The following is a 115,343-nucleotide window of genomic DNA, read 5'->3' on the forward strand; positions in this document are numbered from 1 at the left end:
TCGCGCAGGTCGGCGAGCTTGTGCGGCACCTGGTAGACGGGCGTGGCGGTGATGACCAGCACGCCGAAGAAGGAGAGCAGGAGCAGCAGGGGGACGACGATGAGCTCGGTGCGCAGGAGATCCATGAGCAGCGAGGCGACGACGTAGCCGACCGCCCCTCCGCCCTCGCGCAGCGGCGTGACGTCACCGTCCACCGGCTGCGGGTCGCCGTTGGCGAGGTGGACGATGCCGAGGACGCCGAAGGCCAGCGCGGCCCAGCCGATCACCTGGCGGCCGACGGGGCCATTGCCCACCGGGTCGCGCATGAGGCGCCAGCCGGACCACACGAGCGCCAGCGGGACCAGCCAGCCGATCTTGCCGACGCTGCCCTGGACGGCGACCCGGACGACGTCGGTGACGGGGCTGGAGAGCTGGAACCACACGGCGGCCGCGCAGACGAGCGCCAGCGCGACGAGGGCCAGGCCCGCGCCGTCCCGGCGGTGCTCCGGCTCGAGGTCCCGGGCGCTGCGCCCGATCCCCCGCGCCGCGGCGCCCACGGCGTGGGCGATCCCCAGCCAGACGGCGCGCAGGCCGCGCGCCACCAGGCCGAAGAACCGCGCCACCGGACCCGGCCCGTTGCGCACCGCGCGCGGGGCCGGCCGGCTGCTCGAGGTCCTCGAGCCGCTCTTGGCCGGACTCTTCGACGTGCCCTTGGAGGCCGTCTTGGAGGTCGCTGGACGCCGCCCGGTCGCGGTGGACCGGGCGGCGGTGGTCGTACTCCGGGATCGGGTGCTCGAGCTGTTCCGTCCGGACGGGGAAGACCCGGACGAGGTCGTGCTCGTGCTCCGCGAACCCGGCGGGGAAGACGTACGGGTCGCCATGCTGAGCACCCTAGGGGACTGTCACAGCCGTCCCGGGGATTAACAGCCGTCCCACCCTCACGTGTCGCTTGAGGGTTTTGTCACCGCGGGGCTCTGAGCGCCCTCGGCCCGGTCACGTTTGGTCAGAGATGCGTCCTCTTCGGGCCACGGACACCACGTTTGGTCCCCAACCGGCGACGGCCGCTTGAAATTCGCCCCGCGGCGTGGCAGGCCGCGGACCCGTGACACACCAGGACGCAAAGCCCACCGATGAGCCCCGTCCTCAGACCGGAACAACCCGAAGCCTCAGCGGCCCTCAGCTCTCTGACCTGCGACGATCCGGGGCCGCACGCATCACCGAGCGGGTTGTTCCGGTCCTGGGACGGCAGGCTTAGGAGACGACAGAGCCGCGGGCGGTGGAGGACGTCGTGCTCGAGCACAGCGCCCACCCCGGCCCGCGGCTCGGTCAGCGGATCAGGAGAACCGGATCAGGTCGTGACGACCGTCGGGATGATCATCGGACGCCGACGGTGCCGGGTGTTGACCCAGCGGCCGATGGTGCGACGGACGGACTGCTGCAGCTGGTAGCTGTCGTCGACGCCCTCGGCGAGGAGCCGGTCGAGCGCCTTGATGATGTCGGGCTTGACGTCCTCGAACACCGAGTCGTCCTCGGCGAAGCCACGGGAGTGGATCTCGGGCCCGGAGACGATGCGGCCGGCGGAGGAGTCGACCACGACGATGACCGAGATGAAGCCCTCCTCGCCGAGGATCTGGCGGTCCTTGAGGTCGGACTCGGTGATGTCGCCGACCGACGAGCCGTCCACGAAGACGTAGCCGCACTCGACCTTGCCGACGATGCCCGCCTCGCCGTCCACGAGGTCGACGACCACGCCGTCCTCGGCGATGACGGTGTTCTGCACCCCGGTCAGCTCGGCGAGCCGGGCGTTGGCCTGGAGGTGGCGGATCTCGCCGTGCACCGGCATGACGTTCTTCGGGCGGACGATGTTGTAGCAGTACAGGAGCTCGCCGGCGCTGGCGTGGCCGGAGACGTGCACCATCGCGTTGCCCTTGTGCACCACCTTGGCGCCCCAGCGGGAGAGACCGTTGATGACGCGGTAGACGGCGTTCTCGTTGCCCGGGATGAGCGAGGAGGCGAGCAGGACGGTGTCGCCCTCCTCGATGTGCACGAAGTTGTGGTTGCGCTGGGCGATGCGGGACAGCGCCGACATCGGCTCGCCCTGGGAGCCCGTGGAGATGAGCACCTGACGCTCGGGCGGCAGGTCGGCCAGGTCCTTGGCGTCGACGAGGACGTTCTCGGGCAGGTCCAGGTAGCCCAGGTCGCGGGCGATGCCCATGTTGCGCACCATCGAGCGGCCGACGAAGCCGACCTTGCGGTTGTGGGCCACCGCCGCCTCGAGCACCTGCTGGACGCGGTGCACGTGGGAGGCGAAGCAGGCCACGATGATCCGCTGCTTCGACTCGCGGAAGACCTGGTCGATCACCGGGGTGATCTGCTTCTCGCTGGGCGTGAAACCGGGGGTCTCGGCGTTGGTGGAGTCGGTGAGGAAGAGGTCCACACCCTCCTCGCCGAGCCGCGCGAACGAGCGCAGGTCGGTGATCCGGCCGTCCAGCGGCAGCTGGTCCATCTTGAAGTCGCCGGTGTGCAGCACCGAGCCGGCAGGCGTCCGGATCATCACGGCCAAGGCGTCGGGGATGGAGTGGTTGACCGCCACGAACTCGAGGTCGAAGGGGCCGAACTTGATCCGGTCGCCCTCGGCCACCGTGTGCTGCACGGTCTCGCGCAGCCGGTGCTCGCGCAGCTTCGACGCCACCAGGGCCAGCGTCAGCTGCGAGCCGACGAGCGGGATGTCGTTGCGCTCGCGCAGCAGGTACGGCGTGGCGCCGATGTGGTCCTCGTGGCCGTGGGTGAGGACGAGCGCCTCGACCGTGTCGAGCCGGTCCCGGATGGAGGACCAGTCGGGCAGGATCAGGTCGACGCCGGGGTGGGAGTCCTCCGGGAAGAGGACGCCGCAGTCGACGATGAGGATGCGACCGTCGTGCTCGAAGGCGGTCATGTTCCGACCGACGTCCCCGAGGCCGCCCAGCGGCGTCACGCGCAGGGCGTTCTTCTTCAGCTTCTTCGGGGTCCCGAGACCGGGGTGGGGGTGTGACATGCAGTTCCTGTTCTGTTCTCGTCCGGCGCCGCGACGCCGACCTGCCCCGTGGCCGCCCCGAGGGGCGACGACTCAGAGCAGCCCGGAGGCCTCGAGACCGACACGGAGGTCAGCGACCTCGTCGTCGTCGAGGGCGACCAGCGGTGAGCGGACCGTGCGGTTGTCGAGCACGCCGAGCAGCTCCAGGGCTGCCTTGGCGGTGGTGGCTCCGTAGTTGGGGACGCCCATCATGGCGTCCATCGCGGGGAGCAGCCGCGAGAAGATCTGGGTGGCGCTGCGCGGGTCGTCGCCGAACCAGGCGTCGAGCATCGCGCGGAAGTCGTTGCCGGCCGCGTGGCCGACGACGGAGACGAAGCCGCTGGCGCCGTAGGCCAGCCAGCCGAGGTTGAGCGCGTCGTCACCGGAGTAGACGGAGTAGCCCATCTGCATGATCCGGTGACCCCGGACGAAGTCGCCCACGGCGTCCTTGACCGCCACGACCGGGGACCACGAGCGCATCTCCTCGTAGGACTCCAGGGCGATCTGGGAGCCGGTGCGACCCGGGATGTCGTAGATCATGACCGGCAGCCCGGCCGCGTCGACGACGGTGCGGAAGTGCTGGAGGATGCCCTTCTGACCGGGCTTGTTGTAGTACGGCGTGACCAGCAGGACGCCGTCGGCACCCTGCTGCTTCGCCTGCTCGGCCAGCTGCACCGAGGTCTTGGTGTCGTTGGTGCCGATGCCGGCCACCAGGTGCACGTCCGGGCCGACGGCCGCACGCACGGCGGCGAGGATCTCGCCGTCCTCCTCGATGGTGGTGGTCGGCGACTCGCCCGTCGTGCCGGAGACGACCAGGCCGTCGTGGCCGTTCGCCACCAGGTGCTTCGCCACGCGCTGGGTGGACTCGAGGTCGAGGGAACCGTCAGCGGTGAAGGCGGTGGCCATCGCGGTCAGCAGACGGCCGAACGGCGCAGCGGGGGCGGAGCTCATGGGGTCAGGCTAGCGCCCACGACCCCTGATCCCCTCCCCCGCCATGCCGTCGGTACTGCCCACCGGCGACCCACGGCCATTCAGCCGGACGTCGGCCCGACCCCGGACGGGCTCAGACCCGCGGCATGACCTGCTCGGCCACCAGGCGCAGGTGGTCGAGGTCGCTCAGGTCGAGGGTCTGGAGGTAGAGCCGGGTCTGGCCGGTCTCGGTGTAGCGGCCGATCTTGTCCACGACCTCCTCGACCGTGCCCGCGAGGCCGTTCTGGCGCAGCTCGGGCACCTCACGACCGATCGCGGCGGCCCGGCGCTCCACCTCGGCCTCGTTCTCCCCGACGCACAGCACGAGGGCGCTGGAGAAGATCATGGACGCCGGGTCGCGGTCGATCGCCTCGCAGGCGGCCCGCACCCGGTCGTTCTGGGCGACCGCGTCGTCGAAGGGCGCGAAGGGGTTGTTGAACTCGTCCGCGAACCGGGCCGCGAGCGCCGGGGTCTTCTTCTTGCCGCCGCCGCCGATGAGCACGGGGACGCCCCCGGCCAGTCCGCCGCGCTGCACCGGCTTGGGCAGGCCCGGCGAGTCGGAGACCTGGTAGTGCGCCCCGTCGAAGGCGTAGCCGCCCTCGGTCGACCACAGGCCGGTCACGATCTCCAGCTGCTCGGCCAGGACCTCGAAGCGCTCCTTCAGCGGCGGGAACGGGATGCCGTAGGCCCGGTGCTCGGCCTCGAACCAGCCGGCGCCGAGGCCGAGCTCGACCCGGCCGTCGGACATCTGGTCCACCTGCGCCACCTGGATCGCCAGCGGGCCCGGGAGCCGGAACGTGGCGCTGGTGACCAGGGTGCCGAGGCGGATGCTCTGGGTCTCGCGGGCGATGCCGGCGAGCGTCGTCCAGGCGTCCGTGGGGCCGGGCATGCCGTCCCCCGCCATGGCGAGGTAGTGGTCAGAGCGGAAGAACGCCCCGAACCCGAGCTCCTCGGCCTCCTGCGCGACCGCGAGCAGGTCGTCGTACGTGGCCCCCTGCTGGGGCTCGGTGAAGATGCGCAGCTCCATCGTCATGCCTCCACCCTGCCAGCCCCGGCGCCGCTTGTGACCTCCCCGTCCGGTGCGGTGGGAACCGCGTGAGCACCGCCACTCCGGTGCGCACGGGGGCACGTGGGCAGAGGGACGCGTCGGCGCGTCGGGCGTCAGTCGCGCTCGTACGTGACGCGGGTGAAGCCGTCGAACGGCTCGCGGCGGGTCTCGGACCACCCCTCGCCCGGCGGCCACGACGGGTACCGGACGTCGCCGACCGGCTCGAGCGGGACCTCGGTGAGCACCTGGGCGTCCGCGTGCGGCAGCAGCGCCGCGTACACCGCCGCGCCCCCGGCGACCATCAGCTCGCCGGGGGTGCCGGCCGCGGCGTCCAGCGCGGCCTGCACGTCGTGGACGACGAGCACCTCCTCCGAGCGCGGCGCGGGCGGCGGCGTCCAGCCCTCGTCGCGGGTGAGGACGACGGTGGTGCGACCGGGCAGCGGGCGACCGATCGACTCGTACGTCGTCCGGCCCATCAGCAGCGTGTGCCCGAGGGTGAGCTCCTTGAAGGTCCGCTGCTCCCCGGGCAGGGACCAGGGGATGTCGGGGCCGTGCCCGATCACGCCGTTGCGCGCGACCGCGGCCACCAGCACCACGCGGGTGCCGTCAGGCAGTGGCATGCCGGCCCCTCAGACCGCCACCGGGGCCTTGATGGCCGGGTGGGGGTCGTAGCCCTCGACGGAGATGTGCTCCAGCTCGAAGGCGTCGAGCTCGGTGACGGTGGGGTCCAGCAGGAGCCGGGGCAGCGGACGCGGCTCGCGGGTGAGCTGGAGCCGGGCCTGCTCGAGGTGGTTGGAGTACAGGTGGGCGTCCCCGAGCGTGTGCACGAAGTCCCCCACGCGCAGCCCGGTCACCTGGGCGACCATGTGCGTCAGCAGGGCGTAGGAGGCGATGTTGAACGGCACCCCGAGGAACACGTCGCCCGAGCGCTGGTAGAGCTGGCACGAGAGCCGGTCGGGGCCCCCGTCGCGCGCGGGCGCGACGTAGAACTGGAAGAGCGTGTGGCAGGGCGCGAGCGCCATCTCCGGCACGTCCGCCGGGTTCCACGCCGAGACCAGCAGCCGCCGGGAGTCCGGGGTGGCACGGATCTGCTCCACGACCTGCGCGATCTGGTCGATCGCCTCGCCGCCCGGTGTCGGCCACGAGCGCCACTGGTGGCCGTAGACCGGGCCCAGGTCGCCGTCCTCGTCGGCCCACTCGTCCCAGATCGAGATCCCGCGCTCCTGGAGCCAGGCGACGTTGGTGTCGCCGCGCAGGAACCACAGGAGCTCGCCGAAGACCGAGCGGGTGTGCACCTTCTTGGTCGTGACCAGGGGGAACCCGGCCTCGAGGTCGAAGCGCATCTGGTGGCCGAACACCGACAGCGTCCCGGTCCCGGTGCGGTCGGTCTTCTCGACGCCCTCGTCGAGGATCCGCTGGAGGAGGTCGAGGTAGGCGCGCACGCGGCCAGACTAGTCGTTGCCGGCGCCGGCTCCGGCCCGCCGGCTCAGAGCGTGACCGTCCCGGTCACCGTCGTGCAGGTGTCCCCGCCCACCCACACCCGCTCCCCCGCCGACTCCGCCGGGTCCGCCGGGTCAGGCTCCCGGACGACGTGCACCCGGCCCTGCCGGCCCAGCACGGTGCCCTGGGCGGCCGTGTACTCCGCGGGCAGCAGCCCGCCGGCCAGCCACTGCGCCAGAGCGGCGTTGAGCGAGCCGGTCACCGGGTCCTCGTCGACCCCCAGGCCCGGGCAGAACGCTCGGACCTCGATCGCCGCGCCGTCCGGGTGCTCCCCGGGCGCGTAGGTGCCGACCACGCCGATCTCGAGGTCGCCGAAGGCCGTGGGGTCCGGCTCGAGGGCCAGGACGGCGGACGCGTCGGCCAGCCGCACGCCCACCCAGCCGGGGCCGTTGTCGCACCAGCGGGCGTCGAGGAGCGCGGCCCGCTCCACGCGCAGCGCGCGGGCGACCCGGACGAGGACCTCCTCAGCCACCGGCCCACCGCGGCGCAGAGGCGGCGCCGCGAACGACAGTCGGCCCCCGGCGTCCTGCCGGAGCCCGACCATGCCGGCGCCGCACTCCTGGACCGGGCGACCCGGGACCCGGGGCACTCCCCCGGCCTCGAGCCACGCGTGCGCGGACCCGAGCGTCGGGTGCCCGGCGAACGGCAGCTCGGCGCCCGGCGTGAAGATCCGCAGGCGGTAGTCGGCGCCGGCCGCCGCGCCCTCGGGCGTCGGGTCGAGCAGGAACGTCGTCTCCGACAGGTTGGTCCACCGGGCGAAGGCAGCCATCCGCGCCTCGTCCAGCCCGTCGGCGCCGTGCACGACCGCCACCGGGTTCCCGCCCAGCGGGCGGGAGGAGAAGACGTCGACCTGGCGGAAGGAGTGGGCGCTCACGCGCCCACCCTGCCAGGTCGACGGGTCTCACCAGCCGACGTAGATCTCCACCCGACGGTTGCGGGACTTGCCGGTGGCCGTGCTGTTGCTGGCCACCGGGTCGCTCTCGCCGAACCAGGCCTCGTCCGACCCGATCCCGTGCCCGGCCAGCAGCGTCGCGACGGTGCCGGTGCGGGCCTGCGACAGCGCCAGGTTGGACGCCGGGTCGCCGTCAGCGTCGGTGTAGCCCTCCACGTACGCGCGGCCGAAGCCCAGCCGGCGGATCACCTGGGCGATGTGGTTCAGCCGGCCACGCTGCGCGGGCGTGAGCAGGTGCTCGTCCGGGTCGAAGTAGACCGTCGCCATCCAGACCCGCGACCCCTCGACCCGGGCAGCCGGGGTCGTGGCCGACCTCGTCCCGTCGCGACCGAGGACGCGGACCTGCACGCGGTGGCCGGGGCCGAGCACGCGGTCGACGTCGCACGAGAGGGTGTCGCTCACGCAGACGCGGTGGTCGTCGACGAGCACCTCGTAGCGGGCGTCGTCGGTGACGGCCCGGGTCCACGAGATCCGGGTGTCGGCCCGGTCGTCGGAGTCGACGAACCGCTGCGAGGCCTCCGCCACGGGCAGCGGCGTGACGACGTCCACGAACGAGGTGCGTGCGGTGTCGCCCCCGTCGTCGGTGACGAGGACCCGGACGCGCACGCGCCCGGAGAGCGCCCGCTCGGCCGTGAGCTCGAGCCGGTCGCCGTCCACCTTCACCCGCAGTCCGGGGTCGAGGGACTCGGCGGTGACCCGGACCGCGTCGCCGTTCGGGTCGGAGACGTCCAGCCGCACCGTGCGCGTCGAGCCCGCGAGCTGGGCGGTGTCCTCCGCGCCCACCGACGGGCCGGCGTTGGCGACGCGGACCCGCACCACGGCGGTGGCCGTGCGGCCGGTCTCGTCGGCGACGGTGTAGCGGAAGGAGTCGGTGCCCGCGAAGCGTGCGCCGGGCAGGTACGCGACGGTGCCGCCCTCCGCGTCGGCCACGGCCGCGGTGCCGTGGGCGGCCCGTGACACGGCGGTCAGGCTCACGCCCTCCCCCGCCCCGACGCCGTCGTTGGCCTGGACGTCGAGGGCGACGGCCCGGGTGGTGCCGGCCGGCACCGCGAGGCGGTCGTCGACCGGCGCCACGACCGTGAGGGTCGCGGTGGCAGGCTCGGCGTCGTCGTGGTCGGCGTCCCCGGCCGCGGAGACGGTCAGGGTGCACTCGCCGGTCCCGGTGACGCCGAGGCGCACGGTGTCGGCTTCCTCGGTGTGCGCGGTGCCGCGGACCCGACAGGGGCCGGAGACCTGCGCGGTCACCGGCAGGCCGGCGTCGCTGGTCGCGGTCACCAGGACGGCGCTCGGGCCGTCCAGGACCACCGCGGGTGCCTCGAGGACGAGGTGCTGCGCCGCGAGCGCCAGCACCTGGACGCTGACGACGACCGGGGTCGCCGCGGCCCAGCTGCCGTTGCCCGGCTGGCTGACCCGGACCTGGCACTCGCCGGTGGCGAGCGTCGTGACCTGGCCGGCCCCGTCCACCGTGCACACGTCGGGCGTGAGGCCGGTGTAGGTGACCGCCAGGCCCGAGGACGCCGAGCCGGCCACCGTGACGGGGGCGCCGACGCGCACCGTGGCCGGGGCGTCCGCCGTGATCGTCTGCGAGGACGGCAGCACGACCGGGGGCAGGACCGGCGGCACGGGGACGACTGCCACCGTGGTGGTCACGACGACCGGCTCGGCCGCGTCCCAGCTCTCGTCGCCGGGCTGGCCGACCTCGATCCGGCACTCCCCCGCGGCCAGCGCGGTGACCGTGCCCGCCGCGTCGACGCTGCAGACGCCGGGCGTGAGGCTGGTGAAAGTGACGTCCAGGCCGGAGGTGGCTGAAGCGACCACCGTCCCGGAGGCCCCGACGAGGAGGGGGGTCGGGCCGGTCGCGCTGACGGTCTGCGGGCTCGGGCCCGCCGCGGGAGCGACGACGAGGATCTCGACCTCCAGCGGGGTCGCCGGCGCGTGGGTGCTGTCGCCGGCGGCGTCGGCCTGGACCCGGCAGGTGCCCTCGGCGAGCGCCACGACGTGGCCGGTGTCGTCGACCGTGCACACGTCCGGGGTCAGGCTGGACCACGTGACGGGCAGCTCCGCGTTCAGTGTCGCGGTGAGGTCGGTGCTCCCGTCGACGTCGAGGGTCGCCGGGGCGGCCTCCAGCAGGCCCAGGACGAGCGGCGTCCGGGTGAGGGCGACGACGGTCTCGACGCTGGTGGCGGGCTCCCACTCCGCGTCGCCCGCCTGCGTGGCGACGACGACGCAGTCACCCTCGGCCACTGCCGTGAGGGTCGCGGTCCCGTCGCCGTGGTCGACGACCGAGCACGTCTCGGGCGTGCTCGTCGTCAGGGAGACGGTGAGCCCGGAGGTGGCGCTCGCGGTGACGGTGGTGGTGCCACCCACGCGGGGCGCGCTCACGGGCTCCACCGTGACGCTCTGCGGTGCCGCGGGGACCTCTGCGCCGTAGGGCAGGGCCGTGACCTGGCCGGTCGCGGTCCCGCCGCGGCCGTCGGAGACGGTGTAGGTGAAGGGCGATCCCTCAGGTGCCGGCATGCCGAGGAAGTGCACGAGCCCCGGCCCGTGGAAGGTGACGCCGTCGGTCGAGAACCCCACACCGGTGACCTCGAGCGGGTCGCCGTCCGGGTCGGAGGCCAGAGACCCCACGGGCACCGACAGCCACCCGCCGGCGTCCACGGCAACGCTCCGGTCGAGGGCGACCGGCGACCGGTTGACGTTCACGGTGACCGTGGCCGCGTTCGAGCCGTCCACGACGTCGGTGGACGTGCCGACCACCGAGTCGCCGACCCGCGGCTCGACGGTGAGGTCGTGCGCGCCCGGCGTGGCGGGCAGCGTCACGTCGACCTCGAAGTCGCAGCCCCCGCCGGGCAGCACGAACGGGCCGGTGACGACCCAGCGCTCGCCGACGAGCTCGGGGTCCGCGACGGGCTGCCCGCACCACAGCGCCGTGCCGGGCACGGGGGTCGCCCCGTCCGGGACGAGGACGTCGACCTCGTCGAGCTCGGCACCCGCCGTGCCCGAGACCGAGGTGGTGACCGTGGTGGTGCCACCGCCGGTGGGCAGCGCGGTCGGGTCGGCGCTCGCCGACGCGGTGAGGTCGTTGGCGGGCGGGGTGATCGGCGGGAGCGTCGCCGGGTAGGAGCCGGTGTACTTCATCAGGTTGCCGGAGGCGATCTGGTGCACCGGCCGGACGGTCGCGGGCGAGTCGGTGAATCCGACCGCGCGGAAGGTGTAGACGGCCGTGTAGCTGCGCGCCGAGGCGCCGAGGTCGGCCAGGCGCAGCGTGTTGGTCCAGGTCACGGGGGCGGCCGACCCGTCCGGGGACATGGTGAGCGACGTCCCGACGAGCCGGAACGCGTCCGCGGGCCAGGTCGAGGAGACCGAGGGCGTCATCCAGAACGACTGGGTGTCGCCGGTGACGCCCGAGCCGATCGTGCCCGTGTTGCCGGTGACGGTGACGGTGAAGGTGGCACCGATCGTGGGCGTGCCGCCGGCGACGACGACGGTGTCGACCTTGTTCGCGTTGGCCGAGGTCGTCTGCGCCACCTGGGCGAAGCCGTTGGTGGTGGTGCACAGGACGGTCGAGGACGGCAGCCCCGGCTTGTGCTGCGACACCGTGATCGTGTGCTGCTGGGCGCTCGCGCTGGGTCCGGTGGCCGTGAGGTACCAGAACCGCTCGCCCTTCTCCCCGGACGCCAGGTCGCCGACGCGCTGCGTGGCGGTCTGGCCCGAGGCCAGGCCGAGGGCCCCGCCGGTGAAGTCCGACAGCGTCACGTACAGGTCGTCGAGCTCGGCGCCGGCGCCGTTGAGGACGCGGTAGCCGGTGTAGCCCGACAGGAACGCCGGGGTGGAACCGGACCCGATGTAGAAGTTCGGGCCACCGAGGCTGGTGACGGTGAGCCCGGCCGCCGCGCAGGTGGGCACGCTCGCGGTGGCCGCGCCGGGCAGCGCGACGACACCACCGACCGCGGCGCCCGCCACGAGGAGGGCCGAGGTCCCCAGGCGCAGCGCCCGGGAGCCGGTGGAACCGGCGGAACGGGAGCCGGGGAGGCCGGGGTGGCGGCGCGGGCGGCGGAGCCCCAGGAGGGAGCTCAGCGCTCCGAGAGGACGGAACGAGCGCATGGTGGTCCGATCGCGAGCGGGGATGATGACGCTCGCATCGGCCGCGCGCGTAAACGCTTGAGCAGGACCCCCACCGGGGTTACCAAGGTCCCGGACGCTGGTCTGGACCGGTCAGTCGCCGGCCGGCAGCAGCAGGCCCGACACCTCACGCTCGCCGTCGAGCAGGACGACGCGGGCGATCCCGGCGGCGCGGAGGTCACGCCACGCGGTGCCCAGCCACGTCTCGGCGTCCCCGCGGGCCGGGAAGCGCCGCCCGGTCGGCGGCACCTCGTCGTCCTGCACCGGGGGTCCGACGGGGGCCTCGGCGCCGTCGGCGTCCAGCAGGAGCCAGCGCCAGGGCCGCTCGGCGGCGGTGGGCTCGCGGAAGGTCGGCGGCTCGGCGGGCAGCATGCTCAGCCCCGCACGCCGGTGTCGACGAACGGCGGCTTGACCAGGTCGAACTCCATCCGCCGGCCCCGCACGTCCACCGCCACGCGGGCGTCGGCCGGCACGTCCGCGGCGACGAGCGCGAGCCCGATGCCGGTGCGCAGCGTGGGGCTGAAGGTGCCCGAGGTGACCTCGCCGACCGTGCGGGACTCCTCGCCCTCACCCAGGACGACGGTCATGTGCGCCCGCGGGATCCCGCGGCCGACGGCCTTGATCCCCCGCAGCACGCGGGCCGGCTTCGCGGCGCGCTCGGCGGCCAGCGCCTCCTTGCCCCAGAAGGTCGGCTTGTCCCACCCGATCGCCCAGGCGGCCCGGGCCTGGACCGGGGTGATCTCGAGCGAGAGGTCCTGCCCGTGCAGCGGGTAGCCCATCTCGGTGCGCAGCGTGTCCCGCGCCCCCAGCCCGGCGGCCCGCAGGCCGTGCTCCGCGCCCGCCTCGACCAGCGCGTCCCACAGCGAGGTCGCCACCGCCACCGGGGCGATGAGCTCGTAGCCCCGCTCACCGGTGTAGCCGGTGCGGCAGACGACGACCTCGGTCCCGTCGAAGGTCGCGGTGACGAAGCTCATGTAGTCGTGCCCCACGGGCAGACCGGCGCCCACGAGCACCGCATCGCTCTGCGGCCCCTGGACCGCCAGCACCACGTGGTCGCGGTGCTCGTCGGTGACCTCCACGCCCTCGGGGGCCGCGGCCTGCAGACGACGCACGACCTCGGCCGTGTTCGCGGCGTTGGGCACGAGCAGCAGGTGGTCGGGGCCGTGGAGGTAGACGATGAGGTCGTCGACGACGCCACCCGTCTGGTCGCAGCACAGCGTGTACTGGGCCTGGCCCGGGGCGATCCGTCCCAGGTCGTTGGTGAGGCACGCGTTGACGAAGTCGGCCGCGCCGGGGCCCTTCACCGTCGCCTTGCCGAGGTGCGAGACGTCGAAGAGCCCGACCGCCTCACGCACGGCCGTGTGCTCGGCGACCACGCCGCCGTCCGCGTACTCCAGCGGCATCGACCAGCCGCCGAACTCGCCGAGCTTCGCGCCGAGGGCGACGTGCCTCTCGTGCAGGGGGGAGGTGAGGAGCGCCATGGCGCGGAACCTACCCGACACGCCCGACCGGGACGCGACCGCCGCGGCCGGGGGCCGCGTGCCGTCCCGGCGCGCGGAGCCCTTCGTTAGCCTGGCCGCGTGAGTGCCCCGACCTTCCTGCTCCGTGCCGCCAGCCCCGCCAAGTCCAAGGCCGACGCCGTCGTCGTCGGCCTGGTGCCGGCGCCCACCTCGGGACGCCGCAAGTCCGGTCCGCGGGCGGTGCTGGCGCCGGGGGCCGAGGACGTCGCCAAGGCCTACGGGCGCAAGCTCGAGCCACTGCTGTCCTCCCTCGGGCTCAAGGGCCAGCTGGGCGAGGCGACCCGCATCCCCACCAACGGCCTCCTCGGCAGCCCGCAGCTCGTGCTCGTCGGCCTCGGCGCCGACCCGGACCACACGGCCCTGCGCCGGGCCGCCGGCAACGCCGCCCGGGTCGTCACCAACTGCGCCTCCGTCGCGCTCGCGCTCCCCGCCGACGAGCTCCCGCTCCTGCGGGCCGTCGTCGAGGGCTGGCAGCTCGGCGGCTACACCTTCACCCAGTTCCGCTCGACCCAGCCCGAGTCCGACGCGCCCGGCCAGGTCGTCGTCCTCACGCCCCTGGCGCGCCGCAAGGAGGCCGCCCGCCTCGTGGAGGAGACCCAGGTCGTCGTCCGCGCCACCGAGCAGGTGCGGGACTGGGTCAACACTCCCCCGGGCCACCAGACCCCGCCGGCGCTCGCCGCGGCCGTCGCCGCCGCAGGCGCCCCGCTGGCCAAGGGCCGCGGCGCGACGGTGAGCATCACCGTCCACGAGGAGGCCGCGCTGCACGAGATGGGCTGCGGCGGCATCCTCGGGGTGGGCCAGGGATCGGCCGCGGGCCCGCGGCTGGTCGAGATCACGTACACGCCCAAGAAGCCGGTCGCGCACCTCGCGCTGGTCGGCAAGGGGATCACCTTCGACTCCGGCGGCCTCACCATCAAGCCGGCGTCCTCGATGAAGGAGATGAAGTCCGACATGGCGGGCGCCGCCACCGTCGTCGCGGCGACCTACGCGATCGCCGAGCTCGGGCTGCCCGTGCAGGTCTCCTGCTTCGCCCCGATGGCGGAGAACATGGTCTCCGGCTCCGCGATGCGGCCGGGCGACGTGCTCACGACCTACGGCGGGCGCACGGTCGAGATCTCCAACACGGACGCCGAGGGCCGTCTGGTGCTCGCGGACGCGCTGGGGCGCGCGGTCGAGCGCAAGCCCGACCTCGTGGTGGACGTCGCCACCCTCACCGGCCACATGGTGGTCGCGCTGGGCGACAAGGTGGCCGGCGTCCTCGGTGACGACGCGACGGTCGGGAAGGTGCTCGAGTCCGCCGCGACCGCGGGCGAGCCGATGTGGCACATGCCCATCCCGGAGGAGATGAAGGCCCGCGTCACCTCGTCGCGGATCGCCGACCTCGCCCAGCACGACTGGGTCCGCTGGGGCGGCGGGCTCTTCGCCGCCGCGTTCCTGCGCGAGTTCACCGGCGGCCTCCCGTGGGCCCACCTCGACATCGCCGGACCGTCCTTCGCCTCCGGCACCTCGGGCCACGTCACCGCCGGCGGCACCGGGTTCTCCACCGCGACGCTCGTCGACCTCGCGCGCAGCCTCGCCGGCTGAGGTCAGCCGGGCGCGGCCGGCCGGCTCCGGCGGCCGCGCGCCGCACGGGGTGGGTCAGCCGCGCTTCTGCTGCTCGCGGTAGCGCCGGTTGTACTCCCGCATCCGCTGCGGGACGCCGACCACGGCCGCGTCGTAGGACGGGACCCGGTGGTCGTTGCAGAACCGGTGCGCCCACTTCACCGACGGCACGCGTCGCCGCGTCCACTCGCCGTCGTGCGCGACCAGCAGGAGGGTCACGTCGCTGACGGCCGTCCGCGGCTCCACGAAGCCCTCCACGCCGTGGCGCGCCGCCAGCCAGGTCTGCAGGTGCTCCACGTCGGTGGCGTCGGAGGCGCGCACCCGGGTCGAGCCCGTGCGCAGGCCGTCCCGCGCCGGGGCGCTCGTGCGCGGGCCGCGGCGGAAGCGGTCCAGGATTCCCATGCGCCCAGTGTGCCCTGTCAGGTGTGAACCGACCGGGAGCCAGGCGCGGGCGGCCCTGCGGTCGACCTGCGGCCCACCCGCTGCCCACCCGTGACGGGGTGGACAGCACGCGACGAGGTGGCAGGATGGCGGCACCGACGCAGCGCAACGCCGCGACCGCGACGGCCAGGAAGGACGAGTGTGACCGGGACCGACGTCGACGTGCTCATCCTCGGAGCCGGGTCCGCCGGCTACGCCTGTGCGTTGCGCGCGGCGCAGCTCGGCCTGAGCGTCACGCTGGTGGAGAAGGACCGTCTCGGCGGCACCTGCCTGCACCGCGGCTGCATCCCCACGAAGGCGCTCCTGCACTCCGCCGAGGTGGCCGACGCGGCCCGCGAGGCATCCCGGTTCGGCGTCCTCGCCGCCCTCGAGGGCATCGACATGGCCGGCGTCCAGGCCTACTCCGACGGGGTCGTCGGCCGACTCTTCACGGGCCTGACCGGTCTCGTGCGCAGCCGCGGGGTCACGGTCGTCGAGGGCGCCGGGCGCGTCACCGGGCCCCGCGAGGTCACGGTGGACGGCGTGGTGCACACCGGTCGCGCCCTCGTGCTGGCCACGGGGTCGGCCCCCAGCGTCCTCCCGGGGATCGAGGTCGACGGCGCCCGCGTCCTCACCTCCGACGACGCCCTGCGCCTCGACCACGTCCCGGCCAGCGCCCTCGTCCTCGGTGGCGGGGTCATCGGCTGCGAGCTCGCCTCGGCCTGGCGCTCGTTCGGCACCGAGGTGACGATCCTGGAGGCGGCCGACCGGTTGCTGCCGTCCGAGGACCCCGACAGCGTCGCCGTTCTCGCCCGCGCCTTCCGCCGCCGCGGCATCACCGCCCGCACCGGCGAGGTCTTCCAGAGCGTGAAGACCACCGACGAGGGGGTCGCCGTCACGCTCGAGGGCGGGGAGGTGCTGGAGGCCGAGGTCCTGCTCGTCGCCGTGGGCCGCCGGCCCGTCACCGCTGGCCTGGGCCTCGAGGACGTCGGGGTGGCCACCGAGCGCGGCTACGTGCTCACCGACGAGCGCTGCCGGACGTCCGTCGAGGGCATCTACGCCGTCGGCGACATCGCGCCCGGCCTCCAGCTCGCGCACCGCGGCTTCGCCCAGGGCGTCTTCGTCGCCGAGGACGTCGCGGGCCTCTCCCCCGCCCCGGTCGACGAGACGCTGGTCCCGCGCGTCACCTACTCCAGCCCCGAGGTCGCCTCGGTGGGCCTCGGCGAGGCCGACGCCCGCGCGCGCTTCGGCGACGACGTCGTCACCCTCACCTACGACCTCGCGGGCAACGGCCGCAGCCAGATCCTGCGCACGCAGGGCCACGTGAAGCTCGTCCGCCGGGCCGACGGCCCGGTCGTGGGCATCCACCTCGTCGGCGAGCGCGTCGGGGAGCTCATCGGGGAGGCACAGCTCGTCGTCGGGTGGGAGGCGCACCCGGAGGACGTGGCCCCGCTCGTGCACGCGCACCCGACGCAGTCCGAGGCGCTCGGCGAGGCCCACCTCGCCCTCGCAGGGAAGGCGCTGCACGCCCATGGCTGAGCGGTCGCTGCGGCAGCGGGTCACGGCCGTGACGCACCCCTGTCCTCGGAGCACCGCGGGCCTGTCCGGCATCCGGAACCAGGTCTGGCGCGCGTCCGTAATCCGGAGAACCATGGTCGCAGTGCGAGCAACGCGCCCGAGGGTGGACCCCGTTGCGCACCGCATTGGCTGCGGGTGAACAATCGAGGGCAACACGAGCCTGGCACCACCTGGGCGACCGGACCCGCGCACGCGCACGGGAGCGGGCCCCGCACGAGAAGAAATCGCGAGCGAAGGAATCGAATTGGCTACCGAAGTCAACCTCCCGGCACTGGGTGAGTCCGTCACCGAGGGCACCGTCACCCGCTGGCTGAAGCAGGTCGGCGACACCGTCGCCGTCGACGAGCCCCTGCTGGAGGTCTCGACCGACAAGGTCGACACCGAGATCCCGTCCCCGGTCGCCGGCACCCTTCTCGAGGTCAAGGTCAACGAGGACGACACCGTCGAGGTCGGCGCCGTGCTGGCCCTCATCGGCGAGGCCGGCGAGGCCCCCGCCGGCGACGCGCCCGCCCCGGCCCCCGCCGAGGAGCCCGCCGCGGCCGCCGAGCCCGAGCCCACCCCGGAGCCGGCCCCGGCCGCCCCCGCTGCCCCGGCCGCGCCCGCCGGTGGCTCCGCCTCCGGCACCGCCGTGAAGCTGCCCGAGCTCGGTGAGTCCGTCACCGAGGGCACCGTCACCCGCTGGCTCAAGCAGGTCGGCGACACCGTCGCCGTCGACGAGCCCCTCCTCGAGGTCTCGACCGACAAGGTCGACACCGAGATCCCGTCCCCGGTGGCCGGCACGCTGCTGGAGATCAAGGTCAACGAGGACGACACCGTCGAGGTCGGCACCGAGCTCGCGATCGTCGGCGACGGCTCCGCCGCCCCGGCCGCCCCCGCCGAGCCCGAGCCCACCCCGGAGCCCGAGCCGACCCCGGCCCCCGCCGCGCCCGCCGCTCCGGCCCCCGCCGCTCCGGCTCCCGCCGCCCCGGCTGCTCCGGCTGCACCCGCCGCTCCGGCTGCCCCGTCCGCCCCGGCCGCCGTCAGCTCCGACTCCTCCACCTACGTCACCCCGCTGGTGCGCAAGCTCGCCGCCCAGCACGGCGTGGACCTCGGCTCGCTCACCGGCTCCGGTGTCGGCGGCCGCATCCGCAAGCAGGACGTCCTCGACGCCGCCAAGGCCAAGGAGGAGGCCGCCAAGGCCCCCGCCGCCCCGGCCGCCGCGGCCCCGGCCGCCGCCGCCCCCGCGGGCGCCACGGCCGTCCCGGTGACCCCCTCGCCGCTGCGCGGGACCACCGAGAAGATGTCGCGCCTGCGCAAGATCGTCGCGGCCCGCATGAAGGAGTCGCTCGACACCTCGGCGCAGCTCACGCAGGTCGTCGAGGTCGACGTCACCAACATCGCCCGCCTGCGCTCCGCCAAGAAGGACGAGTTCCTGGCCCGCGAGGGCGTCAAGCTCTCGTTCCTGCCGTTCTTCGCCAAGGCGGCCGTCGACAGCCTCAAGCAGCACCCGAAGCTGAACGCGACCATCGACGACGAGGCCGGCGAGGTCACCTACCACGACGTCGAGCACGTCGCGTTCGCGGTGGACACCGACAAGGGCCTGCTCACCCCCGTGGTCAAGGAGGCGGGCGACCTCTCGATCGCCGGCCTCGCCAAGAAGATCGCGGACGTCGCGGGCCGCACCCGCACCAACAAGATCGGCCCCGACGAGCTGTCCGGCGGCACCTTCACCATCACCAACCTCGGCTCGGTCGGCGCCCTCTGGGACACCCCGATCATCAACCAGCCGCAGGTCGCCATCCTCGGCCCCGGTGCTGTCGTGAAGCGTCCGGTCGTCATCGACGACCCGAACCTGGGCGAGACCATCGCCGTGCGGCACATGGTCTACCTGGCACTGACCTACGACCACCGCCTGGTGGACGGCGCCGACGCCGGCCGCTTCCTCTCGGAGGTCAAGAAGCGCCTCGAGAGCGGCGCGTTCGAGGTCTGAGCCCCACGCTCCACCGCTGACGTCGTCAGCACCCACAACCCCCGCCCGGTCCGCCGGGCGGGGGTTGTGTTGTTTTTTCTGGAGGTCGCATCCGACTCAGCCCGACGGGAGGTCGCATCCGACTCGGTCCGCCCAGAGGTCGCACACGACTCGGCCCGACGCGGCAGTGGCTGTTTTGGATTTGCTCGCTTCGCTCGCTGTCGGCGCGCGCACGCTCCTTGTCCTTCGGTCCTCCCCGACGCACCGGCGTTCGCTGGCGCTCACGGCCGACACGTCGGGTCGTCCCTGCAGGACAAGGCCGCGCGCCGACGTCCCAGGGCCGGCGTGGAGTCCCCCGATGGGTGCCGTGCAAGCGTCCGCGCGCGTCCCTCGACCTGCAGCGAGGATGACGAGGTGCCGCCCGTGAGCGCCAGCGAACCGGCGGTGCCGAGGGCTCCGAGCGAAGGGCGAGGGTCATAGCGCGCGGACAGCGAGCGAAGCGAGCAATCCAAAGCAGCGGGCAGTGCAATATCCAGTTTCTCCCTGTCAGTGCCTCGTCGTACCGTCGCGACATCGTGACCATGACTGCACCCCCCGCTCCCGCTCCCACCGCTCCCTCCTCCCGACCGGCGCCGCCGGCCGGCCGTCGGCCGGTGGACTGGCGGCGCCTCCGTTCCCCGCTGGCACTGTCGTGCCTGGTCGGGGCGTTCGTCGCCGCCGTCGGCACGTCCCTGTCCACCGTCTTCGCCGGTCTGATCGCCGAGAACCCGACCGGGCGACTGCTGACGCTGCTCGCGGTCTGCGCCGTGGGTGCCGCGGTGGTGAACACGATCGCCCGCACCGTGTGGGCCGGGGTGGTGGACCGGGCCGAGGGTCGGCTGCGTGCCGACCTCCTCGACGCCGCGATGGCCCAGCCGCTGGCGGACCTGTCGGAGCAGGCGGTCGGCGAGATCTACGACCGGCTAGACGACGACACCTACGAGGTCGGGAGCCTGCTGCGCCAGGGCGTGTGGCAGGCGATCGCGACGCTGCTCGCGGCCGGTCCGCTGTGGGTGGTGGCGACGGTGACGTGGTGGCCCGCGCTGTTCCTGTTCCCGCTCACCGCGGCGATCACCCTGCTCGCCGTCCGTCGGCTGCTCCCGGAGATCGCCCGCCGCAAGGTCGTCGAGGAGATGGCCTGGACGGACCACGCCGCCGCCATGGAGGAGGGCGTCGCCGCCCGCGACGACCTGCGCACCAGCCTCGGCCAGGCCCACGTCGTCCGCCGCTGCGCAGAGCTCGCCGCGACGGTGCAGGCCCGCTTCGGCGCGGTGACGCACCTGGAGCGGCAGGTGGGACGCCGGTCGGGCGGCCTGCTGCACGGCCTGCTGGCCGGGGTCGGCGTGGTCGGGGTGACCCTCGTGGTCGACGGCCGGCTCTCCACGGCGTCCCTGGTCACCCTGTTCCTGGTCACCACCACGTTCGTCGGCCAGGTCGACCAGCTCGCCCGGCACCTGCCGGACCTGCAGGCCGGCCTCGGCGCGGTCATCCGGCTGCGCGACCTCATGGCCTCGGCCCCCGAGCCGTCGGGCGGCGAGCCCGTGCCCGAGGGCGCGCTCGGCCTCGAGCTGCGTGGCCTGCACTTCTCCTACGGCACCGGCACGTACGCGCTGCGCGACGTCGACCTCGTCGTCCCGGCCGGCACGACGTGCGCCCTGGTGGGTCGGACGGGCTCGGGCAAGTCCACGCTGGCCTCCCTGGTCTCCCGCGCGCTCGACCCGGAGCCGGGCAGCGTCCTGCTGGGCGGGCGCGACGTGCTCGACCTCGACCTGCAGGAGCTGCGGGCGAGCGTCGGGGTCGTCACCCAGCGCACGGAGATCCTCGCCGGCACGCTCGCCGAGAACATCGCGCTCTTCGCGGACGTGCCGCGCACCGAGGTCGAGGCGGCGGTCGCCGAGCTCGGCCTGGACGCGTGGGTCGCGGGCCTGCCCGACGGCATCGACACCATGCTCGGCCCCGGTGGCGCCACGCTCTCCGCGGGCGAGGAGCAGCTCGTCGCGTTCGCCCGGCTGCTCGTGCGCGACGTGAAGGTCGTCGTCCTCGACGAGGCGACGGCGCGCATGGACCCGGTGACGGAGGCGCGGGTCGTGCGTGCCTCCGACCGACTGCTGACCGGACGCACCGGCATCCTCATCGCCCACCGGCTCTCCACCACGGAGCGCGCGGAGCAGGTGGCGGTGCTGGACGCCGGCACCGTCGTCCAGCAGGGCCCCCGGGTGCACCTCGCGACCCAGCCCGGGCCGTTCCGCGACCTCCTGGAGGCGGCTGCCCACGAGCCCACCCCCGGCTCCACCCCGCAGAGCGACGCCGACGCCCGTGAGCAGGACGGACCGGAGGCCGGCATCGGCTCCGCCCGCCGTACCGGCACTCCCCCGCCCGAGCCGGTGCTCGAGCCGACGCCCGGCCTGGCCCGGGCCACGTGGTCGGCGATGAGCGCGGAGCCGCGGTGGGGCCTCACGGGCATGCTGCTCTTCGCGATCTCGGCGATGTCGGGGGCCTTCGGCGTGGTCACCGCCTGGATCTGGGGCTTCCTGGTGGAGGCCCTGCAGTCCGACGGGCAGCCCTGGTGGCTGCTGGTCGCGCTCGTGGCGTCCCTGATGGTCTCCCCCTTCATCCTGGCCCAGGCGTTCGCCATCTACCCCCGCTGGTGGGTCGCGGTGATGATGCGGGTCCGCGGGTCGGTGCTGCAGGGGCAGACCGCCCAGCACCGCCTGGTGCGCACGCCTCCCGGCGAGGCGGTCGCCCGCGCGATGGACGCCGACCGGTTGGCGCGGTACGCCGACCGCTGGGTCGACTTCGTCAACGGCCTGCTCATCGTCGCCGTGACCATGCTGCTGTCCTGGAACGTGTTCACCGGCCTGGTGCTGCTCGCGGTGATGGCGGCCTCGGCCCTGGCCTCGTCGTTCGGACGCCGCGTGGCCGGGCGGTCGGCCGCCGCCTCGTCCTCGGCACGGGCCCGCTTCGGCCGGTCGCTGGTCTCGGCGATGGAGTCGATCAGGACCGTGAAGCTGGCGGCGGCCACGCCCGAGGTGCACCGCCACCTGCACCGCGTCGACTCCGGTCGCGTGGAGGCGGCGGTGCGCGAGCACCGCGTGCAGGCGATGCTCGACGGCGTGCCGATCGTGATGGTCCAGTGCGGCGTGGTCGCCGCCTGGGGCGTGCACGTCGCGGGCGGCTGGGGCCTGGCCACGGCGATCCTGGTCGCCAACGCGGTCAACGGGTTCGACTGGTTCGGCCGGGTCGCGGGCTCGGTGGTCACCGAGGCCCCCGGCACCCGTGCCTGGTACCGCGAGACCAGCCGCCTGGCCGGCGGGGGCGACCTCATGCACCAGGCCGAGGGCGTCGACCTCATCTCGGGCGCGGCCCCGCTGCCCGCGCCCGGCCTGGCGGACCCGCTGGCCGAGCTGTCGGTGCGCGGTCTCACCGTCACGCACGACGACGGGACGATCGGGATCAGCGACGTGGACCTCACGGTGCGCCGCGGCGAGCTCGTGCTGCTGCTGGGCCAGGTCGGCTCCGGCAAGTCGAGCCTCCTGGCGGCGCTGGCCGGGCTGGTGCACTCCGCCGGCGCCCTCACCTGGAACGGCGCCGACCTCGGCGACCGGCAGGCCGCGCTGCGGCCGGGGCGCGTGGCGTACGTCGCGCAGGTGCCGCGGGTGCTCTCGGGCACCTTCACCGGCAACATCACGCTCGACCACCCGGACCGCGAGGTCTGGCCCGCGGTCGAGGCCGCGCGGCTGGGCCGGGACGTGGCGGACGCCGGCGGGCCCGACTCGCTCGTCGGCCACCGCGGCGTCCGGCTCTCCGGCGGCCAGGTCCAGCGGCTCGCGCTCGCGCGGGCCCTGGCGTGCGAGGCCGAGGTGCTGCTCGCCGACGACGTGTCGTCCGCCCTGGACGCCGCGACGGAGATCGAGCTCTGGGAGGCGCTGCGCGGGCGTGGCGCCACCGTCGTGGGCGCCACCTCGAAGGCAGCGGCCCTCGCCCGCGCGGACCAGGTCGTCGTCGTCGCGGACGGCACCGTCGCCGAGACGGGCCCGTGGTCCGACCTGGCGGCCAGGTGGGGCCACCTGGCCGGCTGACCCGACCCGGACGGGGGTGTCCCGCGGGGCGACGCGCTGGCAGGCTCGAGGCATGTCGCTGCACGTCGTCATCGCGGGCGCCTCCGGCTTCCTGGGCACCCGGCTCACCGCCGGCCTCGAGGCCCGGGGGCACCGCGTCACCGCCCTCGTCCGCCACCCGACGAACCGGCCGAGCGAGGCCGCCTGGGACCCGTACTCGGACGTCTACCCGCCCGAGGTCATCGAGGCCGCGGACGTCGTCGTGAACCTGGCCGGCGCCCCGCTGCTGGGCAACCCGCACTCGCAGAAGTGGGCCGACGCCGTCCTGGAGAGCCGGGTGACGACCACCCGCCTCCTGGCCCGGGCGATCGCCCGCAGCGACTCACGGCCGGCGTTCCTGGCCGGCAGCGGGGTGAGCATCTACGGCGACCAGGGCTCGACCGTCCTCACCGAGACGTCCTCCAGCCTGGGCGACGCCTTCCTCACCCGCGTCGCCCGCGAGTGGGAGGCGGCGACCGCGCCGGCCGAGGAAGCCGGCGCCCGCGTCGTCCACCTGCGCACGGCCCCGGTGATGGACCGCCGCAGCGCGCCCCTCTCCCAGCTCCGGCTGCTGTTCTCCCTCGGCCTGGGCGCACGCCTCGGCTCGGGCGAGCAGCACATGGCGATGATCTCCGCCCGCGACTGGGTGGGCGCGGTCACGCACCTCGCGGAGGACCCCGAGGCGCGCGGCCCGGTCAACCTGTGCAGCGTCGAGACCCCGACGAACGCGGAGTTCACCACCGCGCTGGCCAAGGCTCTCCACCGGCCGGCCCTGGCGTTCGTCCCCGCCCCGCTCATGAAGGCCGGCGCCGGGCGGCTCGCGCCCGAGCTGCTCGGGTCGCTCAACCTCCGGCCGGCCGCCCTGCAGACGTTCGGCTACACCCACCTGGACGCGGACGTGGACGCCGTGCTGGCGGCCGGGCTCGCCGCCGCGGACTGACGGCCCCGGGCCGGCACCGTACTGACAGCGCCGGCCGGGCTGCGGCCGCGGGCCGCTCACGAGGCCCGGCGCACCTCCCGCACCACCCAGCCGCGCGTCTGCCGCACCAGCACCAGCACCCGCGTCGTGGGCTCGTCCCCGGGCAGGGTCTGGCCGGTGGCCGCCCCGGTGCGCACCCGCTCGACCGTGCCACCGGCGAGCTGGTCGGTGACCCGGACGCGCACGAGCCGGGGCCGGTCGACGAGGGACTCGACAGCGAGGACGCGGGTGTCGAGGTCGGCGACCCGCAGGCCCCGGTCCTGCCAGGCGCGCAGCATCGCGACGTCCGCCCGTCCCGCGGACGAGCCGCGCTCGTAGAGCCGCCTCAGCGTCAGCGGGTCGGACGCCGCCCACGCGACGGCACGGCGGGCGTCCCACGCCGTCACCAGCTGACGGGCCCGGGTGTCGGCCGCGCTCGCGGCCCTCGAGCCCGTCGCGCCGGGGGTCGCGGTGGCGGTCGCGGCGCCCTGGGCCGCGGCAGCCCCTGGCGTCCCCGCTCCCCCGGCTCTTGCCGCCCCCGCCTCCCCTCGCTCCGCCGCCACCGCGACGGGCACCGGCCCGCTCACCCCGACCCCCAGGAGGCGGAGCCCCACCGCGAAGGCGAGCACCACCACGCTCAGCACCAGCGCGGCGAGCCCGACCACCAGCGGCAGCGGCAGCCGGACCCGTTCCCGGGGCGCGATGCGCGAGCCCCCGCGCCGGGGGCGGTGGGAGGGACTGTGGCGGGCGAGGGCGGCGCTCATGCGCGCGTCCTACCCCCGCGACGAGGGCGGCTCACCCGTTTCCACAGGCGTATCGTCTGCGCCCATGAGCACGCACCAGGTCGGCACCGACGCTCCCGCCACGTCCCCCGCCACGGACCTCTCCGTGGGCGCGCCCGCCTCGGCCCTCGAGCGGGCCCGCGCCGCGGGTGGCGAGGTCGCGTTCGAGGTCGCCGGGCTGGGCGGGGACGCCGTCGGCTACCTGGACGCCTGGGAGCTCCAGCGTCGCGTGCACGCCGAGGTGGTCGCGGGCGACCGGCCGGCCACCGTCCTGCTCCTGGAGCACCCGCCCACGTTCACCGCCGGCAAGCGCACGGAGCCGCACGAGCGCCCGGCCGACTCCGGCGGCGCCCCCGTGATCGACGTGGACCGCGGCGGCAAGATCACCTTCCACGGTCCCGGCCAGCTGGTCGCGTACCCGATCGTCCCGCTGCCGGACCACGTGCTCGTCGTCGACTTCGTGCGCCGCATGGAGGAGGCGATGATCCGGGCCTGCGCCGACCTCGGCGTGGTCACCGGCCGGGTGCCCGGCCGCTCCGGCGCCTGGCTCGCCGCGGAGCCCGGCCTGCCCGAGCGGAAGGTCGGAGCCATCGGCATCCGGGTCTCCCACGGCGTGACGATGCACGGCATCGCCCTCAACTGCGACGTCGACCTCGGCTGGTTCGACCGGTTCGTCCCGTGCGGCATCGCGGACGCCGGCGTCACCTCGCTCTCCCGCGAGCTCGGGCGGGACGTGCCCGTCACCGAGCTGCTGCCGGTCCTGCGCGCGCGGCTGGCCGAGATGCTCGCGTGGGAGCCGTACTCCCCGAGCCCGGACGCCGGCCCCGCCGTCGACGACGCCGACCACGGTCCGCGAGTCACCCTGCTGCGTCCGTCCGCGGGCTGACGCAGGAGCGGCACCCGCGCGTCCCTCCCCCGCCGTGGGCGGCCTGTGCCATGCTCCGCCCGTGAGCGAGACCCTGACGGACGGAACGGCGGGGGGCGCGGCCCCCACCGGCGAGCCGGTGATCGAGACGCGCGGCCTGCGCAAGGTCTACCGCGGCCGGAAGGGCACGCACGTCGCCGTGGACGGGCTCGACCTGCGCGTCCCCGCCGGCGGCGTGCACGGGTTCCTCGGGCCCAACGGCTCGGGCAAGACCACGACCATCAGGATGCTGCTCGGGCTGGCCCGCCCGACCGCGGGGTCGATGCGGCTGTTCGGCGAGGAGGTCCCGGCCCGGCTGCCGGCCGTCATCGGGCGCGTGGGCGCCGTCGTGGAGTCCCCGAAGTTCTCCCCCAACCTCACCGGCCGGCAGAACCTGCGCCTGCTGGCGCGCTCGGTGGGCGTGCCCGACGAACGCGTGGAGCGGGCGGTGGCCACCGTGGGGCTCACCGGCCGGGAGAAGGAACGCTACAAGGGCTACTCGCTCGGCATGAAGCAGCGGCTCGCGATCGCCGCCACCCTGCTGAAGGACCCGGCGCTGCTCATCCTCGACGAGCCGACGAACGGGCTCGACCCGGCGGGCATCCGCGAGGTCCGCGACACGATCACCGGCCTCGGCGAGCAGGGCGTCACCGTGCTGCTGAGCAGCCACATCCTCGCGGAGGTGCAGCAGGTCTGCACGTCCGCCACCATCGTCGGACGCGGCCGGCTGCTGGCCTCCGGACGCGTGGACGACCTCCTCGGCGCCGCCACCCGCCACCGGGTCACGGTGGCCGGCGACCTCGGTGCGGCGGCCGACGTCCTCACGCGGGCGGGCCTGGCCGCGACGCCCGAGCCCCCGGCCCACGGCCATCAGGGCCAAGGCCATCAGGGCCACGGGGCCGGCCCCGCGCTGCTCGTCGAGGGCGACGACCCCGCCGCGATCACCCGGGCACTGGGCGAGGCCGGGCTCTGGCTCACCTCGCTGGTGCCGCTCAAGCGCGACCTCGAGCAGCTGTTCCTCGAGGTCACCGCCGGGCAGGGGCCGGGCATGACGATGCCCGCGGACTGGTCCGGCGCCGGGGAGGTCTCCTGATGCGGCACCTCCTGCGCGCCGAGGCCGACCGCCTGCGCTGGCGGCGGGCCGTCGTCCTGCTGGTCCTCGGCGGCGTCCTGCTCACCGCCTTCACCTTCGCCGTCACCGCCTGGAACACTCGACCGGTCTCCCAGGCCGAGCTCGACGCCGTGTTCTCCGAGCGCTACGCCGCCTCCGAGCTCGCGGAGTGCCAGGCGCACCCGCGGCGCTACCTGAGCGGCGCGGTGATCGACGACTCCACGGTCGACGGCACAACGTCGGACGGCGCCGGCAGCGACACCCTCGTGGAGCAGCGGTGCCGCGACCTGCTCTCCTCCTGGTACGGGCTGCGGCCGACCCTCGACCCGCAGAACTCCCTCGAGAACGGCGTGGCCGGCGTCAGCGCCGTGCTCGTCCTGCTGCTCCTGCTGGTCGGCACGACGTTCGCCGGGCACGACTGGAGCACCGGCTCGATGAGCAACCAGCTCCTCTACGAGCCCCGGCGCGCACGCGTCTGGGGTGCCAAGGCGCTCGTGGTGACCGCGGCGGCCATGGCGGTCTGCGCCGTGCTGCTGGGCGCGCTCTGGGGCGGGCTGCTCGGGCTGGCGGCGCTGCGGGACATCACGGTGGCCCCCGGGGTGCCGGGCGACGGCTGGGCCCAGGTGGCGAGGACGACGCTGCTGGCGGGGCTCGCCGCGCTGCTCGGCTTCGCGCTGACGATGCTGTTCCGCAGCACGGTGGCCACGATCGCCGTCCTCTTCGCCCTCGCGCTCACCAGCGGCGGACTCTTCCTCACCCTCGGGATCTTCGGCACGTCGGGCCGCTGGGAGCCCGCCACCAACGTGGCCGCCCTCGTCGTCGGCGAGGCCGACTACTACGACGAGTCGGTCCTGGCGCCGGAGTGCTTCCGACCGAACGGGGGCCTGCGCTGGAAGCGTGCCGGGTGCGATCCGTACCGCACCGTCGGCGCCGTGCAGGGCGGGCTCTACGTGGGGACAGGTGTCGCGTTGGTGTGCGTCGGCTCGGTCCTGGTGCACCGCCGTCGCGACGTCTGAGCGTCGGCCCCGTCCGCGGCCCGCGCTCAGGTTCGGCTCAGGCGGCCTCGCGCCGTACGCTCTGGGGCGTGACGCAGGCACCCAGCACGCCCACCTCCACCGGCTCCTCCGCGATCGATGCGGGCGGCCGCAAGCTGCTGCGCATCGAGGCGCGCAACGCGGAGACCCCGATCGAGCGCAAGCCCGAGTGGATCAAGACCCGCGCCAAGATGGGCCCGCAGTACAAGGAGCTCCAGGGCCTGGTGAAGGGCGAGGGCCTGCACACCGTCTGCCAGGAGGCCGGCTGCCCCAACATCTTCGAGTGCTGGGAGGACCGCGAGGCCACCTTCCTCATCGGCGGCGAGCAGTGCACCCGGCGCTGCGACTTCTGCCAGATCGACACCGGCAAGCCGTCCCCGCTCGACCGCGACGAGCCCCGGCGCGTCGCCGAGTCCGTCCGGACGATGGGCCTGCGCTACTCCACGATCACCGGCGTGGCACGTGACGATCTCGAGGACGGCGGCGCGTGGCTGTACGCCGAGACGGTCCGGCAGATCCACGAGCTCAACCCCGAGACGGGCGTCGAGAACCTCATCCCCGACTTCAACGGGAAGCCCGACCTGCTGCAGCAGGTCTTCGAGTCCCGCCCCGAGGTGCTCGCCCACAACGTCGAGACCGTGCCGCGCATCTTCAAGCGCATCCGGCCCGCGTTCCGCTACGAGCGCTCGCTCGACGTGATCACCCAGGCCCGGGACTTCGGCCTGGTGACGAAGTCGAACCTCATCCTCGGCATGGGCGAGACCCGCGAGGAGATCAGCCAGGCGCTGCACGACCTGCACGAGGCCGGCTGCGAGCTCGTCACCATCACCCAGTACCTGCGGCCCTCCAAGCGGCACCACCCCGTCGAGCGGTGGGTCAAGCCCGAGGAGTTCGTGGACCTCAAGGACGAGGCCGACGAGATCGGCTTCTCCGGCGTCATGTCCGGCCCGCTCGTGCGGTCCTCCTACCGCGCCGGCCGCCTCTACCAGCAGGCGATGGCCGCGCGTGAGGACGCCGGGCAGGACGCCGGGCAGGCGACCGGGACGGGCGCCGGGCAGGGCCTCGGGCAGTCCGCGAACGCCCCGGCCTGACCGGGTACCCCCTGACGTAGAATCGACCCCCGGCGCTCCGGCCGGTCCGCAGGACCCTCCGGACGTGCCGAGCCCGCGCCTGTCCTGGCCGCGGGAGGACCGACGAGCGAGGCACGCCACCAGATGGCCAACAGCAACCCGGCGTCGATGAGCCGGACCAAGCAGTTCATCGAGACCTACAAGATCACCCGGCGCAACGACCCGCGCATCGCGCTCTGGCTGCTGCTCAGCTTCGTGGTCGGCGCCGCCATCGGCTTCGGGCTGTTCTGGCTGCTGCCCGGCGAGGGCGTGCTCAACTGGGTCTTCGGCGTCCTGGGCGGCGTCCTCTTCGGCGTCCTCGCCGCCCTCGTGGTGTTCTCGCGGCGCGCGCAGACCTCCGCGTACTCCCAGATGGAGGGCCAGGTCGGCGCTGCCGCCGCCGCCCTCACCATGCTGCGCAAGGGCTGGCAGACCACCCCCGCCGTCGCCTTCACCAAGCAGCAGGACGTCGTGCACCGGGTCGTCGGCCCGCCCGGCATCGTCCTGGTCGGCGAGGGCCACCCGAACCGGGTCCGCACCCTGCTGGCCGGCGAGCGCAAGAAGCACGAGCGCGTCGCCTACGAGGTGCCGGTCCAGGAGATCGTCATCGGCCGCGGCGAGGGCCAGCTGCCCCTGCCGAAGCTCGTGAGCACGCTGCAGAAGATGAAGCGGGCCATCAAGCCGGCCGAGATGACCGACCTGCTGAACCGGCTCAAGGCGCTGGACGCCAGCCGTCCCGCCGTCCCGCTCCCCCGCGGCCCGGTGCCCACGTCCATGAAGGGCATGCGCGGCAACATGCGCGGCCGCTGAGCCGCGCCAGGCTCCGCAGCACCACGAAGCCCCCGCACTCCGAGCGAGTGCGGGGGCTTCGTCGTTCCGCGGCGGAGTGTGGGGCGCCCCCGCGCGGTCAGCTGCGGGCTCGGCCCTGGAGGACGGAGCGCTCGACCGTGACCGAGCCGACGGCCATGTCGTGCAGCCCGCGACCGTCCGGCTTGAAGATGAGCGGGGGCACCACGACGGCCACCATGATCTGCCGCGCGAGCGCCTGGAGCAGGCCGATCGGTGCGCCCACGGCGTCCACCTTGACCACGCGCAGGCCGACGACGAGCTGGCCGAAGGAGCCCCGCGCCAGCGCCACGAACACGGCCGACTCGACGACGAAGACGCCCAGCACGACGAAGCCCGACGAGGGCGGCGCGTCGGCGCCGTAGACGGGGACGAAGAGGCTGGTGACCAGCAGGCAGGCCACCCAGTCGACGGCCAGCGCCAGCATCCGACGCGGCCACGTGGCGGTCTCATGGGTCGTGCTCACGTCCACACCCTAGAGTGAGGCCGTCCCCGAGCCTCCTGGCGGTGGCAGAACCCGACCTGAACCGGGCTGTTACATCTGCGAAACAGAACGGATATGGTCGCGAAACCGCCCCGCTCGTAGGGTTGGGGCACCGTCGGTGGCAATGGCGCCACGGGCTGTCCACTCTCACGCGTATGGTCGGCTGCCCTCGGAACGGACAGCCACAGGAGGACGTATGTTCAGCAGTGACGATGAGCTGATGCAGTTCATCAAGGACGAGGGTGTCGAGATGGTCGACGTCCGCTTCGTCGACCTCCCCGGCATCATGCAGCACCTCACGGTGCCGGTGTCGTCGTTCAACCTCGACCCGATGGCCTTCGACGGCTCGTCGATCCGTGGCTTCCAGGCCATCAACGAGTCGGACATGGCGCTGTACCCCGACATCAGCACTGCCTACATCGACCCGTTCCGCAAGGCGAAGACGCTGGCGCTGCTGTACTTCGTGCACGACCCGATCACCGGTGAGGCCTACTCCCGCGACCCGCGCAACATCGCGCGCAAGGCTCTCGCATACCTGGAGACCACCGGCATCGGCGACACCGCCTTCTTCGCCCCCGAGGCGGAGTTCTTCATCTTCGACTCGGTGAAGTACAACACCACGATGAACGAGTCCTTCTACAAGGTGGAGTCGTTCGAGGGTGTCTGGAACACCGGCTCCGACACCGACCCCGACGGTTCCCCGAACCGCGGCTACAAGGTCCGCCAGAAGGGCGGCTACTTCCCGGTCACGCCGACCGACGGCACGCAGGACCTGCGTGATGACATGGTCAAGAACCTGGAGAAGGTCGGCCTGCTCGTCGAGCGCGCCCACCACGAGGTCGGCACCGCCGCACAGGCCGAGATCAACTACAAGTTCGACACCCTGCTCAAGGCTGCCGACGATGTCATGAAGTTCAAGTACATCGTCCGCAACACCGCGTGGGAGGCCGGCAAGACCGTCACTTTCATGCCGAAGCCCGTCTTCGGCGACAACGGTTCCGGCATGCACGTCCACCAGTCGATCTGGGAGAACGGCGAGCCGCTCTTCTACGACGAGAAGGGCTACGGCGGCCTGTCCGACATGGCCCGCTGGTACATCGGCGGCATCCTGAAGCACGCCCCGGCCGTCCTCGCGTTCACCAACCCGACCGTGAACTCGTTCCACCGCCTGGTGCCGGGCTTCGAGGCCCCGATCTCCCTGGTGTACTCCTCGCGCAACCGCTCCGCGGCCGTGCGTATCCCGATCACGGGCACCAACCCGAAGGCGAAGCGCATCGAGACCCGCTTCCCCGACCCGTCGTCCAACCCGTACCTGGCCTTCTCGGCCCTGCTGCTGGCCGGCATCGACGGCATCAAGAACAAGATCGAGCCGCCGGCGCCGGTCGACAAGGACATCTACGAGCTCCCGCCGGACGAGAAGGCCGAGATCGCCCAGGTCCCGACCTCGCTCGACGCCGTGCTGGAGGCCCTCGAGGCCGACCACGCGTTCCTCACCGAGGGTGGCGTCTTCACCGAGGACCTCATCGAGATGTGGATCGACTGGAAGCGCAACAACGAGATCCTGCCCGTGCAGCTGCGTCCGCACCCGCACGAGTTCGAGCTCTACTACGACATCTGATTTGAGGGTTTTCACCCTCTGCCAGCAGTGGTCGAAAACGGCCTCTGACCTGGGAAAACGTCTTTCGGCGTCTTCCAGCGTCAGGGGCCGTTTTTCGTTGGTCTGCGGCCCCAGTGCGGCCCCAGACTCGGCCCGCGCGGCATCAGTCGGGGTGTCACACCTAGCAGGTATGACGCTCTCCGTCCGCTCCCCCGACGAGCTGATCGCGGTCATCCCCCACCTGCTCGGCTTCAAGCCCGAGGAGTCGCTCGTCTTCCTGCCGATGAGCTCCGAACTCCCAGCAGCCCGCGTCAACCTACCCACCACACCGTACGACCGCGAGGTCGTCTGGAGCTCCATCCGCGACGCCTACAGCCGCCACGCACAGCCCGGCTCCAGCCTCGCCATCGTGTGCCTCACAGCCGACCGCGAGACGGCCACTGACGTCGGTCACGAGTTCGGGGCACGGTTCGACTCCATCGGCATTGACACCCGCGTCATGCTGTGGGCCGACGGGACCCGGTGGGCCGACCTCGACACCGACGACATGGGCCTCCAGACCGAGGACGCCCGCGAGCGGATCGCCGCCGCGACCGTCCTGACCGGCCGAGCCCAACCGACGACCAGCCGCGACTCTCTCGCCGAGTCCCTGGTCGGGGATCGCGAGCCCGTTGCAGCGCTTCTGTCAGAGACACGTGAGGCCGCGCGTCAGAACACGCCACAGGCGGAAGGCCGCTGGGCGGTTGCCCGCATGCGGCGCTTCCACGGTGTGTCGCGTGCCGGGTCTGATGGAGGCTCTCATTCCACGGAAGGATGAGGGTCATGGCAGCACCGAGGAAGTACCCCGAGGAACTTCGGGAGCGAGCGATCCGGATGGCGGTCGATCTGCGGCGTGACCCAGCGACGCGGTCGGGTGCTCTGCGTCGGGTTGGTGAGCAGTTGGGGATCAACCCCGAGACCCTGCGCAACTGGGTCAGCCAGGTCGAGGTCGACGAAGGCCACCGCCCAGGCGTCACGACCGCCGAGGCCCAGCGGATCGCCGAGCTCGAACGGGAGAACCGTGAGCTGCGGCGAGCGAACGAGATCTTGCGGACGGCGTCGGCGTTTTTCGCCGCGGCGGAGCTCGACCGCAAGGTGAGGTGAGCACCGCGGTGTTGGTCGCCTACATCGACCAGCATCGGGGCCAGTTCGGGGTCGAGCCGATCTGCAAGGTCTTGCGTCAGGCAGGCGTGCAGGTCGCCCCGAGCAGCTACTACGCCGCCAAGACCCGGCCACCCTCGACACGAGCGGTCACCGACGCCGAGCGGCTGGCGGTGATCCGGGCCGTCCACGCCGACAACTACGGCGTCTACGGGGTCCGCAAGATGCACGCCGAGCTCAACCGCCGCGGGCAGCGGATCGCGCGGTGCACCGTGCACCGGCTGATGCGCGCCGACGGGCTGCGCGGGATCAGCAGAGCCAAGGGACCTCGCACGACCGTGCCGGGCACCGGCCCGGACACGCGGCCGGACCTGCTGGACCGCGACTTCAATGCGCCGGCACCGAATCGGGTCTGGGTCGCGGACATCACCTACTGCCGCACCTTCGCCGGCTGGGTCTATGCCGCGTTCGTCGTCGACGTCTTCTCCCGCCGCGTCGTGGGCTGGCAGCTGTCGAAGAGCCTGCGCACCGACCTCGCGCTGGACGCCCTCGAGATGGGTCTGTGGACCCGTCAGCACGCTGGCCAGGACACCACCGGCGTGATCGCGCACAGCGACAAGGGAGTCCAGTACCTCGCGGTGCGCTACACCCAGCGACTGGCCGAGGCCGGCGCGGTCGCATCGGTCGGGTCCACAGGCGACAGCTATGACAACGCCCTGGCCGAAGCGTTCAACTCATTGTTCAAAGCCGAACTGGTCCGCAACAAGGGCCCGTGGAAGAACATCGACGACCTCGAGATCGCGGTCGCGGAGTACATCGACTGGTTCAACCACCGACGCCTGCACGGCGAGATCGGACTCGTCCCACCCGTCCAGTACGAGGACGACTACTACCGGCACAACACCACGCCGACTACCGTCGGCGCGTCAGTTCAGAGCCTCTACTGAACCCGGCTCGTGACAGTGACGGCATCCGGCTCAACGACGGCGAAGCGGCCCGTCTTCTCGTGGCAGTCGAGTCCATCCCGACCCGGGACCGGCTCTGGCTAGACATGAACCGGGGCAACGCTGGCTCCCACGTCGCACTGTGGACCGATATGACCAAACGAGCGCCCGACGACGTCCGTGCTGCCCCGGCTTCACTCCTCGGGTTCGCGAGCTGGCTCAGCGGCCACGGAGCCTTGGCGTGGTGCGCGCTCGATCAGGTGCCCAAGGACAAGCCCTACGCCCTCGCCACGCTCGTCGCCGCCGCCGTCCAGACGGGCATGCACCCTCGCGAGTGGGACGAAGCCAACAATCCAACCGAGCGGCGGGTGGAGAACGCCACGACCTTTTTTGCACGCCCGTCGACTCCTAAGGCCAGCCCGGGTCGGCCTGCGCCCGGATTCTGAGGTGGTCACCATGGACATCACATATCGAGGTGGACGGCCCGACAGCCGCCTGGAACGGCTCCTTGCACGGCTCGCACGGGGCCCGTCAACGGACCTCCCGGTTACAGGCCGGATTGACTTCGTACTCAGCGAAGCTGATCGAGTTCCTGAACCTTAGATCAGAGCCCAATCCGCCTGACGCGCCCCGGCTCTCCGGACCCTAGGTCGCGATGTAAGCAGCCCGAGCCTTCTGAGCGCTATCCCAGTCCTTTGCGAACTCGTCAAGCCCGGGCTTGATGTTCAGCTGCTCGATCGACTGACTGTGTCCTGGCATGAAGCGCGAACACCGGTCGAACAGCGGCATCAAGGCGGACTTGGCCTCGGCGAAGCGCTCCAGCTTGATCTTGTCCAAGCCGCCCATCATGAGATTGGATCGGTGCCGCTGGGTGACGTTGGCAAGCAACTCTTGCTCGACGAAGGCTTCGCACCATGCGCGCAGCAGGCCGTAGGCACGTTCGATCAAGGCTTCCTTGATGACTGAATCGTCCGCCGACTTCACCAGCTCGACGGTCTTGTTGATCCGCTTGGCGATCTGCGCCGGAGTGTCCTGACGCGGCCCGACGTCCGCCTGCAAAACACCCTTCTCGGTCTCGTTGCTACGGACCTCGTAGAAGCGATACTTCAACTTCCGAGCGTCTCTAAGTCCCAAGAGCGTGGATGCGAAGAAGATGTTGTGGGTGAAGACGATGACCTGATGCGTGTCGGCCAGCCGCGAGATGCGCTCCGCAACCTCGTTCAATCGCAAGTAGTCGAGGCTCGTGACTGGGTCGTCGAACACGATGGGCGCCTTGACCCCGGTCATTCGGCATTCAGCCAAGAAGTCCGCGATCGCCAGAACCTTGAGTTCTCCCTCTGACAGAACTGCCGACGGCCGGTATTGAGCTACAACCTTTCGCCGTTCGGCCTGGCCCCGGCGACCCTGAAACTCCAGGCCGACGGTCGGCGCGTTCAGTTCGCGGCACTCCTCCTCGAAGAGGCTGGCGAAGTTCCGGTTGACCATGTCCTCACTCGCCTGCTTCGAGATCAGCGTGAGTGATCGTTGAATGGCAGGCAACTTGGTCTTGGCGAAGGTATCCAGCTGTGCCGCGCGCTTCGCCTTCTTCACTGCGTCGGTGATCGCGGCCAGGTGACGACCAAGGGTTTGTCGCGCGGTCAGTTCAGCGAGCTCCTGCTCCTTGGTCGCGAGCGACTGGACGCGGTCGCGCTTCTGCTCGCTTAGGTCGGCGAGTGCACTGGCGAGCTCGGCTTCGGCAGCTGCGAGGACGGTGGCCACGTTCGAGGCCTCGGCAATTGCCGCCTCAACGTCCAGCACCTGCCGACCTTCCGCCGTCGCGGTGAGAGCTCCCTCGAGATCAGACAGCAGCCGTAGCAAGCCCGTTGCGTACGCAGGGGGCGGATCCGACACCCCGATCTGTCGCACATGCTCCTTCAGCACGTCCAGGCTTAGGCCCGAGATCGTCAGCCGGGAGGCCGAGAGGGCGGCGCGGGCCTCAGCGAGTTGTCGGGCGAGCGCATCGTCAAGGTAGGTCCTGTACTTGCGCACCAACGCGAGGGCTTCCCCCGACAGCGTCTGTCCGCAGTAGATGCAGTCGTCACCCTCCGCTGGGTAGTCATGCCCCCCGAGGTGGAGTCGGTACCGGTCACCCTCAGCAATGAAGGCGTTCCATTCGTCGTCAGGCGGACCGGCGAGCTCACCATCCGCGAAGAGTTCCGTGCGGGCGCGCCGGTACTCGTCCTGCAGGCGCTCGACGGATGCGCGGTTTGCCTCATAGGCACCGGAGTTGAACTCCGCCAGTGCAGTACCGGCGCGACGCAACGCAGAGACGCGTTCCAGCTCCTCCTTGACCGCGTCGTGACGCGCCTCGACATTTCCGGCCTTCAACGCCCCGACCTCGCCTGCGAGCTTGGCGTGGGCAGTCTGGCCCTCAGTAGAGTCATCCTTAAGCGCGGCCAGTTCGGCAAGGTCTGTCGTTGCGCCGATGGTCTCGATCTTGGGGTACAAGCTCGTGCCACGTTGGAAGTGCGCTAGGAATGGATTCGCGGCCGGCCGAAGGGCCTTCGCCTCCGCATCGACACGCTCCTGAACGCGACGGACGGCGCTGGCAACGTATCCAAACAGCGCGATCTCGCGTGGGGTGAACACGTAATTGAGCTCGTTGTCCACGTGAAGGCTGACCGCGGGCGCGTCAAAGACGCTCATCCGGGTCAAAGGAGGGATGCCAGCCTCATTGGCCCACGCCAGCGTGCTCGCAGCGCCGTTGATTGAGTACTCGATTGAGGCGGACGGCGATGGCGACGCATCCGCCGCGTGGGCGTTTGGCAGGATGTCCTCAGCCGTTCTAACCGCGGCAACGCGCTTGAGGACCCGCGAATACCCGGTCTTACCGGCGCCGTTTTGACCGAAAAGAACGGTCAGATTCGCGTCGAACTCCAAGATCTGGCTCGCGGCCAAGGCGTTGACTCCCGCCACGTCCGACAACTGGCTCAGCTCGAGCACGTCCTCGGCAGCTGCAGCGCTCTCAGCAAGCGCCAGCTTCGGCGCGACTTGGAATCCTTCCGGCTTCTCCTCGAACCCCTTCTCGATAAGGAATCGCTCGAAAATCTGATCCAGCTGAGGGACCGACAGCTCCTGACTGGACGACAGCACCTGCGCTGCCGCTTCCCTGACCCAGTCGTCCTGCTCGTTGGCCCATTCAGCGAGCATCGCCCGCGGATCTACTGGCTGAGACCGATCACCCTCAGCCCCAGCCAGGTTGTCGACGTCATCTGCCATGGCGAGCACTTACACCCTCCAGTTCGCGGGCGTGGAGACCTCGTAGTCGCCGACACCGATAGCGGCGAAGTGCTTGGTCGCAGCCTTGATCTTGGCGTTCTCGGTCGGGCGGCGCTTGACCTCGTCGTCGGTGCTCTTGGTCTCGCGGATCATGTAGATCCGGTCGGCTCCGTCCTCGTGCTTGATGATCGCCCAGTCAGGGTTGTAGGGACCGACGGGGGTGTCGATCTTGAACTTGCCGGGGAGCTTCATGAAGAGCTTGATGTCGCTGCGCCCGTCGAGCAGCTCTGCGAACTGACGCTCCGGTTCCGAGTCGTACACGACGTAGTCGAAGTCGGACTTCCCCGGGTTCTGCAGCTTGTACATCTGGTCGAGGAAGCGGTCCTTCTCTTCCTGACCGTCCTTCTGCAGCTCGCGCAGCTCGTAGACGTAGCCGCCGATCTTCTCGTACTGGATGCCCTCGGTGACGATCTCGGCGAGCACGGCCTGCAGGCGACCCTTGACCATCTGGATGAAGTCGTTGGCGTTCCCGATGAACTCGGGCAGGCGCCCGCTGTCAAGGAGGATGTCAATGATCGTCTTTCGCGTCAGCGAGGTGGCTTCCTGCAACTCGGTGATGATGTCGGGCAGGTCGTAGGCGCCCTGGAGGGACGCGGATCGCTGGCCGGTCTCGGTTGCCTTGGTGCCGCCGCGGAGGATCTTGACTCCGGCGCGCGTCACTTGGATACGGAGCGGCTGGATGGCGGGCGCTTCCTTGATCGCCTTCACGGTTGCCTCAATGAGGCGGTCACGCTCGACCGAGACGCGGTAGGTCGTGCGGGCCGAGATGGCGCGCCAGAACTCCTCGAACTCGGGGTTCGCGAAGAGCTCCTCGTTGAGTTTGCGTGCCTTCCGCTTGGACTGAGGCTTCACGTAGCGCTCGATGCTGGAGCGGCCGATGTACTCGATGATCGTGTCTTCGTACGGCCAGAAGAAGTCCGGGATGTGCTGCTTGAGGTCGAACCCGAGCTGGGTCGGCTGGTAGGCCGCCGTGACCTTGCCATCCTTAATCATCCCGGAGGACTCCAGCGCCTCGTAGAGGGTCTTGGAGCGCTCATAGCCGAAGTACTCCGGGCCGTCCGGCTCGATGTGCTCCTCGTAGAGGGCGATCTTGGAGAACTCCTGCAGGCGCACGCGTCCGATCTCGACGCCGGACTTCTCGTACTCGGTCTGCAGCGACTTGGCGAACGCGACGTACGACTCGTTGGCGATCACGGTCAGCTGGGCGATGCTGCGGTCGGCCACGCGCTCGCCGGTCTGGTCCACAGGGAGACGGAGGCCGCGACCGATGGTCTGTCGGCGCTCAACCTCGGCGCCCATTTCGCGCAGGGTGCAGATCTGGAAGACGTTCGGGTTGTCCCAGCCTTCGCGCAGAGCAGAGTGGCTGAAGATGAAGCGGACGGGCTCCGCCTGGTCGAGCAGGCGAGCCTTGTCGCGCATGATCAGGTCGTAGGCGTCGTCGTCGGCCTTGGTGCTGCCGGACGTGTCCTGGAACGTGTCCGTGCCGCCGCGCTTGGCCTTGAGCACGGAGAAATAGCCCCGCCGGAGCTCCGCCGGATACTGCGGGAAGAGTTCCTGCCACTGCGGCGACTTGGCTCGCTCTTCGCGGAACAGCTCGTCGAACCACTGGACGAACTGGCCGTTGGCGTCGATGTTGTTGAAGCCGTCGCCGAGGAAGTTCTCAACCTTGTCGATGAAGAACAGGCTGAGAACCTTGATGCCCTTCGACGCCAGCATCGTCTGCTTGCGGAAGTGCTCCTTGATGGTCTCGCGGATCATCTCGCGGTAGATCGAGTCGGAGTTGCCTCCGATCTCCTCTCCCTGCTGGAGCATGCCGTGCTTGTTGATCTCCACGAACTGCGGCTCGATCGACAGCTCGGTGATCCACCAACCCTCGTAGGCAGGGTTGTTGGTGAGGTTGGACAGCTCCTGGTCCTGCTTGGCCTTCACGACCCGGCGAGTCAGGGAGCCGTCGGCGCCACGGACGGCCAGCTCGAGCTTGGCCTCCCACGGGTCGCGCTTGACCTCAACCACCTTGATGTACGGCGTCGCGTCCGAGCCCTGCTGAGCAACCTCGGCGACCACGATCTGCTTGACGAGCCCATGATCGTGAGCGTCGACCGGGTCGAGCCGGTACACGACGTTACGCTGCTTGCGGTGCGTGGCCGAGAAGCGCAGCGTGGCAATCGGGTCGAGTTCCCCGATAGACGACTGCGAGAGCTGGGACTCCATATTCTGCGGCTCGTCCATGATGACGACCGGCCGGGTGGCCTTGAGGTAGTCGATCGGGCGAAGGCCGTTCAGCTTGTCGCGGGTCTGGTGGATGATTCGCGAGTTCGCGTTGCCACGGATCGAGTCGATCGTCATGACCATGATCTGCACGTTGGTGCTGGTGGCGAAGCCCTGCACCTCTTCGGCTGACTGGCCCGAGTAGACCGAGTAGTCGAACGGCTGCGCCGGGTACAGATCGCGGAAGTGCTGGCGCATCAGCTTGATGCTGGTGGTGACGCCTTCCTTGATCGCCACGCTCGGCACGAGGATCACGAACTTGGTGAAGTTGTACGCCTTGGCCAGCTCGAAGATCGTGCGCAGGTAGACGTAGGTCTTACCGGTGCCGGTCTCCATCTCGATGTCGAAGTCGAGCGTGTCGCCGGCGAGAGCGCCGAGAACCTCCAGCCCGTTCTTGTCCTGGACTGCCTGCAGGTTCTGGAGGATGGTGGCCTCGTCGAGGACGAGGTTGTTGCCCACGGCGCCAACTTCCTGCGAGAGGTCGAGGTCCAGGCTGGTCTGATCCTCAGAGCCGTTGAGCTGGCCTCCACCGCGCAGCGTCGTCAGGACCGCTTCCGCGTCCTTGGGCTGACCATCGAAGAGCTGAACCAACGACCCGATGGCATCGAGCTGGTACTGCTGCTTGGCGTCGAACTTGAACTCCATCAGGCGCTCCAGAGCTCCACGCCCTTGCTCTTGCAGAGCTGAGCAAGGTTGGTCTTCAGTTCGTCGTCACCGTGGAAGGCGTCCTCAAGAATCACGAAGCGCGCGGGCTCCTCATCCACAACCGCACGAAGCTGATCCAGTGAAGGCTTGGTGTGCTCATCGAGATACGCGAGCAGCAACCCGCCGCCGACCGACTGGAGCGGAAGGCCAGCGATGTCCTGCTCGACCGATTCCTCGGTCAGTGAATAGCCTTGCTTAAGCAGCAGTTCGGAGAGGAGCGCATCCGCGGTCGCCTCGTCCTCGGCGCTGTCCCGAAGGCTCAACAAATGCTGCTCTAGCTCGTTGGGTTCAATGTTGCTGGCCACCCGCCACTTGGAAAAGTTGGTGTCGCCAAGGCGATACGCGCGAAAGCCGGTGTCAAGGCCTGCAGGAGCACCGAGCGTCGGTTGTGCCGTCTGAGCGAGCTCTGTGCCAGCCAGATCAATGCGACGACGGGAGATCTGAGCGATTGTGTCGAATCCCAAGCGGCGCGCTGCGGAGTCTGCGGGGGTGGGTTCGGGCAGCTGCACTTGGATAAACCGTCGGCTGCCGCCGTCCTCCGCGTTTTGCTTCAGCACTGCATGCGCCGTGGAAGCGGAACCAGCGAAGAAGTCCAAGATCAAGGCATCCTTGTCGGCCCCGATTTGCAGAACGCGCTGCAGCAGGCCGACCGGCTTCGGCGAGTCAAAGACCTTCTCGCTGTCGAAGATCTGCCGCAGTTCCCGAGTCCCCTTCTTGTTGCCATCGACGTCAGTCCAGAGGTTCGACGGCCGCTTCTCTCGTCCTTCAAGGTAGAACTTCTGGTACGGGTGGTACTCCTTACCGTTACCGCGGTCGACCAACTTCCACTCGACAAGGCCCTCAGCGACCATCTGCTTGAACTTGTCCTGGCCGCAAATCCAACGGCTTTCGTATCCGCCTGGCCCGATCGGAAACACCTCCGTCCCGTCCGGTGCCTCGACGCCGAAGTACATGCTCGGCCGGTCCTCGCGCCGATCCTCGCCGCCCGTGCGCCGCAACGAGCGCGTCAGATAGTTGCCCCGCTCGTCCCGTTCGTTGTAGATGGCAGCATCGGAGTCACCAAACGCCAAGCCCCGGAGAACCGCGAGATCACTGCGGCGATACACAACCATGTAGTCGACAGCGTTTGAGAAGCCGTCGAAGCCGCCTCCGGTGGGCGTCCCGGTCGCCCGCGTGACGAGGCCAACGAAGTTCCGCTCGCCAAAGACTTCGTTCCCCAGCTTGCGGAGATTGTCGAGTTCATGATCGTCGATGGAGATGAAGATGAGTCCGGACTCCGTGAGGAGATTCCGAGCCAGCTTGAGGCGGGGGTACATCATGTTGAGCCAGTTGGAGTGGTAGCGCCCCTCTGACTCGCTGTTGGTTGAAACCTTCTTGCCGTCCTCGTTGACCTGCTTGGTCCACTCAAGATAGGTCGCAAGTCCCTCTTTGAAGTTGTCGGGGTATACGAAGTCTCCGCCAGTGTTGTACGGCGGATCGATATAGATCAGGTCCACCTTGCCGTGATAGTGCTTCTGCAGGATCTTGAGCACTTCAAGGTTGTCCCCCTCGATGAAGACGTTCTTCGTGGAGTCCCAGTCCTTGCTCTCGTCCTTGACCGGGCGCAGCGTCGCCGTGGTTGGCTCCTGCGCAGCGCGGAGTGCGCGCTTCTTGCCGGGCCAGAACAGGCCAAAGCGCTCGCTGCTGTCGGCGACGTCCGCGGCAAGGAGCTCCGTCAGCTTGGCGACGTCGACCTTGCCGTCCGTGATTGCCTCGGGCGCCAACTCCCGGAGCCGGCGCGCCAGCTCGGTCTGCAGGTCAGGGGTGGCGCTCGGGATCTCGTGGATTTCTTCGGTCATTCAGTCTTCCTCATTGAATTTATCTGAACTCATTTTATCAATATTGTGCATTATTGATAAGTCTTGAATTAGGCGGTCACTCGCCAGCGAATAGCGAAAAGGTTTTCGGTCTCGCGCTTTCCCTTGAGCGACTGCTCGATCAGGTCGAGGTACTTGTCGATCTCTTCCCGCAGCTTGATCCGCTCACCGCGAGCGCGGTCGTCCTCGTCCTCAGCCTTCTGGCCCCAGCGCCTGGCTTCCTTCTTGTGTCGCAGTTGCTCCATCGGGTCATCGGTCTGTCGCGCCGCCTTCCGGCTCTCCTTCTCCTTCTGGCGGTACTCGCGGATCAGGCCTTCGGACTCGGCCTTGCGGTCGAGCGTGTTCCGGTAGAGCAGCTCCTCCTGCTGGTCGTAGTAGCGAGCGTTGCGTGCCTGCACTTCCTTCTCGAACGCCTCTCGCTGGGCGTCCAGATGCGTTTCGAAGGCCGACTCGTCGATCATGTCAATCGGGTCCGACACTTCTGTGCAGGCGAGGTCCATCAGGTCGGCGACGTACTCGTGGTCGAGCCACTCGCCATCGTCGGTCAGGAGCCCCGCGAGCGCGTAAGACTCGGAGATGTCCTCGTTGCCGGCCTTCATCCGGAACGTGACCACCTTGCTCACGAGTTGGCCGCTCTTGCCCTGCAGCGCCTTGATCGCGGTGCTGGCCCGCTGGGACTTGCCGAGGCTGAACGTCAGCTCACGGGCAGGGGTGTCCGCGTCCTTCGAGCTTGCGACGACGTACTCGGCCAGCGAGCTGGCGAAGCGGTACTGGTGGGCATGTTCCTTCGGCTGCGACTTGAAGAAGTAGCGCCCGATCTTGGCATCTGCGACCGGCGCCGTGTGGAGCTCGAACTGGCGGCCGTCTCCCTCGAAGGTGGCGACGCTGTCGAGCTGGTACTTGGTGACCGCGAGCAGGAGCTGCTCGAAGCGGTTGAGCACCTCGCCGGACTGCGCGTCGTACGACTTGAGGCGGTCCTGGACGTTGGGGTCGAGGTTGTCGAAGACCTTCGCCTTTGCGCTGGCCATCTCCTTGGAGATCTCGCCCTCGAACTGCTTTTCCAGTTGGTTGAACGCGACCTCGATGTCGCCAGCGGTCTTGCAGCGGTTGAGGATGTCGCTGATCGTCTTCTCGAAGTCGAGGCCGTCCTCGATCGAGCCGAGCACCTCGTCGCTGGCACCAAAGACGCCCCTGAAGAGGTGGAACTTGTCTTCCAGCAGCTCGAGGATGCGCTGCTCGGCGAGGTTGCCCTTGTTGGAGAAGTTCACGACGACGACGTTGTGCTGCTGGCCGAAGCGGTGGGCGCGTCCGATGCGCTGCTCAACGCGCTGCGGGTTCCAGGGCAGGTCGTAGTTCACGACCATGGAGCAGAACTGCAGGTTGATGCCCTCCGAGGCTGCCTCGGTGGCGATCATGATCGTGCCCTCTTCGCGGAAGTAGTCCACGAGAGCCTTGCGACGGTCGGCAGCCAGGACGCCGGTGATGACGTCGCTTCCCTTGTTGCGTTCGAGCCACTTCTGGTAGATCGCTGTGGCTTGCGGAGAGTCGTTCTGGCCGTTGAACAGGAGCAGCCCCTCGCCCCGTCCGGCCTCGGTCAGCGAGCGCGCGATGTAGTCCTGGGTCACCGTGGAGTCGGTGAAGATGATGGCCTTCTGGGGCGCTCCAAGCTCGCGTAGGCGCTCGAAGCCGAGGTCGAGTGCGTGATTGAGCTGGACGGCCTTCTCGTTGACCGTGATGGACCGGGCCAGCGCGGCGTACTCCCGCAGTTCGCGGACCTCGTCCTTCATGGGCTCGATGTCGCGCGGATCGATCGCGGTGAACCCGGACTTCGGCTCCTCGTCGAGCTCTTCCTCTTCCTCGTCGGTGATGTCGGCGTCAACGATGAAGCTGCCGGTGTTCGTCCAGCGCTTGCCCTCCCCGACCTCCCGCTCCAGCCGGCCTGCGACGCGCTCAAGCGTGCTAGCAATGGCGTAGGTCGAGGACCCCAGGCGCTTGCGGATAATCAGCGCGCTGAGGTGGCGCGTGGACTTCGAGAAGGCATAGACCTCCTCGCGCTGGAGGTACTCGTTGACCAACTCGTACAGGCGCTGCTCGTCCGGCGACGGCTCGAAGCCGACGGTCAGCGGCAGGCGCTCCGTGAACCGGATGTACTTGTCGGCGTCTCGACGCAGGGTGCGCTTGCTGATCTGGGCAACCCGGTCGCCAAGGTCGTCAAAGGCTGCCGATTCCCGGTTCTTGATGTAGCGCTCGCGGAAGGCGTCCAGCGAGTAGAAGTAGTCGGGGTCGAAGACCGAGACCAGGCCGTAGAGCTCCTCCAGCTTGTTCTGGAGTGGCGTCGCGGTGAGCAGGACGGTCTTGTGCGCGCCATCGACGATGTGGGCAACGGCGTTGGCGACCTTGGCCTTGCCGTTCCAGAAGTTCCGAAGGCGGTGCGCCTCGTCAGCGACGACGACGTCCCAAGCCCGCAGTAGCGACAGCTCGTGACGCTGGGCAAACTCGTACGAGCAGATAAGCACCTCGGGCGAGCGGCCAGCTCCGAGCAGGCGGTCCTTCGTCTTCGCGTCGAGGAGCGAGCTGGGGATCAGGAACTTCTCGTAGAGCTCCTGCTGCCACTGCTGCCGAAGGCTGGAGGGCGCGATGATCAGGATGCTCCGCTTGCGCTCAGCCCAGTACTGGCTGATGACGATGCCCGCCTCGATCGTCTTTCCGAGGCCGACCTCGTCAGCGAGGATCACACCCTTGAGGAACGGGGTCTGCAGCGCGAAGAGGGCTGCATCGATCTGGTGCGGCTTGGGCTCGACCTGAGCGTCGAAGAGGAGGCCTGCGAGCTTGCCAACGTGATCACTGGCATAACTTCGCTGGAGTTCGTGTGCGTAGTATTTCGCCTGGTAGTTAGTGAAGCCGTTTCTCATGGACCCTCCGGGCGCGCGACAGAGCGGCACGGGGCGTCTAACGTCGCCAAACTCATGCGGGCCTCCCGGTCAGTACGCGGGAGGACCCACGTCGTACCTCCCAAGGCTTCGATGTAGACCATATCGGCGGAGCCAGCTGTCTTGGGGACGTACCTCGCAACTCGGCGTGGGACGAACTACCTCATATCGCAACTGCCGCCTTCGAGCGTGCGACTCGTCCCACCCAGATGAGGGGCGACAAGACCGCCATCCTGAGTCGCCCTGGGTCTTCTGGAGACTCGGGTTATTGGATTCCGACCAAGGTCTGGTCGGTCCTGGTGGCAGCGTAGAACGTCGCTTCGAACTCTGCTGGCGGGACGTCGTCGAGGTAGCCGTGCAGGCGGTCGTTGTTGTGCCAGTGGACCCACGAGAGGGTCTCGAGCTCGAGGTCCTCGACGGTCTTCCAGGGCCTGCCGTCGCGGGCGGGGCCGCGGATGAGTTCGGCCTTGTAGTAGCCGTTGACTGTCTCGGCCAGGGCGTTGTCGTAGGAATCCCCGACGGTTCCGATCGAGGGCACGGCGCCGATCTCGGCGAGCCGTTCGCCGTATCGCACGGACGTGAATTGAGCTCCGGCGTCGCTGTGGCAGCGGAGCCCTTCGAGGTTGGTGCCGCGTGACCACCGGGCCATCTCGATAGCGTCGAGGACCATCGTGGTGCGCATGTGCGAGGCGACGCGCCACCCCACGATCGTGCGGGAGAACGCGTCGATGATGAAGCACACGTAGGCGATGCCGGACCAGGTCGGGACGTACGTCAGGTCGGTGACCCACAGCTGGTTCGGTGCGGTCGCGGTGAAGTCACGACCGACCAGGTCAGGATGCCGCGGCGCTCCTTCGTCGGGGCGGGTGGTGCGGACCCGCTTGGTGCGCCGCACGCCCTCGATGCCAGCGGCACGCATGAGCCGAGCGACCTGGTCGCGGCCGATGTCGTGGCCGTGCCGGCGGGCGGCCTTCCAGACCTTGTGCGCCCCGTAGACGCGGTAGTTCTCCCGCCACAGCTGCTCGACAACGCTCGTCATGACGGCGTCGCGTCGGCCTCTGGCCGAGGGCTGCCGCTGCTTGAACTCGTAGTAGCTGCTGGGGGCCACCTGCAGCACGCTGCAGATGAGCTCGACCCCCAGACGCCTGCCGGCGACCACGTCGTCGCGGTTGGCGTCGATGAAGGCGGCTACTTCTTGTGCTGGCGGTCGAGCTCCGCCCCGAAGAAAGACTCTGCGCGCTTCAGGATTTCGTTGGCCCGGCGGAGCTCCCGGTTTTCCTGTTCGAGGGCCTTCAGTCGCTCGGTGTCGGAGGTGGTGGTGCCGGGTTGGTGGCCCTCGTCGATGTCAGCCTGGCGGACCCACACGCGCACCGATTCGGTGCCGTAGCCGAGCTGGCTCGCGACGCGCTGGACGGTGCCGTGCTCGGTGCCCAGTTCGGCACGCAGAGTCCTGACCATCCGCACCGCGGCGGCCTTCTCCTCAGGGCTGTAGCGACGCGTGGTCGGCTTCCCCGGGCTGCTGTCCTTCGGCATGAGTACATCCTCGTTTCCAAACGAAGGAGACTCCAACCAACCCAGGGCGACTCATACCTCGCTCCGACCTACCGCAAGGTGGTGTTCGCCAACGTGTCCACCGTCTTCACCGCGGCGGTCGCCGACGAGCTCATCCCGAAGAACCCATGCAAGGCCCCCTCGGTACGCAAGCCACGATCCGACCCGAAGAACCTTGTCCCCTGGACGAGCAAGCGGGTCTTGGCGGTACGTGACGGGTTGCCCGACCGCTATCAGATCGTGGTGTGGCTCGGCGCCGGCCTCGGGTTGCGACAGGGCGAGATCTTCGGCCTCTCCCCCGACGACATCGACTTCGACGCCAGCGAGGTGCACGTCCGACGTCAGGTCAAGCTCTTCTCCAGCAACCGCCAGGTCTTCGGGCTGCCCAAGGGCCGCAAGACCCGCAAGGTGCCACTGCCGGACGCCGTCGCCGATGCCATCACCGCCTACATGACAGCGCATCCGCCCATTGAGGTGACTCGGCCGTGGATGACGCTCGACGGGAAACCGACGACAGTCTCCCTGCTGCTGACCACTCGGGAGAAGGGAGCGATGAATCGCAACTACTTCAACACCTACCTGTGGCGTCCTGCGTTGGAGCGAGCCGATGTCCCCGATCTGCGGGAGAACGGGTGCCACCCACTGCGCCACTTCTTCGCCAGCACGGCCCTGCACGAGGGTGAGACCATCAAGGCGGTCAGCGAGTATCTCGGTCACGCCGACCCCGGCTTCACCCTGCGGACCTACACGCATCTGATGGAGGGCAGCTCGGAGCGCACCAGGCGTGCGATCGACACCGCCTTCCTCGGCGAGGACGAGGAAGGCGACGAATGAGATGCGCTCGACGGTCGATACAACGGTCTTGCCCGAGATTAGCGACAACCGTTGTCGCGTTCCGGCCGGCGTTGACGGCCTTGGGCCACTTCCAGACGCGATCTGACGGTCCGACCCACTACTAACGTTTGTCGTTAGTATCACGTCACGTTAGTATCGTGTCGTGATCCGGTCCTTCAAGAACATGGACACCGAGAAGGTCTGGAACCGCGAACATGTCCGAGCCCTCGGACCCGAACTGCAACGCGCCGCACAGAAGAAGCTCCGGCTCCTCAACGCGGCCTCAGAACTGAACAGCCTGCGGGTGCCGCCCGGCAATCGCCTGGAGAAGCTGGTCGGCGACCGCGCCGGCCAACACTCCATCCGCATCAACGACCAATACCGGATCTGCTTCGTCTGGACCGATACCGGACCGACCGACGTCGAGATCACCGACTACCACTGAATGCCACGAGAGGAGACGAGCATGGCCACCACGGCGAAGGCACACGACCCGATCACCCCGGGCGAGATCCTGCTGACCGAGTTCCTGGAGCCACTCGGCATCAGCCAGTACCGACTCGCCCAGGCCACCGGTCTCCCCCAGACCCGGATCAGCCAGATCGTGCGCGGCAAGCGCGCCATCACCACCGACACCGCCCTGCGCCTGTCCAAGGCCCTCGGCGTCGACGACCGGTTCTGGATCAACATCCAGACCGACTACGACCTGGAGGTCGAGCGCGACCTGCACGCCGACGACCTGGCCAAAGTCACCGCCCTGGTCGCGACCTGAACTCGGCAACGTGCGGCCCCACGGAGGCCCCAGCGCCAGCCGAACCCGCGTCTGCGCAGGTCAGCACCGGTGCGTAGATCACTACTACGACCTGTAGTCACTTGTGCGCGTAGAGCTCGGACTCCGCTTCTTCTGCACGAGAGCACTGGCAGTGTCTGGCTGTCTCGCGCGTAGGCAAGGGTGACGCGAGGTGCACCGGAGTGCGCCACGATGCCGTTCGAAAGTTCCCGACGCTCAGCTCAGTTGGTTCGTCGTCGTTCGCGAGAGGACGTCGGCGTCGCTGCAGAACCCGTCGCGTCGGCGCTTGAGGCAGAGCAGCCCCAGAAGGTGGCCGTCAGGGTCGATGACGGCTCGCCGACGCTCGGCTCGGGTCTGCATCAGTCGAAGCGCATCACTGGCCGAGGTATCGGGACTGATCGTTCGGTTCTCTAGCACTGCGTGTTCGAGCGCATGTGCGTGCCCCTGGGGGAGTTCAGCGAGGTCGTCGCGCACGAGGGTGCCGAGCAACAGTCCCTGGTCGTTGGTGATCAGCAGCATGTGCACGTGATCGTCGTGGAGGGCTGCCCGTGCCTGATCCACGCTGGTGTCGGGACTCAAAGTCTTGGGTAGGCGTACGACGACGTCGTGGACGTCCTTGCCTGACAGATGCTGCATCGCTCAGGAACCCACGCGGTCCCAGCCTCGACGGGTGGGTCGGCTACCCATCTGGTCTTCACGTGACCGGTACACGATGTAAGGGCGGGTGAGATAGCCGACGGGCGCGGAGAAGACGTGCACGAGGCGGGTGAAGGGCCAGAGTGCGAAGAGCCCGAACGCGACGAGGGCGTGAAGCTGGAAGCCGATGGGTGCGTCGGCCATGAGGTCGGGCTGTGGTTGGAAGGCGAGGAAGGAGCGGTACCAGACGGAAACGCCTTCGCGGTAGTTGTACTCACCACCAAGCGAGAAGATCGACCCGGCGATGGTGTTCCACATGCCCAGGACGATGGCGGCGCCGAGGAAGGCGTACATGACCTTGTCCATGGGGGTGGTGGCACTGAAGACAGGGCCGACGGTGCGGCGTCGGTAGATCAGGATGGTCATTCCCGCCAGGGCCATCAGCCCAGCGATCAGGCCGCCGATGACGGCGACGAGGTGGTAGAGGTGGTCGTCGACGCCGACTGTCTCGGTCCACGAACGCGGGACGAGAAGCCCGATGATGTGGCCGCCGACGACGCCGAGCATGCCGAAGTGGAACAGTGGGGATCCGAGGCGGAGGAGTCGGTCCTCGTAGAGCTGTGAGGATCTCGTGGTCCAGCCGAACTTGTCGTAGCGGTAGCGCCAGACGTGTCCGACGACGAACGTGGTCAGGCACAGGTACGGGACGATGACCCACAAGAAGGTGCTCATCGGGGGGCTCCTACAGGGATCGTCGATCCGGAGATCAGGGCGGGGCCGGCCAGAGAGCTGGTGGCCGGGTCGGCGCCGTAACCGCCGAGACCGACTTCTTCGGCGGGCGGGCCCTGCTCGATGAGGCGGCGGACGGCGTCGGCCTCGTCGCCGGCGAGCTCGGGCAGGCTGTCGCAAACGGCGCGCACCGCGGCGTGCCAGGGGGAACCGGTGGATCCGTCGTGGTTGCGCCAGCCGGCGAGGGCGATGCGGAGCATCTCGATGCCGGCGCGGTGGTCGTTGAGCAGCCGCCAGGCGACGTCGGCGTCGACGGTGGCGCCGAACTGCAGGACGGCGCAGAGGTGGTCGGGAAGCTCGCCGCTGTCGTCGTCCCACTGCATGCAGGCGGCGCGGTAGGCCTGTTTGAAGCCCAGGAGCGCGGTGCCTCGGCGTCGGGTGTCGCCGTAGGCGTAGTAGGTGAGGTAGAGGGCGCACTTGCGGGTGTGGTCGAACGTCTCGACGTACTCCTCCTGGAGCGTGCGCAACTCCCGGGTTCGCAGGTGGGTCAGCAGCGGGTCGAGTCCAGCCTCGGCGGGCGCCAAGGTCTCGATGGTGTCGAGGTCAGCGAGGAGCTCGGCCGTGGGGTAGTCAAGGAGCACGGAGCACGCCGCCCAGAGGCCCTCACAGTCGGCGGGACGGGTGCGTGCGCGTTTGCGTGAGAGCAGCGGCATCAGCGGTCTCCACTCTGCTTGTCGGCGGGTGGCGGGAACAGCCCTGTTGGGGTGCCGCGACCGTCCCAGTTGAGCAGGTTCACCCGGCCGGCCTTGGAGCCTCCGCCGACGAGCTCGTCGCTGGTGTCGGAGGTCTGCCGGTCCTGGAGCATCCGGAAGTTCTCCACCGCCACGGGCGTCGGGTAGCCGGCTCCTTCGCCCAGCAGCGCTTGGTCGTAGTACGAGCCGGCGGCGTCGAAGTCGACTGAGCACTCGGTCGCGAGCTCTTCGAGGGCGTGGGCCTGCTCGGCGTGGGCGGGAGGGATGACGTAGCGCTCGTTGTACTTGGCGATCGCGAGCAGGCGGAACATTTCGTACATCGACTCGCCGGTCATGCCGACGGCCTGGGGGATGGTGTCGTCGGGGTCGCGGCCGAGGTTGATATCTCGCATGTAGGAACGCATCGCCGCGAGCTTGCGCAGCACCCGGTCCACCGGGACGGTGTCACCGGCGGTGAACAGGTTGGCGAGGTACTCCACCGGGATCCGAAGAGCGTCGATGGCGGCGAAGAGGTTGCCGCGGTCCTCCGCGTCCTCCCCGGTCTCCTTGATGACGTCGACCACCGGTGACAGCGGGGGAATGTACCAGACCATCGGCATCGTGCGGTACTCCGGGTGCAGTGGCAGCGCCACCTCGTACTTGTTGATCAGCGCCCAGACCGGGGACCTCCTCGCGGCCTCGATCCAGTCGCCGGGGATGCCGGCTGCCTCGGCCGCCCGCTGGACGTCGGGGTCCTCCGGGTCGAGGAAGCAGGCCCGCTGGGCGTCGTAGAGCTGGTGCTCGTCCTCGATCGAGGCGGCCTCGAGGACCTTGTCGGCGTCATAGAGGACCAGGCCGATGTAACGCAGTCGTCCGACGCAGGTCTCGGAGCAAACGGTGGGAATGCCGACCTCGATGCGCGGGTAGCAGAAGGTGCACTTCTCGGCCTTACCGGTCTTGTGGTTGAAGTAGACCTTCTTGTACGGGCAGCCGGACACGCACATCCGCCAGCCTCGGCAGCGGTCCTGGTCGACCAGGACAATGCCGTCCTCGGCGCGCTTGTAGATCGCGCCCGAGGGACAGGAGGCTGCACAGGAGGGGTTGAGGCAATGCTCGCAGATGCGCGGAAGGTAGAACATGAACGTCTGCTCGAACTCGAGCTTGACCTTGTCCTCGATGCCCTTGAGCATCACGTCACGCGCGGCGTGTTCCTGGGATCCGCCGAGGTCGTCGTCCCAGTTGGCCGACCACTCGACGTTCATGTCCTTCCCCGAGATCAATGACTTGGGCCGCGCCACGGGGAAGGTGTCGGACTGGGGTGAGTTGAGCAGCGTCTCGTAGTCGTAGGTCCAGGGCTCGTAGTAGTCGTTGATCGAGGGGAGCTTGGGGTTGGAGAAGATGTTGAGCAGCTTCTTGACCCGGCCGCCAGCCTTGAGTGCGAGCCGGCCGTTGGGCTTGCGGACCCAGCCGCCCTGCCAGGTCTCCTGGTCCTCATACGTGCGGGGGTAGCCGAGGCCGGGTCGGGTCTCGACGTTGTTGAACCAGACGTACTCGGTGCCGGTGCGGTTGGTCCACGCCTGCTTGCAAGTGACCGAGCAGGTGTGGCAGCCGATGCACTTGTCGAGGTTCATGACCATGGCCATCTGTGCCATCACGCGCATGTCAGTACTCCACCTTCGTCGTGCGCTTGCGGATGGTCGTTACTTCGTCCCGGTTGTTGCCGATCGGTCCGATGTAGTTGAAGAAGTACGCGAGCTGGGCGTAGCCGCCGACGATGTGGTTGGGCTTCATCAGCACCCGGGTGAGGCTGTTGTGGATGCCCCCGCGCTTGCCGTCTCGCTCGGTGAGCGGCACGTCGATGAGCCGGTCCTGGGCGTGGTGCATGTAGACCGTTCCCTCGGGCATCCGGTGGCTGACGATGGCCCGTGCTGCGACGACGCCGTTGCGGTTGACCATCTCGATCCAGTCGTTGTCCCGCACCCCGATCTTGGCTGCGTCGCGGTCCGACATCCACACCGATTGGCCGCCCCGCGAGAGGGACAGCATGAATAGGTTGTCCTGGTACTCGGAGTGGATGGACCACTTGTTGTGGGGTGTCAGGTAGCGCACGGCGACTCCGAGTTCGCCGGTCGTGCCGATCGGGGGCTCCCCGAACAGGTGGGTCATGTTCAACGGTGGGCGGTAGACCGGGAGCATCTCCCCCATCCCGAGGAACCAGTCGTGGTCGACGTAGAACTGCTGGCGACCGGTGAGGGTGTGGAACGGCTTCTTGCGCTCGATGTTGATCGTGAACGGGCTGTAGCGGCGTCCACCCGACTCCGAACCGGACCACTCCGGTGAGGTGATGACCGGTACGGGCGCGACCTGGGTGTCGGCGAAGGTGATCTGCTTGCCTTCGTGCTCGCTGGCTAGGTCGTGCAACTGGGTGCCGGTGCGCTTCTCGAGGAACTTGAACCCCTGGGTGGCCAGGTGTCCGTTGGAGACACCGGCGAGGTGGAGGATGGCGTCGGCCATCTGTACGTCGGTCTCGACCTTGGGCTGGCCGTCGCCGGCGCCGCCGTGGGTGACGCCGTTGCGGGTGCGGAGGATGTCGATCTCGCGCTTGACGTCGTAGGCCACGCCCTTGGTGAGCATGCCGACGTTCTCCATCAGCGGCCCGATCGAGATCATCTTGTCGTAGATCGCGGTGTAGTCGCGTTCGGCGACGGCGATGACCGGCATCGTCTTGCCCGGGACGGGGTCGCAGCCGTCGGGGTGGTCGGGGCCGAGCCGCCAGTCCTTGACGACGCCGTGCTCGGTGGCCATCGCCTCCGGGGTGTCGTGCCACAGGGGCTTGGCGACCACGTCCTTGCGGGTGCCGAGGTGGGTCTCGGCGAGCTCGGAGAACTTCTTGGCGATGACCTTCCAGGTGTCCCAGTCCGACTTGGTCTGCCACGGCGGGGCGATGGCGGGGTTGAAGGAGTGCACGAACGGGTGCATGTCGGTGGTGGAGAGGTCGTGCTTCTCGTACCAGGTGGCCGCGGGCAGGACGACGTCGCTGAAGATGGTGCTGCTGGTCATCCTGAAGTCGATGGTCATCAGCAGGTCGAGTTTGCCCTCGGGCGCCTCGTCGGCCCACGTGACGGTGCTTGGCCGCTGGTCGGGTTCGGCCTCCGTGGCCGTCGCGGAGCTGTCGGTGCCGAGCAGGTGCCGCAGGAAGTACTCGTTGCCCTTGGCCGAGCTGCCGAGCAGGTTCGAGCGCCACAGGGACAGTACGCGGGGGTGGTTGTCAGCCGCTTCGGGGTCCTCGACCGCGAACTTGAGCCGGCCCTCCTTGAGCTCCTGGGCGACGAAGGCGGGGGCTTCCATGCCGGCGGCCTCTGCGTCGTCGGCGAGCTGCAGGCTGCTGCGGTCGAAGGTGGGATAGCTCGGGCTCCACCCGAGCCGGGCGGACTGGGCCAGGAGGTCCATGACGGTCTTGCCGGCGAAGATCCCGGTGCCGGCGTCGAGGTCGTCGGCGGTGAAGGTGTCGTAGCGGTACTGGGAGGTGTTGACGTACCAGTACGCGGTCTGGTTCATGTGCCGCGGCGGGCGGTGCCAGTCCAGGGCGAAAGCCATGTGCTGGAAGCCCATGATGGGGCGGATTTTCTCCTGGCCGACGTAGTGCGCCCAGCCGCCGCCGTTGCGGCCCTGGGTGCCGGTGATCGTGGTCAGCAGCAGGATGGCGCGGTAGATCTGGTCGGAGTGGAACCAGTGGTTGACCCCGGCGCCGAGCAGGATCATGCCGCGACCCTCGGTATCGATGGCGTTCTGAGCCCATTCGCGCGCCAGTCGCGTGACCTGGGCTGCGGGGACGCCGGTGTGCTGCTCCTGCCACGCCGGCGTGGCAGGCACCGACGGGTCGTCGAAGGACTCGGGCCACTCGCCGGGGAGCCCTTCGCGATGTACGCCGTACTGCGCGAGCAGCAGGTCGAGCACCGTCGTCACCAACCGATCACCGACGCGTGCCACCGGGACGCCGCGACGCTCATGGACGACCTGGCCGTCAGGAGCGTCGAACCGCGGCAGCTCGACTACCGCGCTCTCCTCGAGGCCGCCCTCCGCGGTCGGATACATGGTCAGCGCGGGGTCGATGTCCCCTAGGTCGAGGTTCCACTGGCCCAGGCCCTCGTCGCCGTAGCGGTGTCCGATCGCACCGCGCGGGATCCGGACCTCCCCCGTCACGGCGTCCATGACCGCCGGCTTCCACATCTGGTTCTCACTGCCACCCTCGACGTGGCCGATGTCGCCGGCCACGAGGTACTTCCCCGGCCGGTAGGCGCCGTCGGCAGTGGGTTCGAGCGTGACCAGGTGGGGCAGGTCGGTGTACTGCTTGTTGTAGTCGGCGAAGAACGCCGGGAGGGAGTCGACGAAGTACTCCTTGAGGATCACGTGGCCCATCGCCATGGCCAGCGCGCCGTCGGTGCCGGGGGCGGGGTTGACCCACTCGTCGGCGAACTTGACGTTCTCGGCGTAGTCGGGTGCGACGGCGACGACTTTCTGGCCGCGGTAGCGTGCCTCGGTCATCCAGTGCGCGTCGGGGGTGCGGGTCATCGGGACGTTGGAGCCCCACATGAACAGGTAGCCGGCATCCCACCAGTCACCGGACTCCGGGACGTCGGTCTGGTCGCCGAACATCTGCGGCGAGGCGTTCGGAAGGTCGGCGTACCAGTCGTAGAACGACAGCATCGGGGCACCGATGAGCTCGAGGAACCTGGCGCCGGAGGTGTAGGAGACCGGTGACATCGCGGGGATCGGGCTGAAGCCTGCGATCCGGTCGGGTCCCCAGCGCTTGACCGTGTAGACGTGCGCGGCGGCGACGATCTCGGCGACCTCGTCCCAGCTCGCCCGAACGAGTCCGCCCTTGCCCCGGGCCTTCTTGTACGCCCGCGCCTGCTCCTCGTCCCGGACGATCGAACCCCAGGCGACCACCGGGTCGCCGTAGCGCTGCTTGGCTGCCCGGAACATGTCGAGGAGCGCGCCGCGGACGTAGGGGTAGCGCACTCGTGTAGGGCTGTAGGTGTACCAGGAGAACGCCGCCCCTCGCGGGCAGCCGCGCGGCTCGTACTCGGGTCGGTCTGCGCCGGCGCTGGGGTAGTCGGTCTGCTGGGCCTCCCAGGTGATGATCCCGTCCTTGACGTAGACCTTCCACGAGCACGATCCCGTGCAGTTGACCCCATGGGTCGAGCGCACCACCTTGTCGTGACTCCACCGGTCCCGGTAGAAGACGTCACCCTCCCGGCCGCCCTCCTTGAACAGGCTGCGCTGGTCCTGGCTCACCTCAGCCTTGGTGAAGAACCGGCGCCCCGAGATCAGGCTGCGTTGCAGGGGGCTCTCAAGACTCATTGGGCAACTCCTGGGTGGGGGACTCGGTGGGGGACTCGAAGGCGTGGCGGGTGCTGACGTGGGCGTGACACAAGCTGGGACCGACGAATGGCTGGAGCGAGACCTCCACCTGCTTCTCGCCCATCTGCGCCAACGCTCCGGTGAGGAGCCCGCGGTGGATGCCGCAGACGACATCGGGGTTGGCGCGGGCTAGGTCCATGAACGGGCAGTCGACCAGGTCGATGCGACAGGAGCGTCCGCCGTCGGTGGTGGTCAGGTTTGGGGTGTAGCCCCACCGCTGGAGCATGTCGATGAGCAGGCCGAGCTTGGTCAGCCAGGCGCCCGGCGTGCTCGCGGGTGCGGTCTTGTCGAGTGTCAGGTGTTCGTGGACCCACTGCTCCCCCGCCTGCTCGGGAGTGAGATCGGAGCTGAACGAGGCGGAGAGCAGACCGGCCAGCAGCTTTAGATGCGACGCGGTGCGGTCGGGCTCGTTCGTCACCGGGGCCACCGCGTACACCTTGCGCGGGCGACCCACCCCGAACACCGTCGTGAAGTGGGAGAGCACCAACCCGGCGAGCTCGAGCTGGTCGAGATGGAACCGTGCGGTGGTCACGTGCACGCCGAGCTCCTCGGCCAGCTGCGCGGCCGGCATACCACCGACGGGCGCGCCGCCGTCCTCGGCGTGATCGCTCTCGGCGAACCGCTCGAGCGACTCGATGATGGCGCGGCGCACCGGAGACGCGAGCAGCGCCGCACCGGTGTCGGCGGGGTCCGCTGCCTGCGCAATCACACGCTTGACCATGGCACATCCTCCACAGAGCCACACTAGTCCAAATCCAGACAATTAATGGACTCGAATCCTGTAATCGAGGTCTCACGCGACACGGTAGACACAGATCCATCCCGCCGCTAGCGTCCTGATAGAGAAATTAGAGGATTCCTATCCGTCAATTACAGGGGTCGCCATGTCGACGAGGACGCGTCACGCCACCAATAGCTCGGAGAGCCGTCGCGAGGCTGCTCCGGGCGGCGACCTCGACCGGTCGGGTGCCCGTCGGGTGTTGGGGCTGTCCACGGTGGGTTTCACGCTGATGTTCGCTGCCTGGCTGATGTTCGGCATCCTCGGCAAGCCCATCAGCACCGAGTTCGGGCTCTCCGAAGTGCAGCTGTCGTGGATCATCGCCGCCGCGGTCCTCAACGGCTCCCTGTGGCGTCTCCCGGCCGGCATGATCACCGACCGGGTCGGGGGCCGGAAGGTGATGACGTTCCTGCTCCTCGGCTCCGCAGTCCCCGCCTATCTCGTCTCTCGGGCTGACTCCTACGCGATGCTGCTGGTCCTAGCGTTCCTCGTCGGGTTCGCCGGCAACTCCTTCACCGCCGGCATCGCCTGGAACTCCGCGTGGCAGCCCCGCGAGCACCAAGGCTTCGCCCTCGGCTTGTTCGGTGCCGGCAACGTCGGCGCCTCGGTCACCAAGTTCGTGGGACCGCCGTTGATCGCGGGCACGACCGTGGGCGCGACCTACCTGGGTATCTTCCCCGGTGGCTGGCGGTTCATCCCGGTGCTCTACGCCGTGCTGCTGGTGCTGATGGCCGCCGCGACGTGGTTTCTGGCCCCGCACCAGGACAAGGCACCGGGTCGCGCCCAGCCGCTGCGCCGGCAGCTCGCCCCGCTCACCCAGATCCGGGTGTGGCGTTTCAGCCTCTACTACGTCGCCTTCTTCGGCGCCTACGTTGCCCTCGCCGCCTGGTTGCCGACGTACTACATGGACAACTTCGACGTCTCGCTCCAGACCGCCGCGTACCTGACCGCCTCCTACATCTTCCCCGCATCCTTGCTGCGTCCCGTCGGGGGCTGGCTGTCCGACCAGTGGGGGGCACGGCGCGTCATGTACCTCGCACTCGGCACGATGCTGGTGGTCTCCGGGCTGCTGATGATGCCCAACGGTCACCTGGTCATCGACCACGCCGACGGCAGCCAGACTCAGCATCTGAGCTATGCCATAGGGCTGGCCCCGTTTGCCCTGCTGGTGTTCCTCCTCGGGTGCGCCATGGGTATCGGCAAGGCAGCGGTCTACAAGCACATCCCGGAGTACTTCCCCGACAACGTCGGCGCCGTCGGTGGCCTGGTGGGCATGCTCGGGGGGCTCGGCGGCTTCTTCCTTCCCCCACTGTTCGCCTACACCAAGGCCTGGTCCGGGTTCCCCTCCAGCACCTTCTTCGTGCTCTTTGCCTTGACAGCCGTGTGCCTGCTCTGGATGCACTGGACCGTGGTCCACATGCTGCACACCGACTCCCCCGACCTGGCGCGTCACATCGAACGCCCCACCACCGCCCCGACCAACGCCCCTGAGGAGGCACTGGCATGAACACCACTACACCGTCCCGCTCCGGGGAGTGGCTGGAGTCCTGGGACCCCGAAGATGCCTCCAGTTGGGACTCCCGGCTGGCGTGGCGGACCCTGTGGATCACCACCTTCTGCCTGACGCTGGCGTTCGTCGCCTGGTTCCTGCCCAGCGCCATCATCCCCAAGCTCAACGCCTTGGGCTACAGCTTCTCCACCACGCAGCTGTACTGGATGGCCGCCATGCCCGGACTGTCCGCTGGGCTGTTCCGGCTGGTCTGGATGACACTCCCGCCCATCCTGGGAACCCGCAAGATGGTCTCGCTGACGTCCTTGCTGCTGATCGCCTCCACGCTCGGCTGGGGGGTCAGAGTCCAGTCCCCCACCGCGCCATACTGGGAGCTGATGACCCTGGCCTTCCTCGCCGGCATCGGCGGCGGCGCGTTCTCCGGCTTCATGCCCAGCACGTCCTACTTCTTCCCGAAGGCCAAGCAGGGAACAGCACTGGGGATCCAGGCCGGGCTCGGCAACTTCGGGGTCTCCCTGGTGCAGCTGCTCACGCCGTACCTGATCGCGGTGTCCTTCTTCGCCTTCCTCGGCGACAGCCAGCAGCTTGCGGTGCCGGGCAAGCCGTCGAAGGAGGTGTGGTACCAGAACGCCGCCTTCGTGTGGATCCCGCTCATGGTCATCGGCGCCGCGCTCGCTTGGGCCCTGCTCAAGTCGGTACCGGTCAAGGCGAACGTCCGTCAGCAGTTCGACATCTTCAACAACACCGACACCTGGCTGATGACGCTCCTCTACATCATGACCTTCGGTACCTTCTCCGGACTGGCCGCTCAGTTCGGACTGCTGATGTCGAACCTCTACGGCACCGGCAACGGTGACATCGTCAGCGGAAGCGGTGCCTCCGCAAGCGTCCTCATCGACGGCTACGCGGTGCCCGACCCGGTCAAGTTTGTGTTCCTCGGCCCCCTCATCGGTGCCGCAGCCCGCGTGCTGTTCTCCCCACTCACAGACCGCATGGGCGGCGCGATCTGGACCTTGATCTCCGGTCTCGGGCTCATTGTGTCCATCGCGTACACGATCCCCGCGCTCACCCCCGATCTCAGCTCCGCCGCGGCGCTGGAGTCGGACTTCCACCAGTTCCTGTGGGGCATGCTCGCGATCTTCTTGTTCTCCGGGATCGGTAACGCCTCCACCTTCAAGCAGATGCCGATGATCTTCGAACGCCGCCAGGCCGGTGGCGTCATCGGCTGGACCGCCGCCATCGCCGCCTTCGGCCCGTTCTTCTTCGGCGTCGGCATCACCACCATCGGCGCCACCGCGTTCTACTCCGTCGGCATCGCTTGGGCGGTCATGTGCGTGGCGATCACCTGGGTCCGCTATGCCCGCAAGGGCGCACCACGGCCGAGCTGACCCTCATCGCCGTATACGACAGCCAGTCCTGTGGAGAATCCTGTGGACGAACACGACGAGCCTCACGTGGACGCTGGCAACGCCGCGGGACTCGAACACCCTGATGCGCGCGCAGGGTACGACGCGCTGCGTAGCCGGTGCCCCGTCGTGGAGCAGGCCGGCGTGTGGCTGGTCCTAGGGCACCGGGAGGTGGTAGCGGCCGCGACGGACCCGGTCTCCTTCTCGAGCTCCGTGACAGCTCGGCGGGCGATCCCCAACAGCCTCGACGGAAAGGAGCACGCGACGTTCCGGGCCGTGGTCGACCGCTACCTCACGCCCGCGCGCGTTGCCAACCTCGAGCCCACCGCCAGCACGTTGGCGGTCGAGATCGTCGACGCACTCCCCCGCGGGTCGACCATCAAGACGATCGCACAGGTTGGCATGCCGTTCGCAGTCCGTGTCCAGTCCGCATGGTTGGGTTGGCCGCGTGAGCTCGAGCCGAGACTGGTCGAGTGGGTGCGAGACAACCGCGCCGCCACCCGTTCCGGTGAACGCAGACGCACAGCCGCCATCGCAGACGAGTTCGACCAGATCATCCAGACCCTGCTCGACGCTCGCCGCGAACATCCTGCCGCCGAGGCGACCGGCGGCATCGACGTCACCCGTGAACTGATGACCGAGACCGTCAACGGACGACCGCTCGAAGACACCGAGATCGTCTCGATCCTGCGAAACTGGACCGCCGGAGATCTCGGCTCACTCGCCACCTCGATCGGGGTCATCGTGCACTTCCTCGCCACCCGATCAGAGGTCCAATCCGTCCTTCGAACTCAGGCGTATGCAGGTGACGACTCAGCGATCGAGGCGGCGATCGAGGAGATTCTGCGGATCGACGACCCCTTTGTCTCGAACCGGCGCCGCGCCACCCGTGAGGTGGAACTCGGCGGGCAGCGGGTCGAGAAAGACGCACGCCTGGTGCTGAACTGGACCGCGGCGAACCGTGACCCCTTGGTCTTCGACGACCCGGACAGGTTCGACCCGATCGGCAACGCGCACGCGAACCTGGTCTTCGGCATCGGCCCCCACAAGTGCCCGGGCCGGGCGCTGACCCTGATGGAGCTCAGGGTGGTCACTCAGGCGCTGCTCGCCGCCACCGACCACATCGAGCTCGCCACCGAGCGACCAGCTGTGCGCGAGACCCGGCCAGCCGGAGGGTGGGCACGGGTTCCAGTGGTCTTGCGCTAGGTCGAGTCGCCTCGTTCGTTGCCGCTGTTCCGCTTCGATTGGGCCTCGACGTAGGCAACGAACGGGCCCTGGGTGGATTCGATGCGTCCCATCTCCTCTCTCCCGTCGCAGGTGAACAGGCCGACTTGGACCGGTGGACCCACGCTCAGCAGCCGCCACTCCCCACCGGCGGCCTGCCACCTGACCAACGTGTCAAGATCCGTCGATTCGCTGGCCGGGTCGCTCACTGGACCACGACCGACAGCAAGACGACGCTGTCCTCAAGCGCGTCCAGGCTGTGGCGTTCGGCGGGGACCGGCATCAAGACGCCAGCGGTCCCTTCGCGGGAGCCCGACGGATCGCTGAGCCGCACGCGTCCGAGGATGACCTGCAGGCTCGCGTCTCCGGGCGCCGTGTGCTCGGCCAGTTGGGCGCCTTCCCGGAGCGCCATGAGGGTATGGCGGAGGGTTCGTTCGCTGCCGCCCAACAAGGTGCGTGCCGCGCGGCCGCTATGCGATGTGGAGGCCTGGGCCAGCAGCTCATGGGCGACCTCGATGAGCGAGGCGGCGTCAGTCTGGTTCATTTCAATCAGGTCCTCTCGGTGGGTGGAGCATGTGGGCGGCATCGTTGTCACCGTTGCGCTCGGGGACGTTCGACACTCAGGAGCCCGTGGGCGCCTCGTTCTGCGTCGACCATGACGTGGGAGACGAATGGGTAGTGCCCCGGTTCGGTCAGGATCAGCTCGACGAATCCTCCCTGGGCGGGGGCGAGTGCGAGGGCTTGGGCGCCGCCGGTGCCGACGGCTCCCGCGTCTCGCAGCAGGTAGGACCCTTCCGCCCAGGTGGTTGTGAACTGGCCACCCACGACGTGGAAGGCCGTCGCACGGTTCGGGCCCGCGTCGAGCACCCAGATCCGGAGGTGGTCACCGGCCGAGACCTGTATCGGGTCGTGGTCGTACTGGTTGGCGTATCCGTTGAACACGACGGCGTCGGGTTCTTCTGCTTGGACCTTGTCGACGTCGACTGGCCCCCCTTGCGGACCGTAGTACTGCTCGCTCTGCACCAGGACAAAGCTCTGGTCGACCGCCGGCAGGTCAGGGGGTTCGATGACCACGGCGCCGAACATTCCGTTGGCGATGTGTGCCGACATCGGCATCGTTGAGCAGTGGTACATCCAGATCCCGGCCCGGTCGGCGGTGAACCGGTAGGTCAGCGACTCGCCTCGAGCGATCGTCCGCATGGGCTCGTCGGGAGCGAGCGTTCCGGCATGGAAGTCGATCGAGTGGCCCATCCTCGCGTCGTTGATCAACCTCACGACGAACCGGTCACCAACCCGTCCGTGCAGGATCGGGCCGGGTGACTGCCCGTTGTAAGTCCACAAGCGCTGGGTGACGCCCGGGGCCACCTCACGGAGGACTTCGCGCACCGTCAAGGTGACGTGGTGAGTCTGCGGGCCCCGGTCACGCAGCGGGGGAAGCACGGCACTCCGGCTGCTGAAGCCAGCCTCCGGCTCGGCGGCCGGGTTGTAGGTTGCGTCGTTGTCACCGGCTTCGTCGCCGTTCGGGTCGTCAGCGTGGTCAGCCTGGTCGGCGTGATCTGCCTCGTCGGCCTCGTCAGTGGCGTCGGCTCCGGTGACTGTGACTTGGAGCGTCATGCCCATCTGGCGGTGACCGACGATCGAGCACCAGCCGTCGAGATCGCGGCCCACGAGACCGACGTTGATGCGGGCGCCATCACCCGGTGACAGCCTGCCGGAGTCGGCACCGGTCTCCAGGACCAGGTCGTGCACATCGGAATCGGTGTTGACCAGCTCGATCACCAGTCGGTCACCGGCAGGGACGTCGATGCGGGACGGCACGAACCGCATGTCAGCCGCCTCCACGCGCACGGTGGTGGTGTGGCCGGTCGCCTCGACGCCAGCAGCGGCGCTGATGACGCGGCCCGTGTCGAGGGCGGCCGGGTCGACCGCGACGCCGCCTGCGATCGTGAGGGCGACAACCGACAGGCCGGCGACGGCCGAGCCGAGGGAGCGCTGACGGTTTGTTCCAGCCACCGGTTCAATGGCAGTGGCGTCCGGTCCGCGTGCTCGCCGTGAGGCCCGAATGGCCAGCACGAGCAGCGGAACCTGCGAAGCCAGAGCCACCAGCACCGCCAGGGAGCACCCGACCCGCACTGCGCCCGGTCCCGGAGGCACGCAGGCCAGCAGCCCGGCGTTGACCACCGTCACCCGCAGGGCACCGGCCCGGTCGAGGACCGCTGCCGAGGCGCGGACCGCGCGGCCACCGCCCCCCAGAGCCGTGGGCACGAGGTAGCCGAGCGCGCCCAGAAGAACCTGGGCTGCGAACCCCGCCGCCAGGAACGGGACCAACCAATCGAGCCGCCCAAGCACCTCCTCCGCAGTTCCACCTCGCGCAAGGAGCACCGCCCACGCCACCAAGCACCCACCCAGCCACACCAGACCAGCACCCACCGACCACGTCGGATGGCTCGACGGAGGCTTGCGCCGAGCCGCGTCAAGCAGCGGCCGGGCAATGATCAGCGCGCCCACGACGTAGAACACGAGCCCCGCAGCCGCCAGGGGCCAGAGGCCGGCGAGGCAGGCACCGGCGGCCGTGAGGACCCCGACAAGAAGCACAGGCAGCGCTCGACGTACCGCGCTGTCAGATCCCTCGCCGAGACGGGTACGCAGCATCGTCGGCCACAGCGTCAGCACCGCGCCTGCCACGGTCAGCCCGACCCAACCCAGCAGGTTGACCACCACATGCGCCAGCAGCAGACGACTGTGCCACGGATCCGGAAGGCCCCGGGCGAGAAGAACGCCCAGCGCTGCGCCGATCGGGAGCACCAGCGCGGCAGCCAGGTAGTAGTGGATGACGCCCGCGAACCGGCCGGGCAGCGCTCTCCGCAACTGCCCCGCCAGTCGCACCGCGTGCCAGACCACTGCTCCAACCACCGACGTGGCGCCCACCAAGGTCACCGGCCACAGCGATGTCTGTGTTCCGATCATCACGGCCAACGCACCCAGTGCAAGCATCGCCAGCAGTTGCGGACGCGGAGTAGATGCGACATGGAGCAGGGCGTCTGCGAAGTGCTGGCTCCAGACCACGATGGAATGTGTGACGGCACCCAGCAGGAGGAGGTGGAGCAGCAGCCATCGAGGTTCAGGCAGCCACGGGTGAGCCACCGCCACCAATGGGATCGCCATCAGCCACACCAACGCCGGCAGGTCCCGCCACGGCGAGAACCCCCTCCTCATCGCCGGCCCCCTGCCACGACACGGCCAGCGGCCAGTCCCAGGAACGACAGCAGGGCGACGATGTTGAGTACCGCTCCCAGACGCCACGCGTGCGGCAGGTCGAGTCCGTCGCCGAGCCAGACCCGCATCAGCAGCGAAACGTGCAGCAGCCCGACGGGGACATACAGACTCGGGTGGTACGGCAGGTCCCTCCCGACCACCGCCGGAAAGATCACCGGCGCGTGCGCCATGACCATAGAGAGGGTGAACCCCAGGAACACTGCGTGCACGACGGCGTCGTAGGCGCCATCACCGTCGGCCGGGCTCGATGTCAGCCAGACCCCCGCAGCCACGGCCGCCCAGCCGTAGGCGGTCAGCATGCACACCGCCATGTAGCGAGGCAGTCCGAAACTGCGGACCGTCCGCCTCGCCACATCATGAGCGGCGAGCCAAGCCACCAGAACGGCCAGCGTGACACCCAGGAAAGCGGATCCGGGCTGCGGTGCCAACAGTGACGCGACGACACCGACGGCGACGCACACCGCGAGCAGCACGAGGACCGCTCCGGCGTTCGGTCCCATACCCAGCCCCGCGAGCTCAAGACGCTCACCGGCGATCGTGAGAACCACGAAGGCAACCAGCCACGGCAGCAGCACCGGCACATCCACTCCACCGGCCCACAGCCCGGCCGCCCCGGCGGCCAGCACCGCACCCAGTGCCTGCACCAGGACCGCCTCGTCCGCTTGGCGTCGCCAGAGCGGGAGGTAGACGGCGACCAGACTCAACGCGCCCGCAACGAGTGCGAGCTGACCCACCAGAAGGGGCAATGGGGCGAGCGTCAGCAACGCTCCCAAGCCGAGTAGAGCGGGGGCCATCACACCCCACCTCGTGCCGAGGGCAATGGCTCGTTCCAAGGCGATCAGGGTGCCGACGAAGCCCAGGACCAGCACGAACCCATGGACCTCGGGCAGCCGGTCCGCGTCGACCGGAGCAGGCAGATCCAGCAGTATCAGCGCCGCGTCCAAACCGGCCAGCAGGCTGAGACCCGCCGGGACGAGGAACACCGGACGCCAAGCCCCAGAGCGGACCGGCGCGTCGAGGACGGTCACGACGTCCCCTGCAGTCGCAGCACGCAAGCACCCGGCTCCGCGAACGGCAGCAACTGCACCCCGTCGGACGCCGTGCCGAACTCCTCCAGGGCACCCTCGGCGATCCCTCGATGCACCGAGCACACAATCTCAGGCGCCTGGTGCGCTGCCTCGAGCAGCGGACAGCGCGTCAAGCGCACGACTCGTGCACTCCGGCCCGGCTCTGCCGCGAACCCCATATGGTCGAAGAGGTCGCTCACCGCCTGACGCGAAGACCGGGGCTTCGCAGCCGCGGAATCCGCCAACGCACCCCGTGCGAGCTCTCGTCCCCACTGGACGCCCGCCTCCCGGGCTGCCTCCACAGGTGCTGGACTGGTGCGCGCCACCACCGAGGCAAGCGCGATGGCGAGACCTGCGTACTCCGGCCGCGGGTCGTCATGGCTCCGTTCAGTCGCCTCATACAGCCAACCTGGGCGTCCCCGTCCCGACACAGGTGCTGCAGACCGCCGAACCAGGCCCGCACGTCGCAGCCCCTGCAAGTGCTCGCGCACCGTATTGGCGTGCGTACCCGTGATCGACACCAGCGCAGCGAGACTCGTCGGCTCGGCTTGCGCCTGCAGGACTTCCAGGAGGTGCGCCCGTGGCCGTGACAGACGGCTACCGGGCGCTTGTCGAGCTGGTCGCGGGCCCAGCTCTGCCGACCGATTCTTTTTCACGGAGTTTATTGTGCCAAAATGGCTGCGGTAGGCAAACTTCGGCCACAAGTGACACCGGGAAGGACGTAGAAGGCATGGCAATCGGAGAAGATCTGGGTCTGAAGGAGACCGGCGGGTGCGCCTGCGGCGCGGCCCACGAGTCACTGCCCGAGCTCGATGCACGGGCCATCCCCCACGCGATCCGACATGCGTCCATCAAGGGCGCACTGGGATCGCTTCGCTCGGGTGAGGCCATGGTGCTCGTCGCGCCGCACGACCCCATCCCCCTGCTGCAGCAGATAGAAACGGAAGCTCCAGGCACCTACACCGTGGAGTACCTCACCCGCGGACCCGAGGCTTGGCGCCTGCAGTTCACCCGCCGCTGACGTCGCTCCAACTCCCCGGCAGCCTTCCTCCGCGAGACCTGACCCCCGGGTCGACTCTGGCGATCAGCACGACAGGGCCGCTGTGCCCACAGGCCGGGGCGTGGGTAAACCTCATCAGCATGAACGTCCCGATTGAGGAGCCGGTTACCCCGCGGTCAGTGAGTTCGCAAGCCCAGCGAGTGCACCATGAACGCCGGTCCATAGGCGAGCCCACCATCGGAGTCGAGTTCCGTCAGCTGCGGCCCCACTGCGGCCCCAGCACAACTCGACACCGCGTTTTCTCTGGTCAGACCTAGCTGGTCAGTCAGTACTACGACATCTGACAGACGCCGTAGACCCGAAAGGGCCCCTGACCTGCAGCGATGCAGCGTCAGGGGCCCTTTGTCCTGGCCCGATCGTGGCCCAGCACCACAGAAGTACCGCAGGAGATCCCGGTGAGCTGCTGGGGGTCCGCTGCACGCTTCAGTGGCAGGGCTCGTCACGCCGCCTGAGCGGCGCCCGAGCCCGCGGAGTCACTCAGGCGTCGACGTGGCGGTTGACCCAGGCGACACTGTAGGGGTGGCTGGCCTGCCACTTGTGGATGACCTTGCCGGCATCGGGGGCCGCGAACAAGGTGACCAGGGCGTCGTGGTCAGCGACACCGAACTCCAGGACGGCCGTGGCGATGAACGCTGGGATGGCCTCCTCGCCGGGCACGGGGATGTGACGCTGGGCGGAGAACGTCTCCACCACACCGGTGGCCTGCAAGGCGCTTTCGATGTCGAAGAGGAACTGGTCGAGGTCGGCGTCGGGGATGGACTCGTTGAACGAGACGAGCATGGTGTGGTTGATCATGCCTCGAGTACAGCCTGAGCCGGCTGCCAGCTCCAATACACGTTCGGCCTCGAACGATAACCTGACGGCATGGATGAGTTGGAGACCCGAGAGCTGCGCTACTTCGTCGCGGTGGCCGAGGAGCTCCACTTCGGTCGAGCGGCCGCCCGACTCTCGATCGCTCAGCCGGCGCTGTCCAAGACCATCCAGCGTGTCGAGTCACGACTGAAGGTGCAGCTCCTGACGCGCACCAGCCGCACCGTCGCCCTCACCCCCGCCGGCGCAGCGCTGCTCGAGCACGGTCGGCACGCCCTAGACGCAGTCGCTCTCGCACTCCAGCAGGCCCGGCGCGCGGGACAGGATCAGCCCCTACGACTGGTCATGAAGCCAGGAGGCGACGCCAACCTGCTCTCCGGAATTCTGTCGGCCTACGCAGAGCAGCCGCAGGCTCACCAGGTCGACATCCTCTTCAGCGGGGGCACCGACCGGACCGAGCACCTACGCGAGGGGCGCGCCGATGTCGGTCTGCTGTACGCGCCGTTCGACGATCTCACCGGGCTCGCCGTCGAGACCCTGCATGTCGAGGATCGGGTGGCCGTCCTCCCCCACGGGCACCGGCTGGCGGATCGTACGACTGTCCGGCTCGACGACCTGGCCGACGAGACCTTCCCGAGATGGCGAGGCGTCGCCCCCGACCAATCGGTCGTTCCTCGGGGAGTGACGACAGACACGGGGCCGCGTAGCCGTGCCCAGGTCCCCGAGATCACTGATGTCTCCCAGCTCGTCCCACTGGTCCGCATCGGACGGGTCGTGGCCATCCTTCCGCGCTCGCTCCTCACACCCACACCGGCTGGCATCGCGTGCGTCCCGGTCGAGGACGCCGAGCCCAGCCGCATCGTGATCGCCCGGAACCGCGATGACGACAGGCCCGCTGTCACCGCGCTCATCTCCGCAGCCGTCTCGGCCGTCCCAGCCGACGCTGTGGCGGCGCCGTCACGACGCCGACCGCCTCAGACGTCGAGCTGAGCCGACAACCACCCGACAGCGCGCTGCACCACTCGTCATGAGCGGCCCTCGCGGGCACGGACGCCGTCGCGGGGTAGGGCGAGGGAGCGCCGCCAGTCGACCTGCCGGCTCCCTGCGAGGTACAGCGTGGACATCAGACCGGTGACGACCACCGGGTCCACGTGAAAGTCAGATCAGCCTGGTCCCTCCGCCGGCGATGGGACGATCGATGATCGTCGTCGACGACCGCTCGTGGACCAACCCCCAGACCGTCCACGACACGATCGGGGTGGATGCGGTGCACCAGGCACACCGCATCCACCCCGATCACGCAGCGCACCGACCACCAGGCCTCCGGCCCGGCACGACGAGCGTCAGAGCCGCTCGGTGCAGTAGGTCTGCAGGTGTGCTCGCACCACCACGACGAGGTCGACGGCGTCGGGGTCGAGCAGCCACTGCGGGTCGAGGCCGTCGCGCATGCCGGCGATCTGGGCGGCGGCGGCGTCCAGGTCGACGACGGCGGGGGCGAGGAGCTCGCGCCGCTCGAGGTCGGCGAGGCCGGTGCGGGCCCAGGAGCGCACCTGGGCGTACCAGCGGCGGAAGTAGCCGTGCGCCGGATGGGCCGGGGCGAGCGCCTCGGCGGAGACGACCCGGAACATCCGCAGCCCGTCGGGGTCGGTCAGGTCGTGCTCGGTCAGCCCGACCAGCGAGCGCAGCATGGCCATGCCGTCGTGCGGGTCGACGGGCACGGCCGCCAGCGCGGCGGCGCTGCGCCGGTCCAGCACGCCCTCGAGCAGCGCGGCCTTGTCGGCGAAGTGGTGCGCGAGGCCGGGGTGGGTGAGGCCCGCCCGGGCGGCGACGTCACGCAGCGACGTCCCGTTGAAGCCCTTCTCGGTGAACGCGGCGACCGCGGCGTCCAGGATCTCCGTCCGGCGGCGCGCGCGGTTCTCCGCCTGCCGTCCGACCTTGGGCCGGACGGGGGCACCCTCGCTCAGCGGCACGACCTGCTCCTCCCCTCCGCGGCACGTCCGAGCGCACCGCGGCCCGGCCACTGTAGTCAGCGGCCGGGCCGGTTCCGTGCAGCGTCCGGTCAGCGCGCTCCGCGCACCGGGACGATCAGCACCGCGCCGACCAGCCCGACGACGGCGGCCACGCCGAAGAACAGGCTGAAGTTGCCGGGGCTGCCGGCGGCCGCGCCGATGGCCAGCAGGGTCGGCGCCACCACCGGGACGACGATGTTCGGCAGGCTCATGGCCAGGTTCATGATGCCGAGGTCCTTGGCGGGGTTCGCCGGGTCGGGCAGCACCTGGGTGATGAGGGCGAAGTCCACGGCCAGGTAGACGCCCTGGCCCAGGCCCATCACGGCGCTGGCGATCAGGAACTCACCGAAGCTGTTGGCCGACGCGACCAGCGCCAGGCCGACCGCGAAGATGAGCGCGGAGACGATGACGAACGGCTTGCGGCGACCCACCTTGTCGGAGACCCGCCCCAGCACGGTGGAGAAGACGAGCGCCGTGACGCCGAGCACGAGCGTCGAGAGGAACACCCGGCCGGCCACGTCCACCGGGTCCACGTGCAGGTCCGCGATCAGGTAGACGGCCTGGTAGGCGTTGACGGCGGCGATCGCGCAGAAGACGGCGAAGCGGCTGAAGAAGGCCAGCGCGAAGTCCGGGTACCGGCGAGGGCTGACCCAGAACGTCGAGACGAGGCCCTTCACACCCGCGCCGCGGGAGGGCTCGGCGGGTGCCGCGGTGCCGACCGAGGGCGCGACGACGGCCATGAGCAGCATCGCGACGGCCGCCAGCGCCGCCGGCACCAGGACCATCGGCGCCAGGTGCGGGGAGAACAGGCTCGCCACGAAGAGGCCGACCACGGCACCCGCGGTGCCGGCGACGCCGAAGAGCGCCGAGACCGGGCCGCGACGCTCGGGCGAGAACAGGTCGGGCACGAGGGCGCCGAGCGCGGTGAGGCCGGCGATCTGGCCCAGCGTCATCACGAGCCAGCCGAGGGCCAGGGTGAGGACCGAGCCCGCCACCACGACGAGGAGGCCGCCGAGGACGACGAGGAGGGCGCCGGCGACCAGGTAGGGACGACGGCGACCCCAGCGGCTGCTGGTCCGGTCCGAGAGCCGCCCGACCACCGGGTTGAGCACGAGGGCGGCGACACCGGCGAAGCCGTTCGCGATGGCGATCGTGGTCGTCGAGGTGGCCGCGTCGATCGCGGTCGCCTGGAGCGGCAGCGTGAGGATGCCGACCGAGAGCAGCGCGCCGAAGAGCAGGGTCGACGCGAGCGCGAGGACGGCGACGAAGCCGGTGCCCGGGTCCAGGAAGCCATGCGCCTCGGCCTCCTCCGACGGCAGGGTTGGTTGGTTGGCGCTCCCCGACAGCAGTGACATCTGGCTTCTCCTCTTTCGCTCGGCCCAGTGAACAGGACCCGATGACTGACGCGTGACGTGGCCCACTGGCGACGTGTGGCGCACACTACACATTCAGTTGCCATGTGGTAAGTCTTTGCATGCCAGTTGGTAACTTTCACAGGACGGACGCAGGCATGACGCTCACCACCGAGGCCCTCCCGCCCGCTCCCGCACCCCGGTCGGGAGCGGGTTCAGCACCTGCGTCGTCGCCGGCCGCCGCCGACGCCCGCCCGCTGCTCGGCGGCGCGGCCTGGGTCGGGCCGCACGAGCCGGTCGTGCCGCCGGTGGGCGAGCGACCCGCGTACCTGCTGGCCTGCACGTTCGAGCACACCGCGGGGCTCGCCCCCGTCCTCGTCCACGCCACGGCCGAGGGCGTCTACGAGCTGTTCTGCAACGGCACCCGCGTGGGCGACGAGCAGCTGACCCCGGGGTTCTCCGCCTACCGTCGGCGCCTCGAGGTCCAGACCGCCGACCTCACGCCCCTGCTCCGGCCCGGCTCCAACACGCTGGTGGCCGTCCTCTCGGACGGCTGGTTCCGTGGGCGCCACGGCTTCCAGCGCCACGGCGACGGCTTCGGCGAGCGCACCGCCCTCCTCCTCCGAGTCGAGCAGGTGGACGCCGGCGTCGCACCCGGCCGGGGGCGCACCCTGCTCGTCTCGGGCGACGGCTGGCGCTCGCGTCCCTCGCACGTGCTGCGCGCCGACCTGATGGACGGCCAGTCCCTCGACCTGCGCGCCCTCGACCCGGAGTGGTTCACCGCCGCGCCCACCGACCCGGACTGGCAGCCCGTCCGGACCACGGGACGCGTCGCCTCCGACGACGTCCGCCTGGTGCCGCCCACCGCGCCCCCGGTGCGCGCGGTGCGCGAGGTCGCCCCGATCACGACCACCGTGCTCGACGACGGCACCCGCGTGCTCGACCTGGGCCTCAACCTCAACGGCTGGGTGCGCCTGGCCGGGCGTGACGGCAAGCCGATCGCCCCGGAGGGCACCCGCCTGACGCTGACCCACGGCGAGGCGCTGGACGCCGCGGGCCGTGTCGACACCGGCCACCTGCGCGCCTTCGACTTCGCCACCAAGCAGCTGCTGCCCGCCGGTCAGGTCGACGAGGTGATCACCTCGGGCGTCCCCGGCGAGGAGGCCGAGCCGCGCCACACCACGCACGGCTTCCGCTACGTCCAGGTCGAGGGCCTCCCCCGCGAGGCGGACGCCGAGGTGCGCGCCGTCGAGGTCCGTACCGACCTGCGCGACACCGGCGCCTTCACCTGCGACGACCCACGGCTCGAGCGGCTGCACGAGGTCGTGGTGAACAGCCTGCGCGCCAACACCTGCGGGGTGCCCACGGACTGCCCGCAGCGCGAGCGCTCCGGGTTCACGGGTGACTGGCAGGTCTTCGTCGGCACCGCCGCGCTCCTCGCCGACGTCCACGCGTTCTCGCGGCGCTGGCTGGCCGACCTCCGCGCGGACCAGTGGGTCGACGGCAGGGTGCCCACCGTCGTGCCGAACCCCGCCGGCGCGCAGCCGTCGGGGGACGCCTTCGAGGACATGAGCGCCGGCTCCGCGGGCTGGGGCGACGCCGCGGTCCTCGTGCCCTGGGAGCTGTGGCGGGCCTACGGCGACGCCGGTGTGCTCGCCGAGAGCCTCCCCTCCATGCGCGCCTGGGTCGACGGGCAGGCCGAGCGGGCCGCCTCGGGACGCCATCCCGACCGGGCCGCCCGCCGTCCCGAGCCGGCCGCCCACGAGCGCTACCTGCTCGACACCGGCTTCCACTTCGGCGAGTGGCTGGAGCCCGGCGTCGAGCCGCACCCCGACCCGCGGGTCGACCACGCGGTCGTCGCGACCGCGTTCCTCGCCCGCTCGGCGCGCCTGCTGGCGGCGTCCTGCACCGTGCTGGGGCTGGCGGACGAGGCGGCCCGCTACGGGGACCTCGCCGACGGCGCGACCGGCGCCTGGCAGGCCGAGTTCCTCGGGCCCGACGACCGCGTGGCGGCGGACGGCACCGTGCCGGGCGGCGAGCGGCAGGCCCACTACGTCCGGGCGCTGGCCTTCGGCCTGGTGCCGGCCGAGCGGCGGCAGGCGGTCGCCGACCGGCTGGCCGAGCGGGTCGTGGCCGACGGGACACGGCTGACCACCGGGTTCCTCGCGACCGGGCAGCTCCTGCCGGCGCTGGCCGACCACGGGCACGCCGACCTCGCGCACGCGCTCCTGGTGCGCACCGGGGTGCCGTCCTGGCTGGGCATGATCGAGGCCGGCGCCACCACCATGTGGGAGTGGTGGGACGGCGTGGCCGAGGACGGGTCGGTGCGCGGCTCGCTCGACCACTACTCCAAAGGCGCGGTCGCCTCGTTCCTGCACACCCACCTGGCCGGCGTCCGCCTGCCGGACCTGCCCGGGGCCGGTGAGGCCGGCTACGCCCGGGTGCGCGTGGAGCCGCTGCCCGGGCCGTCCCTCAACCGGGCCTCGACCCGGCTGGAGACCGTGCGCGGGCCCCTGACCTGCGCGTGGACGCGTGAGGACGCTGCGTTCACGCTGACGCTCACCCTGCCCGTGGGCACGACCGCCGACGTCGTCCTGCCCGACGGCAGCACGCGCACCGTCACCGGCGGCGACCACGTGTGGGAGTGCCCCGCCTAGACGACCCACCCCCACGACACCCGCCGTTGCACGGCGCACAACCCGAGATCCACCTCACAGCGAGCAAGGATGGTCCCCATGTCCTTCGAGTACCTCTCCGACGCCTCCGGCCGCCCCGCGTGGGACGGCGTCCTTCCCGGCCGACCCACCCCGTTCTTCCTCGAGGCGGGCTCCGGCGAGCACGCCAAGCTCTTCGGCGACCACTTCACCGTGATGCTGTCCGGTGACGAGACCGACGGGCAGTTCGGCATGTTCATGGCCACATGCCCTCCCGGTGAGGTCATCCCGGCCCACACCCACGCCGACACGCACGAGACGTTCTTCATCGTCGAGGGCGCGGTGCGGGTCTTCCTGGAGACCCCCGAGGGCGAGATCGACAAGCTGCTCGAGCCGGGCGACTTCGGCTTCGTGCCGAACGGCTACAAGCACGCCTACCGGGTCGAGAAGCAGTCGAGGATGCTCGGCGTCGCCACCGGCGGCTTCGAGCGGTTCTTCCAGCACATGGGCACCCTCGCGGACGCCATCGACCCGGCGTCCCCGCCCTACGTGCCCGACTTCCCGCGGATGGGCGCGGCCGCCCAGCGCCACCACATGGAGTTCCACCCGCAGCACCGCTGGGAGAACCAGTAGGACGTCGCCGACGCTGACGCCCTGCACCCCCGCACCCGCACCCACACCCGCCAGGAGGAGACCCACCCGTGCCGCGCCCTCCCATCGTCCCGCCCTTCGACGCGCCCTTCGCCGCCCCGCTGGTGACCCCTGCCGGGCACCGCCTGCTCCCCGGCCTCGCCTACGCGAGCACGGACGCCGGACGCCCGCTCGAGCTGGACGTCCACCTGCCCCTCGCCCCGACGGACCGGGCGCTGCCGGCGGTCGTGTTCCTCCACGGCGGGGCGTGGCGCGTGGGGCGGCGGACGGGCGCCGGGCCGATGTTCTCGCCGGCCGCGTACGAGCCGTTCGTCGAGGTCACCCGGGCCGGGTGGGCGGTGGTCAGCATCGACTACCGACTCACCGGGGAGGCGACCTGGCCCACGCAGCTGCACGACGTGAAGGCGGCGCTGCGCTTCGTCCGGCACCGCTCCGGCGAGCTCGGGATCGACCCGGACCGCCTCGCGGTGTGGGGCGAGTCCGCCGGTGCCCACCTGGCCGCGCTGGCAGCGCTCACCGGGGACTCCGGCGACGAGACCCTGGAGGGCCAGGTGGGGGTGACCGGGCCGTCGACCGCGCTGAGCCGGGCGATCTGCTGGTACCCGCCCACCGACCTGCCCGGGATCTCCACCGACCGCGGCGAGGACCCGACCACCCGCGACTCCCCCGAGGCCCTTCTGGTCGGTGGCGCCATCCCCGAGCGCCCGGACGTCGCCAGGCACGCCAGCCCCCTCACCCACGTGCACGCGGGCGCGCCGCCGTTCCTGCTGGTCCACGGCACGGCCGACTCCCTCGTCCCGCACGTGCAGTCCGAGCGGCTGCGCGACCGGCTGGCCGACGCCGGCGTCCCCGTCGAGCTGGTCAGCATCGAGGGGGCCGAGCACGCCTGGATGGCCGACGCGGACGCCGCCCGCACCGCGCTCGACGCCACGCTCCACGCGCTGGGCTGACGTCACGCCTCGGGCAGACGACACCTAGACGTGATCGGGGTGGATGCGGTGCATCTGGCGCACCGCATCCACCCCGATCACGGTGCCGCCGCCGGCCGCAGGAGCGTCAGCCCTCCCGCGGCGAGCTCAGGACCAGCACGACGACCACCGCGACGCTCACCACCGCCGCGACCACCAGCGGACCGGCCACCGTCGACCACGGCAGCAGCGGCGCCGCGAGCAGGACGACGGCGGCGAGGGGCAGCGCAACGTTGACCGGCCCCGGCGCGACGTCCCGGACGGCGACCCACCAGATGCCCAGCACGAACACCGCGATCGGCAGGCAGAGGGCCAGGGCGCTCGCCCGCTCGCCGAGCTCGCTCGCGCCGGTGGCGGTGTCGATCTGCAGCTCGATCCCGGCGGAGAACGCCCCGGCGGCCGCGAACACGAAGTAGTGGGCGTAGCCGTAGCGCAGCGACCGCCACAGGCTGCCGATCGCGCGGTGGTGCGGCGGCCAGAAGTAGAGCCACCACAGGGCGGCCGTCACCAGGAACGCCACCACGGAGATCAGGACGAGAGGGCCGACCGCCTCGTCGCCGTGCAGCGCCTCGATCACGGCGTTGGCCGAGGCCAGCAGGCTCTCGCCGAGGAGGATGAGGGTGAACAGGCCGTACCGCTCGGTGATGTGGTGCGGGTGCCACGGCGTCTGCCCGGCTCGCTCCGCCAGGACGGGCACGGCCAGCTCCGCCACCACGAGAACGACGACGGCCACCTGCCCCGCCACCCCGGGCAGCACGAGCATGACCAACCACAGGACCTGCACGGCGGCGATCCCGGCCGCGTAGCGCTGGGTGGCCCGCCGGCTGGCTCCGGCGTGCCGGGAGGCGCGCAGCCACTGCGCCACCATGGCCACGCGCATCACGACGTAGCCGTAGACGAGCAGCCCGAAGTCCTGCTCGGCGAACGCCGGCTCGATGCCGGCGGCCAGGACGAGGACGCCGGCCATCTGGACGAACGTGAGCACCCGGTAGAGCCAGTCGTCCGTGGCGAAGGACGTCGCGAACCAGGTGAAGTTCATCCACGCCCACCAGATGCCGAAGAACACCAGCCCGTAGACCAGGACGCCGTCGACGACGTGCTCCTCCGCGAGCGCGTGGTGGAGCTGGGAGGCGGCGATGCTCACCGCGACCACGAACACCAGGTCGAAGAAGAGCTCCAGGGTGCTGGCGGTGCGGCCGGGCTCGGCGGCGTCGCGAGGCCGCATCGGGAGGAGGCGGAACCGGCCCTGCGCGGTGCTGGTCGTCACCCGGCCGATCCTGGCAGAACCCGGGCGATCGCGACACGGTGCGGGCACGACCGGTCCGGTTTGCCCGGTCACATGCGGTTCTGCCTAGGCTCGCGCGGTGAGCCTCGACAGCACCGCCACCCTGCTCGTGATCGACGTCCAGGAGGGGTTCAAGGACCCGTCCTGGGGCCCGCGCAACAACCCGGACGCCGAGCGGAACATCCGACGGCTCACCGACGCGTGGCAGGCCGGCGGGCGGCCGGTCGTCGTCGTCCGGCACGACTCGACCGACCCCAGCTCCACGTTGCGCCCCGGGCAGCCCGGCAACGACCTGGTCCCCCAGGTCGCCGCCCTCGAGCCCGCCCTGCTCGTCACCAAGTCCGTGAACTCCTGCTTCTACGGCACCCCGTCGCTGGAGGACTGGCTGCGCGAGCACGGCGCCGCCCAGCTGGTCGTCGTCGGCGCGACCACCAACCACTGCGTCGAGACCACGTCCCGGATGGCCGGCAACCTCGGCTTCGACACCACCCTCGCGATCGACGCCACCTGGACGTACGACCTCGAGGGCCCGCACGGCCTGCGCCTGACCGCGGAGGAGCTGCACACCGCCACCGCCGTCAACCTCGAGGGCGGCGAGTTCGCGCGCGTGCGCACGACCGACGAGGTGCTCGCGCTCCTCTGAGGCAGGCCGCCCCCAGACCGCCTGCGCCGGGACCGCGAGTGCTCAGACCCCCGCAGGCTCCTCGACGTCCGCCGACGCCGACGCCGGCGCCGAGCCGGAGCCGGAGTCGGAGCCGGCAGACCGCCGACCCGCGCGCACGTCGACGACGAGCGCGGCGAGAGCGCCGGCCCACAGCACGACCAGGACGGGCAGGGACCACTCCCCCAACCAGTCCGCGACGTCCGAGACGGGGTTGGCGTACCCGACCCGCGCCAGCAGCCACCCGCACGCGGCCACCCCGGTGAGCGAGGCGGCCGCCAGACGGACGACCGCGTAGACGCGCTCGAGCCGGGACAGCATCACCAGGGCGGGCAGGACGGCGGCGACCACCACGAGCTGCATGAGCTCGATGCCCAGGTTGAAGCCGAGCAGGGCGAGCACCAGGTGCAGGCCGGTGAGGTCGAGCGAGCGCAGCACCTCCGAGAACGCCAGGCCGTGGACGAGCCCGAACGAGCCGGCGACGAGCGCCTCGCGGCCGGGGAACAGCGGCCGCACGGCGTGCACCGCCGCGACGAGGATCGACAGCGCGATGGCCGCCTCGACCCACGACTCGTGCACCGGCAGCCCGTAGGCGCCCAGCGCGAGCGTGATCGAGTGCCCGAGGGTGAAGGCGAGCGTGGTGGCGCCGATCCGCCGCAGCGCGGTGCGCCCGTCGACGCGGCCGGCCCACCGGCGTCCTGCCTCTCGACCCGGAGCCCGCGCGCGCCGCAGCGCGAGCAGCGGCGCCGGGAGCAGCAGGGTGAGCAGGAACAGCTGGTGGTCGACACCCTCCTGGATGTGCTGCATCCCCAGCTGGACCATGTCGGTGAACGCCGACGCGGACGTGCCCGACGACAGGTCGACGTGCAGCTCCTCGATCGTGTTCGTGACGGTGTCGCGCTTGATGGTGCCGACCTCGTAGGCGCCGCTGAAGTCGTCGTCGGTGGAGTCGGACTCCACCGTCACGATGATCGTGTGCGTGGCGACCTTGTCGACGATCGCGTCGAAGCCGAGGTCGAAGGACTGCTCGGCCTCCTCGGCGTCCGTGTCGGCCGGCGGCGTGAGGGTGAACGTGGTCTCCAGCGCGGCGTAGATGCCGGTGGTGGTGGACGTCCCGGCGCTGACGACCGTGAGGTCGCCCCCGCTGACGGTCCACTCCTCCCCGTCGTCCGTGGTCGGCTGGAAGTGCTCGAGGAGGTACTCCTCGATGGCGTCGGCGTTCGCGTCGACGTCCGCCTGCGTCTCGTCGCCCAGGTCGAGCCCGGTGGCGGACTCAAGGTCGGAGAGCGGGATCTCCACGGTCGCCACGACGTCGCTGTCGGTGACGGCGAGCTCGATGGTCGAGGTCGGCACCACGTGGGCGGACGCCGACGTCGCGGACGTCAGCACGAGCACCGCGGTGGCGACCAACGCCACCACGAGCCCGGCGCACGCCCGCGCCGCCCTGCGCACCACGGCGCTCTCCGTCCGCGGGTGCCGGCTCAGCTCTGGGTCCCGCCGTAGTCGGTGACCCGGTCGCGCCACACCGAGTGCGGGTGGGCACCCGAGAGGACGATGCCGTTCTGCATCGAGAACTCGATCCACACCGAGGGACCGTCGATCCGCACGTAGTCGTTGACCTGGGTGAGGCTGGTGGTGCCCGACCAGGCGATGTAGGTCTTGTCGATCTCCTTGCGGTAGCGCTTCATGATGAGCGCCGCGTCGGCGTCCGCGATGTCGTCGACGTAGCCCGCGATGGCCGCGAGCACCTTCTTCTTCTGGGCGGCCGACAGCGTGCCGACCTTGAGGCCCTCGTGGGTGGTGGGGAACTGCCAGTCGTTGCCGGGGCCGAGGACGAGGTCGCTGTAGACGTCGGAGAGCTCCGCCTTCGACTTCTGTGCCGACGTGAGCGAGGCCAGCATCGCCGTGAGGGCGCGCTCCTTGACCTTGAGCACCTTCATCGTCTCGCCGTCCCAGGTGAAGCGGCCGTTCGGCTCGATGCCGCGGAAGGACGGCGTGGCGCCGACGAGCTCGCCGTCCACGTAGGTGTTGGCGACGGCCAGGTGGTGGCCGCCGAACTGCAGCTCCCACGTGCCGGACGTCGAGGGGGTGCCCAGCAGCGCGACGTAGAAGTTCTCGCGGCCGTAGGTGTCCCCGCCGCCGTTCTCGGAGAGGTAGTCGTCGGCGTCGAGGTGCATGGTGATCTCGTCCCAGCCGAGCCCGGTCCGGGTGCCGGTCGCGGCCTTCATGAGGCGCTGGAAGCGGCGCAGCTGGGCGGTGCTGAGGTCGCCGAGGCTGAGTCCGAGACGGCCGGCGCTGCTGTCGGAGGAGCCGCCGCCCGGGCCGCCGCCCATCCCGCCGGTGAGCAGGCCCTGCGGCAGGTTCGACCACCGCTCGGCGTTCGAGAGGCTGTAGTCGTTGAGGACGGTGGAGCGCTGGTCGCTGTCCAGCGAGCGGTAGAACGCCTTGGCCAGCTGGGTGACCGTCTTGGCGCTGGTGGTCGCCGCCGCCGACGTGGTGGCGGTGGCCGCCTCGACCGCGGCGGCGTTCCTGGCGGAGGACGACGCGGAGGCCGCACCGGAGGTGGTCGACGACGCGCTGGTCGACGACGAGGTCGCCGAGCAGCCGGCGGCGAGCATGGCAGTGGCAGAGAGGCCGCCGAGCACCCAGCGTCGGGAGACGGTGCGCTCGGTGAGCGAGTTCTGTCGGGTCATGCGGCGACCGTAAAGAGCGATCCTCGCCGTCCGGACTGCGGACCCTGTGAGCCTTCTGTGCCCTGCTGGCTTCTCTCAGGCGGCCAGCACCCGGCCGATCACCGCCTGCGTCACCGAGTGGTAGCCGGGCCGCGCCACGGCGAAGATCTCGCGGGCGCGGGCCAGCCCCGCGTCGGAGGAGGCCAGCGCCTCGTAGACGCGCCGCACGTACAGCGCCCGTCCGTGGCGGGTGAGGAACGAGGCGAGCGCGGCGTCCACCTCGTCGTCCTCGAGGAAGAAGCCGGAGCGCCCGACGAGCTCCAGCCAGGCGGTCGCGATCTCGATGTTGCCGCTGCCGGAGAGCCCGAAGGCGGCGTCCACGGCGCGCAGCACCTCGTGGGAGGTGCCGACCGGGATCTCCCGGACCAGGTGCACCCACTGGTGGCTCACCCATCCCTCCGTCTCCAGCGAGGACGGCGCGGCGCCGGCCAGCAGGGCCGCCACCTGCACGTCGACCACCGCGAAGGCGTCCGAGTCGAAGGACGGGGCGTTCGAGGGCGCGCCGGGCCCGTGGACCCAGGCCTCGAGCTGCACGTCCTCGTCGCTCAGGCCGGCCGGCTCGAGCAGCTCCGCGCGCAGGTGGGCGAGGAACGTCGGGGTGTCCATCGACGTGAAGGCGAACCGGTCGAAGTAGTCGCGCAGGAAGGCGTCGAAGCGCTCGCGGCCGACCGCCTCCTCCAGCAGCCGCAGGAACAGCGAGCCCTTCTCGTAGGGCACCTTGGCCGGGCCGTCGTCGGGGTCGCGGCCGGCCATGTCGAGCTCGAGCCAGGTGTCGCGGGGCTGCTCGTCACGCACGGCGCGGTCGAGGTCGTGGCGACCCAGGCGCCAGAGCATGGCCGTGTAGTCCGCCCCGAACACCTCCTCGTCGATGCGGCGCTCGAAGTAGGTCGTGAAGCCTTCGTTGAGCCAGATGTCGTTCCAGGTGGAGTTGGTGACGAGGTTGCCCGACCACGAGTGCGCGAGCTCGTGCGCGATGAGGCTGACCAACGAGCGGTCCCCCGCCAGCACCGTCGGGGTCGCGAAGGTCAGCCGCGGGTTCTCCATGCCGCCGTAGGGGAAGCTCGGCGGCAGCACCAGGATGTCGTAGCGGCCCCACCGGTACGCGCCGTAGAGCCGCTCGGCGGCGTCGATCATCGTCCCGGTGTCGGCGAACTCCCAGGCCGCGGACTCCACGACGCCCGGCTCCGCGTACACCCCGGCCCGCTCCCCCATCGCCCGGAACTCCAGGTCGCCCACCGCGAGCGCGATCAGGTACGACGGGATCGGCTCCGGCATCGAGAAGCGGTAGGTGTCGTCGGCCGCCACCACGGTCGGGTTCTCGGCGCTCATGACCGCGAGCAGGCCGGCGGGCGCGTGGATCACCGCGTCGTAGGTCGTCCGGACCGCGGGGCTGTCCTGGCAAGGGAGCCACGAGCGGGCCAGGATCGGCTGGTTCTGCGAGAACAGGAACGGCTTGCCCGAGGACGTCTGGGCCGGGTCCAGCCACTGCAGCGCCTGCGCCTCCGGGTGGCTGGCGTAGGTGAGGACGACGCGGTCGCCCGCCCCGACCTCGACGGTGAGCGCCGCCCCCAGGACGTCGTCGTGCTCGCCGAGGGCGAAGGCCAGCGGCGCGCCGTCCCCGTCGGTGACCTGCTGGACGTCGAGCCGCCAGGTGTCCAGCACGAGGCTGGTGGCCGCCGGGTCGGTGTGCGCCAGGTCGAGGGTCGCCGTCCCCGACAGCGTCCGCGCCTCCAGGTCGACCGTGAGGTCGAGCGACAGGTGCGTCACCACCACCTCGTTCGGGCGCGAGGCGGAGTGCGGGTCGAGGGTGTAGAGAGCAGCCACACCGACAACCTAGCCAACCCGGACGCGGGGGCCGGGGAAGGCTGCGCGAGAGCCTCGGTGAGCGGGATCGGGGTGGATGCGGTGCAGCTGGTGCACCGCATCCACCCCGATCAGGTCGTGCCGTCGCGGGTGCGGGAGCCCTGGCCCGACGCGGCCGCGGACGGGCTCAGGAGAGCCGGTCGATGGCCGCCTGTGCGTCGGTGTTGCCGTTCGCCAGGGCGATCTCGTAGTACGACAGCGCCGTGGCGGTGTCAGCCGGCACGTACACCCCCTGCTCGTAGATCTCGCCGAGCGTGTACGCCGCCGTGGCGATGTCGTGGGCCTCGTCGTCGACGAGCGCCTTGTACAGGGCGATCGCCCCCTCGACGTCCTGGTCGACACCGGTGCCGGCCAGCAGGTAGTCGGCGTAGTACAGACGACCGGTGCTGTCGCCGCGGTCCGAGGCGAGCTCGAAGTACTGGGCGGCCTTGGCGTCGTCCTGGCCCACCCCCGTGCCGTCCTGGTACATCAGCCCGAGGTAGCGCGGCGCCTTGGAGTCACCGGCGTCGCTCGCCTTGAGCATGTAGGAGAAGGCGACCGTGTTGTCGAGCGGGATGCCGGCGAAGTTGTCACCGCCGCCCGGGACGGTGTTGTGCATGTAGAGCAGCCCGATGTTCGCCCAGCCGCGGGGCATCCCCGCCTCGGCGGCCAGGTTCCACCACCGGATCGCGATCTGCACCGCTCGGCGGCCGGTCACGCCGATGTGCTCACCCTGGTACATCTCGCCCATCCAGAGCATGGCGTTGGCGCTGCCCAGCGCCGCGGCGGCCTTGGCGAACTTGAGCTCGAGGGCGTACTGGTCGTCGCCCTCCTGGCTCTCGGTCTTGTAGATCAGGGCCACGTTCTCGAAGTCGGTGGCGGTCAGGCCGGAGACCTTCAGGATGTCGACCTTCTTGGGTGCGTGCTTGGAGAGGCTCGCCGCCGCGGCCGCCTCAGCGGCCGCCGAGCCGGACCCCGCGTGGGTCCCCGAGGCATCAGCCGGGACGGCCGACACCGCGAGCCCGCAGAGTGCCGCCCCGGCGGCGAGGCCTGCGATGAGACGCTTCATGTTCGTTCCCCCTTGGTTGGACCCGCCGCGCAGCGCGGCGGGGCGTGGCAGCGCACGGTCGGGTGGGCAGGGCGAAGCACCCCTCGAGAGGGGGTGGGGGCCGGCGACTGGACCGCGGGCCACCCGGTACGCCACCACCGAGACCGTGAACCGTGACGGCCCTCACACTAGGGAGGGCAAATGATTCGGTCAATGGAAGTAAATACTTCTGACCGAAAGCGAGCGGAACGCCCGCCGCACCCCGGCTAGCCTGACGCCAGCCGCCCGGACGACGGGTCCGCGGCGGCCTCGCCCGCCGCACCGTCCAGCCCTGGAGGAACCCCGATGGCGAACGTCTCCGAGGAGTGGATCCGCCGCACCGTCGAGGAGAGCTGGCGCGCCCAGGAGCTCGAGGTCGGCAGCTTCAACCTCGCCATCTTCGGCAAGACCGGCGTCGGCAAGAGCACGCTGGTCAACGCGATCTTCGGCGAGGACCTGGCCGAGACCGGGATCGGCGAGCCCGTCACCCGGGGCCACCACCTCTACAAGCACTCGTCCGGGTCGCTGGGGGTCTTCGACACCGAGGGCCTCGAGATCGGCAAGGACGACGAGACGATCCTGTCCGAGCTGGCAACCCTGGTCTCCGACCTCAAGCGGCGTCCGGTCCACGAGCAGATCCACGTCGCCTGGTACTGCGTGGGCGCGCGCAGCGGACGCTTCGAGCACGTCGAGGAGGGCTTCGTCCGGCGCCTGCACGAGCTGGGCCTGCCGGTGCTCCTCGTGCTCACGCAGGTGCCCTCGCGCGACGGCGTCCCGCACGAGCGCGCGGTCCAGCTCGCCGACCACATGGCGTCCCTCGACCTGCCGATCGCCACGCGGCGTCCGTTCCTCACCATGGCGGCCCCGGACTCCTTCGACGGCCCCGCGCACGGCCTGGAGGGACTGCTCGATGCCACCTTTCGCGTGGCGCCCGCCGCGGTCCACGACGCCCTGACCCAGGCCCAGCGCATCGACCTGGCGCGCAAGCGGAAGGCCTGCCAGCCCGCGGTGGCCGCGGCCGTCTCGGCGGCGGCCGCCGCGGGGGCCAGCCCGATCCCGTTCTCGGACGCTGCGCTGCTCATCCCGATCCAGCTGGGGATGCTCTCGCGCATCGCGATGACCTACAACGTCCCGCTCCAGCGGGCGACCGGCATGGCGCTGGCGATGACGGCCGCCAGCACCGGTGCCGGACGCACTGTGGTGACCAACCTGGTGAAGCTGGTGCCCGGAGCCGGCACCGTGGTCGGCGGGACCATCAACGCCTCCGTCGCCTCGGTCATCACCTACGCGATGGGCCAGGCCTGGATCGAGATCTGCGACCGCGTCGCCCGCGGCGACCTCAGCCCCCACGTGCTCCTGGACGCGAGCCTGCTGCGCGGTGTCTTCGCCACGGAGTTCAAGGCGCAGGCCAAGCGGAGGATCGGGAAGGGCTGAGCCCGGGACGTCATCCATCCCGGCGCGATCCACGGCCGAATCGCATGACGTCCCCGGGCGGCCGGTGGGCGGTGAGCCGGCGACCGCCCACCGGGCCCCGGGACAGCGGACGGAAACCTCAGCCGGCGACGGCCGCCAGCCGCGGGGTGGAGTCCAGCAGCCGCTGCGTGTAGGCGTCGGTGGGCTGCGTGAGCACCTGGTCGCAGGGCCCCGACTCGACGACGCGGCCCGACCGCATCACCATCACCTCGTCCGCGATCCAGCGGGTCAGGGCGAGGTTGTGGGTGACGAACAGCAGCGCCAGCTGCTCCTGCACCTGCAGCTCGTGGAGCAGGTCCACGATCGAGGCCTGCACCGAGACGTCCAGCGCGGAGGTGATCTCGTCGCACACGAGCACCTTGGGCCCGCTGGCCAGCGCCCGGGCGATCGCGACGCGCTGGCGCTCGCCGCCGGAGAGCTCCCCGGGGTACTGGTGCATGACGCTGCGCGGCAGCCGCACCTTCTCCAGGGCGTCCCCGATCTGCGAGTCCAGCGCGGCCCCGCCCACCCCGCCCAGGCCCTTGAGCGGGACCGCCAGGGAGTGCCCGATCGTCTGGCGCGGGTTCAGCGAGGCGTACGGGTTCTGGAACACGTACTGCAGCTCCTGGTGCTGCCGGCGGGTGCGGCGACGCACCGACCGGGGCAGGGTCTCCCCCGCCAGCTCGACGGCACCGTCGTAGGAGTCCATCAGCCCGATGATGCAGCGGCCCAGGGTCGTCTTGCCGGAGCCGGACTCCCCCACCACGGCCAGGCAGTGCCCGGGCCGCACGGAGAGCTCGACCCCGTGGAGCGCCGTCTTCCGGCCGTACCGCGCCGTGAGGTCCTTGACCGCGAGCACCGGGGCCGCGGGCGCGGCACCGTCGACGGCCGCCACGGCACCCGCCGCTGACGGGCGCGGCCGGTCCAGGTCGGGGATCGCCTCGAGGAGCTCGCGCGTGTACTCCTCCCTCGGCGCGGCGAAGAGCTCGGCCGCGCGGCCGGTCTCCACGAGGTGCCCGGAGTAGGCCACCATCACCCGGTCCGCGATGGCGGCGACCACCGCCAGGTCGTGGGTGATGTAGAGCGCGGCGATGTCGTGGCGCGAGCAGACGCTGCGCACGACGTCCAGCACGTAGGCCTGCGTGGTGACGTCGAGGCCGGTGGTGGGCTCGTCGAAGACGATGAGCCGCGGCCGTGCCACCAGGCTGGCGGCGATGCAGACCCGCTGCTGCTGGCCGCCCGAGAGCTGGTGCGGGAAGCGCTGGAGGAACTCGTCGGTCGAGGGCAGCTGCACCTCGGCGAAGATCGCGCGCACCTCCTCGCGCCACTCGGCCCGGGAGCCGTCGGTGCGGTGGGCGGCCAGCACCTCGAGCACCTGCTCGCCCACGCGCAGGGCCGGGTTCAGCGCGGTCGTCGGGTCCTGCGGGACGTAGGAGATCAGCGATCCCCGGGCCGCACGCAGCTCCGCGACGTCCATCGCCAGGACGTCCTGGCCGTCGACCACGATCCGGCCGCTCGCCGGCGAGGCGCCCGAGCGGAAGAAGCCGAGCAGCGCGGTGCCGATCGTGGTCTTGCCCGAGCCGGACTCCCCCACGAGGGCGACGATCTCGCCGGCCTCCATGGTGAATCCGACCTCGTCCACGATGGCCCGGCCACCGCGGTCCAGCGTCACCTGGAAGTCCGACACCTCCACGAGCGTCATCACTGCACCTCCGTCCGGTCCGTGCCGGCGATCGTCCGGCCGAGTCCCTCCGACACGAGGCTGACCGAGATGGAGAGCATCGCGATGAGCGTGGCGGGGGCGAGGACCGCGAGCGGCGAGATGGAGATGCCGGTGCGGTTCTCGTTGATGATCAGGCCCCAGTCCGACTGCGGCGCCTGCACGCCGAAGCCGAGGAAGCTCAGGCTGGCGATGAGCAGCACCGACCAGGTCAGGCGCAGGCCGAACTCCACCGAGAGCGGCAGCGACATGCTGGGGAGGATGTCGCTGAACAGCACCTTCAGGCGGGGGACGCCGAGCACCTCGGCGGCCTCCACGAACGAGCGGCCCCGCAGGTCCATCGTGAGGCCCCGCGAGAGGCGCGCCACGCGGGGCGCGTGCGAGGCCGCGGTGAGCAGCACGATGAGCCACAGGTCGGTCCCGAGCAACGAGACCACCATGAGGACCAGGACGATCGAGGGGAACGCCAGCACCAGGTCGGTGCCAGCCATGATCGTGTCGTCCACGGCCTTGCGCGCGAAGCCGGCCGTCATGCCGATGACGATGCCCACGAGCAGGCCCAGGGCCGCCGCGGAGAACGACATCCACAGGACGGTCCAGCCACCGTGCAGGACCCGCGACAGCACGTCCCGCCCGAGGCTGTCGGTGCCGAGCCAGGCGGACGAGCTCGGCGGGTCGAAGGGTGCACCGACGAACTCCGTCGGCGAGTGCGGGGCCACGAACGGGCCCACCACGGCGACGCCCACCACGAGCACGAACATCACCAGCCCGATCTGCGTGCGGCGCAGGCGCAGCGCCCGCCGCAGGACACCGGAGCGGCGGACCGTCTCCCCGGGGAGCAGGTCGGGCTCGGCGAGCGGGGCGGTGTCGGGCGTGATCTCTGCCTGGGTCATGACGTCGCCGTCCTCAGCTTCGGGGTCAGGTAGACGGTGGCGACGTCGGCGAGCAGGTTGACGACCATGTAGACGGTCGCCAGGAGCAGCGTGCTCGCCTGGACCATCGGCAGGTCACGTCCGGAGACCGCGTCGGTGAGGGCGGTGCCGAGCCCCGGGTAGGCGAACAGGTACTCGACCACGACGACGCCGCCGACGAGGTAGGCCAGCGTCTCGGCCAGGGCCTGGACCGGCGGCACGAGCGCGTTGGGCAGCGCGTGACGGAACAGGATGCGGCGCTCGCTGATGCCCTTGAGCCGCGCGTTCTGCACGTAGTCGCTGTCGAGCACCTCGATCATCGACGCGCGGATCAGCCTGGTCAGGTACGGCACCGAGACGAGCACCAGCACGGCCACCGGGAGCACCAGTGCGTTCGGCGTCGACAGCGGGTTCTGGTCCGCCGCCAGCAGGGCCGTCGCCGGGAAGAGGTGCATCAGCCCGGTGGAGAAGATCACGACCAGGAAGATGCCCAGCACGAACTCCGGCAGGGCCGAGACCACCATGAGGACGGAGAGCGTGGCGGTGTCGAAGAGCTTGTCGCGCTTGACGGCCGTGTAGACGCCGAGCAGCACCGAGACCGGCACGATCACGATCACCGTGAGCAGGAGCAGGACGCCCGAGTTGCGGACCTTCTCCGCGAGCACCTGCGAGACCGGCTCGTTCAGCGTGAGCGAGGTGCCGAAGTCGCCGTGCAGGGCCCCGGTGATCCAGCTGAGGTACTGCGCGGTGATCGGCTGGTCCAGGCCCAGCTGGGCCCGCATCTGGGCCAGGGCCTTCGGGGTCGCCTGGTTGCCCAGGATGGCGTTGGCCGCGTCCCCCGGCAGGATCTGCGTCGCGCCGAACACCAGGATCGACACGACGAGCAGCGACACCACCGTGTAGGCCAGCCGGCGCACGATCCACAGGTGCCGTCGCGCGGACGGCTTGGGCACCGCCTCCCCCGGAGCCGGGGCGGGCTCCGGGGGGAGGCGGTGGAGCACGCCCTCGTTCTCGAGGGTCTCGATGCTCGCGGTCAGGTCTTCAGCACTCACAGCTCAGCACTCACGTCTCCGCAGTCAGGCGTCAGCCGTCGGCTCACGCCAGCGAGAGCTGGTTGTAGTGGAAGCCCATCGGGTAGCCGTCGGTCGACTCCACGGCCCCCACGACGTTGGTCGTGTAGGCGTCCACGTTGTTGATGAACGCCGGGATGATGTAGCCGCCGCGCTCGAACTGGATCTCCTGCATCTGGCCCTTGAGGTCGCCGCGCTTGGCGTCGTCCATCTGCCGGTTCGCCTGCTTGTAGAGCGACTCGAACTCGGCGTCCTCGAAGTGCGTCTCCTTGAACGTGGACGCCTTGAGGTCGGAGAAGGCGACCTGGGCCAGGTACGACGGCGGCTCCGACCAGCTGCTCATGGACAGCGGGTAGGTGAGGTACCGGTCGCCGAAGTAGGCGTTGGTCTGCAGGGTCGTGATCTTCACGTCGACGCCCGCCGCCTTGGCCTGCTCGGCGAAGACCTGGGTGGTCGCGGTGACGCCGGGGGCGAACTCGGCGGTGAACAGCTCGACCTGGAGGTCCTCGTAGCCGGCCTGCTTGAGCAGGCTCTTGGCCTGGTCGATGTCCTGGGTCCGCACCAGGTCGGAGCGGAAGTCGGGGTCGTGCGGGCTGTGCAGGTCGGACGCGGCGGTCGCGCTGCCGTTGAACGCCTGCGTGACGAGCTGGTCGCGGTCCACGAGCAGCCGCAGCGCCTGGCGCACGGCCACCTGGTCGTAGGGCGAGACCTGGCAGTTCATGGCGATCGGGCGGAAGCCGCCCGTCTTGTTGGTCACCAGGTTGTAGGCGGCGTTGCTCTCGTAGACCTTCACCTGCTCCGCCGGCACGTCCGAGTAGTCGACCTGCCCGCCGATGAGCGCGTTGAGGCGCGCCTGCGGGTCGGTGATCTCGCTGGCGCGCACCTGGTCGACCCAGGCCACCTGGCCGTAGTAGTCGTCGAACCGGTCGTAGACGGTGAGGGACGCGGCCTCGTACTTACTGATCTTGAACGGCCCGAAGCCGTCGGGGTTGGTCTTCGGGTCGTAGCCGTCCGGCACGATCACCGAGGTCACGGTCATCATCGGGTAGATGAACTCCGCGTACGGGGCTGGCAGGTTGAAGACGACGGTGAGGTCGTCCTTCTTGACCACGCCCTTGGGGTCGATGAAGCCGAGCATGGCGTTGGACGGGCTGCCGGCCAGGCTGAACATCCGCTTGATGCTGTAGATGACGTCGTCCGCGGAGAGCTTCTTGCCCTGGTGGGAGACCACGCCGTCGCGCAGCTTCACCGTCCAGACGTCACCGGTGGCGTTGGAGGTGATGGACTCGGCGAGGCGGTACTCGACCTCCGAGGTGCCGAGCTTGCGGTAGGCCAGGTAGTCATGCGCGTTGACCGCGCGGCAGGCGTCGTTGGTGACGGACTGCAGGTGGGGGTCGATGCTGCCGGGGCCGTCGTTGAAGAGGGCCAGCCGCAGGGTGCCGCCCTTCTTCTGGGGGCCGGCGGAGGCGGCCCTGGTGCCGGCGGTGCTGCCCGAGCCGCAACCCACGAGCGTCGCGCCGCCCAGGAGCACCGCGCCCCCGGCCAGGGCGCCACCCAGGAAGGTGCGACGGTTGGGTCGAGCGGTGAGGTGGAATCGGCTCTGCTGGTTCGGGCTCACGGTCCTGTAACTCCCTCGTGCGGTCGGCCTGTGCGGTCGGCAGCCCACGTCGCTGGAAGCTGTCCATCGGCAGCCGGCGCCCCGAGCGCCCTGCCGTCTCGTCACCTTGGGGCACGGCCGCCGACGAGGGCTTTGGCCTATCGCAAGAAATGTGCGCGGGGCGTTTGGGACTTGTTCCAGAGACTCCCGATATCGGGGTGGGGTTGCATCACGGCGTGCGACGGCCGGTCGCTTGCCCGATGACGCGTGCGCGCCGACCGTCACCCCCTGATCCGGAGGAATTCATCGTGAACAACGAAATGGCGGAGAACGCCGCCGAGAAGTCGGGGCTGCGGCTCTCGTGCGCCGACTACAGCTTCCGCCCGCTGCAGCCGTGGGAGTCGGCGATGCAGGCCATCGCGGGGCTGGGCCTCGACGGCGTCGACCTCTGCCTCATCGGCGGGTCCTCCCACCTCAACGTGGAGGACCTGATGGCCGACCCCGACGCGATGGTCCGACGGATCAACGACACGGTGGCGGCCACGGGCGTGGCGATCGCCGACATCGCCCTCCTGGCGGACCCGGACCTGCAGACCCTCAGCAACTTCGGCTACATGGCCGCCAACAACCCCGACCCGGAGCTGCGCGAGGCCGCGGACGCGATGTTCGAGGCGGTCCTGGACGTCGCCGCGCGGGTCGGCGCGCGCAGCCTCACCGTGCTGCCCGGCGTCCTGTGGCCCCACGAGACGAAGGAGGAGTCCTTCCAGCGCACGGTCACTGTGCTGACCGAGATGGCGCTGAAGGCGCAGGCCAGGGGCGTGAAGCTCTGCGTCGAGCCGCACGTCGGCTCGGTGATCCAGGACCCGGAGGACGCCCTGCGGCTGTGCCAGGAGGCCGCCCCCTGCGGGCTCACCCTGGACTACAGCCACTTCATCAGCCGGGGCGTCGAGCAGGACGCCCTCGACGAGCTGACCAAGCACGCCGTCTACGTGCACGCACGGGCCGCCACGACCGGTCGGCTCCAGGTCCCGCTCGAGCGCTCCGAGATCGACTTCCCGCGCTGGATGGACGTCCTCACCGGCAACGGCTACGAGGGCTACGTCGGGTTCGAGTACGTCAACATCGAGGGCGACTTCCAGCTCGACGACATCGACACCCTCACCGAGACCGCCAAGATGCGCGACCTGCTGCGCGGCCACTGGGCGACCGTCGACGCCGGCTGAACGGCCCCTCCCGGGCTCCTCGATCGCCCTGCCCGGATCTGTGGCCGGCCAGGGTCCCGACCCCGGCCTCGGACGACCTCCGAGGCCGGGGTCGACTCGTTTCGGGAAGAAATCCCCACCATTCTCTTCTTCATCCGGTCGACACGAGCAGGAAATATCCTTCGAGTGAGGAGATTCTGCTCGGTCGCGATATTCACCGGGCCCGCGGAAAGGGCGACGAATTCGGGTCGAAACGGCCCACCACGAGGCGTCCCCACGGACGATCCGCCTGCTCCCGAGCCGCCACGTCCCCGGGTCCGCCACGGGCGTCGGCGGCACCACCTAGGCTGGCCGGGCCATGCCGCTTCCCGACCCCGCACCCGCGCCCGCCTCCGACGCGCCGGCCCAGCCGTCGGCGGCCGCCGCGCTGGCCCGCACCGGCGAGAAGAAGCTGCTCCTGGTCGTGGACGCCCCCTCCCTGCTGCACCGCAACCACCACGCCCGGGCCTACACGCGGATGGTGGACCGGGCGAACCGGCCGGTCTGGGCGCTGCACGGGATGCTGCGGCAGATCATCGAGGCGATCGACACGTTCGCCCCGGACGCGGTCGTCTTCGGCCTGGACGACCGGACGGCGTCCGAGCGGCGCGACTTCTACCCCGACTACAAGGCCGGCCGCGCCGAGAAGGCACCGGAGCTGGTGGACCAGCTGGAGCGAGCGGGCTCGCTGCTCGACGCGCTCGGGCTGGCCACGGTCACCCCGCCCGGGCTGGAGGCCGACGACGTCAACGCCTCCGGGGCGTCCTGGGCGGGCCGGCACGGCTGGGAGTGCGTCGTCATCACCTCGGACCGCGACGCCTTCGCCCACATCAGCGAGCACACGAAGGTGCTGCGGCTCATCGACGGCGGCATCCATGCCTCCCCCCTGCTGACCCCGCGCAGCCTGCGGGCCATGTACGGGGTCGACGCGTCCAGCTACCTCGCCTACGCGGCGCTGCGCGGGGACGCCAGCGACAACCTGCCGGGCGTGAGCGGCATCGGCGAGAAGGCGGCGGCCGCGCTGCTGGAGGTCGCCGGCTCCATGCAGGAGGTGTGGGCCGACGTCGAGCACGACGAGGGCAGGACGCTGGCCGCGGCGCTCGACTCCTGGTCGCTCGAGCAGGGCGGACGCCGGCTCGGGGCCCGGCTGGTGAAGGCGCTGCGCGCCCCCGACGCCCGCGAGCGCTACGACTTCAACGTGCGGATCATGACCGGCCGCGACGACCTCGACCTGCGGCTCACGCCCGACGTGCCGGGCTCGCCCGGGCTGCTGCCGCTCGACATCGACAGGGTCAGCCGCGTGGTCGGGTTCCTGGGCAACCAGTCCACCACCGACCTGGCGCTGCGCGTGCTGACCGGCGACCCGGCGTCCGCCTCGCGCCGCTGACCCCCCGCCAAGAATCTCGAGGCGGGCTCGGCCCGCGGCTCCGCCGCAGGCCGGAGAGCCCGCCTCACCTGTGACGGGTGATCCCCGACAAGGGCGCCTCTGCGAGCGTCCGGACGTGACCGCCGCGAACATCCCCGACGACCTGGCGCGCGACGCCTACCTCTACGCCTACTCGATGGACGAGGCGTACCGGTTCCTCCACGAGACCACGATCGCCCCCGGGGTGGCCCTCAACGAGTTCCAGACGATCAGGCACCTGGCCGACGACACCTACACCGCGCACCCCACGATCAACAACGACACCCTGCACGTCATGGGGTGGTTGGACCTGGGCGCGGAGCCGGTGCTCGTCACGGTGCCCGACGCCGACGAGGGCCGCTACTGGATCCTCCACACCATGGACCTCGGCCACTACACGAACGCGATGATCGGCTCGCGCACGCGTGGCGCGCGGGGCGGGACCTTCCTGTTCGCCGCCCGCGCCTGGGACGGCGAGGTGCCGGCCGACGTGACCGAGGTGGTGCGCTCGGAGTCGGACGTCGTGAAGCTGATGGGCCGGATCATGGCGACCGCTGCCCCCGGCGACCTGGCGGTGGCGCAGGCGCTCATGGACGGCTGGCGGCTCGAGACCCTCTCGCGGCACCTCGGGGTGGAGGGGCCGGCGCCCGTGGTGCGCACGTACCCCGACCCGGCGGCCAGCACCTGGCTGGAGCGCGTCACGTTCGTGCTGCGGCACGGGTCGATGGCCGAGGCCGACCGGTCCTGGCTCGAGCGCTACACCGCCCTGGGGCTCGACCCGGCCGTCACCGCGTGGACCCCCGCCCAGCTCGAGGCCGCCGAGCGCGGGCAGCGGCTCGCCATGGAGCACCTGGTCGCGCTCGCGCCGTCCATGACCGTGGCGGCGCAGCTGCTCGGCACCCGCGAGGACCTCCAGGACGGCCCCCGCGACCTGTTCGCCGAGGGCACCTACCTCGGGCAGTGGGGGCTGCCGCCGGTCGAGTCGGTCTACATGAAGACCGAGACGGCCACCGACGGCAGCCCGATCAACGGCAACGACGGCCGCCGGTTCCGGATGCGCTTCCCCGCGCCGGACGTGAGCGAGTTCTGGTCCATCACCGTGTACTCCTCCGACGACCGGCTGATGGCCCACAACGCGCTCAACCGGCACAGCCGCGGCGACCGCACGCTCACGCCCGACGACGACGGGCTCTACACGATCGAGCTCGCCGCCTCGGGCTCGGCCGACGACGCGTCCTACCTCCCGATCCCGGAGAAGGACGCCTACCTCATCCTCCGGCTGTACGGCCCGAGCCAGGCGATCCAGGACGGCGACTACGCCATGCCGGACGTGGTGGCGATCGACTGACGCGGGCGCACGCTCAGTGCGCCTCCTCCACCGAGCGCGAGTCGGTCAGGCTCAGGGCCCCGACAGCGGACACGACGCCGACGACGACGGCCAGCACCAGGAACGTCAGGCGCTCCCCGTGGAAGTAGGACGCGACGAGGTCGGCGCTCCAGGCCCCCCTGGGCAGCGTCGTGGTCACCAGGGCGGCGATGAAGGTGCCGACCAGGGCGGTGCCGATGCTCGTCCCGACCTCCTGAGCCGTGTCGTTCAGGGCGGCGCCGATCGAGGTGCGGTTGGTCGGCATGGCGTCCACCAGGGCGACGGCGCAGATCGTCATGACGGTGCGCAGGCCGAGCGTCATGAGCACCATGCCGACCGCGACCGCGAGGTAGGAGTGCTCCACGCCCCACGCGAGCCAGACCAGCGAGCCGGTGAGGAAGGCGGCGCCGACCAGCGTGGCGCGGCGGTGGCCGAGCCTGCGGCCCAGCCACTCCGAGAGCGGGGTGCCCGCGAGCATCGTGACGATCATCGGCAGGTTCGCCAGGCCGGCGCGGACGGGGCTCCAGCCCCAGGCGTACTGGAAGTGCAGGATGAGGGCGAACATCACCGCGGCCATGGTGAGCGAGGACGCGAGCTGGGCGATGGCCGCCCCGCGCACGGTGCCGCCGTCGGTGAACCAGGCGAGGTCGAGCATCGGCTCGGCGGCCGTGCGCTCCCGGACGACGAGGCCCACCGCGGCCAGTACGGCGCCCACGGCGCAGGCCAGCGTCGGGAGGCTGAGCCAGCCGTGGTCGACGCCGCTGGTGAGGGCGTAGCAGGCCAGGCCGATGGTGAGGATGCTCAGCGCGGCACCCGGCAGGTCGAGCGCGTCGTCCGTGAGGTCCGCCCGCCGGTCCGCCGGCACGCCGAGCCGGACCCCGACCACGGCCAGGAGCGCGATCGGCGCGTTCACGACGAGCAGCCACTCCCACGGGGCGTGGGCCAGCAGCGTGCCGCCGAGCACCGGGCCCAGGATGAAGCCGGACATGCCGACCACGATCATCACGGTCATCGCCCGCATCCGGAGCGCCTGGTCGTCGAAGAGCCGGAAGACCAGCGAGTTGGTGATCGGCGCCATGGCCGCCGCGGCCACGCCCAGCACGGCACGCAGCGCGATGAGCTCGCCGGTGGTCGTCACCGCGAGGACGGCGAGGCTGGCGAGGCCGAAGAACGTCAGGCCGAGCAGCAGGACGCGGCGGCGGCCGAACCGGTCGGCCACCGAGCCGGCGGTGAGCAGCAGCCCACCGAAGGTGAGCGAGTAGGCGCCCGTGACCCACTGGAGCGCGGTGGTCCCGCTGCCGAGGTCGCGGCCGATGGTCGGCAGGGCGATCGTGAGCAGCGTGTTGTCGACCATCTCGACGAAGAACGCCAGGCAGAGGGCGGCGAGCGGGATCCACGCGGCGCGGATCGACGGGTACGTGGCCGAGCGGGTCTCGGCGGTGACGACGGTGGTCATGGCGACCTCCTCCTGGACCCTCCTGGCCGGGGCGTCCGATCGGGCGTCCGGTGGTCGGACGCGGCAGGAAGGAGGCTAGGAAGCGCCGCCTTCACCGACGTTTCACGGCGCTTTCACCGGCTCTCAGCGGCTCTCACGGCGGCCGCCCACCACCGCCCGCGGCCTAGGGGACGAGCGGGGCGAGGTGCGCCAGCACGAGCGCCGCGACCTCCCCTGGCTGCTCGGCGACGAGCAGGTGCCCGGTGCCGGGAACGAACGCGAGGGACGCGCCGGGCACCGACGCGGCGATCAGCTCCGTGTGCGCGGGCGCGATCATGTCGTGCTCCCCGGCGACCACGAGCGTCGGCGCCGTGACCGCGCCGAGCGAGGTCGGCTCGATGACGGGTTCGCGGACCCACAGGTCGCGCAACTTGTCCTCCAGGCGCTCCACGGCGGCCTGCCCGCCGGGGCTGAGCGCCGCGTTGTCGTCGTTGATGCGGCCCTGGATCGCGGGCGGCACGGGGGTGGAGGTCTCCGGGGCGAACGCGTCCGGGGTGAGGTTGGCGCTGATCGCCACCAGCGAGCGCACGCGCTCCGCGTGGTCGCGGGCGAGCAGCAGGCCCACGATCCCGCCGTCGCTGAACCCCACCAGGTGGGCGCTCCCCAGCCCGCAGGCGTCGAGGTAGGCGAGGGTCTCCTCGACCATGTCGGCGTAGGAGAGCGGGCCCTCCCGCTCCGGGGTGCGCCCGTGCCCCGCCCGCTCGGCCGCGTGCACGCGCAGCGCCACCTCGGAGGAGCCCGCCAGGGCGTCCCCGATCTCCCGCATCACCTCGAGCGAGCACGCTCCACCGTGCAGCAGGACGACGGGCGCTCCCTCGCCCGCGACCTCGTGGTAGGCCTCGACGGGGCCGGCGGTGGGGTGGGCGAGGGTCAGGAACGGCACGGGCTCTCCTTCGGCTGGTGGACGCGGCCACGCTAGTGGCCCCCGGCTTCCCGGCCTCCCGGCCGGCCGCGCGGTGAGCGAGCACACGACCGGGCCGTCGGGAACCGTCCGTGACGGAGGCAGCGACAGCCGGACCGATCCGTCACCCTCAAGCGCCTGATGCCGCAGGAATAGTGACGCGGATCCCCAAATCGGTCACCATTGCTCACCCGTATGTCACAGCCATGTGAATTCATGGCCGATCCGCGCCCTTCCGAGTGACTTTTCGGAAGCGATGCGCCTACCGTCGCCACATCACGTCACCGACACATGTTGTTGAGTTACCGATCTGCACGGATCGCATCATCCGGGTCAGCAACCGTGACGAGGACACACCAGGAGGAACCACCATGACGACGCCAGCCGCCGAGGCCGGGGCACACGGCCGCCCGCCGGTCACCGCCGCCCTCGCCGCCGAGCTCGCCCAGCAGCGCTTCGGCCTGACCGGGGAGATCACCGAGCTGGGCAGCCAGCAGGACCGCAACTTCCTGGTCGACGACGCGGCCGGCCGCGTCGTCCTCAAGATCTTCAACGTCGCCACCGACGCCTCGGCCATCCACGACCAGGTGGGCGCCATGACCGCCCTGGCCGCCGCCGGCGTCGAGGCGCCCTCCCCCGTGCCCGCCGCCGACGGCTCCCTGGTCGGCACCGTGACGCTCGAGGGCGCCGACCACCGCGTGGTGGCGCTGCGCTTCGTGGAGGGCGAGCAGCTCGTCGACGAGCACCACCTCCCCACCGACGTCGTGACCGGCCTCGCCGAGCTCGTCGCCCGCTCCACCCTGGCGCTGGCCACCGTGACCCCCGCCGCGGCCCGCACCTCCATGTGGGACCTGCAGCACGGCCGCGACGTCGTCCTGGACCTCTCCCGCGCGGTGCCCGAGGACGAGCGCGAGCGCCTGCTCGCCGTGACCGAGGCCGCTTGGGCCCGCGTCGAGGCGGTCGCCGACCGGCTCCCCCGCCAGCTCATCCACGGCGACGTCACCGACGACAACGTGGTGGTGCGCCCGGACGCCGGCGGACGACCCGCCGTCGTCGGCGTCATCGACTTCGGCGATGTCGTCGAGAGCTGGCGCATCGGTGAGGTCGCCGTGACCGTCACCGCGATGCTGCACCACGACCTGGACGACCTCGGCGTGCTGCGCGCCATGGTCCGCGTCTTCGCCGACCGCCTCGACCTCACCGCCGACGAGCGCGCCGTGCTCTGGCCGCTGGTCCAGCTGCGGGCCGCCGTGCTCGTGGCCGCCGGCCGCCACCAGGCCGCCATCGACCCCGAGAACGTCTACGCGACGACCCGGATGGCGCACGAGTGGCGCTGCTTCGAGGTCGCCGCCGGGCTGGACGCCGACGCGATGGCGGCCCTGTTCGGGGACGCCCCCGCCGCCCCCACGCCCGTCTCCCCCCTCCTCTCGCTGCGCGCTGCCGACGGCTCGCTCCCCGTCCCCGTCTCGTTCGCGCCCGAGTCCGACGACGTGGCCACCGACCTCCTGCTGCGCACCGACAGCGAGGCCGCCGCGCTGGACGCCGCGCTCGCCCGCGCCACCCTCGTCCTCGTCCCGCAGGGCGCCCCCCGGGTCACCGGCGCGCGCCCGGCCAGCCGCCCCGACGCCCAGCTCAGCCAGCCGCTCGCCGCCGAGTCCGTCTCCCGCGGCGGGCACGAGCTGCTCACCCTCGTCGACGCCACGGTGCTCGCGGTGGACGACTCCACGCTGCACGTGGCCGTGCAGGGCGAGGACGGCGTCGAGCACCGCGTCGAGGTCGCCTGCGTGCAGCCCTCCCCGGACTGCCGGGTGGGCGAGGTCGTCCCCGCCGGCGAGTCACTTGGCCGGGCCACCCCGGTGGAGGACGTCGCCGACGCCGTCCCGGGAGCCGCGACGTCCCGGCACCACCTGCGACTGCGGGTGCTGCCCGCGGGCTGCGCCACCGACCTCCCCTGGGCCTGCGCCGACGACGTGGCGCCCGGCTACTCCGCGCTGGTCGCCGCCACCGACCCGGCCCTGGGGCTGCCGGTCGCCGCGCCCCTCGACGAGGACGAGGCCGACGCCCGGGAGCAGGCCCGCCGCAACGCCTTCCTGCCCGACAACACCGAGCGCTACTACCGCCGCCCGCCGCAGTTCGTGCGTGGCCGCCGCAGCCACCTCATCGACAGCCGCGGCCGCGCCTACCTCGACCTGGTCAACAACGTGGCCGCCATCGGCCACTCCCACCCGGCGCTCGAGCAGGCCGTCTCCCGCGCGCTGTCCATGCTCAACACCAACTCGCGGTTCCTCTACCGCCAGCTCGCGGACTTCAGCGAGCGGCTGCTGGCCACCACCGGCAGCGACGCCTACGACTCGGTGGTGCTGGTCAACAGCGGCACCGAGGCCGTCGACCTGGCGCTGCGCATGGCCCAGGTCGCCACCGGGCGCCGCCAGGTCGTCACCCACGCCGAGGGCTACCACGGGTGGTCGATGGCGGCGGACGCCGTCACCACCTCGGCCTACGACAACCCGCACGCCCTCGACAGCCGCCCCGACTGGGTCAGCCTCACCGACGTCCCCAACGGCTACCGCGGCCGCTACCGCGGCGAGGACGCCGGCGCCCGCTACGCCGCCGACCTCGGCGGCGTCCTCGACGGGCTCGTGTCCGCCGACCGGGCTCCCGCCGCCGTCATCATGGAGTCGATCCTCGGCAACTCCGGCGGCGTCGTGCCCGCCGCGGGCTACTCCACGGCCATGCAGGACCAGGCCAGGCGGGTCGGCGCGCTCACCATCGCCGACGAGGTCCAGGTGGGCTACGGCCGCACCGGCGAGAGCTTCTGGGCCTTCCAGGCCGAGGGCACCACGCCGGACATCGTGGTCTGCGCCAAGGCCATGGGCAACGGCGTCCCGCTGGGCGCCGTGATCACCCGCAAGGAGATCAGCGACGCCCTGGGCCGCGAGGGCACCTTCTTCTCCACCACCGGCGGCTCCCCGATGGCCTGCGCCGCCGGCCTCGCCGTCCTCGACGTCCTCGAGCGCGAGGGCCTGCGCGAGAACGCCCTCGAGGTCGGCACGCACCTGCGCCGCCGCGTCGAGGCGCTGGCCGAGCGGCACCCGCTCATCGCCCGCGTCCACGGCCGCGGCCTCTACCAGGGCATCGAGCTCGTGACCGACCGCGAGACCCTCGCCCCCGCCGCCGCCGAGACGGCCGCCGTCTGCGAGGCCCTGCTGCACCGCGGCGTCATCGACCAGGCGACCTCCGAGCGCCAGAACGTCCTCAAGGTCAAGCCCCCGCTGACCCTCACCCACGCCGAGGCCGACTTCTTCGTCGACGCGCTCGACGACGTCCTCTCCAGGAAGTGGTACTGACATGCACGAGATCCGCTGCAACGGCGACGTCTCCTTCTGGTTCCGCGACGCGGGCCTCGGCGCCGCCACGGACGCGCTCGCCGCGCCCACCAGCGCCGACGTGGCCATCGTCGGCGGCGGCCTCACCGGCCTGTGGACCGCCTACTACCTGCAGCAGGCACGCCCCGACTGGGACATCGTGCTGCTGGAGTCCGAGACCGTCGGCTACGGCGCCTCCGGCCGCAACGGCGGGTGGCTCTCCTACGGGATGCCCGGCATGAACCGGCTCTACGCCGCCTCCCACGGCAAGGACGCCGTCATCGCGTTCCAGCGCGAGATCTTCTCCGCCATCGACGAGGTCGTCGCGGTCACCGAGCACGAGCAGATCGACGCCGGCGTCGCCCACGAGGGCGAGATCGCCATCGCGACCAACCCCCCGCAGGAGGCCCGCCTCCGCGAGGAGCTGGAGTACAGCCTCGAGTGGGGCTTCACCCCCGACGAGATCGAGCTGGTCCAGGGCCCGGAGCTGGGCCGCCGCTTCGCCCACCTCGAGGGCGGGACGCTGGGCCTGTTCTCCCGGCACGCGGCCCGCGTGCAGCCGGCCAAGCTGTGCCGGGGCCTGCGCGACGTCCTGCTCTCCCGCGGCGTGCGCATCCACGAGCACACCCGCGTCACCGACATCACCCCGCACCGGGTCACCACCGCCACCGGCCACACCGTCGACGCGCGCTGGGTCGTGCGCGGCACCGAGGCCTTCACCCGCGACCTGCCCGGCCAGCGCCGCACCTGGCTGCCCAAGCTCAGCAGCGTCATCGCCACCGAGCCGCTCACCCCGGCGCAGCTGGACGCGATCAACTGGTCCGACAACGCCGTGCTCACCCGCGACGCCGCGCACTCCTTCTGCTACATCCAGAAGACCGCCGACGACCGGATCGTCCTGGGCGGGCCCAGCACGCCCTACTACTTCGGCTCGGGCCGCGACCACCACGGCGCCGCGACCGCGGAGTCGGTGGCCGCGCTGCGGGCCGGCTTCGACCGGCTCTTCCCGAGCCTGCCGGACGTCGCTTTCGACCACGTCTGGGCCGGCGTGCTGGGCGTGCCGCGCGACTGGTCCGCCACGGTCGACGTCGACCGCGAGACCGGCCTCTGCGTCGCCGGTGGCTACGTCGGCGACGGCCTGTCGGCCACGAACCTCGCGGCCCGGACCCTGCGCGACCTGCTGCTCGAGGAGGACACCGAGATCACCCGGCTGCCCTGGGTCGGCAAGAAGGTCCGCAAGTGGGAGCCGGAGCCCGCCCGCTGGCTGGCGGTCAAGGGCCTCTACGGCGTCTACATGGCCGCCGACGCCCGCGAGCGCACCTCCACCGAGCCGCGCACCTCCGCCCTGGCCCGCGTCGCGAACCGCGTCACCGGCCGCTACTGACCTGCGCCGCCGGGCTCCCCGCCCCGCCCGGTCCTCCCCACCCGGCCGGCCCCACCCTGCCGGCCCCACCCGGCCGGCCACACCCACCCCTGACCAGTCCCGCGTGCCCACCCCGACACGTCACGAAGATCGGACGCCCACCATGGAAGCAACCCGGCCCCAGCTGGCCGTGAAGGACCTCTCCAAGTCCTTCGGCGACCACACGGTGCTCTCCCACCTGGACCTGCACCTGGACCGCGGCGAGGTCGTCGCGCTCATCGGCCCCAGCGGCGGCGGCAAGAGCACGCTCCTGCGCTGCCTCAACCAGCTCGAGCTGCCCACCAGCGGCCAGGTCGAGCTCGACGGGCAGGAGCTCGTCGCCTACCGCGGTGGCCGCGCCGTCGCGTCCTCGCCCAAGGCGCTGCAGAAGATCCGCCGGCAGGTGGGCATGGTGTTCCAGCAGTTCAACCTGTTCGCGAACATGACGGCCGAGCAGAACATCGTCTTCGCCCAGCGCGCCGCGCTCGGCACGAGCAAGGACGAGGCGCACGCCCGGGCCCGTGCCCTGCTCGACCGGGTGGGCCTGGCGCACAAGGCCGGCAGCCACCCGGCGCAGCTCTCCGGCGGCCAGCAGCAGCGGGTCGCGATCGCCCGCTCCCTGGCGCTCGACCCCGCGGTGATGCTGTTCGACGAGCCGACCTCGGCCATCGACCCCGAGATGCGTTCGGAGGTGCTCGCCGTCATGCGCGAGCTCGCCGAGGGCGGCATGACGATGCTGGTCTCCACCCACGAGATGGGGTTCGCCAAGCAGGCCTCGGACCGCACCGTCTTCCTCTGCGACGGCGGCATCCTCGAGCAGGGCCCCTCGCGGCAGCTCCTCGACGAGCCGCAGCACGACCGCACGCGCCAGTTCCTGCGCGCCCTGGCGGAGGCCTGAGTCCATGGACTTCTCCCTGCTCCCCGAGGCGATGCTCCTCACGGTGGAGATCACCCTGGCCGCGATGGGCATCGGCATGGTGCTCGGCGTCCTCGTCGTGGTGGCCCGCCGCAGCCGGTTCCGCGTCCTGCGGGCCGTCGCCGTCGTGTGGACCGACGTCGTGCGCGGCGTCCCGCCCCTGGTCTGGCTCATGCTGGTGTTCCTCGGCATCGGCCTCTTCACGGCGCTCGGCACCGCGATCATCGTCTTCGGCCTGGTGGCCTCGGCCTACTGCGCCGAGATCTACCGCTCCGGCCTCGAGGCCGTCCCGCGCGGCCAGACCGAGGCCCTCGCCGCGCTTGCGGTGCCGGCCCGCACCGGCCAGCTCCGCGTGGTCGCACCGCAGGCGGCGGTCATCGCCGCGCCCGCCGTCCTCTCCTACGCCATCGGCCTGGTCAAGGACAGCTCGCTCGCCTCGGTCATCGGCGTCGCCGAGCTGACCTTCGTGGCCAACCGCGCCGCCAACCGCACCGGCGACGGGATCACCCCGTTCGTCACGGTCGGCGTGCTGTACCTGCTCTTCAGCCTCCTGCTCGCCGTCGCGGGCAAGCTCGGCACCCAGCGACTCGAAGGACGGTGGAGGACCCGATGAGCACCCTCGTCTCCTGGCTCCCGGACCTCCTCGAGGGCCTGCGCCACAGCCTCTGGCTCACGTTCGTCTCGCTGCTGCTCGGCCTGCCGCTCGGCCTCGTCCTCGGCTACGTCGCCGAGCTCACCCCGAGCCGCCCGGTGCGCTGGCTGCTGGTCGCCTTGATCGAGCTCGCCCGCGGCCTGCCGGCTCTCGTCGTCCTGTACCTCGTGTACTACGGCCTGCCGAGCGTCTCGATCGTCCTCAGCTCGTTCTGGTCGGTGATCCTCGCGTTCACCGTCTCCAACGCCGGCTACGTGAGCGAGATCGTCCGCGGCGCCCTGCGCGGCATCCCCGCCGGGCAGCTCGAGGCGTGCCGGGCCCTGGGCATCGGCCGGACGCGCACGTTCCTGTCGGTCATCGCGCCCCAGGCGCTGCGGATCTCCACGCCGTCGCTGATCTCCTACGCGGCGATCGTCTTCCAGAGCACCTCGCTGGCCGTCGCCGTCGCCGAGCCCGAGCTGCTCAGCGCCGCCTACAACATCGGCTCGATCACCTTCGAGTACGTGCAGGTGTTCGTGCTCGCCGGCGCCCTGTACGCCGTCGTGGTCGTCGCCGCCTCGCGCCTGGCCGGCTGGCTGTCGGCACGCACGGCCTACTGAGCCCGCCCCGTCCCCTCTCCCGCACCCCCTCCCAGACCCCCCCGCCCGGGCCCCGCCCGGGTGGTCGCTCCCCCTGCACCGCCCGCACCGCCCCGCTGACCGACGACGCTCAGCACCGCCGGTGGCCACCCCGAGACGGCCGCCGGCGCGCACCGCCCACCCTGAACGCGTCACCTGATCGAGAAGAGACCTTCATGCGTCACTCGCTGCTGGCCCACCCCCGGCGTGCCGTCCGCGCCACCGCCCTCCTCGCCGTCGCCCCGCTGCTGGCCGCCTCCCTGGCCGCCTGCGCCGACAGCTCCACCAGCACCACGGGCAGCGTCGCCGACGACTGCACGCCGGCCCACACCTTCGACACCGTCACCGAGGGCACCCTCACCGTCGCCGCCGACGTGTCGCTGCCCTACGTCGACGTGGACGACTCCACCGGTGCGCTCGGCGGCGTGGACGGCGTCGTGCTCACCAAGATCGCTGAGATGGAGTGCCTCACCATCACCAACGCGACGATCCACGGCTCCACCGCCATCGGCTCCGTCCAGCAGGGCAAGTCCGACCTGGCCGCCGGCGGTTGGTACCGCACCGCCGCCCACGGCAAGGTGCTCGGCCAGACCGTCCCGGTCTACTACGACTTCACCGCCGTGGCGTCGGCCGACGGCCAGTACGACTCGCTGGACCAGCTCGAGGGCAAGACCGTGGGCGTCACCCAGGGCTCGCTGTACGTCTCCGAGCTCCAGGACGCTCTCGGCAAGGACAACGTCAAGCAGTACGAGACCCTCACCGAGGCGATGACCGACCTGAAGAACGGTCGCATCGACGCCACCATCGCGGGCTCCGGCGAGACCGGCTACCAGCTCTCGCAGCTCACCGACTCGGGCCTCGACATGCAGCCCATCGAGGCCGACGACCGCCTCACGGCGTCGCAGTCCTACGGCGAGGTCAACTTCCCCCACACCCAGGGCAACACCGACCTCACCACCGCCCTGGACGAGGACATCGAGACCCTCCGCGAGGACGGCACCGTCCAGGACGCCCTCGACCAGTACGGCCTGACCAACAAGGCCAACTTCAGCGGCAAGTGAGCAGGCGCGGGGCCTCGGGGCCCCGCCACCCGGCCGCCGCAGCGGCGGCCGGGACGACACGCCAGGGCGGGCGGTGGTGACACCGCCCGCCCTGCACGCACGAGGATGGATGCATGACCGAGATGGACGACGTCGACAGACTCATCATCGGCGCCCTGGAGCGCGACGGCCGCACCGGCTACACCGAGCTCGCCGAGATCGTGGGGCTCACCCCCGGCGGCGTCCGCAAGCGCGTGATGCGGCTGATCGAGGACGAGGTCCTCAAGGTCGTCGGCATCACCGACCCGCTCAAGCTCGGCTTCGAGGCGATGGCCATGCTCGCCCTGACCGTCGAGGGCGACCCCTACGAGATCGCGGACAAGCTCTCCGCCATCCCGCAGGTCGTCTACGTGGTCATCGGCGCCGGCCCCTTCGACGTGCTGGTCGAGGTCCTCGCCGAGGACACCCGGCACCTCTCCACCGTCATCAACGCCGAGGTGCGCGCCGTCCCCGGCGTCCGCAGCCTCACCACGTTCAGCTACCACGACATCCACACGCACCGCTTCACGTGGGGCGAGCAGCAGGTCGCCTCGGCGGCACCCACGGAGGACGCGTGAGCACGCGCGCCGCCGGGCCGCTCCGGGTCCGCTACGCCAACATCGGCGACGACCTCGACCACGAGCGCGGCCTGCTCCGCGCGTGGGGCGTCGAGGGTCTCGAGCTCGCCGAGGTCGACCCCGGGGACGCCTCGCCCGCCGCGCTCCGGGCAGCCCTCGCGGACGCCGACGCCGTCGTGACCGAGGGGGTGCAGCTCGACCGCGAGGTGCTCGCCGGGCTGCCCCACCTCCGGCACGTGGCGCTCCAGTCGATCGGCACCAACACGGTGGACCTCGTCGCGGCCGCCGAGCTCGGCGTCCGCGTCTCGCACGCGCCGGGCTTCTGCGTCGAGGAGGTGGCCACGCACACCGCCGGCCTCGTCCTTGACCTCGCCCGGCACCTGACCCGCTACGACCGCCGGGTCCGCGCGGGCTCCTGGGAGCCGCTGCCCGACGACCTGCCGCTCCCCCGACGCCTCCGCGGCCAGCGCGTGGGGCTCGTGTTCTTCGGCGCCATCCCGCGCGCCCTCGTCCCCCTGCTGCGGCCCTTCGGCGTCGAGGTGGCCGTCTGGGCGCCGACCCGGTCCGCGGACGACCTCGCGGCCGCCGGCGTCACACCGGTGGCGACGCTCGACGAGCTGCTGCGCACCTCCGACGTCGTCTCCCTGCACTGCCCGCTCCTGCCGACCACCCACCACCTGGTGGGGGCCCGCGAGCTGGCGCTGATGAAGCCCGACGCCGTCCTGCTCAACACCGCGCGCGGCGAGGTCGTCGACGAGGCGGCCCTGGTCGCCGCCCTGCGCGACGGCACGATCGCCGCGGCCGGCGTCGACGTCATCGAGGACGAGGCGACCGGCCGGACCGCGCTCACCGAGCTCGACAACGTCGTGCTCACGCCCCACTCCGCGTTCCTCTCCCGCGAGTCCTACCTCCAGGCCCGCGAGATGGCGCTCGAGTCCGTGGTGGACACGCTGGTGCACGGCACCGCTCCCCGGCACGAGGCGAGCCTCCCCCGAGACGCCGCGCTCCGCACCGCCTGACGCACGCCCCTGGAGCACCCCCTGACGCAGCAGTGCCCGCCACCTCCCCGAGGTGGCGGGCACTGCTGCGTGGTGCGGGTGACGCGGGCTCCGCGTCAGGGGCGCCGGCGGTTGAGCAGACCGTTGAGGAACGCCAGGCAGACGGCGACGACGAAGACGATCGTGCCGAAGCAGAGCACCTGCGGCGCCATGCCCTTCTTGGTGAAGCCGTAGGCGTACAGCGGGAAGGTCTCGGTCGAGCCGTTCACGAACGACGTGATGACGTAGTCGTCGATCGACATCGCGAAGGCCAGCAGGAACGCGGCCACGATGCCGGGTGCCACCAGGGGCAGCGTCACCGTGAAGAAGCCGACCAGGGGCGAGGCACCGAGGTCGCCGGCCGCCTGCTCGAGGTTCTGCCCCATGCCCGAGAGCCGCGCCCGCAGGGTCGTGACCACGTAGGCGATGTTGAACGCCACGTGCACGATGAGGATCGTCGTCCAGCCCATCGTGAAGTTCAGCGAGAGGAAGAACGCCAGCGCCGAGGAGCCGACGACGATCGAGGGCGCCGAGATGTCCAGGAAGATCATGGAGTTCAGCACCCCCTTGCCGCGGAAGCGGTACCGGCTCAGCGCGAGCGCCATCGGCAGGCCGATGAGCACCGAGACGAGGCCGGAGGCAGCGGCGATCGCCACCGAGGTGAAGAACGCCTCCGCGATCCCTTGGACCGCGAACAGGTTGAGGTAGGCGTCCAGCGTGAAGCCCTGCCACACGGGCGTGATCGCGTTGCGCGTCGGCACGTTGAACGAGTAGACGATCATCGCGACGATCGGGATCAGCAGGAAGGTCACGATGCCGCAGTAGAAGAGCGGCAGGCCGAGCTTCCGTCGCGGCTTGACCTCGGGGATGTCGTCCGGGTGGAGCGGACCGGGGCCGAAGGTCGGGCGCCGGGTGAGTGTCTGGTCGCTCATGTCAGATCAGGTCCTCGATGTTCTCGGTGCCGACCACGCGGGCGTAGAGGAACAGGATGATGCCCAGGATCGCCATCAGCAGCGTGGAGAGCGCTGCGGCCACGTTGTACTGCTGCGTGGTGAAGTAGGCGTTCTGGATGGCCTGGCCGATCGTGTAGGTCTCCTTGCCGCCCAGGATCGAGGAGTTCACCGGGTCGCCCACGGTGTCGATGAGGACGAGCAGGATGCCGGAGAACACGCCCGAGCGGGTCAGCGGGACGGTGACGCGGAAGAACGTGTTCGCCCGGTTGCCGAAGAGGTCGTTGGACGCCTCGTGCAGCCGCGGGTCGATCCGCTCCATCGCCACGTAGATCGGCAGCACCATGAAGGCGAAGTCGTTGTAGACCATGCCGCCGATGACCGACCCCGGTGTGGACAGGAACGTCTGGCCGTGGTCGAGGACGTGCAGGTGGACCAGCACCCGGGTGATCGGCCCGTTGCCGCCCAGCAGGTAGAACCACATGTCGGTGCGGATGATGAAGGAGACGAAGAACGTCACCATCACCAGCGCCAGCAGCGTGGTCTTCCAGCGGGCGCTGACCCGGAAGGCGATGAAGTACGCCACCGGGAACGCCAGGATGATCGTGAACGCGGTCGCGCTGAGGCCGTAGGTCAGCGAGCGCACCAGGTACAGCCAGTAGGGCGTGGGGCCGGTGAAGAGGTCGGCGTAGACCGACCAGTTCCACGTCAGGACGTAGCCCTGGTCCGGGTTGCCCGTCATGAGGGAGACGAGCAGGCCGGAGACGAGCGGGATGACGAAGAAGAAGCCCAGCCAGCCGAAGCCGGCGATGCTCAGCAGGTACGGCGTCACCCCACGGCGCAGCGCCTCCAGGCGCACCCGGCGCGTGGGAGCGGCCTCGGGAAGAGTGGTCGCCGACGTCACGAGCCCTGCACCACCGGGTTGAAGATGGAGGTGTAGGTGTCGTACGTGGTGCGGTCCTTGATGGAGACGTACTCGTAGGCCCGCGCCAGCACGTCGCTCGGCGGGAAGGCCAGCTCGCTGTTGACGTAGTCCGGGTCGTCGATGACCTTGCGGATGTACTCGCGCACACCGACCACCGGGGACTTGTACCAGATCCAGTCCTCGATCACGGAGGCCACGGAGGTCTGGTAGTAGTAGTTGATCCAGGTCATCGCGTCGAGCGGGTTCTCCGCCGTCACCGGGATCATCATGTTGTCGTGCCAGACCCCGAAGCCCTCCTCGGGGAACACGAACTTCACCTTCGGGAAGTTCGCCTGGATGGCGAGGATGTCACCGGACCAGGCCTGGGTGATCGCCATCTGCTTGGACTTGAAGGCGTCCAGGTAGCCCTGGTCGTAGAACTTCTTGACGTTGGGCGAGAGCTTGTTCGTCAGCCAGTCGGCCGCGTCCTCCCAGTCGCTCTTGGTCGAGGACGACGGGGTGACCCCGTTGACGAGCAGCCCGACCTGGGAGAGCTCGTCGAGGGAGCCGAACATGGCGACCTGGTTCTTGTACTGGGCCTTGGTCAGGTCCTCCCAGCTGGTGATCTCGCCGTCGACGAGGTCGGAGTGGTAGGCGATGCCGGTGTACCCGGACTGCCAGACCGCGCTGTAGGTCGAGTTGAAGTCGTACGACGGGGACAGGACCGACTCGTCGGCGTTGCGCAGGAAGTTCGGCCGCAGCTTGTTGTCCAGGGCCGCGACGTAGCCGTTGTTGACGAGCTCGGTGAACTCCCAGCCGTTCGTCATGACGAACAGGTCGGCGCCGATGGGCTTGCCGGCCGCGAGCGACGGGGCGATCTTGCCGTAGTAGGTGGCGGTGTCGGTGACGGCCGCGTCGTCGTAGGTGACCTTGATGCCGGTCTTCTTCGTGAAGGTGTCCAGCGACGGGTGGTTGCCGTTCTTGTCCTGGTCGATGTAGGCCGCCCAGTTGTCGAAGCTGAACTGGCCGTTGAGCTTCTTGCCGGCCCACCACGCGTACCAGTCGGTGGCGTCCGCGGCCGTGGCCGAGGTCTGCGTGCCCTGGATCGAGCACGCCGAGGCGACCGAGGCCAGCGCGCCCGCGCCGGCCACGGCGCCCGCGCCACGGAACAGGTTCCGTCGGCTCATCCCGCCGCCGGTGGCGCGCGGCTTGGCCGCACCCCGCAGGAACGAGAGGTCGAGGGCTCCGCGCCCGTTCAGCTTGTCGTCGGCGCTCACGCGGCGTCCTCCTGGGTCGTCGGGGTCTCGTTCTCGGGCGGCAGCCAGAAGCACTCGTCGGCCTTCCAGGACATGGCGACCTGGCGGCCCGGCACGAGCAGGCCGGCGTCCCCGCGCTGCTGGAGCACCTGGACGGGCGTCCCCCACGCGGTCTCGAGGTGGACCTCGCTGACGGCACCGAGGTAGGTGACGTCCGTGATGGTGGCGGTGGTGGCGTTGGGGCCGCTCACGGTCCCGGCCTCCGCCAGGTTGACCCGCTCCGGGCGGACGCCGAGCGACCAGCCGGACGTCGCGGGGGCGGTCGCGCCCTCGACGAGGGTGGCGGAGCCGTCGGGCAGCGTCGTCGGGCCGCCCTCCGTGCCGAGGGGCAGCACGTTGCAGCTGCCGAGGAACGAGGCCACGAACGCGGTGCTCGGGTGGTCGTAGACCCGCGCCGGCGTCCCGATGTCCTCCATGCGGCCCTTGTTCATCACCGCGAGGCGGTCGGCCATCGACATGGCCTCGGCCTGGTCGTGGGTGACGTAGAGGAACGTGATGCCGACCTCGCGCTGGATGCGCTTGAGCTCGGTCTGCATCGTCTTGCGGATCTGCGCGTCGAGAGCACCCATGGGCTCGTCGAGGAGCAGGACCTTGGGGTGGTTCACGAGAGCGCGGGCCAGGGCGACGCGCTGCTGCTGACCACCGGAGAGCTGCGTGGGGCGGCGCTTGCCGAAGCCGGTCAGACCCACGAGCTCGAGGTACTCCTCGGCCCGGGTGAACGCCTCCTTCTTGGCGGTGCCGCGGCGACGCAGGCCGTAGATGACGTTCTCGGCGACCGTGAGGTGCGGGAACAGGGCGTAGGACTGGAACACGGTGTTGACGTCCCGCTTGTGCGAGGGCAGCGCCGTGACGTCCGTGCCGTCCAGGTAGATGCGGCCGGTGCTGGGCAGCTCGAAGCCGCCCACCATGCGAAGCGTCGTGGTCTTGCCGCAGCCCGACGGGCCGAGCAGGGCGAAGAACTCGCCCTGGGCCAGGTCGAGCTCCAGGTTGTTCACGGCGATCGCGTCACCGAACCGACGGCTCACTCCCCGCAGGGAGATGGCCGCCTCGGACGAGGAGGGGGGCGGGGCTTCGGACAAGATGACCTCCAGGGCGACCGGCTTCCGGAGCCGGCGACGGACGTGACTGGGGCTGAGAGAACCAGTCCTGTGTTACGGCAGGGTCAAGAGAAGGCTTCGGCACTGAATCATTCTTCTTTGTGCCCCCTGAGTATCAGGATTCGAAGCCAAAGCACAGCCCCGTAACGAAATCCGTACCTCCTTGCCAGAGAGAAGGAGAGGTGGAGCACTTCCTGCTCGACGAACGTCGGAGATCGGCCGACCCCCTCGCCGGAATAACCCCCCTGGGGGTTAGGTTGGCCCTCGTCCCGACGCCGTCCCCGACACAGGAGTGACCCCGATGCCGTTCGCCGTGGAGATCATCGAGACCAGCGAGCTCGGTGACCGCAGCTACCTCGTCCACGACACCCGCCACGCCGTGGTCGTGGACCCGCAGCGCGACACCGACCGGGTCACCGACCGGCTGACCGCGCTCGGGCTCACGCTGCTCGCCGTGGCGGAGACGCACATCCACAACGACTACGTCACGGGCGGCCACCACCTCGCCCGCGCGCACGGGGCGGAGTACCTGGTGAACGCCGACGACCCCGTGGCCTTCGAGCGCGTGGGCGTGCGCGACGGCGACGTCCGCACGTACGGCGACCTGGAGGTGCGCGTCGTCGCCACCCCGGGCCACACCCACACCCACCTCGGGTTCGTCGTCACCACGCCGGACGCCGAGGTGCCCGCCGTGTTCACCGGCGGCTCCCTGCTCTACGGCTCCGTGGGGCGTCCCGACCTGCTCGGCCCGGACCACACCGACACCCTGGCCCGGGCGCAGTACCGCTCCGCCCACAGGCTGGCGGCGATGCTGCCCGACGAGGCGCCGCTCTACCCGACCCACGGCTTCGGCAGCTTCTGCTCGGCCGGCTCCGCCACCGGTGGCGACGGCTCGACCATCGGCACCGAGAAGCAGCGCAACGACGCGCTCACCACCGCCGACGAGCAGGCCTTCGTCGACGCGCTGGTGGCGAACCTCGCCGCCTACCCCGCGTACTACGCGCACATGGCGCCGCGGAACCTCGAGGGCCCGGGCGAGCCGGACCTGTCCCCGCCCGCCCCGGTGGACGCGGCAGGCCTGCGCGACGCGGTCGCCCGGGGCCACTGGGTCGTCGACCTGCGCGACCGGACGCTGTACCCCGCTGCCCACGTGCCCGGCTCGATCTCGGTCGACGTCTCCGGGGCGTTCTCCACCTACCTCGGCTGGATCATCCCGTGGGGCACGCCGCTCACGCTGGTGGCGGAGCGGCCCGAGGACGTCGAGGCGGCCCAGCGGCAGCTGGTGCGGATCGGGGTCGAGCGGCCCGCGGGCGCGGCCGTCGGGGCCATCGCGGACCTGGTGGACGGCGAGCCCGCCTCCTACCGCAGCGTCGGCTTCGAGGCCGTCGCCGCCCTGGTCGAGCGGGGCGGGAGGCCGCTCGTGCTCGACGTCCGCATGGACGCCGAGCACGGCGACGCGGCCGTCCCCGGCGCCGTCCACGTGCCGCTGCACGAGCTGCTCGACCGCCTCGACGAGGTGCCCGCGGGCGAGGTCTGGGTGCACTGCCAGTCCGGCTTCCGCGCCTCCATCGCCGCCAGCCTGCTCGCGCGCGCCGGCCGGGACGTCGTGCTCGTCGACGACGACTTCGCCCACGCCGTCGAGCTCGGGCTCACCGCCTGAGCGGGGGGCGAGGGGCGCTCAGGCCGAGCCCGGGAGCGTGGCGGAGCCGCCGGCCACGAGCGTGACCACCAGGTCGACGTCCGCCAGACCGGCGTCGTCCAGCAGCGGACGCAGCGTGTCGAGCTCCGCGTCCTCGTCGTCGGTGACGGGCCCGATGACGACGACCCGCAGGGTGCCGGAGCGCCAGGCGACGTCGCTCAGCGTCCAGCCCTGGTCCTGTGCCCACTGCTCGGCCACCGGCTGGGCCTCGGAGACCACCACCTGCTCCTGCAGGACGCTGCGGCTGCCGAGCCCCAGCGGGATGCTGACGAGCACGACCGAGCCGACCACCACCAGGAGCGTGCGGCCCGCGAGGCGGCCGACGGGCTCCCCTGCCCGCCGTGCCGCGTCGCGCAGCCGCGCGAGGAGCAGCACGATCGTCCCGGTGGCGATGATCGCGGCCACGTTCGTGCCGAAGAGCAGGAGCGCCCCGAGCGCCTGGTCGGGCTCCCCCGACTCCAGGGTCAGGCCGACCACGGCCAGCGGCGGCACCAGGGAGATGGCGATGGCGACGCCCGGCAGGCTGTCGGCCACGTCCGACCGCGTGAGCGCGTAGGCGCCGACCACGCCGGTGGCCAGGGCCGCCACGAGGTCGATGAGCCGCGGGCTGACCCGCCCCGCCACCTGGGAGTTCGTGTCGGCGACGACGGGGACGTGGACCGTGAGCCCGAGCAGGTACCCGATGACGACGACGGTGAGCGCCCCGGCGATCACGAGCGCGAGGTTGAGGACGATCTGGCGCCGACGCGCCAGCACCACCGCGCACGCGGTGCCCAGGATCGGCTGCATGAGCGGCGCGACGATCATCGCGCCGATGACGGTGGCGGCCGAGTCCGCCACGACCCCCGCCGAGGCGATGATCGCGGAGAGCACCAGCAGCATCCAGAACGCGGACAGCATCCGCGCTCGTGCGGCGCCCTCGACGAAGAAGGTCCCGGTGATCCGCCGGACGTCGTCGTCGTCGAGGCTGGGCAGGCGGAGGAAGCGCGTGGGCGCGCCGCCCGCGCTCACGGACGGGGCTCGGCCGACGCCGCCTCGCCCGCGACGTCCTCGCTCCCGGGGCCCGCGGACCCGTCGGCGGTGGGGGCCGTGGCGGCGGGGACCGACGAGGCCGTGCCGATGAGACCGCCGAACCAGCGGGCGGCCGGGTCGACGTCGACGAAGATGCACCGCACGAGCAGCGTGAGCGGCACGGCGAGCACCGCCCCGACCGGGCCGAGGATCCAGGCCCAGACCACCAGCGAGAGGAACGTGATGCTGGCCGAGAGCCCCACCGCGTCACCCACGAGCTTGGGCTGGATCACCGACTGGATGATCACGTTGATCGCCGAGTAGGCGACGATCACGATCAGCATCAGGCCCGGGCCGCCCTCCAGCAGGCCGAGGATCGCCGGCGGCACGAGGCCGAGCACGAACCCGATGTTCGGGATGTAGTTCGTGATGAACGCCAGCAGGCCCCACAGCAGCGCGCCGGGGATGCCCAGCGCGTAGAGCAGCCCGGTGTCGATCAGGGCCACCACCAGGCCGAACGCGGTCGAGACGATCAGGTAGGTGCGGGTCAGGCGGGAGAAGGAGCTCAGCGCCTCGACGAACTCCGAGTGCTCGCCGCGCAGGCTCTCCAGGTACTGGCCGAAGGAGCCAGCGTCCAGGCAGACGAAGAGCACCAGGGTGACGATGAAGACGAGGTTGGTGGCCACGGAGACCGTGCCGGAGAGCACGAGGGTGACCACCGAGACCACGCGGGAGAGGTCGAAGGACGCGAGGATCGCCTGGATCTGCGCGCTGTCGACGCCGAGGTCCCGCAGGAGGTCGCCCGCCTGGGCGACCAGCTCGGCGAACTGGGCCTGGTACTCCGGCACCAGCGTCGCGAACTTCGCGGCGGCCAGCAGCATCCCGCCCGCCAGCAGCACGATGCCGACGTAGACGACGAGGATGGACAGCGTCGTGCCGATCCAGCGCGGCACCCCGCGGTCGGCCAGCAGCGTGCGCACGGGCGCCGCCGCGATGGCCAGGACCACCGCCAGGAAGGCCGGCCCGGCGATCCCGTGGACGGCCCGGATGCCGGCGACGGTGATGACCGCCATCGCACAGCCGAAGAGGATGAGGACGCCGCGCGGCAGCCCGCCGCCGCCCCCCAGCACCGCGGCCGGTGCAGCCGCCTCGGTACCGGCCTCGTCACCCGGCTGCGTCGCGCTCGTGCTGCTCATGCGTCCTCCCCCACCCCACCCGGGCACCCTGCCCGGCGACGTCCTGCGCCGACACCCTAGGGCCGCGAGGGCCGCCGCGGCACCCGACCGCGCAGGTCCGTCCCAGGACCTCCCCCAGGAGGTCACCGGACGGACGCCACGGACGGCAGCCGGGCCCGCACCGCGCCAGGACGAAGGTCCCGGGACCCCTCACCCGGAACGGATGAGGGGGGCCTCACAGCAAACACCTAGCGTCGGTGCATGGAGTGGCTCGATCTCTCGTGGCGGCTGCTGGTGGTCCGCGGCCTGGTGGCGCTCGCCGCCGGCGTGGCCATGGCGGTGTGGCCGATGACGACGGTCAGCGCCCTCGCGATCGCCCTGGGGGCCTGGGCCGTGGTGGACGGGGTCGTCACGCTGCTGGCGGCCCTCGTCGTCCGCGGGACGGTCGACAAGGTCGTCCTCGGCATCCTCGGCGTCGGCGCCGTGACGGTCGGCGCCGTGGCCCTGGCCCGGCCCTTCCAGGCCGGCGCCGCGCTGACCATGCTCCTCGGCGCGTGGCTGGTGGCCGCCGCTTTCGTGGAGCTGCTGCGGGCGGTGGCCTGGCCGCGCGTCAGCGACCTGGCCGTGGGCGTGCTCGGCGTCCTCGCCGGCGTCCTGCTGGTGCTCAACCCGGGCCGGGGCGCGCTCACGCTGACCGTGGCGCTGGGCGCGGTGCTCGCGGCGATCGGCGTCGTGTGGGTGGTCGCGGGCGCCCTCGCGCGGCGCGAGGCACTCACCGTCTGCTGACCTCGGGCCCTCGATCCCCACGGACCACCTCCTCACCCGCCACGGGTGAGGACCGTCCGCGACCCACGGACGAGTCTGCTGACGCGTGTCGGCCTCGCCGGTCCGCTCCCCCATCCTGCTCCCCTTCCCGTTCGGAGGCCACCCGTGAGCGACCCGTCCGTCGACCGCCACCACCTGCCGACCCAGCGGCCCGTGCCGCCCGGCGACCTCACCGTCGACGTGCGGGACGCGGCACCCACGGCCCCGGTGCCCCCGCTGCGGCCGCCCCACGGCGCCCCGAACGTCCTCGTCGTGCTCATCGACGACATGGGCTTCGGCGCCAGCAGCGCGTTCGGCGGCCCCTGCGAGATGCCCACGGCGGAGCGGGTGGCGGCCGAGGGCGTGCGGTTCACCCGGTTCCACACCACCGCGCTGTGCTCCCCCACCCGCCAGGCGCTGCTCACCGGCCGCAACCACCACACCGTGAACATGGGCGTCATCGCGGAGTTGGCCACCGCCGTGCGCGGCTACACCGGGGTGCGCCCGGACGACTGCGCCCCGCTGGCGCAGGTGCTGCGCCTCAACGGCTACTCCACCGGCGCCTTCGGGAAGATGCACCAGACCCCTCCGTGGGAGACCAGCCCCTCCGGCCCGTTCGACCGGTGGCCCACCGGCGAGGGCTTCGAGCGCTTCTACGGCTTCCTGGGCGGCGACACCCACCAGTTCACGCCGGCGCTAGTGGAGGGCACCACCCCGATCGAGCCGCCGCGGACGCCGGAGGAGGGCTACCACCTCTCCGAGGACCTGGTGGACCAGGTGATCTCCTGGACCGGCACCCTCGAGGCGCTCACCCCGGACAAGCCGTGGTTCGCCTACCTGGCGTTCGGCGCCACCCACGCCCCGCACCACGCACCGCGCAGCTACCTCGAGCACTACCGCGGCCGCTTCGAGCACGGCTACGACGAGCAGCGCGAGCGCACGTTCGCCCGGCAGCGCGAGCTCGGCGTCGTGCCCGAGGACGCCGAGCTCACGCCGCCCAACCCGCACATCCCGCTGTACTCCGAGCTGGGCGAGGACGACCGACGGGTCGGGAACCGCCTCTTCGAGGCCTACGCGGCGATGGCGACGCACACCGACGACCAGGTCGCCCGGCTGCTGGCCGCGCTGGAGCAGCGCGGCACGCTCGACGACACCCTGGTGCTCTACATCCTCGGCGACAACGGCGCCTCGGCCGAGGCCGGCGCCTACGGCACGTTCAACGAGATGGCCTACCAGAACGACGTGGCGATGACGACCGCGCAGATCGAGGAGCGGCTGGACGAGGTGGGCGGGCCGTCTGCCTTCAACCACGTGCCCGCGGGCTGGGCGCACGCGATGAACACGCCCTACCAGTGGAGCAAGATCGTGGCCTCCCACTGGGGCGGCACACGCACCGGCATGATCGCCCGGCTCCCCGGGCGGGTGCCGGCCGGGGAGGTCCGGCACCAGTTCACCCACGTCATCGACGTCGTGCCGACGATCCTGGAGCTCGCCGGCATCCCGGAGCCCACCCAGGTGCAGGGCGTCGCGCAGACCCCGCTGGAGGGCACGTCGTTCCTGTACTGCCTGGACGACGCGGGGGCTGCCGACCGGCACCGCACCCAGTACTTCGAGATCGCCGGCAACCGCGGGATCTACCACGAGGGGTGGACCGCCGTGACCCAGCACCTGCTGCCCTGGCCGGACCGCTCCTACCCCGTCCCC

General features: G+C 70.8%; 88 protein-coding genes, 2 pseudogenes and 2 other annotated features (2 of these 92 running past the window's edge). Of the genes and pseudogenes, 41 read left to right on the forward strand and 49 right to left on the reverse strand.

Going from position 1 to position 115,343, the window contains the following annotated elements:
- From E8D37_RS02815 to gcvT, 10 genes are all read right to left on the reverse strand, one after another.
- Positions 1-860, reverse strand: the start of a protein-coding gene (locus E8D37_RS02815) for a DNA translocase FtsK (RefSeq protein ID WP_346763578.1). It extends 1,993 nt beyond the left edge of the window; 860 of the gene's 2,853 nt are visible here — the first part of the coding sequence; its start codon is at positions 858-860; its stop codon lies off the left edge, out of view.
- Positions 861-1,327: 467 nt separating this feature from the next.
- Complete coding sequence (locus tag E8D37_RS02820; RefSeq protein ID WP_136568246.1) at positions 1,328-3,013, reverse strand: ribonuclease J; 1,686 nt, start codon at positions 3,011-3,013, stop codon at positions 1,328-1,330.
- Positions 3,014-3,085: 72 nt separating this feature from the next.
- Entirely contained in the window at positions 3,086-3,982 is an 897-nt protein-coding gene (gene dapA / locus E8D37_RS02825) for a 4-hydroxy-tetrahydrodipicolinate synthase (RefSeq protein ID WP_136568247.1), read from the reverse strand.
- Positions 3,983-4,094: 112 nt separating this feature from the next.
- On the reverse strand, positions 4,095-5,033 hold the full coding sequence (locus E8D37_RS02830; protein WP_346763579.1) for an LLM class F420-dependent oxidoreductase: 939 nt from the start codon (positions 5,031-5,033) through the stop codon (positions 4,095-4,097).
- Positions 5,034-5,161: 128 nt separating this feature from the next.
- Positions 5,162-5,668 carry a dihydrofolate reductase gene (locus E8D37_RS02835; RefSeq protein WP_136568248.1) on the reverse strand — a complete coding sequence of 169 codons (507 nt, stop codon included), beginning with the start codon at positions 5,666-5,668 and terminating at the stop codon, positions 5,162-5,164.
- A 9-nt stretch (positions 5,669-5,677) separates the two neighbouring features.
- Positions 5,678-6,490, reverse strand: a complete 813-nt coding sequence (locus E8D37_RS02840) for a thymidylate synthase (RefSeq protein WP_136568249.1) — start codon at positions 6,488-6,490, stop codon at positions 5,678-5,680.
- A 44-nt stretch (positions 6,491-6,534) separates the two neighbouring features.
- Positions 6,535-7,422 carry a PhzF family phenazine biosynthesis protein gene (locus E8D37_RS02845; RefSeq protein WP_136568250.1) on the reverse strand — a complete coding sequence of 296 codons (888 nt, stop codon included), beginning with the start codon at positions 7,420-7,422 and terminating at the stop codon, positions 6,535-6,537.
- Between the two features lie 27 nt (positions 7,423-7,449).
- Positions 7,450-11,604, reverse strand: coding sequence for an Ig-like domain-containing protein (locus E8D37_RS02850; protein ID WP_136568251.1), 4,155 nt, complete (start codon positions 11,602-11,604; stop codon positions 7,450-7,452).
- Positions 11,605-11,715: 111 nt separating this feature from the next.
- On the reverse strand, positions 11,716-11,994 hold the full coding sequence (locus E8D37_RS02855; RefSeq protein ID WP_136568252.1) for a hypothetical protein: 279 nt from the start codon (positions 11,992-11,994) through the stop codon (positions 11,716-11,718).
- Between the two features lie 2 nt (positions 11,995-11,996).
- Positions 11,997-13,103 carry a glycine cleavage system aminomethyltransferase GcvT gene (gcvT, locus tag E8D37_RS02860; RefSeq protein WP_136568253.1) on the reverse strand — a complete coding sequence of 369 codons (1,107 nt, stop codon included), beginning with the start codon at positions 13,101-13,103 and terminating at the stop codon, positions 11,997-11,999.
- 99 nt (positions 13,104-13,202) lie between these two features.
- On the opposite strand from gcvT, the gene E8D37_RS02865 reads away from it, so the two are divergent.
- Positions 13,203-14,726, forward strand: coding sequence for a leucyl aminopeptidase (locus E8D37_RS02865; protein WP_136568254.1), 1,524 nt, complete (start codon positions 13,203-13,205; stop codon positions 14,724-14,726).
- Between the two features lie 54 nt (positions 14,727-14,780).
- On the opposite strand, the gene E8D37_RS02870 is transcribed toward E8D37_RS02865, so the two are convergent.
- Positions 14,781-15,146: a hypothetical protein gene (locus tag E8D37_RS02870; protein WP_240770148.1), complete on the reverse strand. Its 366-nt coding sequence runs from the start codon at positions 15,144-15,146 to the stop codon at positions 14,781-14,783.
- Between the two features lie 180 nt (positions 15,147-15,326).
- Between E8D37_RS02870 and lpdA the strand changes: the two genes are divergently transcribed.
- The 4 genes from lpdA (at position 15,327) to E8D37_RS02890 (ending at position 23,766) form a co-directional block, all read left to right on the forward strand.
- Positions 15,327-16,703, forward strand: a complete 1,377-nt coding sequence (lpdA, locus tag E8D37_RS02875; RefSeq protein WP_136568255.1) for a dihydrolipoyl dehydrogenase — start codon at positions 15,327-15,329, stop codon at positions 16,701-16,703.
- Between the two features lie 283 nt (positions 16,704-16,986).
- The gene (gene sucB, locus E8D37_RS02880; protein ID WP_136568256.1) at positions 16,987-18,711 is read left to right on the forward strand and encodes a 2-oxoglutarate dehydrogenase, E2 component, dihydrolipoamide succinyltransferase; all 1,725 of its coding nucleotides are present in this window, start codon (positions 16,987-16,989) and stop codon (positions 18,709-18,711) included.
- A 560-nt stretch (positions 18,712-19,271) separates the two neighbouring features.
- A complete protein-coding gene (locus tag E8D37_RS02885) occupies positions 19,272-22,808 on the forward strand; it encodes an ABC transporter ATP-binding protein (RefSeq protein ID WP_136568257.1) in 3,537 nt (1,178 codons plus the stop codon).
- Between the two features lie 52 nt (positions 22,809-22,860).
- Positions 22,861-23,766 (forward strand): TIGR01777 family oxidoreductase, encoded by a 906-nt coding sequence (locus E8D37_RS02890; protein WP_136568258.1) that lies wholly within the window; start codon positions 22,861-22,863, stop codon positions 23,764-23,766.
- Positions 23,767-23,822: 56 nt separating this feature from the next.
- Here the strand turns inward: E8D37_RS02890 and E8D37_RS02895 are convergent, their stop codons facing one another.
- Positions 23,823-24,548, reverse strand: a complete 726-nt coding sequence (locus tag E8D37_RS02895) for a hypothetical protein (RefSeq protein WP_136568259.1) — start codon at positions 24,546-24,548, stop codon at positions 23,823-23,825.
- 64 nt (positions 24,549-24,612) lie between these two features.
- Between E8D37_RS02895 and lipB the strand changes: the two genes are divergently transcribed.
- The 5 genes from lipB to E8D37_RS02920 all read left to right on the forward strand — a co-directional run bounded on the left by lipB (position 24,613) and on the right by E8D37_RS02920 (position 29,534).
- Positions 24,613-25,452, forward strand: coding sequence for a lipoyl(octanoyl) transferase LipB (lipB, locus tag E8D37_RS02900; protein ID WP_136568260.1), 840 nt, complete (start codon positions 24,613-24,615; stop codon positions 25,450-25,452).
- 61 nt (positions 25,453-25,513) lie between these two features.
- The gene (locus E8D37_RS02905) at positions 25,514-26,563 is read left to right on the forward strand and encodes an ATP-binding cassette domain-containing protein (RefSeq protein WP_240770149.1); all 1,050 of its coding nucleotides are present in this window, start codon (positions 25,514-25,516) and stop codon (positions 26,561-26,563) included.
- Complete coding sequence (locus tag E8D37_RS02910; RefSeq protein WP_136568261.1) at positions 26,563-27,597, forward strand: hypothetical protein; 1,035 nt, start codon at positions 26,563-26,565, stop codon at positions 27,595-27,597. Before E8D37_RS02905 ends, E8D37_RS02910 begins: the two co-directional genes overlap by 1 nt.
- A gap of 134 nt (positions 27,598-27,731) precedes the next feature.
- Positions 27,732-28,706, forward strand: coding sequence for a lipoyl synthase (gene lipA, locus E8D37_RS02915; protein WP_206055553.1), 975 nt, complete (start codon positions 27,732-27,734; stop codon positions 28,704-28,706).
- 123 nt (positions 28,707-28,829) lie between these two features.
- A complete protein-coding gene (locus E8D37_RS02920) occupies positions 28,830-29,534 on the forward strand; it encodes a DUF4191 domain-containing protein (RefSeq protein ID WP_136568262.1) in 705 nt (234 codons plus the stop codon).
- Positions 29,535-29,631: 97 nt separating this feature from the next.
- Here the strand turns inward: E8D37_RS02920 and E8D37_RS02925 are convergent, their stop codons facing one another.
- Entirely contained in the window at positions 29,632-30,036 is a 405-nt protein-coding gene (locus E8D37_RS02925; protein ID WP_240770150.1) for an RDD family protein, read from the reverse strand.
- Between the two features lie 214 nt (positions 30,037-30,250).
- Here E8D37_RS02925 and glnA point away from each other — a divergent pair, with 214 nt between their 5' ends.
- The 4 genes and pseudogenes from glnA to E8D37_RS02945 form a co-directional block, all read left to right on the forward strand.
- The gene (gene glnA, locus E8D37_RS02930; protein WP_136568263.1) at positions 30,251-31,672 is read left to right on the forward strand and encodes a type I glutamate--ammonia ligase; all 1,422 of its coding nucleotides are present in this window, start codon (positions 30,251-30,253) and stop codon (positions 31,670-31,672) included.
- A 169-nt stretch (positions 31,673-31,841) separates the two neighbouring features.
- On the forward strand, positions 31,842-32,468 hold the full coding sequence (locus tag E8D37_RS02935; protein ID WP_136568264.1) for a DUF4192 family protein: 627 nt from the start codon (positions 31,842-31,844) through the stop codon (positions 32,466-32,468).
- Positions 32,465-33,738 (forward strand): IS3 family transposase gene (locus E8D37_RS02940; protein WP_206055534.1). Its coding sequence is split into 2 segments (ribosomal slippage): positions 32,465-32,762 and positions 32,762-33,738, totalling 1,275 coding nucleotides; the frame shifts between segments, so codons are not numbered across the junction. Before E8D37_RS02935 ends, E8D37_RS02940 begins: the two co-directional genes overlap by 4 nt.
- Positions 32,752-32,895, forward strand: a sequence feature (AL1L pseudoknot). (Overlaps the previous gene by 144 nt.)
- Positions 33,684-34,181, forward strand: a pseudogene (locus E8D37_RS02945) (DUF4192 family protein); the annotation flags it as partial. The gene E8D37_RS02940 and the pseudogene E8D37_RS02945, both read left to right, overlap by 55 nt.
- A gap of 199 nt (positions 34,182-34,380) precedes the next feature.
- Here the strand turns inward: E8D37_RS02945 and E8D37_RS02950 are convergent.
- The 5 genes from E8D37_RS02950 to E8D37_RS02970 all read right to left on the reverse strand — a co-directional run bounded on the left by E8D37_RS02950 (position 34,381) and on the right by E8D37_RS02970 (position 46,345).
- Positions 34,381-36,993 (reverse strand): AAA family ATPase, encoded by a 2,613-nt coding sequence (locus E8D37_RS02950; RefSeq protein WP_240770169.1) that lies wholly within the window; start codon positions 36,991-36,993, stop codon positions 34,381-34,383.
- A gap of 9 nt (positions 36,994-37,002) precedes the next feature.
- Positions 37,003-39,966 carry a DEAD/DEAH box helicase family protein gene (locus tag E8D37_RS02955; RefSeq protein ID WP_136568267.1) on the reverse strand — a complete coding sequence of 988 codons (2,964 nt, stop codon included), beginning with the start codon at positions 39,964-39,966 and terminating at the stop codon, positions 37,003-37,005.
- Positions 39,966-41,864: a site-specific DNA-methyltransferase gene (locus tag E8D37_RS02960; RefSeq protein WP_136568268.1), complete on the reverse strand. Its 1,899-nt coding sequence runs from the start codon at positions 41,862-41,864 to the stop codon at positions 39,966-39,968. Before E8D37_RS02960 ends, E8D37_RS02955 begins: the two co-directional genes overlap by 1 nt.
- Positions 41,865-41,932: 68 nt before the next feature.
- A complete protein-coding gene (locus E8D37_RS02965; RefSeq protein ID WP_136568269.1) occupies positions 41,933-44,794 on the reverse strand; it encodes an SNF2-related protein in 2,862 nt (953 codons plus the stop codon).
- A gap of 283 nt (positions 44,795-45,077) precedes the next feature.
- Positions 45,078-46,345, reverse strand: a protein-coding gene (locus tag E8D37_RS02970; protein ID WP_136568270.1) for an IS3 family transposase whose coding sequence is annotated in 2 segments (ribosomal slippage) — positions 45,078-46,042 and positions 46,042-46,345 — 1,269 coding nt in all. Because the reading frame shifts where the segments join, the coding sequence is not laid out codon by codon here.
- Positions 45,912-46,046, reverse strand: a sequence feature (AL1L pseudoknot). It overlaps the preceding gene by 135 nt.
- A gap of 81 nt (positions 46,346-46,426) precedes the next feature.
- Here E8D37_RS02970 and E8D37_RS02975 point away from each other — a divergent pair.
- The 3 genes from E8D37_RS02975 to E8D37_RS02985 all read left to right on the forward strand — a co-directional run bounded on the left by E8D37_RS02975 (position 46,427) and on the right by E8D37_RS02985 (position 47,969).
- Positions 46,427-47,197, forward strand: a complete 771-nt coding sequence (locus E8D37_RS02975; RefSeq protein ID WP_240770151.1) for a site-specific integrase — start codon at positions 46,427-46,429, stop codon at positions 47,195-47,197.
- Positions 47,198-47,360: 163 nt separating this feature from the next.
- The gene (locus E8D37_RS02980; protein ID WP_136568272.1) at positions 47,361-47,642 is read left to right on the forward strand and encodes a type II toxin-antitoxin system RelE/ParE family toxin; all 282 of its coding nucleotides are present in this window, start codon (positions 47,361-47,363) and stop codon (positions 47,640-47,642) included.
- A 21-nt stretch (positions 47,643-47,663) separates the two neighbouring features.
- A complete protein-coding gene (locus E8D37_RS02985; RefSeq protein WP_136568273.1) occupies positions 47,664-47,969 on the forward strand; it encodes a HigA family addiction module antitoxin in 306 nt (101 codons plus the stop codon).
- A gap of 234 nt (positions 47,970-48,203) precedes the next feature.
- On the opposite strand, the gene E8D37_RS02990 is transcribed toward E8D37_RS02985, so the two are convergent.
- From E8D37_RS02990 to E8D37_RS03015, 6 genes are all read right to left on the reverse strand, one after another.
- On the reverse strand, positions 48,204-48,623 hold the full coding sequence (locus tag E8D37_RS02990; protein WP_136568274.1) for a CBS domain-containing protein: 420 nt from the start codon (positions 48,621-48,623) through the stop codon (positions 48,204-48,206).
- A gap of 3 nt (positions 48,624-48,626) precedes the next feature.
- Entirely contained in the window at positions 48,627-49,355 is a 729-nt protein-coding gene (gene narI, locus E8D37_RS02995) for a respiratory nitrate reductase subunit gamma (RefSeq protein ID WP_136568275.1), read from the reverse strand.
- Positions 49,352-49,993 (reverse strand): nitrate reductase molybdenum cofactor assembly chaperone, encoded by a 642-nt coding sequence (narJ, locus tag E8D37_RS03000; protein WP_206055535.1) that lies wholly within the window; start codon positions 49,991-49,993, stop codon positions 49,352-49,354. Before narJ ends, narI begins: the two co-directional genes overlap by 4 nt.
- A gap of 71 nt (positions 49,994-50,064) precedes the next feature.
- The gene (gene narH, locus E8D37_RS03005) at positions 50,065-51,744 is read right to left on the reverse strand and encodes a nitrate reductase subunit beta (RefSeq protein ID WP_136568277.1); all 1,680 of its coding nucleotides are present in this window, start codon (positions 51,742-51,744) and stop codon (positions 50,065-50,067) included.
- A gap of 1 nt (position 51,745) precedes the next feature.
- Positions 51,746-55,447, reverse strand: coding sequence for a nitrate reductase subunit alpha (locus tag E8D37_RS03010; RefSeq protein WP_136568278.1), 3,702 nt, complete (start codon positions 55,445-55,447; stop codon positions 51,746-51,748).
- Positions 55,437-56,228, reverse strand: coding sequence for a helix-turn-helix domain-containing protein (locus E8D37_RS03015; RefSeq protein WP_136568279.1), 792 nt, complete (start codon positions 56,226-56,228; stop codon positions 55,437-55,439). The genes E8D37_RS03010 and E8D37_RS03015 overlap by 11 nt, the downstream gene beginning before the upstream one ends.
- Positions 56,229-56,391: 163 nt before the next feature.
- On the opposite strand from E8D37_RS03015, the gene E8D37_RS03020 reads away from it, so the two are divergent.
- The 3 genes from E8D37_RS03020 (at position 56,392) to E8D37_RS03030 (ending at position 60,407) form a co-directional block, all read left to right on the forward strand.
- Positions 56,392-57,792 (forward strand): MFS transporter, encoded by a 1,401-nt coding sequence (locus E8D37_RS03020; RefSeq protein ID WP_136568280.1) that lies wholly within the window; start codon positions 56,392-56,394, stop codon positions 57,790-57,792.
- The gene (locus tag E8D37_RS03025; protein ID WP_136568281.1) at positions 57,789-59,183 is read left to right on the forward strand and encodes an MFS transporter; all 1,395 of its coding nucleotides are present in this window, start codon (positions 57,789-57,791) and stop codon (positions 59,181-59,183) included. Before E8D37_RS03020 ends, E8D37_RS03025 begins: the two co-directional genes overlap by 4 nt.
- Positions 59,184-59,249: 66 nt before the next feature.
- Positions 59,250-60,407: a cytochrome P450 gene (locus tag E8D37_RS03030; RefSeq protein WP_136568282.1), complete on the forward strand. Its 1,158-nt coding sequence runs from the start codon at positions 59,250-59,252 to the stop codon at positions 60,405-60,407.
- Positions 60,408-60,630: 223 nt separating this feature from the next.
- On the opposite strand, the gene E8D37_RS03040 is transcribed toward E8D37_RS03030, so the two are convergent.
- The 5 genes and pseudogenes from E8D37_RS03040 to E8D37_RS20680 form a co-directional block, all read right to left on the reverse strand.
- Positions 60,631-60,969, reverse strand: a complete 339-nt coding sequence (locus E8D37_RS03040) for a cupin (RefSeq protein ID WP_136568284.1) — start codon at positions 60,967-60,969, stop codon at positions 60,631-60,633.
- 47 nt (positions 60,970-61,016) lie between these two features.
- Positions 61,017-63,590, reverse strand: coding sequence for a multicopper oxidase domain-containing protein (locus E8D37_RS03045; RefSeq protein ID WP_240770152.1), 2,574 nt, complete (start codon positions 63,588-63,590; stop codon positions 61,017-61,019).
- Between the two features lie 47 nt (positions 63,591-63,637).
- Entirely contained in the window at positions 63,638-64,729 is a 1,092-nt protein-coding gene (locus E8D37_RS03050; protein WP_136568286.1) for a hypothetical protein, read from the reverse strand.
- Positions 64,726-64,968 (reverse strand): hypothetical protein, encoded by a 243-nt coding sequence (locus tag E8D37_RS20215; RefSeq protein ID WP_240770174.1) that lies wholly within the window; start codon positions 64,966-64,968, stop codon positions 64,726-64,728. Before E8D37_RS20215 ends, E8D37_RS03050 begins: the two co-directional genes overlap by 4 nt.
- 255 nt (positions 64,969-65,223) lie before the next feature.
- Positions 65,224-65,586, reverse strand: a pseudogene (locus tag E8D37_RS20680) (hypothetical protein); the annotation flags it as partial.
- Here E8D37_RS20680 and E8D37_RS03060 point away from each other — a divergent pair.
- Positions 65,499-65,789, forward strand: coding sequence for a DUF2249 domain-containing protein (locus tag E8D37_RS03060; protein WP_136568287.1), 291 nt, complete (start codon positions 65,499-65,501; stop codon positions 65,787-65,789). The pseudogene E8D37_RS20680 and the gene E8D37_RS03060 sit on opposite strands and share 88 nt — an antisense overlap.
- Before the next feature lie 516 nt (positions 65,790-66,305).
- Here the strand turns inward: E8D37_RS03060 and E8D37_RS03065 are convergent.
- The gene (locus tag E8D37_RS03065) at positions 66,306-66,623 is read right to left on the reverse strand and encodes a hypothetical protein (RefSeq protein ID WP_136568288.1); all 318 of its coding nucleotides are present in this window, start codon (positions 66,621-66,623) and stop codon (positions 66,306-66,308) included.
- 69 nt (positions 66,624-66,692) lie between these two features.
- Between E8D37_RS03065 and E8D37_RS03070 the strand changes: the two genes are divergently transcribed.
- Positions 66,693-67,628, forward strand: a complete 936-nt coding sequence (locus tag E8D37_RS03070) for a LysR family transcriptional regulator (RefSeq protein WP_136568289.1) — start codon at positions 66,693-66,695, stop codon at positions 67,626-67,628.
- Positions 67,629-67,981: 353 nt separating this feature from the next.
- On the opposite strand, the gene E8D37_RS03075 is transcribed toward E8D37_RS03070, so the two are convergent.
- Both E8D37_RS03075 and E8D37_RS03080 read right to left on the reverse strand, forming a co-directional pair.
- Positions 67,982-68,608, reverse strand: coding sequence for a TetR/AcrR family transcriptional regulator (locus tag E8D37_RS03075; RefSeq protein ID WP_136568290.1), 627 nt, complete (start codon positions 68,606-68,608; stop codon positions 67,982-67,984).
- Between the two features lie 89 nt (positions 68,609-68,697).
- Positions 68,698-70,002 carry an MFS transporter gene (locus E8D37_RS03080; protein ID WP_168929587.1) on the reverse strand — a complete coding sequence of 435 codons (1,305 nt, stop codon included), beginning with the start codon at positions 70,000-70,002 and terminating at the stop codon, positions 68,698-68,700.
- Between the two features lie 155 nt (positions 70,003-70,157).
- On the opposite strand from E8D37_RS03080, the gene E8D37_RS03085 reads away from it, so the two are divergent.
- The 3 genes from E8D37_RS03085 (at position 70,158) to E8D37_RS03095 (ending at position 74,254) form a co-directional block, all read left to right on the forward strand.
- Positions 70,158-72,656, forward strand: a complete 2,499-nt coding sequence (locus tag E8D37_RS03085; RefSeq protein WP_136568292.1) for an alpha-L-rhamnosidase — start codon at positions 70,158-70,160, stop codon at positions 72,654-72,656.
- A 78-nt stretch (positions 72,657-72,734) separates the two neighbouring features.
- On the forward strand, positions 72,735-73,286 hold the full coding sequence (locus tag E8D37_RS03090; protein WP_136568293.1) for a quercetin 2,3-dioxygenase: 552 nt from the start codon (positions 72,735-72,737) through the stop codon (positions 73,284-73,286).
- A gap of 68 nt (positions 73,287-73,354) precedes the next feature.
- Positions 73,355-74,254, forward strand: coding sequence for an alpha/beta hydrolase (locus E8D37_RS03095; protein ID WP_136568294.1), 900 nt, complete (start codon positions 73,355-73,357; stop codon positions 74,252-74,254).
- 106 nt (positions 74,255-74,360) lie between these two features.
- On the opposite strand, the gene E8D37_RS03100 is transcribed toward E8D37_RS03095, so the two are convergent.
- Positions 74,361-75,539, reverse strand: coding sequence for a low temperature requirement protein A (locus E8D37_RS03100; RefSeq protein WP_206055536.1), 1,179 nt, complete (start codon positions 75,537-75,539; stop codon positions 74,361-74,363).
- 97 nt (positions 75,540-75,636) lie between these two features.
- Here E8D37_RS03100 and E8D37_RS03105 point away from each other — a divergent pair, with 97 nt between their 5' ends.
- Positions 75,637-76,200 (forward strand): cysteine hydrolase family protein, encoded by a 564-nt coding sequence (locus E8D37_RS03105; protein WP_136568295.1) that lies wholly within the window; start codon positions 75,637-75,639, stop codon positions 76,198-76,200.
- A gap of 42 nt (positions 76,201-76,242) precedes the next feature.
- On the opposite strand, the gene E8D37_RS03110 is transcribed toward E8D37_RS03105, so the two are convergent.
- The 4 genes from E8D37_RS03110 to E8D37_RS03125 all read right to left on the reverse strand — a co-directional run bounded on the left by E8D37_RS03110 (position 76,243) and on the right by E8D37_RS03125 (position 81,861).
- The gene (locus E8D37_RS03110) at positions 76,243-77,673 is read right to left on the reverse strand and encodes a HupE/UreJ family protein (protein WP_136568296.1); all 1,431 of its coding nucleotides are present in this window, start codon (positions 77,671-77,673) and stop codon (positions 76,243-76,245) included.
- 26 nt (positions 77,674-77,699) lie between these two features.
- A complete protein-coding gene (locus E8D37_RS03115; protein ID WP_136568297.1) occupies positions 77,700-78,911 on the reverse strand; it encodes a DUF3500 domain-containing protein in 1,212 nt (403 codons plus the stop codon).
- A 75-nt stretch (positions 78,912-78,986) separates the two neighbouring features.
- Positions 78,987-80,774 (reverse strand): M1 family metallopeptidase, encoded by a 1,788-nt coding sequence (locus tag E8D37_RS03120; RefSeq protein ID WP_136568298.1) that lies wholly within the window; start codon positions 80,772-80,774, stop codon positions 78,987-78,989.
- A 166-nt stretch (positions 80,775-80,940) separates the two neighbouring features.
- Entirely contained in the window at positions 80,941-81,861 is a 921-nt protein-coding gene (locus E8D37_RS03125; RefSeq protein WP_136568299.1) for a tetratricopeptide repeat protein, read from the reverse strand.
- 324 nt (positions 81,862-82,185) lie between these two features.
- On the opposite strand from E8D37_RS03125, the gene E8D37_RS03130 reads away from it, so the two are divergent.
- Entirely contained in the window at positions 82,186-83,313 is a 1,128-nt protein-coding gene (locus tag E8D37_RS03130; protein ID WP_136568300.1) for a GTPase, read from the forward strand.
- A gap of 118 nt (positions 83,314-83,431) precedes the next feature.
- On the opposite strand, the gene E8D37_RS03135 is transcribed toward E8D37_RS03130, so the two are convergent.
- Genes E8D37_RS03135 through E8D37_RS03150 form a run of 4 tightly spaced genes read right to left on the reverse strand, consistent with a single transcriptional unit; the run spans position 83,432 to position 88,650 of the window.
- Positions 83,432-85,033, reverse strand: a complete 1,602-nt coding sequence (locus tag E8D37_RS03135; RefSeq protein WP_136568301.1) for an ABC transporter ATP-binding protein — start codon at positions 85,031-85,033, stop codon at positions 83,432-83,434.
- Entirely contained in the window at positions 85,033-85,944 is a 912-nt protein-coding gene (locus E8D37_RS03140) for an ABC transporter permease (RefSeq protein WP_136568302.1), read from the reverse strand. The genes E8D37_RS03135 and E8D37_RS03140 overlap by 1 nt, the downstream gene beginning before the upstream one ends.
- The gene (locus E8D37_RS03145) at positions 85,941-87,014 is read right to left on the reverse strand and encodes an ABC transporter permease (protein ID WP_240770153.1); all 1,074 of its coding nucleotides are present in this window, start codon (positions 87,012-87,014) and stop codon (positions 85,941-85,943) included. The genes E8D37_RS03140 and E8D37_RS03145 overlap by 4 nt, the downstream gene beginning before the upstream one ends.
- 43 nt (positions 87,015-87,057) lie before the next feature.
- A complete protein-coding gene (locus tag E8D37_RS03150; protein WP_168929588.1) occupies positions 87,058-88,650 on the reverse strand; it encodes an ABC transporter substrate-binding protein in 1,593 nt (530 codons plus the stop codon).
- A 287-nt stretch (positions 88,651-88,937) separates the two neighbouring features.
- Here E8D37_RS03150 and E8D37_RS03155 point away from each other — a divergent pair, with 287 nt between their 5' ends.
- The 3 genes from E8D37_RS03155 (at position 88,938) to E8D37_RS03165 (ending at position 92,623) form a co-directional block, all read left to right on the forward strand.
- Complete coding sequence (locus tag E8D37_RS03155) at positions 88,938-89,852, forward strand: sugar phosphate isomerase/epimerase family protein (RefSeq protein ID WP_168929589.1); 915 nt, start codon at positions 88,938-88,940, stop codon at positions 89,850-89,852.
- A 337-nt stretch (positions 89,853-90,189) separates the two neighbouring features.
- Positions 90,190-91,257 (forward strand): 5'-3' exonuclease H3TH domain-containing protein, encoded by a 1,068-nt coding sequence (locus E8D37_RS03160; RefSeq protein ID WP_136568305.1) that lies wholly within the window; start codon positions 90,190-90,192, stop codon positions 91,255-91,257.
- Positions 91,258-91,372: 115 nt separating this feature from the next.
- Positions 91,373-92,623 (forward strand): DUF1254 domain-containing protein, encoded by a 1,251-nt coding sequence (locus E8D37_RS03165; RefSeq protein WP_206055537.1) that lies wholly within the window; start codon positions 91,373-91,375, stop codon positions 92,621-92,623.
- A gap of 13 nt (positions 92,624-92,636) precedes the next feature.
- Here the strand turns inward: E8D37_RS03165 and E8D37_RS03170 are convergent, their stop codons facing one another.
- A complete protein-coding gene (locus tag E8D37_RS03170) occupies positions 92,637-94,097 on the reverse strand; it encodes an MFS transporter (protein ID WP_136568306.1) in 1,461 nt (486 codons plus the stop codon).
- A 163-nt stretch (positions 94,098-94,260) separates the two neighbouring features.
- On the reverse strand, positions 94,261-95,019 hold the full coding sequence (locus E8D37_RS03175) for an alpha/beta fold hydrolase (RefSeq protein WP_206055538.1): 759 nt from the start codon (positions 95,017-95,019) through the stop codon (positions 94,261-94,263).
- A gap of 389 nt (positions 95,020-95,408) precedes the next feature.
- On the opposite strand from E8D37_RS03175, the gene E8D37_RS03180 reads away from it, so the two are divergent.
- From E8D37_RS03180 to E8D37_RS03220, 8 genes are all read left to right on the forward strand, one after another.
- Positions 95,409-98,384, forward strand: coding sequence for an aminotransferase class III-fold pyridoxal phosphate-dependent enzyme (locus E8D37_RS03180; protein WP_136568307.1), 2,976 nt, complete (start codon positions 95,409-95,411; stop codon positions 98,382-98,384).
- A 1-nt stretch (position 98,385) separates the two neighbouring features.
- Positions 98,386-99,786, forward strand: a complete 1,401-nt coding sequence (locus E8D37_RS03185; protein WP_136568308.1) for an FAD-dependent oxidoreductase — start codon at positions 98,386-98,388, stop codon at positions 99,784-99,786.
- Positions 99,787-99,928: 142 nt separating this feature from the next.
- Positions 99,929-100,702: an amino acid ABC transporter ATP-binding protein gene (locus E8D37_RS03190; RefSeq protein WP_136568309.1), complete on the forward strand. Its 774-nt coding sequence runs from the start codon at positions 99,929-99,931 to the stop codon at positions 100,700-100,702.
- A gap of 4 nt (positions 100,703-100,706) precedes the next feature.
- The gene (locus tag E8D37_RS03195) at positions 100,707-101,333 is read left to right on the forward strand and encodes an amino acid ABC transporter permease (protein ID WP_136568310.1); all 627 of its coding nucleotides are present in this window, start codon (positions 100,707-100,709) and stop codon (positions 101,331-101,333) included.
- Positions 101,330-101,971 (forward strand): amino acid ABC transporter permease, encoded by a 642-nt coding sequence (locus tag E8D37_RS03200; protein WP_136568311.1) that lies wholly within the window; start codon positions 101,330-101,332, stop codon positions 101,969-101,971. The genes E8D37_RS03195 and E8D37_RS03200 overlap by 4 nt, the downstream gene beginning before the upstream one ends.
- Positions 101,972-102,165: 194 nt before the next feature.
- Positions 102,166-103,050 carry a transporter substrate-binding domain-containing protein gene (locus E8D37_RS03210; RefSeq protein ID WP_136568312.1) on the forward strand — a complete coding sequence of 295 codons (885 nt, stop codon included), beginning with the start codon at positions 102,166-102,168 and terminating at the stop codon, positions 103,048-103,050.
- A gap of 113 nt (positions 103,051-103,163) precedes the next feature.
- Entirely contained in the window at positions 103,164-103,646 is a 483-nt protein-coding gene (locus E8D37_RS03215; protein ID WP_136568313.1) for an Lrp/AsnC family transcriptional regulator, read from the forward strand.
- Complete coding sequence (locus E8D37_RS03220; protein ID WP_168929590.1) at positions 103,643-104,665, forward strand: C-terminal binding protein; 1,023 nt, start codon at positions 103,643-103,645, stop codon at positions 104,663-104,665. Before E8D37_RS03215 ends, E8D37_RS03220 begins: the two co-directional genes overlap by 4 nt.
- A gap of 95 nt (positions 104,666-104,760) precedes the next feature.
- On the opposite strand, the gene E8D37_RS03225 is transcribed toward E8D37_RS03220, so the two are convergent.
- Genes E8D37_RS03225 through E8D37_RS03240 form a run of 4 tightly spaced genes read right to left on the reverse strand, consistent with a single transcriptional unit; the run spans position 104,761 to position 108,878 of the window.
- Positions 104,761-105,615 carry an ABC transporter permease gene (locus tag E8D37_RS03225; protein WP_136568315.1) on the reverse strand — a complete coding sequence of 285 codons (855 nt, stop codon included), beginning with the start codon at positions 105,613-105,615 and terminating at the stop codon, positions 104,761-104,763.
- 1 nt (position 105,616) lies between these two features.
- Positions 105,617-106,537, reverse strand: a complete 921-nt coding sequence (locus tag E8D37_RS03230; protein ID WP_136568316.1) for an ABC transporter permease — start codon at positions 106,535-106,537, stop codon at positions 105,617-105,619.
- The gene (locus E8D37_RS03235; RefSeq protein WP_136568317.1) at positions 106,534-107,814 is read right to left on the reverse strand and encodes a spermidine/putrescine ABC transporter substrate-binding protein; all 1,281 of its coding nucleotides are present in this window, start codon (positions 107,812-107,814) and stop codon (positions 106,534-106,536) included. The genes E8D37_RS03230 and E8D37_RS03235 overlap by 4 nt, the downstream gene beginning before the upstream one ends.
- Positions 107,811-108,878, reverse strand: coding sequence for an ABC transporter ATP-binding protein (locus tag E8D37_RS03240; RefSeq protein WP_136568318.1), 1,068 nt, complete (start codon positions 108,876-108,878; stop codon positions 107,811-107,813). Before E8D37_RS03240 ends, E8D37_RS03235 begins: the two co-directional genes overlap by 4 nt.
- Before the next feature lie 373 nt (positions 108,879-109,251).
- On the opposite strand from E8D37_RS03240, the gene E8D37_RS03245 reads away from it, so the two are divergent.
- Positions 109,252-110,610 (forward strand): MBL fold metallo-hydrolase, encoded by a 1,359-nt coding sequence (locus tag E8D37_RS03245; RefSeq protein WP_136568319.1) that lies wholly within the window; start codon positions 109,252-109,254, stop codon positions 110,608-110,610.
- 18 nt (positions 110,611-110,628) lie between these two features.
- On the opposite strand, the gene E8D37_RS03250 is transcribed toward E8D37_RS03245, so the two are convergent.
- Both E8D37_RS03250 and E8D37_RS03255 read right to left on the reverse strand, forming a co-directional pair.
- Entirely contained in the window at positions 110,629-111,660 is a 1,032-nt protein-coding gene (locus tag E8D37_RS03250; protein ID WP_206055540.1) for a DUF389 domain-containing protein, read from the reverse strand.
- A complete protein-coding gene (locus tag E8D37_RS03255) occupies positions 111,657-112,856 on the reverse strand; it encodes an AI-2E family transporter (RefSeq protein ID WP_136568320.1) in 1,200 nt (399 codons plus the stop codon). Before E8D37_RS03255 ends, E8D37_RS03250 begins: the two co-directional genes overlap by 4 nt.
- A gap of 240 nt (positions 112,857-113,096) precedes the next feature.
- Here E8D37_RS03255 and E8D37_RS03260 point away from each other — a divergent pair, with 240 nt between their 5' ends.
- Both E8D37_RS03260 and E8D37_RS03265 read left to right on the forward strand, forming a co-directional pair.
- Positions 113,097-113,621 (forward strand): DUF308 domain-containing protein, encoded by a 525-nt coding sequence (locus E8D37_RS03260; RefSeq protein WP_136568321.1) that lies wholly within the window; start codon positions 113,097-113,099, stop codon positions 113,619-113,621.
- A 144-nt stretch (positions 113,622-113,765) separates the two neighbouring features.
- Positions 113,766-115,343 carry the 5' portion of an arylsulfatase gene (locus E8D37_RS03265; protein WP_136568322.1) on the forward strand. It continues 810 nt past the right edge of the window, so the window shows 1,578 of its 2,388 coding nt (coding positions 1-1,578); it begins with the start codon at positions 113,766-113,768; its stop codon lies beyond the right edge, outside the window.

The organism is Nocardioides sp. GY 10127 (assembly GCF_004919085.1).
Taxonomy (GTDB): domain Bacteria; phylum Actinomycetota; class Actinomycetes; order Propionibacteriales; family Nocardioidaceae; genus Nocardioides.

Coding starts and splice junctions, on each gene's coding strand:
- E8D37_RS02820 (WP_136568246.1), bottom strand. CDS start 3,013: ATGTCACACCCCCACCCCGGTCTCGGGACCCCGAAGAAGCTGAAGAAG.
- dapA (WP_136568247.1), bottom strand. CDS start 3,982: ATGAGCTCCGCCCCCGCTGCGCCGTTCGGCCGTCTGCTGACCGCGATG.
- E8D37_RS02830 (WP_346763579.1), bottom strand. CDS start 5,033: ATGACGATGGAGCTGCGCATCTTCACCGAGCCCCAGCAGGGGGCCACG.
- E8D37_RS02835 (WP_136568248.1), bottom strand. CDS start 5,668: ATGCCACTGCCTGACGGCACCCGCGTGGTGCTGGTGGCCGCGGTCGCG.
- E8D37_RS02850 (WP_136568251.1), bottom strand. CDS start 11,604: ATGCGCTCGTTCCGTCCTCTCGGAGCGCTGAGCTCCCTCCTGGGGCTC.
- E8D37_RS02855 (WP_136568252.1), bottom strand. CDS start 11,994: ATGCTGCCCGCCGAGCCGCCGACCTTCCGCGAGCCCACCGCCGCCGAG.
- gcvT (WP_136568253.1), bottom strand. CDS start 13,103: ATGGCGCTCCTCACCTCCCCCCTGCACGAGAGGCACGTCGCCCTCGGC.
- E8D37_RS02870 (WP_240770148.1), bottom strand. CDS start 15,146: ATGGGAATCCTGGACCGCTTCCGCCGCGGCCCGCGCACGAGCGCCCCG.
- E8D37_RS02885 (WP_136568257.1), top strand. CDS start 19,272: ATGACTGCACCCCCCGCTCCCGCTCCCACCGCTCCCTCCTCCCGACCG.
- E8D37_RS02890 (WP_136568258.1), top strand. CDS start 22,861: ATGTCGCTGCACGTCGTCATCGCGGGCGCCTCCGGCTTCCTGGGCACC.
- E8D37_RS02895 (WP_136568259.1), bottom strand. CDS start 24,548: ATGAGCGCCGCCCTCGCCCGCCACAGTCCCTCCCACCGCCCCCGGCGC.
- lipB (WP_136568260.1), top strand. CDS start 24,613: ATGAGCACGCACCAGGTCGGCACCGACGCTCCCGCCACGTCCCCCGCC.
- E8D37_RS02910 (WP_136568261.1), top strand. CDS start 26,563: ATGCGGCACCTCCTGCGCGCCGAGGCCGACCGCCTGCGCTGGCGGCGG.
- E8D37_RS02920 (WP_136568262.1), top strand. CDS start 28,830: ATGGCCAACAGCAACCCGGCGTCGATGAGCCGGACCAAGCAGTTCATC.
- glnA (WP_136568263.1), top strand. CDS start 30,251: ATGTTCAGCAGTGACGATGAGCTGATGCAGTTCATCAAGGACGAGGGT.
- E8D37_RS02935 (WP_136568264.1), top strand. CDS start 31,842: ATGACGCTCTCCGTCCGCTCCCCCGACGAGCTGATCGCGGTCATCCCC.
- E8D37_RS02950 (WP_240770169.1), bottom strand. CDS start 36,993: ATGGCAGATGACGTCGACAACCTGGCTGGGGCTGAGGGTGATCGGTCT.
- E8D37_RS02955 (WP_136568267.1), bottom strand. CDS start 39,966: ATGGAGTTCAAGTTCGACGCCAAGCAGCAGTACCAGCTCGATGCCATC.
- E8D37_RS02960 (WP_136568268.1), bottom strand. CDS start 41,864: ATGACCGAAGAAATCCACGAGATCCCGAGCGCCACCCCTGACCTGCAG.
- E8D37_RS02965 (WP_136568269.1), bottom strand. CDS start 44,794: ATGAGAAACGGCTTCACTAACTACCAGGCGAAATACTACGCACACGAA.
- E8D37_RS02985 (WP_136568273.1), top strand. CDS start 47,664: ATGGCCACCACGGCGAAGGCACACGACCCGATCACCCCGGGCGAGATC.
- E8D37_RS02990 (WP_136568274.1), bottom strand. CDS start 48,623: ATGCAGCATCTGTCAGGCAAGGACGTCCACGACGTCGTCGTACGCCTA.
- narI (WP_136568275.1), bottom strand. CDS start 49,355: ATGAGCACCTTCTTGTGGGTCATCGTCCCGTACCTGTGCCTGACCACG.
- narH (WP_136568277.1), bottom strand. CDS start 51,744: ATGCGCGTGATGGCACAGATGGCCATGGTCATGAACCTCGACAAGTGC.
- E8D37_RS03010 (WP_136568278.1), bottom strand. CDS start 55,447: ATGAGTCTTGAGAGCCCCCTGCAACGCAGCCTGATCTCGGGGCGCCGG.
- E8D37_RS03015 (WP_136568279.1), bottom strand. CDS start 56,228: ATGGTCAAGCGTGTGATTGCGCAGGCAGCGGACCCCGCCGACACCGGT.
- E8D37_RS03020 (WP_136568280.1), top strand. CDS start 56,392: ATGTCGACGAGGACGCGTCACGCCACCAATAGCTCGGAGAGCCGTCGC.
- E8D37_RS03025 (WP_136568281.1), top strand. CDS start 57,789: ATGAACACCACTACACCGTCCCGCTCCGGGGAGTGGCTGGAGTCCTGG.
- E8D37_RS03040 (WP_136568284.1), bottom strand. CDS start 60,969: ATGAACCAGACTGACGCCGCCTCGCTCATCGAGGTCGCCCATGAGCTG.
- E8D37_RS03045 (WP_240770152.1), bottom strand. CDS start 63,590: ATGGCGATCCCATTGGTGGCGGTGGCTCACCCGTGGCTGCCTGAACCT.
- E8D37_RS03060 (WP_136568287.1), top strand. CDS start 65,499: ATGGCAATCGGAGAAGATCTGGGTCTGAAGGAGACCGGCGGGTGCGCC.
- E8D37_RS03065 (WP_136568288.1), bottom strand. CDS start 66,623: ATGATCAACCACACCATGCTCGTCTCGTTCAACGAGTCCATCCCCGAC.
- E8D37_RS03070 (WP_136568289.1), top strand. CDS start 66,693: ATGGATGAGTTGGAGACCCGAGAGCTGCGCTACTTCGTCGCGGTGGCC.
- E8D37_RS03080 (WP_168929587.1), bottom strand. CDS start 70,002: ATGTCACTGCTGTCGGGGAGCGCCAACCAACCAACCCTGCCGTCGGAG.
- E8D37_RS03085 (WP_136568292.1), top strand. CDS start 70,158: ATGACGCTCACCACCGAGGCCCTCCCGCCCGCTCCCGCACCCCGGTCG.
- E8D37_RS03090 (WP_136568293.1), top strand. CDS start 72,735: ATGTCCTTCGAGTACCTCTCCGACGCCTCCGGCCGCCCCGCGTGGGAC.
- E8D37_RS03115 (WP_136568297.1), bottom strand. CDS start 78,911: ATGACCCGACAGAACTCGCTCACCGAGCGCACCGTCTCCCGACGCTGG.
- E8D37_RS03125 (WP_136568299.1), bottom strand. CDS start 81,861: ATGAAGCGTCTCATCGCAGGCCTCGCCGCCGGGGCGGCACTCTGCGGG.
- E8D37_RS03130 (WP_136568300.1), top strand. CDS start 82,186: ATGGCGAACGTCTCCGAGGAGTGGATCCGCCGCACCGTCGAGGAGAGC.
- E8D37_RS03135 (WP_136568301.1), bottom strand. CDS start 85,033: ATGACGCTCGTGGAGGTGTCGGACTTCCAGGTGACGCTGGACCGCGGT.
- E8D37_RS03140 (WP_136568302.1), bottom strand. CDS start 85,944: ATGACCCAGGCAGAGATCACGCCCGACACCGCCCCGCTCGCCGAGCCC.
- E8D37_RS03160 (WP_136568305.1), top strand. CDS start 90,190: ATGCCGCTTCCCGACCCCGCACCCGCGCCCGCCTCCGACGCGCCGGCC.
- E8D37_RS03170 (WP_136568306.1), bottom strand. CDS start 94,097: ATGACCACCGTCGTCACCGCCGAGACCCGCTCGGCCACGTACCCGTCG.
- E8D37_RS03180 (WP_136568307.1), top strand. CDS start 95,409: ATGACGACGCCAGCCGCCGAGGCCGGGGCACACGGCCGCCCGCCGGTC.
- E8D37_RS03185 (WP_136568308.1), top strand. CDS start 98,386: ATGCACGAGATCCGCTGCAACGGCGACGTCTCCTTCTGGTTCCGCGAC.
- E8D37_RS03190 (WP_136568309.1), top strand. CDS start 99,929: ATGGAAGCAACCCGGCCCCAGCTGGCCGTGAAGGACCTCTCCAAGTCC.
- E8D37_RS03195 (WP_136568310.1), top strand. CDS start 100,707: ATGGACTTCTCCCTGCTCCCCGAGGCGATGCTCCTCACGGTGGAGATC.
- E8D37_RS03200 (WP_136568311.1), top strand. CDS start 101,330: ATGAGCACCCTCGTCTCCTGGCTCCCGGACCTCCTCGAGGGCCTGCGC.
- E8D37_RS03210 (WP_136568312.1), top strand. CDS start 102,166: ATGCGTCACTCGCTGCTGGCCCACCCCCGGCGTGCCGTCCGCGCCACC.
- E8D37_RS03215 (WP_136568313.1), top strand. CDS start 103,164: ATGACCGAGATGGACGACGTCGACAGACTCATCATCGGCGCCCTGGAG.
- E8D37_RS03225 (WP_136568315.1), bottom strand. CDS start 105,615: ATGAGCGACCAGACACTCACCCGGCGCCCGACCTTCGGCCCCGGTCCG.
- E8D37_RS03245 (WP_136568319.1), top strand. CDS start 109,252: ATGCCGTTCGCCGTGGAGATCATCGAGACCAGCGAGCTCGGTGACCGC.
- E8D37_RS03255 (WP_136568320.1), bottom strand. CDS start 112,856: ATGAGCAGCACGAGCGCGACGCAGCCGGGTGACGAGGCCGGTACCGAG.
- E8D37_RS03260 (WP_136568321.1), top strand. CDS start 113,097: ATGGAGTGGCTCGATCTCTCGTGGCGGCTGCTGGTGGTCCGCGGCCTG.